95 protein-coding genes (2 of these 95 cut by a window edge) are annotated in these 115343 nt (G+C 50.9%); 22 read left to right on the forward strand and 73 right to left on the reverse strand.

The annotated features are described in order from the left end of the window. The 6 genes from SPTER_RS19120 to mqnE all read right to left on the reverse strand — a co-directional run. Positions 1-808: the 5' portion of an MFS transporter gene (locus SPTER_RS19120; protein ID WP_170233331.1), read on the reverse strand. The gene continues 359 nt to the left of window position 1, outside the view; 808 of the gene's 1167 nt are visible here — the first part of the coding sequence; its start codon is at positions 806-808; the stop codon falls past the left edge of the window. 208 nt (positions 809-1016) lie between these two features. Further along, complete coding sequence (locus tag SPTER_RS19125; protein WP_144351854.1) at positions 1017-1241, reverse strand: PQ-loop repeat-containing protein; 225 nt, start codon at positions 1239-1241, stop codon at positions 1017-1019. 163 nt (positions 1242-1404) lie between these two features. After that, on the reverse strand, positions 1405-2238 hold the full coding sequence (locus tag SPTER_RS19130) for an MTAP family purine nucleoside phosphorylase (RefSeq protein ID WP_144351855.1): 834 nt from the start codon (positions 2236-2238) through the stop codon (positions 1405-1407). A 33-nt stretch (positions 2239-2271) separates the two neighbouring features. Beyond that, positions 2272-3342, reverse strand: coding sequence for a cyclic dehypoxanthinyl futalosine synthase (mqnC, locus tag SPTER_RS19135; protein ID WP_144351856.1), 1071 nt, complete (start codon positions 3340-3342; stop codon positions 2272-2274). A 3-nt stretch (positions 3343-3345) separates the two neighbouring features. Then, positions 3346-4161 carry a menaquinone biosynthetic enzyme MqnA/MqnD family protein gene (locus SPTER_RS19140; protein ID WP_246105364.1) on the reverse strand — a complete coding sequence of 272 codons (816 nt, stop codon included), beginning with the start codon at positions 4159-4161 and terminating at the stop codon, positions 3346-3348. A gap of 8 nt (positions 4162-4169) precedes the next feature. Beyond that, positions 4170-5270, reverse strand: coding sequence for an aminofutalosine synthase MqnE (gene mqnE / locus SPTER_RS19145; RefSeq protein ID WP_144351858.1), 1101 nt, complete (start codon positions 5268-5270; stop codon positions 4170-4172). A 511-nt stretch (positions 5271-5781) separates the two neighbouring features. Here mqnE and SPTER_RS19150 point away from each other — a divergent pair. From SPTER_RS19150 to SPTER_RS19170, 5 genes are all read left to right on the forward strand, one after another. Next, complete coding sequence (locus tag SPTER_RS19150; protein ID WP_211367328.1) at positions 5782-6807, forward strand: MtaA/CmuA family methyltransferase; 1026 nt, start codon at positions 5782-5784, stop codon at positions 6805-6807. A 15-nt stretch (positions 6808-6822) separates the two neighbouring features. Beyond that, the gene (locus tag SPTER_RS19155) at positions 6823-8043 is read left to right on the forward strand and encodes a PucR family transcriptional regulator (protein WP_144351860.1); all 1221 of its coding nucleotides are present in this window, start codon (positions 6823-6825) and stop codon (positions 8041-8043) included. A 196-nt stretch (positions 8044-8239) separates the two neighbouring features. Then, positions 8240-9253 (forward strand): phosphotransferase family protein, encoded by a 1014-nt coding sequence (locus SPTER_RS19160; protein WP_144351861.1) that lies wholly within the window; start codon positions 8240-8242, stop codon positions 9251-9253. A 25-nt stretch (positions 9254-9278) separates the two neighbouring features. Continuing rightward, the gene (gene eno, locus SPTER_RS19165; RefSeq protein WP_144351862.1) at positions 9279-10574 is read left to right on the forward strand and encodes a phosphopyruvate hydratase; all 1296 of its coding nucleotides are present in this window, start codon (positions 9279-9281) and stop codon (positions 10572-10574) included. Between the two features lie 23 nt (positions 10575-10597). After that, on the forward strand, positions 10598-11965 hold the full coding sequence (locus SPTER_RS19170) for an MFS transporter (protein ID WP_144351863.1): 1368 nt from the start codon (positions 10598-10600) through the stop codon (positions 11963-11965). Between the two features lie 148 nt (positions 11966-12113). Here the strand turns inward: SPTER_RS19170 and SPTER_RS19175 are convergent, their stop codons facing one another. The 28 genes from SPTER_RS19175 to SPTER_RS19305 all read right to left on the reverse strand — a co-directional run bounded on the left by SPTER_RS19175 (position 12114) and on the right by SPTER_RS19305 (position 45673). Then, on the reverse strand, positions 12114-13373 hold the full coding sequence (locus SPTER_RS19175; protein ID WP_144351864.1) for a saccharopine dehydrogenase family protein: 1260 nt from the start codon (positions 13371-13373) through the stop codon (positions 12114-12116). A gap of 28 nt (positions 13374-13401) precedes the next feature. Continuing rightward, positions 13402-14505 (reverse strand): carboxynorspermidine decarboxylase, encoded by a 1104-nt coding sequence (gene nspC, locus SPTER_RS19180; protein ID WP_144351865.1) that lies wholly within the window; start codon positions 14503-14505, stop codon positions 13402-13404. 422 nt (positions 14506-14927) lie between these two features. Further along, positions 14928-15596, reverse strand: a complete 669-nt coding sequence (locus SPTER_RS19185; RefSeq protein ID WP_144351866.1) for a class I SAM-dependent methyltransferase — start codon at positions 15594-15596, stop codon at positions 14928-14930. Between the two features lie 27 nt (positions 15597-15623). Continuing rightward, positions 15624-16472, reverse strand: a complete 849-nt coding sequence (locus tag SPTER_RS19190) for a methyl-accepting chemotaxis protein (protein ID WP_144351867.1) — start codon at positions 16470-16472, stop codon at positions 15624-15626. Between the two features lie 222 nt (positions 16473-16694). Then, the gene (locus SPTER_RS19195; protein WP_144351868.1) at positions 16695-17558 is read right to left on the reverse strand and encodes an isocitrate lyase/PEP mutase family protein; all 864 of its coding nucleotides are present in this window, start codon (positions 17556-17558) and stop codon (positions 16695-16697) included. Then, positions 17545-18996: a glutamate mutase L gene (locus SPTER_RS19200; RefSeq protein ID WP_144351869.1), complete on the reverse strand. Its 1452-nt coding sequence runs from the start codon at positions 18994-18996 to the stop codon at positions 17545-17547. Before SPTER_RS19200 ends, SPTER_RS19195 begins: the two co-directional genes overlap by 14 nt. A gap of 19 nt (positions 18997-19015) precedes the next feature. Next, positions 19016-20149 carry a 2-methylaconitate cis-trans isomerase PrpF family protein gene (locus SPTER_RS19205; RefSeq protein ID WP_144351870.1) on the reverse strand — a complete coding sequence of 378 codons (1134 nt, stop codon included), beginning with the start codon at positions 20147-20149 and terminating at the stop codon, positions 19016-19018. Continuing rightward, complete coding sequence (locus SPTER_RS19210; protein ID WP_211367329.1) at positions 20149-21996, reverse strand: cobalamin-dependent protein; 1848 nt, start codon at positions 21994-21996, stop codon at positions 20149-20151. The genes SPTER_RS19205 and SPTER_RS19210 overlap by 1 nt, the downstream gene beginning before the upstream one ends. A 19-nt stretch (positions 21997-22015) precedes the next feature. Continuing rightward, positions 22016-22513 (reverse strand): LeuD/DmdB family oxidoreductase small subunit, encoded by a 498-nt coding sequence (locus tag SPTER_RS19215; RefSeq protein ID WP_144351871.1) that lies wholly within the window; start codon positions 22511-22513, stop codon positions 22016-22018. Further along, the gene (locus SPTER_RS19220) at positions 22500-23723 is read right to left on the reverse strand and encodes an aconitase/3-isopropylmalate dehydratase large subunit family protein (RefSeq protein ID WP_144351872.1); all 1224 of its coding nucleotides are present in this window, start codon (positions 23721-23723) and stop codon (positions 22500-22502) included. Before SPTER_RS19220 ends, SPTER_RS19215 begins: the two co-directional genes overlap by 14 nt. A gap of 9 nt (positions 23724-23732) precedes the next feature. Further along, on the reverse strand, positions 23733-25151 hold the full coding sequence (locus SPTER_RS19225; RefSeq protein WP_211367330.1) for a hypothetical protein: 1419 nt from the start codon (positions 25149-25151) through the stop codon (positions 23733-23735). Positions 25152-25163: 12 nt separating this feature from the next. After that, complete coding sequence (locus SPTER_RS19230; RefSeq protein ID WP_144351873.1) at positions 25164-26054, reverse strand: NAD(P)-dependent oxidoreductase; 891 nt, start codon at positions 26052-26054, stop codon at positions 25164-25166. 22 nt (positions 26055-26076) lie between these two features. Beyond that, positions 26077-26661, reverse strand: coding sequence for an amino acid synthesis family protein (locus tag SPTER_RS19235; protein ID WP_144351874.1), 585 nt, complete (start codon positions 26659-26661; stop codon positions 26077-26079). Between the two features lie 89 nt (positions 26662-26750). Then, the gene (locus SPTER_RS19240) at positions 26751-27584 is read right to left on the reverse strand and encodes an FAD:protein FMN transferase (protein ID WP_144351875.1); all 834 of its coding nucleotides are present in this window, start codon (positions 27582-27584) and stop codon (positions 26751-26753) included. Between the two features lie 2 nt (positions 27585-27586). Continuing rightward, complete coding sequence (locus tag SPTER_RS19245; protein ID WP_144351876.1) at positions 27587-29089, reverse strand: 4Fe-4S binding protein; 1503 nt, start codon at positions 29087-29089, stop codon at positions 27587-27589. Positions 29090-29102: 13 nt separating this feature from the next. Continuing rightward, positions 29103-30281 carry an amidohydrolase family protein gene (locus SPTER_RS19250; RefSeq protein WP_144351877.1) on the reverse strand — a complete coding sequence of 393 codons (1179 nt, stop codon included), beginning with the start codon at positions 30279-30281 and terminating at the stop codon, positions 29103-29105. A 75-nt stretch (positions 30282-30356) separates the two neighbouring features. After that, positions 30357-31676: an MFS transporter gene (locus SPTER_RS19255; RefSeq protein WP_246105365.1), complete on the reverse strand. Its 1320-nt coding sequence runs from the start codon at positions 31674-31676 to the stop codon at positions 30357-30359. Positions 31677-31981: 305 nt separating this feature from the next. Beyond that, positions 31982-34333 carry a xanthine dehydrogenase family protein molybdopterin-binding subunit gene (locus tag SPTER_RS19260; RefSeq protein ID WP_170233332.1) on the reverse strand — a complete coding sequence of 784 codons (2352 nt, stop codon included), beginning with the start codon at positions 34331-34333 and terminating at the stop codon, positions 31982-31984. Between the two features lie 13 nt (positions 34334-34346). Further along, entirely contained in the window at positions 34347-34820 is a 474-nt protein-coding gene (locus SPTER_RS24885; RefSeq protein ID WP_170233333.1) for a (2Fe-2S)-binding protein, read from the reverse strand. Beyond that, complete coding sequence (locus tag SPTER_RS19265) at positions 34813-35691, reverse strand: FAD binding domain-containing protein (protein WP_144351878.1); 879 nt, start codon at positions 35689-35691, stop codon at positions 34813-34815. Before SPTER_RS19265 ends, SPTER_RS24885 begins: the two co-directional genes overlap by 8 nt. 281 nt (positions 35692-35972) lie before the next feature. Next, positions 35973-37568 carry a sigma-54 interaction domain-containing protein gene (locus SPTER_RS19270; protein WP_144351879.1) on the reverse strand — a complete coding sequence of 532 codons (1596 nt, stop codon included), beginning with the start codon at positions 37566-37568 and terminating at the stop codon, positions 35973-35975. Between the two features lie 224 nt (positions 37569-37792). Beyond that, positions 37793-38959 carry a pyridoxal phosphate-dependent aminotransferase gene (locus SPTER_RS19275; RefSeq protein WP_144351880.1) on the reverse strand — a complete coding sequence of 389 codons (1167 nt, stop codon included), beginning with the start codon at positions 38957-38959 and terminating at the stop codon, positions 37793-37795. Positions 38960-39246: 287 nt separating this feature from the next. Further along, positions 39247-39744, reverse strand: coding sequence for a hypothetical protein (locus SPTER_RS19280; RefSeq protein WP_144351881.1), 498 nt, complete (start codon positions 39742-39744; stop codon positions 39247-39249). A 101-nt stretch (positions 39745-39845) separates the two neighbouring features. After that, positions 39846-41045, reverse strand: a complete 1200-nt coding sequence (locus SPTER_RS19285; protein ID WP_144351882.1) for a GGDEF domain-containing protein — start codon at positions 41043-41045, stop codon at positions 39846-39848. Between the two features lie 192 nt (positions 41046-41237). Further along, positions 41238-42728, reverse strand: coding sequence for an amino acid permease (locus tag SPTER_RS19290; protein ID WP_144351883.1), 1491 nt, complete (start codon positions 42726-42728; stop codon positions 41238-41240). Between the two features lie 611 nt (positions 42729-43339). After that, positions 43340-43723: an aspartate 1-decarboxylase gene (panD, locus tag SPTER_RS19295; protein WP_144351884.1), complete on the reverse strand. Its 384-nt coding sequence runs from the start codon at positions 43721-43723 to the stop codon at positions 43340-43342. Between the two features lie 10 nt (positions 43724-43733). After that, positions 43734-44591: a pantoate--beta-alanine ligase gene (panC, locus tag SPTER_RS19300; protein ID WP_144351885.1), complete on the reverse strand. Its 858-nt coding sequence runs from the start codon at positions 44589-44591 to the stop codon at positions 43734-43736. A 248-nt stretch (positions 44592-44839) separates the two neighbouring features. Next, positions 44840-45673: an SDH family Clp fold serine proteinase gene (locus SPTER_RS19305; RefSeq protein WP_144351886.1), complete on the reverse strand. Its 834-nt coding sequence runs from the start codon at positions 45671-45673 to the stop codon at positions 44840-44842. A gap of 179 nt (positions 45674-45852) precedes the next feature. Here SPTER_RS19305 and SPTER_RS19310 point away from each other — a divergent pair, with 179 nt between their 5' ends. Further along, positions 45853-46491 carry a hypothetical protein gene (locus SPTER_RS19310; RefSeq protein ID WP_144351887.1) on the forward strand — a complete coding sequence of 213 codons (639 nt, stop codon included), beginning with the start codon at positions 45853-45855 and terminating at the stop codon, positions 46489-46491. A gap of 635 nt (positions 46492-47126) precedes the next feature. Further along, positions 47127-47453: a hypothetical protein gene (locus SPTER_RS19315; protein ID WP_144351888.1), complete on the forward strand. Its 327-nt coding sequence runs from the start codon at positions 47127-47129 to the stop codon at positions 47451-47453. A 157-nt stretch (positions 47454-47610) separates the two neighbouring features. Here SPTER_RS19315 and yqeB read toward each other — a convergent pair whose 3' ends face one another. Together yqeB and SPTER_RS19325 are read right to left on the reverse strand one after the other, a co-directional pair. Beyond that, entirely contained in the window at positions 47611-48534 is a 924-nt protein-coding gene (gene yqeB, locus SPTER_RS19320) for a selenium-dependent molybdenum cofactor biosynthesis protein YqeB (RefSeq protein ID WP_246105366.1), read from the reverse strand. A 946-nt stretch (positions 48535-49480) separates the two neighbouring features. Next, a complete protein-coding gene (locus tag SPTER_RS19325) occupies positions 49481-51076 on the reverse strand; it encodes a sigma-54 interaction domain-containing protein (protein WP_144351889.1) in 1596 nt (531 codons plus the stop codon). Between the two features lie 149 nt (positions 51077-51225). On the opposite strand from SPTER_RS19325, the gene SPTER_RS19330 reads away from it, so the two are divergent. Then, positions 51226-52200: a LysR family transcriptional regulator gene (locus SPTER_RS19330; protein ID WP_246105367.1), complete on the forward strand. Its 975-nt coding sequence runs from the start codon at positions 51226-51228 to the stop codon at positions 52198-52200. Positions 52201-52207: 7 nt separating this feature from the next. Here the strand turns inward: SPTER_RS19330 and SPTER_RS19335 are convergent, their stop codons facing one another. From SPTER_RS19335 to SPTER_RS19365, 7 genes are all read right to left on the reverse strand, one after another. Beyond that, positions 52208-53623, reverse strand: a complete 1416-nt coding sequence (locus SPTER_RS19335) for a serine dehydratase (protein ID WP_144351890.1) — start codon at positions 53621-53623, stop codon at positions 52208-52210. Positions 53624-53626: 3 nt separating this feature from the next. After that, positions 53627-53839: a hypothetical protein gene (locus SPTER_RS19340; RefSeq protein ID WP_144351891.1), complete on the reverse strand. Its 213-nt coding sequence runs from the start codon at positions 53837-53839 to the stop codon at positions 53627-53629. Between the two features lie 70 nt (positions 53840-53909). After that, entirely contained in the window at positions 53910-54707 is a 798-nt protein-coding gene (locus SPTER_RS19345) for a methyltetrahydrofolate cobalamin methyltransferase (RefSeq protein ID WP_144351892.1), read from the reverse strand. 123 nt (positions 54708-54830) lie between these two features. Further along, the gene (locus SPTER_RS19350) at positions 54831-55469 is read right to left on the reverse strand and encodes a cobalamin B12-binding domain-containing protein (RefSeq protein ID WP_144351893.1); all 639 of its coding nucleotides are present in this window, start codon (positions 55467-55469) and stop codon (positions 54831-54833) included. 22 nt (positions 55470-55491) lie between these two features. After that, the gene (locus tag SPTER_RS19355) at positions 55492-57015 is read right to left on the reverse strand and encodes a sodium:solute symporter family protein (RefSeq protein ID WP_144351894.1); all 1524 of its coding nucleotides are present in this window, start codon (positions 57013-57015) and stop codon (positions 55492-55494) included. Continuing rightward, positions 57016-57282 carry a hypothetical protein gene (locus SPTER_RS19360; RefSeq protein ID WP_211367331.1) on the reverse strand — a complete coding sequence of 89 codons (267 nt, stop codon included), beginning with the start codon at positions 57280-57282 and terminating at the stop codon, positions 57016-57018. A 54-nt stretch (positions 57283-57336) separates the two neighbouring features. Further along, a complete protein-coding gene (locus tag SPTER_RS19365) occupies positions 57337-58785 on the reverse strand; it encodes a trimethylamine methyltransferase family protein (protein ID WP_170233334.1) in 1449 nt (482 codons plus the stop codon). A gap of 2645 nt (positions 58786-61430) precedes the next feature. Between SPTER_RS19365 and SPTER_RS19375 the strand changes: the two genes are divergently transcribed. Beyond that, a complete protein-coding gene (locus SPTER_RS19375; protein WP_144351896.1) occupies positions 61431-61883 on the forward strand; it encodes a hypothetical protein in 453 nt (150 codons plus the stop codon). Between the two features lie 260 nt (positions 61884-62143). Here SPTER_RS19375 and nuoB read toward each other — a convergent pair whose 3' ends face one another. The 12 genes from nuoB to SPTER_RS19435 all read right to left on the reverse strand — a co-directional run bounded on the left by nuoB (position 62144) and on the right by SPTER_RS19435 (position 76680). Next, positions 62144-62875, reverse strand: coding sequence for an NADH-quinone oxidoreductase subunit NuoB (gene nuoB, locus SPTER_RS19380; RefSeq protein ID WP_144351897.1), 732 nt, complete (start codon positions 62873-62875; stop codon positions 62144-62146). An 11-nt stretch (positions 62876-62886) separates the two neighbouring features. Further along, positions 62887-64389, reverse strand: a complete 1503-nt coding sequence (locus SPTER_RS19385; protein WP_144351898.1) for a hydrogenase large subunit — start codon at positions 64387-64389, stop codon at positions 62887-62889. Positions 64390-64393: 4 nt separating this feature from the next. Continuing rightward, positions 64394-65860: a hydrogenase 4 subunit F gene (locus SPTER_RS19390; protein WP_144351899.1), complete on the reverse strand. Its 1467-nt coding sequence runs from the start codon at positions 65858-65860 to the stop codon at positions 64394-64396. Between the two features lie 4 nt (positions 65861-65864). Continuing rightward, on the reverse strand, positions 65865-66482 hold the full coding sequence (locus SPTER_RS19395; protein ID WP_144351900.1) for a hydrogenase: 618 nt from the start codon (positions 66480-66482) through the stop codon (positions 65865-65867). 18 nt (positions 66483-66500) lie between these two features. Continuing rightward, positions 66501-67397 (reverse strand): respiratory chain complex I subunit 1 family protein, encoded by an 897-nt coding sequence (locus SPTER_RS19400; protein WP_144351901.1) that lies wholly within the window; start codon positions 67395-67397, stop codon positions 66501-66503. A gap of 4 nt (positions 67398-67401) precedes the next feature. After that, a complete protein-coding gene (hyfB, locus tag SPTER_RS19405) occupies positions 67402-69432 on the reverse strand; it encodes a hydrogenase 4 subunit B (RefSeq protein ID WP_144351902.1) in 2031 nt (676 codons plus the stop codon). Between the two features lie 44 nt (positions 69433-69476). Then, complete coding sequence (locus SPTER_RS19410; RefSeq protein ID WP_144351903.1) at positions 69477-70877, reverse strand: [FeFe] hydrogenase, group A; 1401 nt, start codon at positions 70875-70877, stop codon at positions 69477-69479. 185 nt (positions 70878-71062) lie between these two features. After that, positions 71063-71440, reverse strand: a complete 378-nt coding sequence (locus SPTER_RS19415; protein ID WP_170233335.1) for a 4Fe-4S dicluster domain-containing protein — start codon at positions 71438-71440, stop codon at positions 71063-71065. Positions 71441-71593: 153 nt separating this feature from the next. Next, the gene (locus SPTER_RS19420) at positions 71594-72466 is read right to left on the reverse strand and encodes a formate/nitrite transporter family protein (RefSeq protein WP_144351905.1); all 873 of its coding nucleotides are present in this window, start codon (positions 72464-72466) and stop codon (positions 71594-71596) included. 367 nt (positions 72467-72833) lie between these two features. After that, positions 72834-74297 carry a sigma-54-dependent transcriptional regulator gene (locus SPTER_RS19425; protein ID WP_144351906.1) on the reverse strand — a complete coding sequence of 488 codons (1464 nt, stop codon included), beginning with the start codon at positions 74295-74297 and terminating at the stop codon, positions 72834-72836. Between the two features lie 178 nt (positions 74298-74475). Further along, positions 74476-76350: a PAS domain S-box protein gene (locus SPTER_RS19430; protein ID WP_144351907.1), complete on the reverse strand. Its 1875-nt coding sequence runs from the start codon at positions 76348-76350 to the stop codon at positions 74476-74478. A 51-nt stretch (positions 76351-76401) separates the two neighbouring features. Continuing rightward, the gene (locus SPTER_RS19435) at positions 76402-76680 is read right to left on the reverse strand and encodes a hypothetical protein (protein ID WP_144351908.1); all 279 of its coding nucleotides are present in this window, start codon (positions 76678-76680) and stop codon (positions 76402-76404) included. A gap of 364 nt (positions 76681-77044) precedes the next feature. Between SPTER_RS19435 and atoS the strand changes: the two genes are divergently transcribed. The 6 genes from atoS to SPTER_RS19465 all read left to right on the forward strand — a co-directional run bounded on the left by atoS (position 77045) and on the right by SPTER_RS19465 (position 84509). Next, positions 77045-78886 carry a two-component system sensor histidine kinase AtoS gene (gene atoS, locus SPTER_RS19440; protein WP_144351909.1) on the forward strand — a complete coding sequence of 614 codons (1842 nt, stop codon included), beginning with the start codon at positions 77045-77047 and terminating at the stop codon, positions 78884-78886. Positions 78887-78899: 13 nt separating this feature from the next. Continuing rightward, entirely contained in the window at positions 78900-80258 is a 1359-nt protein-coding gene (locus tag SPTER_RS19445) for a sigma 54-interacting transcriptional regulator (RefSeq protein WP_144351910.1), read from the forward strand. A 372-nt stretch (positions 80259-80630) separates the two neighbouring features. Beyond that, complete coding sequence (gene atoD, locus SPTER_RS19450; protein ID WP_144351911.1) at positions 80631-81290, forward strand: acetate CoA-transferase subunit alpha; 660 nt, start codon at positions 80631-80633, stop codon at positions 81288-81290. 1 nt (position 81291) lies between these two features. After that, entirely contained in the window at positions 81292-81945 is a 654-nt protein-coding gene (locus SPTER_RS19455) for a 3-oxoacid CoA-transferase subunit B (RefSeq protein WP_144351912.1), read from the forward strand. A 13-nt stretch (positions 81946-81958) separates the two neighbouring features. Beyond that, the gene (locus SPTER_RS19460) at positions 81959-83281 is read left to right on the forward strand and encodes a TIGR00366 family protein (protein WP_144351913.1); all 1323 of its coding nucleotides are present in this window, start codon (positions 81959-81961) and stop codon (positions 83279-83281) included. A 46-nt stretch (positions 83282-83327) separates the two neighbouring features. Next, complete coding sequence (locus SPTER_RS19465; RefSeq protein ID WP_144351914.1) at positions 83328-84509, forward strand: acetyl-CoA C-acetyltransferase; 1182 nt, start codon at positions 83328-83330, stop codon at positions 84507-84509. A gap of 216 nt (positions 84510-84725) precedes the next feature. Here the strand turns inward: SPTER_RS19465 and SPTER_RS19470 are convergent, their stop codons facing one another. From SPTER_RS19470 to SPTER_RS19490, 5 genes are all read right to left on the reverse strand, one after another. Beyond that, entirely contained in the window at positions 84726-86105 is a 1380-nt protein-coding gene (locus SPTER_RS19470) for a VWA domain-containing protein (protein WP_144351915.1), read from the reverse strand. Next, complete coding sequence (locus SPTER_RS19475) at positions 86086-86973, reverse strand: AAA family ATPase (RefSeq protein WP_211367332.1); 888 nt, start codon at positions 86971-86973, stop codon at positions 86086-86088. The genes SPTER_RS19470 and SPTER_RS19475 overlap by 20 nt, the downstream gene beginning before the upstream one ends. Positions 86974-87220: 247 nt before the next feature. Beyond that, positions 87221-88159, reverse strand: a complete 939-nt coding sequence (locus SPTER_RS19480) for a ketopantoate reductase family protein (RefSeq protein WP_170233336.1) — start codon at positions 88157-88159, stop codon at positions 87221-87223. A 41-nt stretch (positions 88160-88200) separates the two neighbouring features. Then, positions 88201-88794, reverse strand: a complete 594-nt coding sequence (locus tag SPTER_RS19485) for a YitT family protein (protein WP_144351917.1) — start codon at positions 88792-88794, stop codon at positions 88201-88203. 42 nt (positions 88795-88836) lie between these two features. After that, positions 88837-89673, reverse strand: a complete 837-nt coding sequence (locus SPTER_RS19490; RefSeq protein ID WP_144351918.1) for a MerR family transcriptional regulator — start codon at positions 89671-89673, stop codon at positions 88837-88839. Between the two features lie 181 nt (positions 89674-89854). Between SPTER_RS19490 and SPTER_RS19495 the strand changes: the two genes are divergently transcribed. Both SPTER_RS19495 and SPTER_RS19500 read left to right on the forward strand, forming a co-directional pair. Continuing rightward, positions 89855-90769: a helix-turn-helix transcriptional regulator gene (locus SPTER_RS19495; RefSeq protein WP_144351919.1), complete on the forward strand. Its 915-nt coding sequence runs from the start codon at positions 89855-89857 to the stop codon at positions 90767-90769. A gap of 344 nt (positions 90770-91113) precedes the next feature. Continuing rightward, positions 91114-92022, forward strand: a complete 909-nt coding sequence (locus SPTER_RS19500; protein ID WP_144351920.1) for a lysophospholipid acyltransferase family protein — start codon at positions 91114-91116, stop codon at positions 92020-92022. Positions 92023-92176: 154 nt separating this feature from the next. Here SPTER_RS19500 and SPTER_RS19505 read toward each other — a convergent pair whose 3' ends face one another. From SPTER_RS19505 to SPTER_RS19515, 3 genes are all read right to left on the reverse strand, one after another. Beyond that, positions 92177-92641, reverse strand: a complete 465-nt coding sequence (locus tag SPTER_RS19505; RefSeq protein ID WP_170233337.1) for an OmpH family outer membrane protein — start codon at positions 92639-92641, stop codon at positions 92177-92179. Positions 92642-92870: 229 nt separating this feature from the next. Continuing rightward, positions 92871-94487, reverse strand: a complete 1617-nt coding sequence (locus SPTER_RS19510) for a BCCT family transporter (protein WP_144351922.1) — start codon at positions 94485-94487, stop codon at positions 92871-92873. A 78-nt stretch (positions 94488-94565) separates the two neighbouring features. After that, a complete protein-coding gene (locus SPTER_RS19515; protein ID WP_211367333.1) occupies positions 94566-96092 on the reverse strand; it encodes an HAL/PAL/TAL family ammonia-lyase in 1527 nt (508 codons plus the stop codon). Positions 96093-96340: 248 nt separating this feature from the next. Here SPTER_RS19515 and SPTER_RS19520 point away from each other — a divergent pair, with 248 nt between their 5' ends. After that, positions 96341-97993: a sigma-54 interaction domain-containing protein gene (locus tag SPTER_RS19520; RefSeq protein WP_144351923.1), complete on the forward strand. Its 1653-nt coding sequence runs from the start codon at positions 96341-96343 to the stop codon at positions 97991-97993. Between the two features lie 270 nt (positions 97994-98263). Here the strand turns inward: SPTER_RS19520 and SPTER_RS19525 are convergent, their stop codons facing one another. Continuing rightward, positions 98264-99103 (reverse strand): DUF6385 domain-containing protein, encoded by an 840-nt coding sequence (locus SPTER_RS19525; protein WP_170233338.1) that lies wholly within the window; start codon positions 99101-99103, stop codon positions 98264-98266. 112 nt (positions 99104-99215) lie between these two features. Further along, entirely contained in the window at positions 99216-100283 is a 1068-nt protein-coding gene (locus SPTER_RS19530) for a DUF6385 domain-containing protein (protein WP_144351925.1), read from the reverse strand. 176 nt (positions 100284-100459) lie between these two features. Here SPTER_RS19530 and SPTER_RS19535 point away from each other — a divergent pair, with 176 nt between their 5' ends. The 4 genes from SPTER_RS19535 to SPTER_RS19550 are packed head-to-tail and all read left to right on the forward strand — an operon-like array spanning position 100460 to position 107160. Further along, positions 100460-102430, forward strand: a complete 1971-nt coding sequence (locus SPTER_RS19535; RefSeq protein ID WP_144351926.1) for a TPR domain-containing glycosyltransferase — start codon at positions 100460-100462, stop codon at positions 102428-102430. Further along, positions 102427-104160 carry a tetratricopeptide repeat-containing glycosyltransferase family 2 protein gene (locus SPTER_RS19540; RefSeq protein ID WP_144351927.1) on the forward strand — a complete coding sequence of 578 codons (1734 nt, stop codon included), beginning with the start codon at positions 102427-102429 and terminating at the stop codon, positions 104158-104160. Before SPTER_RS19535 ends, SPTER_RS19540 begins: the two co-directional genes overlap by 4 nt. Further along, on the forward strand, positions 104157-105707 hold the full coding sequence (locus SPTER_RS19545; protein WP_144351928.1) for a tetratricopeptide repeat-containing glycosyltransferase family 2 protein: 1551 nt from the start codon (positions 104157-104159) through the stop codon (positions 105705-105707). Before SPTER_RS19540 ends, SPTER_RS19545 begins: the two co-directional genes overlap by 4 nt. Next, positions 105652-107160: a glycosyltransferase gene (locus tag SPTER_RS19550; RefSeq protein WP_246105368.1), complete on the forward strand. Its 1509-nt coding sequence runs from the start codon at positions 105652-105654 to the stop codon at positions 107158-107160. The genes SPTER_RS19545 and SPTER_RS19550 overlap by 56 nt, the downstream gene beginning before the upstream one ends. A gap of 229 nt (positions 107161-107389) precedes the next feature. Here SPTER_RS19550 and SPTER_RS19555 read toward each other — a convergent pair whose 3' ends face one another. The 8 genes from SPTER_RS19555 to nudC form a co-directional block, all read right to left on the reverse strand. Beyond that, positions 107390-108664 carry a zinc-binding dehydrogenase gene (locus SPTER_RS19555; RefSeq protein ID WP_144351929.1) on the reverse strand — a complete coding sequence of 425 codons (1275 nt, stop codon included), beginning with the start codon at positions 108662-108664 and terminating at the stop codon, positions 107390-107392. Between the two features lie 20 nt (positions 108665-108684). Continuing rightward, positions 108685-110394, reverse strand: coding sequence for a phosphoenolpyruvate--protein phosphotransferase (ptsP, locus tag SPTER_RS19560; protein ID WP_144351930.1), 1710 nt, complete (start codon positions 110392-110394; stop codon positions 108685-108687). Beyond that, positions 110387-110671 (reverse strand): HPr family phosphocarrier protein, encoded by a 285-nt coding sequence (locus tag SPTER_RS19565; RefSeq protein ID WP_144351931.1) that lies wholly within the window; start codon positions 110669-110671, stop codon positions 110387-110389. The genes ptsP and SPTER_RS19565 overlap by 8 nt, the downstream gene beginning before the upstream one ends. A 257-nt stretch (positions 110672-110928) precedes the next feature. Next, a complete protein-coding gene (pfkB, locus tag SPTER_RS19570; protein WP_144351932.1) occupies positions 110929-111888 on the reverse strand; it encodes a 1-phosphofructokinase in 960 nt (319 codons plus the stop codon). Positions 111889-111906: 18 nt separating this feature from the next. Continuing rightward, the gene (locus tag SPTER_RS19575) at positions 111907-112686 is read right to left on the reverse strand and encodes a DeoR/GlpR family DNA-binding transcription regulator (protein ID WP_246105369.1); all 780 of its coding nucleotides are present in this window, start codon (positions 112684-112686) and stop codon (positions 111907-111909) included. Between the two features lie 85 nt (positions 112687-112771). Beyond that, positions 112772-113203 (reverse strand): PTS mannitol transporter subunit IIA, encoded by a 432-nt coding sequence (locus SPTER_RS19580; RefSeq protein ID WP_144351933.1) that lies wholly within the window; start codon positions 113201-113203, stop codon positions 112772-112774. Between the two features lie 70 nt (positions 113204-113273). Next, on the reverse strand, positions 113274-114686 hold the full coding sequence (locus SPTER_RS19585; protein ID WP_144351934.1) for a PTS mannitol transporter subunit IIBC: 1413 nt from the start codon (positions 114684-114686) through the stop codon (positions 113274-113276). Between the two features lie 256 nt (positions 114687-114942). Next, positions 114943-115343: the 3' portion of an NAD(+) diphosphatase gene (gene nudC / locus SPTER_RS19590; RefSeq protein ID WP_211367334.1), read on the reverse strand. 457 nt of this gene lie beyond the right edge of the window; the window shows 401 of its 858 coding nt (coding positions 458-858); its start codon lies off the right edge, out of view; it ends in the stop codon at positions 114943-114945.

Genomic DNA, 115343 nt, shown 5'->3' on the forward strand with positions numbered 1-115343 from the left:
TTCTATGTTGGCCAACCTGCTTGATAATCGGGCTGATAAAATAGCTGCCAATAAAAGCAGCGACACTAAAGCCAGCGGTTAGTAAGCCAACAGAAAAATAATCCAGTCCCAGAACCTTATTCCCGTAAACCCCCAGATAGGTAAAGCCGCCAAATAAAACTACACCTTCTAAGCCTACTGCTAAATAAACTGTCCGTGAGCGACGGCTGGCAAAGATTCTTTTATATCGTTCTTTTAACGGGATTTGTTCTTTTGGGGGTATATGTACCAGCCGTGACTTCTCCCTTAAAAATGCAAGCCCAACTAGCATTCCAGCAAGGCCAATTGCTAAAAATATAAACTTCCAGCTAAAAAAATGAGCCAGCATGGAGCCAAGTACGATACCCAGGGCCTGGCCGGACATGGACAGCGACATAAAGAAAGAAATTGCTTTAGGACGCTCCGCAAAAGTAAAACTGTCGCCAATTTGGGCGAGCGAAACCGGAATAATGCCAGCGGCAAAAGTTCCGCTAAATATTCGGAATACCAACAGAGAAGTAAAACTATCAGCATAGCTGCACGCAAGCTCGGCCAAGGCGAATAAAAAAAGGGCAACTGAGATGGTCTGTAATTTGCCGAATTTATCGGCAATAGGTCCATATACTAACTGCAATAATCCATAGGGAATAGTAAAAGCCGAAACCAGCAGACCGACCGCAGCTTCCCTGATCATTAAATCGTCGGCAATAGCTGGTAATACCGGCGCAATTGCCCGGCTATCGGCATTGACCAAAAAACCGCTAATGCCAAGTATCCATAATAACTTCATAGTAACCCTCCCTGATGAGCGCCGCCAGGCAAAAAAGATAAGCAATATAGCCTCGCGGCCTGCGTTTGACTCCAACTGGACCCCTGCAAGCCGCTTGTCCATATCAAAATCACACTGCGGCGGCCATTCCGGCCTATACAAAGACCTGCCGTCTTATTATTAACCATACGGCAGGTCTTTGGCGCGCTTGCGGTGTGCCCGGATACCTTTATCCGGCATTTTTCTTAAACAGATAATAAACATTCACACAGACAATAAACAGGTTGGCCAGGACCACAGGCATCGCTTGAATGGCTATCCCATAAACGACAAAGAGAACAGCGCCAACCAGGTTAATAAACCGCAGTTTATTGATCGACTTCATTACAAATGAAACTGCGACCAGCGCCGAAGCCAAATACCCCAGCCATTCCACTAGATTAATGGTTTCCATTGATTATCCGGTCCGATCCTCATCATTATTTGACAGGTACATCATTTAATTAGTATACCATTATTCCTGCTTGGGAACAATTCCAGCAACCACGCCGGTAAGGCAAATAGAGCAGCTTTTAAGTTTTGAGAATCAATCCTCGTAACTACAAATAGAGGTAAAGCTACTCAGGTGCTCCGTAAACCGCCTGCAATAAGGTAGGTTTACGTAAATCAGCACACCCGCAGGTTTGCTTATCGCCCATTGCTTTTACCGTATCAAGCAGAATATGGCCGACCGCATGGGCATCTTCATAAAATATCTCGCTGAGTTCACTATGCTGCCAGTCTTTAACAATACCCTCGCCATAGTTTACCACCGTGTATAAGCCGGCAAAGCAGGCACCAATCTCCCGGGCCAGATACACCTCAGGGCATAAACTCTGCCCGATGATATCACCATGACCTTTAAACATGGCCACTTCGGCCGGGCTTTCAAAATGGCGTCCATCCGTAACTACATACACGCCACGCGTAAATACCCGGTTTAACGGCCGGGCCTGAGCAAAATGAATCAGGCATTCCCGCAGGTCCGGGCAGAGTGCCTGGCGCATAATCAACAGATAATGTCCCTCAAGGCCAATATCTTTACGCACCGACTGATCAATATAGTCGGAAGCCACTACAAAGTCGCGCGGGTCAAGCAAGTGATTGACCGAGCCTACGCCGCCTTCAGCCAGGATTTTTTTAACACCCGCCGCACGGAACAACCAGAATAGTTGGCGCGACGCATCTGCTCTGCTAACCCCGGTACGCCAGCCATGCATGCGGCAGGTCAGCACATTTCTGCCGGCCAGTGCAAATAACTGCAAAGGCGGCGTTTGTCCGTAGGGAGTATCAAATATCAGCTCCCGCGCAATAATTTCCACATCATCCCGCTTTAACGCCTGCGGAAACTCCATCGACAAGGTTCCCGATCCGCCGATGATGGCCACCGGGGCCAAGGGAATATCCTTCATAATTCCTCCTGAAAATCGCCACAATAAATTTTTTTAATACATTTTGATAATATTATAGGCGGTATCCCGCTGGGCCGCTTTTTTACCAGCGCCGCGAATGATATCCACCATATATTCTGTTGACATGTGATTGGCAGTCCCTGCTGCGCGCACCACATTTTCTTCCAGCATAATGCTGCCTAAGTCATTAGCACCAAACGCCAGCGTTAACTGCCCAATAGACTGCCCCTGGGTAACCCAGGACCCCTGCAAATGTTTGATGTTATGCAGGTAAAGCCGGGCTACGGCTAATGTCCGCAGATACTCCCAGGACGAGGCCTTCCCTCCCCCCAATTGAGTGTTACCGGGTTGAAAGGTCCACATGATGAAGGCTCGAAAGCCGCCGGTCAGGGCCTGCAGTTCCCGTACAACCCGCAGGTGGTTGATGCGTTGCTGATAAGTTTCTCCCAGCCCGATTACCATGGTCGCGGTTGTTGCCATACCCAGCCTGTGCGCGGTTGCCATCGTGTCTAACCACTGCTGTACGGAAATCTTGTCAGGGCTGACCCGTAACCGGACGGCATCATCAAGTATCTCCGCCCCGCCCCCGGGCAGGGAATCCAGTCCCGCCTTTTTAAGCCGGCTAAGAGTCTCTTGCACGGTCAGGCGCTCCTTGGCCGCCAAATCAACAATCTCCGTCGGCGACAGCGAGTGAATGGTAATAGCAAACCGTTCCTTAATGCCTCGCAGCAGTTTTTCAAAATAGGCCAGTCCCAGCCCGGGATGCAGCCCTCCCTGCAGCATGATTTGCGTACCGCCGGCAGCAATAGTCTCCCCGATTTTCTGATAAATGCTCTGATCATCAAGCAAATAGGCATCTTGGGCATCGGCCTGACGGTAGAAGGCGCAAAACTTGCACTGATTTGTGCACACGTTGGTATAATTGATGTTCCGGTCAATAATAAACGTCACCGGCGAATCGGGGTGATGGTGCTGCCGCATCAAATCAGCGGCCTGTCCCAATTCCCAGATGTCTGCCGCCTGCAGCAGCAGCAGCGCTTCTTCGTCGGTAAGCGGGGATTTCTGCCATTCCCTGTTCAAAATCTGCCGCCAATCGGTACCCATTAGTTATACCTCCAGAAAATCGAGCCGTGGAATTTCGGCAATATAGCCAAGCGCGGACGCCCGGCGGTAGTATTCCAGCAGACCGGCCTGATGGCCGGCATCAAAACCATACTGCAGTGTCATAAAATATTCCTGCAGAAACCCGGCACTGAACGGCTCCCACCGCGCCGCATCTTTAGCCACCTGGTCGATACGCTGTTCGCTGTAGCGCAGTGATTTTATAAAAACCCGGGCGACTTCCCGGACCACCGCGGGATTATTGGCCGCATAACTTCTGCGGATCGCCCAAACGGCAAACACCATCTTAAGGCCGGTAAGTTGTTTCCACTCTGCTCCTAAATCATAGGCGTACAGGCCTGGCGGCACTTGATAGTGGATCTGCAAGGCCGGGTCGCCAATGAGCAGGGCCGCATCGGCCTCCAGCAGCATCGCCCCCAGATTCGGCGGCGATTCAAAACAAATGGGGTCAATGCCATAGCCGTCGCGCAATATGATTTTCAGCAGGACCTGCGATGTCGCTGAGGTATTGGTAAGAGCTATCCGTTTGCCGCCTAATGCCTGAATGGAAAATTTGCTGACCAGAAAGATACTTGTGACAGGGCCGTCACTGCCCACGGCAATGTCGGGAACCATCATAAATTCCCGCCAGTGGCGGGCATATTCAATCGATGAAATTGGACAAATATCCAGGGTTTCCTCGATCAGGCACCGGTTTAATTCTGTAGGTGTGCCTTTTATCAGGTCCACGTCCCATAACACATGGCTTTTTACCAGCCCATAATAAAGCGGCAGGCAATTGATAAACTGAATATGTCCCACCCGCGGCCTCATACCGCTTCCCCTTCCCGGTGAACCTGCACTTCACCATACAAGGTGTCGCGTTCCACCGGCAGATGCCCGGTTTCCCGGATTAACGCAATAATATCGGCTTTGGAAATCCCCAGAGCGGTTTTGGCCCCGGCCGAATGGACGATTTTCTCTTCCACTACCGTGCCATCCAAATCATCGACACCGCAAGCCAGGGAGAGCTGGGCAATCGGCACAGTCAACATAATCCAAAACCCTTTGATATGATCAAAGTTATCCAGCAGCAGGCGGCTGACAGCAAGCATCTTGAGATTCTCCCAGGCTGTACTCTGTTTGACATTAGCCAAGCCTGTGTTTTCCGGGTGAAAAGGCAGGGGGATAAAAGCCTGAAAGCCGCCAGTCTCGTCCTGCAGGGACCTCAGGGTAATCAGGTGGTCAATCCGCTCCGCCGGTGTCTCCACATGACCGTAAAGCATAGTGGCATTGGTGTGCAGCCCCAGATTATGGGCCGTGCGGGCCACCTCGATCCATTCGCCGGCACTGGCTTTTTTCTCACAGATCAGTCCCCGCACCCGGTCGTTAAGTATTTCGGCGCCGCCGCCCGGCAGAGAGCGTAAGCCGGCTGTTTTGAGGACTGTCAGGACCTCGGCAATGCTCTTGCCGGAGATTTTGGCAAAATGTACAATCTCCACGGCCGTAAAGGCTTTTATGTGCAGGCTGGGAAACTCGGCGTGGATGCTCTGCACAATATCTGTATAATAGGCAAAAGGCCTGTCCGGATGGAGGGCGCTCACGATATGCAATTCTGTTAGCTCCGGCGCCTGCCTGACCGCCGCGCGCGCAATGGCCAGTGCTTGCTCTTTATCCATTATATAGGCCTGCGGCGCGTCGGCATCACAGCCGAAGGCGCATAATTTGCAACGGGCCGCACAAATGTTGGTCAGATTAATATGCCTGTTGACGTTATAATATACTTTGTTTTGCGATTTACGGCACTTTACGCTGTAAGCCAGTTTCCCAATCCGCAAAAGCTCGTTGGACGCCAGCAAATACAGCCCTTCTTCCTTCGTAAGCCTTTCTCCCTTATACACTTTTTCTTCAATTAATGCTAATTGATCCAAACAATCATCTCCTCAGCCCAGTAGCAAAATAATATTTTTCGGCCTTTGGCAAGGCCAAGGCCTACAAAAATTTGGTATCGTAGTCCCTGGATAAAAGCTTTTTTCATTTAGAATTAAAACACTATTCCTATCATATAAAAGATTCGGCCAAAGTGCAAAGGTGAATTGCAGCTGTCTGCTCATGCTAAACCTTCCTGGTTGAAGCAGGAAAGAAAAAAATGCCGCGGGAAGGCGATGCAAGTTCTTGCCCAAACTCATATTAATGACTAGGTCAGACATTCTGCCACCGGCCTGCCTAATGCCAATTAGCCCTGTAAACAACACTCGGTTGAACAGCCATATTGAAAAAAAGGAAGAAAAAGTATACTATGATAAAAAAGACTCAATTAATGAATGCAATCCATTCTTCTTATTATCTGATAACCAAGCCGCCTCCAGTCTGCAGGCCGGCCAGCCATTATCCAGCAGGCAGCATAATACGAAACAAATACTATTTTGGTGGTGATTTTTTTTGGCAGGACCAGAGATGAGTCCCCGCGAGCGGGTACTGGCGGTATTTAACCGCAAGCCCTGTGACCGGGTTCCGGTTATCAATCCAACATCGCTGGCAACACTGGAAAGTATGCGCCTGGCCAATGCCTATTTCCCGAACGCGCATCTTCAGGGCGATGCTATGGCCGCGCTGGCGGCGGTTGGCCACGACACGCTGGGATTTGACAGTGTTACCCCCTATTTTTCCGTACATGCAGAGGCAGCAGCCTTAGGGTGCTGCATGGACTGGGGTAAACCGGATAGTCTGCCCCGGGTCCTCGAATCTCCAGGCGGCGAACCGGATGATTTTGTACTGCCGCCTAACTTCCTGGACAGAAAGCCTGTAAAGACGGTATTGCAGGCGATCAAAGCCCTAAAAAAGAAATATGGCGCCAAAGTGGCTGTTATCGGCAAGGTAATTGGCCCCTGGACACTGGCCTATCATTTATACGGCACGGCTGACTTTCTGTTATCTGTTGTTTTGGAACCGGAGAAAGTCCACCGCTATCTGAGGAACCTGGCAAAGGTGCCGCTATTGTTCGCTCAGGCTCAGTTTGAGGCCGGAGCCGACATCCTTACCTGGGCGGATCACGTGACTGCTGATTTAATTAGTGCTAAATCCTATGAGGAATTCCTGCTGCCGGTACATCAGCATTGTAATAAGCAGTTAGTAAAAGCCGGACCGGTTATCCTGCATGTGTGCGGACCGGTAATTGACCGGTTGGATTTATTCTGCCAGGCTGGTTTTGAAGCCTTCCACCTGGATTCAAGAAACGATGCCTCAGTAGCTGCCGGAATCGCAGGAGAGCGGCTGATTTTAGCCGGTAATATCAATAATCCTGCTACCTTGCTGGGTGGCACTGCGGCAGATATCAAAGAGGCTGTACATTATGCCCTGGATGGCGGTATTCAATTAATCGCCCCGGAATGCGCCCTCCCCTGCCGGGTTGCTAACAGGAATCTAATGGAAATTGTGCGTGCGGCTCATTGCTGGAAAGCCGTATAATTAAGAGGTGCTGTTATGAATGCAGTATTTAATCATTTTCTCAGGGTTCTTGAAAAAATCGATACTTCTGCAGTAAACGCCGTGCAGCTTATAGACCGTGGCGGACAGATCATTGCCAAAAGCAGAGCGGAAGCTGAAAATATTGCCGAGCCGATTGTGCAAAGTATGCTTCAGGCTGTTGACGACAGCAAGCCCCGGAAAATTCTCTATGACAACTCTGGGGAATATACAGTGGTGGCTGTGCCGGTTGCTGTCAACCTGCGATTATTCGCCCTGATCCTGGTGGAGACTATGAATTTAAAAAGCGGGGAACAGGTTGCCAATACCCTGAGGGCCTCGCTTGAGGCCTTTATCGAACACCTGGCGGCCCAACACCAGGTAGAGGCAGATACAGACCGTGATGCCGTCATCATTAAAGAAATTCTAGAGACCGAAACCGGCCATTTGCATACGGCTTCCTACAAGATCTTCAGAATCTTAAAAACCTATAATATTGATTTGTTTTTATTGCGGTCGGTTATTCTGATTCAACTGGAAAAAAAGACAAATGATTTTTTTAATATCAATCTTGACCTGGGCTATGAGGCCTCCATTAAAACCTTTAAAGACAATGTGGTGCAGGTTATAAAAAACAATAAATATCTCAATAATCAGGATCTGGTTGCTTTTGCCGACAACGATCATATTGTGGTTATTAAATCCTTTCTGTCCAATAAAGATATAGGCAGGCTTTACTATGCCCTTGATATTATCTGCCAGGGTATCATTCATGATCTGGATGCAGCCAAGATCTTTACCTACCGTGTAGCCTATGGCCGCCTATATTCCAACTTCCTGGAACTGGTTCACTCTTATACGGAAGCAAAAAAAACAATTTATCTGGGTGAATTGTTTCAGGATAATCCGGGCCTGTATAGTGCCGATCAGGGATTACTCGAACACATTAACTATTATCTGCCGCATATAATCCGGCATAAATCCATTTCCCCCGTCCTGGCCGGGATAAAAAAAGAGGGGGGCAATCCGGATCTGGAATTGCTGCAGATTATCGAAGCATATATTGACCAGAATACAAACCTGACCAAAACAGCCTCCCTGCTTCACTTACACAGGAATACCATTGCCCAAAAAGTTGACAGGTTTAAGAAAAAAACCGGGCTGGATCCGGAAAATAGCTTCAAAGATGCATTTATAATAAAAATGGCGGCTTTGACGGTAAAATTAAATAAAAGCTGAGCAAAAAAAACCAGATAATATCCCTGTTTGATTACCTGCAGAAAAAAACCGAAAAACCATGTGCATAGTGCACATGGTTTTTCTATTGCCACTTGCATTTATGTCAATTTTTAAGCAGGTTCTGAGGTTTTTCTGATTGAATGTTATGAATTATATATGTATTGCGAATTAAAAAATTTTGGGAGGATGGCAGTACATGATCAATATTGCCGACAGGAAAGTGTTTGCTGAGTATTTGCTGCAGAAGAATCTTATTTCTGATGCGGACAGTACTGAGATCGAACAGTTAGGAGGCGGCGTATCCTGTGAAGCTATTATGGTCAGGTCACCACAATTATCTTTTGTAGTAAAGCAGGCGCTGCCCAAGCTCAGAGTGAAGGAGGACTGGTTTTCAGATGTCAGCCGGATTGTAACGGAAAAAGATTGTCTAGCTTTTTATAATCAGGTGGTGCCGCAGGCCACACCAAAATTATTGTTTTACGACGAAGAAAACTATTTATATGGAATGGAAGCGGCACCGGCAGGATCGGAGATGTGGAAAAAACAGCTGCTTAATGGCCGGATTGACTACGCAGTTGCCGGTAAAGCGGCACTGGCTTTGGCCAATGTCCACAATGTGGCGGCCGGGGATAAAATCATTAAAAATCGGTTTGCAAGCAAGAAGTTTTTTATCGAATTAAGGATTGATCCGTATCTGCGGTCAATCGCCAAACGGCATCCGGCTTTGTCAGCAATTATTGACCAGGAGACAAACCGGCTGTTGGCAACACAGGCAACCCTGGTTCACGGCGATTACAGCCCCAAAAATATTCTGGTTAACGGGCAACAGATTTTCATTCTTGATTTTGAGGTCGCTCATATTGGTGACCCATCCTTTGACCTGGGTTTTTTAACAAATCATTTTCTGCTTAAGGCGGTAAAAAATAAGCAATGGGCATTAAGTTACCTTAATCTCGCGCTGTACACGGCTGAGGTTTATTTGCAAAAGATTAATTTTATGGATGCAGGCTTACTGGAACGAAATACTGTTAAAACGCTCGCCCTATTATTTTTATCCAGGGTCGACGGGAAATCGCCGGCTGAATACATAACCGCCGGCAGTGATCAGGATTCAATCCGCAAAATCAGCTATTATCTTCTGCAGAATGATGTGCAAACATACCGGTCACTGATCCGGTATGTCGGGCAAGAGCTTAAAATCATGACCTAAAAACAAAAAAGAAGGGATGCTATTTATGAGAGATACAAGAATTAAAAGAATTAAGGCCCGGCAGGTATTTGACTCGCGCGCCAATCCGACGGTCGAGGTTGACGTCGAACTGGAATGTGGCAGCAGGGGGCGGGGCACAGTTCCCTCCGGTGCGTCCACAGGCATCTATGAGGCCTTGGAGTTAAGGGATGGAAATCCGAACAGTTTTCGGGGCAAATCGGTTCTTAAGGCGGTCGAAAATGTTAATCAGTGCATTGCACCGGCCCTGACCGGGACCAATGCCCTGAAGCAGTCAATTATCGACATGACAATGCTAAATCTGGATGGAACAGAAAACAAATCCAAACTGGGAGCCAATGCGATTCTGGGGGTGTCGATAGCAACGGCCTGGGCGGCCGCCAATGCCTGCGAAACGCCTCTGTACCGCTATCTGGGCGGAGTACAGGCAGTTACCCTGCCTGTGCCGATGGTACAAATTATCGGCGGCGGCCTGCACGCAGGCCAAAGTATTGATATTCAGGATTTTCTCATTATCCCGGTCGGCGCGGCTACTTATTCCCACGGGATTGAAATGGTGGCCAATGTATACCATGCCACCAAAGAGGTATTCACTAAGTATGGAAAACCGTTGTCTGTAGCCGACGAGGGTGGCTTCTGGCCTACATTCTCCGCTAATGCGGAAGGGCTGGACCTGTTGGTGGAAGGAATCCGCCAAGCCGGCTATCAGGCGGGAGCCGAGGTCGCGATTGCCCTGGACATTGCTGCCAGTCATTTTTATCAGGATGGCAAATATACCTTTGCGGCCGAAGGCCGGGAAATGGACAGTCAGGAATTTGCCCGGCTGTTGTCAGGCTGGGTAGACAAATACCCGATTATTTCCATCGAAGACGGGATGGCTGAAGATGACTGGGACGGCTGGAGCATCTTATCGGCCCAACTGAAAAACCGCATTCAGTTGATTGGGGATGACCTGTTTACCACAAATGCCGGTCGCATTAAACGGGGTATAGACCAGAATATTGCCAACAGTGTATTAATCAAGATGAATCAGATTGGTACTATTACCGAGACACTACAGGCGGTAGAACTGACCCGTAATGCCGGTTATCTGCCGGTTGTTTCGGCTCGGTCAGGAGAAACCGAGGATGCGACAATTGTTCACCTGGCTATTGCCACCAATGCCGGCCAGCTTAAGGTTGGTTCAATTGCCCGTACTGAACGGACCGTAAAATGGAATGAGCTGCTGCGAATTGAAGAAGAGCTGGGAACAGAAGCAGTTTATCCGGGCCAAGATATTTTCAGGCGCATAATTAAAGAATAAGTAAACAAGGGAGGTATGTTACTATGGCAGACTCCGTAAAAGCCGGTGTTTTTCGGTTCCGGTATATTTTATTGGCAATCATTTCCTTCTGCTATTCCATTCAATATCTGGACAGAGTCAATACCAATATTCTCTTACCCTTTATCAGCAAGGATATTGGCATGAGCAATTATGAAATCGGGATTGGCGCAGCCCTGATGCTGGTTTTCTATGGACCTTCCCAGGTGGTAACCGGCTGGGTATGTGACAAAATCGGCTCTCGTAAAGTCCTGATATTCTCTATTATTGCCTGGAGCGCCCTGACCTATTTGCAGTCTACAGTGCATAGCGTCAGTGAATGGTATATACGAATGGTACTGTTCGGCATTATGGTGGGAACTGAATTTATTCCGTCAGCGCGGCTGATTGTCCGTTATTTCCCACCGCTGCAACGGGCCCGGGCCCAAAGCATTCTTTCCTGGGCCTGGATCATTACCCCCGCCTGGGCACCAATGGTCAGCACGTTACTGTTTACGCTGTATGGCAACGAATGGCGGGAAATCTTTAAACTGCTTGGTTTAATCGGTGTTATCCCGCTTATTCTGGTTATCTTGTTTGTTTTTGACCATCCTGAACAAAACCGCTTTGTGAAAAAGCAGGAGGCGCTGGAAGCCTACGAGGACGAGATCAAGCAGGGAATTATTACCGCCGAAGATGTCCAAAAAGGCGATGTGAAGATTATTGCCAAAAAATCTCAGGGCTTGAATGTTTCTTTCAGCAAAATCCTGCAAACCCCGGGCTATATCCCCCTGGTTTTTGTATATGTGGCTGCTCAGCTGGCCTTTTGGGGTGTTATGGTCTGGTCGGCACAATATTTGATTCAGGTACACGGATTCAGCGTTATGAAAATGGGCGTCTGGGCCTCAATCTACTTTATTGGCGGTGCGTTAGGATCATTTGCCAGCGCCTGGGTCAGCGACAAGATCCTGGGCGGTCGCCGCAAGCCAATGATTATTCTGTGTTTTGCCTGCATGATTCCTTTTATTGTTATTCTGGCAACCCTGACCAAAGGAGTTTCGCCATTTGTATTATTGTTAACACTTACCGGTGCCGGATTTTTCTCCAACATGGTCTGGGGACCGGCTATCACCCTGCCGGCCGATATGTTCCCGGTAGAGTCTTACGGCAAGGCCATGGGGGGCGTAAACTGCATTGCCTATATGGCAGCCGCAGCCTCTCCTTTTATTATGGGCGGCTTAATCAAGATCGATCCGGTCACAAAATCAGCCGACTATTTCTATGCCTGGTTATGGGTTGCCTTCACCGCCCTGCTGGGGGTTGTTGCCGCCAGTATGCTGGTGGACAGGCAGCGGCTGAAAACCGCAGCCAGTGGAAAAACTGTCGCCTCCTGATACACGTATGGCAAAAGATAGCCTACCCGCGCATAAGCAGTTAATTGATTTGCAGTACAACGGTAAAACCACGCCAGCAACCTCAATCAAAAAACTCCTGGTAAATCCCACGGGGATTTGCCAGGAGTTTTTGCTGTCTATAATATGATCAAATAGAATCTAATGATTCAATAACCGGCACTACAAAGGGTTTCGGTGCTTCAATAACTTCTGTAGGCAGGCCCATTGTCGCCAGCAGTTCTATAAAAGGTGTAGGATCAAGCTCTTCCACATTGACCATCTGCTTAACATCCCAGTCGCCGCGGGCGACTAAGATGGCCGCGGCCGCGGCCGGGACCCCGGCCGTATAGCTGATGGCCTGGGATTCCACTTCCTGATAGCATTCGGCATGGTCACAGGTATTGTAAATGAAGATTTGGCGCGGCTGATTGTCTTTGGTGCCGCTGATGAAATTGCCGATGCAGGTTTTACCGGTATAATCAACTGCCAATGAGGACGGATCAGGCAAGAGCGCTTTCAGTACCTTGAGGGGCGCAATCTCCACGCCTGCCGCTATTTTAACCGGTTTCTCCGAGGTAAGGCCAAGATTGGTCAGCACCGAGAACACGTTTAAGTAATGTTCGCCAAACCCCATCCAAAACCGAATAGAATTCGCATTAATATTTTTAGACAATGAGTGCAGTTCGTCATGTCCGGTCAGATATACGGAACAGGTTCCCACGACCGGAAATTCGTAATCCACTTTAATCGAATGAACTTTTTGCAGTACCCATTTGCGGTCAATCCAGGTCCACACTTTCCTGAATTCACGGAAATTAATCTCGGGATCGAAATTTGTGGCAAAATACTTGCCGTGGCTGCCGGCATTAACATCCAGTATATCAATGGTATCGATTGTATCAAAATATTCCTTTTGCGCGAGCGCGCACCAGGCATTAACAACGCCCGGATCAAAGCCGACCCCTAAAATTGCCGTGATCTGCTTGTCCTGACAGCGCTCTTTACGTTTCCATTCATAGTTGGCATACCAGGGCGGGTCCTCGCAGACCTTGTCCGGATCCTCATGGATCGCCGTATCCATATACACGGCACCGGTTTCGATGCACGCCTCCAGCACCGACATATTCACATAAGCCTGCCCGACATTGATGACGATTTCCGACTTGGTGTCCTTGATTAATTCGATCACAGCCGGAACATCCATGGCGTTGACTGCCCGCGAATACAGTTTTTTCGCCGGGTCCTGCAAATGATTTTTGCGCAGTACGCTGTCAATAATTGCGTCGCACTTTTGCTGGGTACGTGAAGCGATACAGATATCACCCAAAACATCATTATTCATCGCGCATTTGTGAGCTACCACATGACCCACGCCACCAGCACCAACAATTAAAACATTTTTCCTCATTTCTTTCTCCTCTGCTAAAAAATTTAATTTAAGATAAATTATTTAAGAAATCCGGGTAAGTGAACTGACGCACAACCTCAATCGTACCATCTAGCCTGCGCACGGCAATCGCCGGCATCTGCAGGCCATTGAACCAGTTTTTCTTTACCATTGTGTAGCCGGCGGCATCGGCAAAACGGATTTGGCTGCCAATTGCCAATGGTTCGGCAAAATCAAAGGTGCCAAAAACATCGCCTGCCAGGCACGAGCGCCCGGCCACCATATAGGTATGCCTGCCGGGGCCGGTTGTCTCCATTTTGGCTGCAAGCCGGTAGATTAACAAATCCAGCATATGCGCCTCAACCGAAGCATCAACAATAGCAATATCCATTTCGTTATGCACGATGTCAACCACACTGGTAACCAGCTCGGTACAGCCGGTAATCGCACTTTCCCCGGGTTCCAAATACACCTGAATATTAAACCTGTCAGCAAAGTCTGCCAGTTTTTGGCTGAACTTGTCCAGCGGATAGCCCGCTTGCGTAAAATATAAGCCACCGCCCAGACTTACCCATTCCAGCGCCTGCAAAAAATCGCCATAGCTGTCGCCGATCAAATCAAGCTGCTCTGAAAACGCGGCAAAATCATCGTTTTCACAGTTGTAATGAAACATCAGACCGCTAAGCCGGGGCAGCTGCTCGGCCAGCGCCGCCCTGTCCGTCACCCCCAGGCGCGAATACTTGCGGGCCGGATCGGCCAGATCAAAATGAGAGTGGCTAAACCCGGGATTTACGCGTAATCCCAGCTTGGCTGATTTTACTGTATCATAATATTGATCCAACTGGGAAACCGAATTAAAGATAATCTTATCGGCAAATTCGGCCACAGCCAGGATATCGGCCTGTGAATAGCCGACACAATAAGCATGTGTTTCCTTGCCGAATTTTTCGAAACCCAGCCTCGCCTCATAGAGAGAACTGGAGGTGGTGCCTGCCATATACTCGCGCATCAGATCAAAGACACACCAGGTGGAGAAACACTTCAGCGCCAGTACCGACCTGGCCCCCGAGAGCTGCTGCACCTGCTGAATAATCTGCAGATTACGCAATAGCTTTTTCTCATCAATGAGGTAATAGGGGGTATTAATCTTCATTATTTATAACTCCTGTTTAAGTATGTACTAAAAATAACGGCAGCAGTCAGTTTATTTTCTCATAATGCAACTACGACATTAATAATAGCAAAAATGACGGCATTTGTCGATTATTCTTTAAAAACAACCGTAATTTGCCGAAAAAAGCGATTTACGCCAGAAAAGTCAGGCACCATCCAGCCTATGCCGATTCTGATAGCCTAAGTACCTTGACCGGGTTGAAAATTCAGGTTAGGTTGGGAGACTTTTTCGTCCTGCAGGGCGGGAAAAGATCCACAAGCTAACCAAAGTGTTAATCTGGTCAAGGTACGAGCAGCGCAAAATGAAAAAGACGGCCTCCCATCCCAGACACCGGATTTGAGGCTGTCAGATTTTTCAGAGTCTTATCCACAGAAACTAATATTGTCTATTCCACAACCATATTACTTTATCCCATAGAAGCCGGCCTGCATACCGGAAACCCAGAAGACCTCAACCGGGGAAAAGCCGGCTGCAGTCAACAGCTGCCGGTGGGCCGCAAGGGTGACCGGCTGCAGTTCAGTTCCATATCTGCTGATATGCCTGTCCGCTGCCTCCGGGCTTTTACCGTTCAGTACCTGAGTCCGCCGCCAGCGCGCAAGACCGATTTGTGTGCCTGCTGCCGTATCAGGCTGAATGGTCTCAAAGGTAATATAGATACCACCCGGTTTGAGCATCCGGTAACAATTGCCGGTCGCTTGCCGGCGGCCGGCCGCATCTAAATAATGATGAACCATAACGGCGGTAATCACATCAAAATTGTCCGTATAATCTAAATCCTCACTGCCTGCCAATACAAAAGAGACTTTGCTATTTGCCAGTTTTTCCGCAGCAAGCTGCAGCATCGCGGGCGCCGGATCTGCAGCCACAAACCGGGTTGAGCCAAACTCGGCCATTGCCTTGACAATAAGCGTGCCAGTCCCGCAGCCGGTGTCAAGCCAGGCCGAGGGCCGGGGCACAGCTGCTTTGACCAGATCCAGAATTTCATCATGAAATAAATGATAGCGGGGAATCGTTTTGTCAACATTTACATCATAATCCGCGGCTGCCTGCGAAGTCTTATTATCACGCATCTTGTACCTCCTGTGTAAGCCCGCTTATTAGCAGCTCTCCTGACAGTTTAATGTTTCGGCAATTTGGTCCAGTTGGGAAACCATTTTGCTTACTTGCTGGATCGTGTCGGCCACCTGGGTTACGGCCACGGCAATCTGGTTGATTGCCTCCTGGGTATCATTAATCTGGGTATATATAGTGGAACCATCTGACTTGATATTGCCAATAATTGTCTCAATCTTCTTGACCGAATCGGTACTCGTTGTTGCCAGCTTGCGAATCTCGCCGGCCACCACACCGAAGCCCCGCCCTTGTTCGCCAACCCGGGCCGCTTCAATCGCAGCATTGAGCCCCAGCAGATTCGTTTCACTGGTAACATTCCTAATCATCCCCAGCACCTGGTCGGTCTCCTGCACCCGCACCTGCGAATCACTTGCCACCTGGGCCAGTGTCCGGCCGGTGGCGGCAATCTCCTGGGTCTGGGCCGAAATCTCCTGCGTAGTGGCCGCCAGGATGTTCATACTGTCCAGCAGGTCACCGGCCATCTGTTTCATTGATTCCTGCAGCTCAACCGGCTGGGTTATGGCAATAGCACCGATAACTTCACTGGCGTCATTGTAAACAGGTATGGCCACCGAGGTATAGGGCAACCCATATAACGTTTTATCAAAACGCATGGCAATCCGCCTTTGCTCGTGGATGGCGCGATACACCCCGCTGCCGGCCTTCAGCGGCTGGTCCTTTGGTACTTTTAAATCAAGCTTTCCGCCCGGTTTATACAGGATAAACTTTTCCCGGTCGGTGAGAGTTACCCCCGCATCGTACTGCAAAGCCTGTTGAATGACCGGTAAGGCCCACAGCAGTTTGTCCAGGATCTCCTTATCACTTGCCGACATACTCATCGCCTCTCTTTTTTTACATATAGTAGCCACTAATATCCACAGGCAGGATGCAGGTTAAGCGAAAGTCAAACACCGGCGGCGCCTTGCCAACAACCTGCCTGAAAAACTTTTATTTTAGTCAAATTATTCTGGCACAGGGCTTTAGCCGCTGCATCATAACAGGAGGAAAACGCCAAGGCTCCGGTACTTTGGCGTTTTGTATTCCGGCTATTTTTACTATTTTACGTAGGCCGCTTCAGTCGCTCTGATTTGCGGTAAGCCAATCAGCTCATTGAACTCGGTAAAAGCAACCATTTGGTCCAGCATACCGGCAGTAGTCCCGGTTGCCTTCAGATTTTCCATTAAGCGGGTGATGGCCAGCGTCATGGTGTAGGTCGATGCCGTTGGATAAATAACAATCTGATAGCCGATAGCCGCCAGCTCCGGCACCGGCAGCAGCGGTGTCCGGCCGCCTTCCACCATATTAGCCAGTACCGGTACGGTAAAGCCGGCGGTAATCCTTTTCATTTCCCCGACACTCTCCGGCGATTCCACAAACAGGATATCGGCCCCTGCTTCTTCATACGCTTTCGCCCGGTCCAGGGCCTCATCAATCCCATGCACAGTCCGGGCATCCGTCCGGGCAATAATTACCAGGTCAGCATCCCGGCGGGCATCAACGGCGGCCTTAATTTTGCCGACCATTTCAGCCTGAGGCACGACCTGACGGCCAGTCATATGACCGCATTTTTTGGGGGTAACCTGATCTTCCAGCTGAATGGCGGCCACACCGGCCTTTTCATACTCACGGACAGTACGCATTACATTGACCGCATTCCCAAACCCGGTATCAGCATCGGCAATAACCGGTATGCCGACAGCCTCGACAAGATTGGCCGCCCGGGCTACCATTTCACTCATCGTCAGCAGGCCCACGTCCGGTTTACCCAGATGGCTGGCTGCCTGGCCGTAGCCTGTCATATATACTGCCGGGAAGCCGGCTTTCTCAATGATTTTAGCGGTCAGTGCATCATGGGCGCCAGGGGCTACAATAATACCCGGACCTGCTAATAATTGTCGCAACACGCTAGTTTGTCTCATGCTCATTCCCCTTTAGGTTTATCTTAAAATATTTTTTGGCAAAGCGGCCGCACTGGTCGGCATAACGGGACCCTAAGGCTCCCAGGGCATACAATAGATACTGTTCATCAATAATAAACCGGGGCTGAACAGGTAATAAGGAAATCCCGGGGTTCTTAAAAGCCGCGGCCAGGATCAGCTGGTTATCGGCCTGGGAACCATGGGTAAAAATCCCGCCCACGGCGATCACATACTTCACCCGGCGCAGATCCCTGCCAACCGGGGTTCCGGGCATAATGCCCATAACCGGATTAAAATCCTGGGCAATATACCCGGCATGCCGCTTTAAAGCTACTTCAATGGCGCTAATCGCCAGTGCCAGATCAAACTGTTTTTCCTGCGGCGACTGGCTGATATGGCCAGGGTTCTGTTCCAGATATTCGGTATAGGCTGACAATTGATTGGCCGTCTCTTCACTGTTATAGCCGATTTTGGCCAATACGCCCAGTGGGCCGATTGTTTCAACAATGCCTGTTGCACTGACACGCAAACCCAGATTTCCTTCAACAGTACGATAAGAGGGTTGCTTTTCATTAGTTACAACCAGGCCCTTTTCCTCAATGGTCAGCTTCTCCAGCTCAGGCAGGACCGAATGGATATCGGTAGTGGCTCCCCCAATATCAATGACGATGACATCACCGACACCTTCTTCCTGGAAAGTTCCTTTGGCCAGCAGCTCTGCACCCAACAGCACTGCGCCAGGCGTAGGCATCACTTTCTTATTGGAGACAATATTCAGTAGTTTATTTAACCCTTTAGCCTGGGTAATCTGTTTGATAAACTGCTCATGAATGGCCTCTCTGGCCGGTTTAACCTTTAATTCATGAATTGTTGGCATTACATTAGGGACACGGATATGGGGAATGTCACAGCTGGTAAAAATCTCTGCCACCTGGTTTTGGGCCTCTTTATTGCCGGCAATAATTATCACGGCTTTGATGCCGGCCTGAACAATAATATGTGCATTCTCAATGAGTGATTGCTGATCACCGCCGTCGGTACCGCCGGCCAGTAAAACAATATCCGGTTTAATCTCCCGCAGTACTTCCAAACGGTATTCCGGCAAATCCTCATGGCTGATGATTTCCAAAACCCGGGCCCCCGCACTCATCGCTACCTCTTTGGCGGCTTTGGCGGTTACCCGGGGCATGTAGCCAAGGGCTACCATCCGCAGGCCGCCGGCCGCACTGCTGGTGGAAAAGACTTTAGCTTCGTCTGACACCCGGACACCACTTGCCACTAATGCCTGTCTGGCATTGACAAGGCCTGTTTCAATATCGGCAATGGTTGTTGGCGCCTGGGAGCGGGCCACAAACTCCAGTTCCCCCCGGTTCAGCCGGAAGGCTGTTAACTTCGTGTAGGTGCTGCCCACATCCAATACCAGCAGATCTGCATGCATACGATTACCCCCATCCCGGCTAGGCGTTCCTTACAAAGACATAACCTTCCATGATCCGGCGGGCTGTGCGGGAAAACGCAGCCCGCACCAGTTCACCCTTGTCCACAGCGGCTTCAATATCAATAATGCCGGCTGGATGGCCAATACGAATAACCTCAATGGTGTCAATATGAGGAATGGCTTCATGAACGATTGTTCCCGCAATCTTTGCCGCCGCCCCGGTGCAGGCCGTACCTGTACCCGGATAGGTTTTATGCAAAACCTGCATAAACATCATTCTGGACAAGAAATCAACCTGCTTGCTGCTGATTGTCTGACCTGTCGTAAAATCAACATAATCGGCAGCCGGAGCCACAAAAGCAATCATGGGGAAAGCCGGGCTTTTTTGCGTGGCTGTCTGAATATCCGGAGCCATGCCGATCATCACCGTCGCCTTTGCCCGGATTTCTTCCAATAATGCCAGGAGAGCCGCATTACCATTCACTTGCTGCGGCGTTTCCTGTCCTGTCATGCCAAGGTCTTTGGCTCTGACAAAAACGCAGGGATTGGAAACATCAACAATAGAAATATCCAAAGGCCCGTTACTTGTTGAAATCGTGTCAACAGGGTTGCCTGTTGGCAGCAGCCTGTCTGTCGCCGAGCCGGCAGTGCCGGAAAAATCCAGCATAATCCTGGCGCCGGTACCAGGCACACCGTCAATCTTGCAGTCGCCGGTCACCCTGGCCCGTCCATTTACGGTAGGTACTTCAGCAACCAGAATCCTGCCTGTATTGGTATTATGAATCCGTACCGTTGTCGTGGGGGCTTGGGCTGCAACAAATCCTTCATCGATGGCAAATGGCCCCACCGCCGAGGAAATATTGCCGCAATTACCGGTATAATCGATATAAGGCGCTGTCAGGCTGACCTGACCAAAGGTGTAGTCAATGTCAGCGTCCGGATGCGTAGAGGGAGCTATAATTGCCAGTTTGCTTGTCAGCGGGTCAGCGCCCCCCAGGCCGTCGATCTGCCGTACATCCGGACTGCCGAATATCTCCAGAATCACCTGGTCCCGTACAGCTGCATCCTGTGGCAGATGATTGGCTTTCAAAAACATGGCCTTACTTGTGCCGCCCCGCATAATTACACAAGGTATTCTCTGCATCTCACCCATTACAAACCTCTCCTCTCTAACGCTGCTTCGATCCATTTGACACACTGAGCAGGATCGGTACCAGGGCCGAAAAATCCGTCAACCCCCAAAAAGCCGGTCCCTTCATTGGCAATCTTTTCTTCATAAAAAGTATGTTCTTCTTCTTTTTCGCTAATCCGCCCCCCGGCGATCAAGAGTACTTTGTCCCGCAGTCCCAGTTGTTGCAAGCGGCCCTCAACCCGGGGAAACAGATCCCGCCCCAGTCCGAGCAGATTAGCAATACCGATGATTTCCGCCTTGGCCTCAGCCGCCACTTCAGCCACCGTTTCCGGCAGGTTCATGCCCCGCATGTAAATGACTTCATAGCCGGCCTTTTCAAATTCCTCGCGAATCAGGTTAATGCCCATCACATGGGCATCAGCCCCCACAGTAGCTAATACCATCTTCTGTTTGCGGGTTGGTTTTTTCTCTTCCGGCACCACGACCGGCTCGCTGGTTATCGCCATGCGGGCAGCATCGACCCCCAGCGGTGTATAGCCAGGGATATAGCGTTTAATACCATCTTTATCGCGATGGGTTTTTACATGACGCTTCAGGTCCCAGCCGCCGGCCCGGGGGCAATCCATAACACCCGCTTTACCGGCCTGGACAATTCGTTCAATCATTTCGTCTTTCGCATATTGCCGCCAAAAGGTTTCATTGATCTCAGTCGGCGCAAGTGTACGCTGAAGTCCTAAAACAGACTCAAGCACCGCCATCGCTTCACTGAGAATTTCTTGCTTGCGCTCTTCAATATAGGGATCGCGGATTTCTATCGCGACAGTGTTCTCAAATACATTATGGGTGGCCCAGATGGCCTTAGCCATCGAAGCACCTGTCGGAATGCCCACCGACTCAGCCGCCTTCGGCCGGTAGAAATGGGCCCCGCCAAGTTTTGCACTGATCGCCATGCGGGCAAAATGCGCCGCTTCGGCGATTAAATCACCGGGCGGATTCTGGAAGGTCTCCGGCACGACAATCAGGCTCTTGCTCCACATAGTTTCTTTAAAGGCTTTCATTACGGCCAGATCGGCCAGAATATTAAGACCGGCCACATTCATCTGCACGGCGCTGAGCTCAGGCGGCAGCCCGGCTAACACCCCCAGCCCCTCCGCCAGCAGGCACATGGCTAAGGCCATCCCGTCCGTACCGCCAATGTTATTCAGATGCTTATGGGATTCAATCTGTACGAATATGTTGTTTTCAGCACATATCTCCAGGGCCTTAAAGCCGTTAACCACCTTCGTTTTATAGTCATGAATGCCCCGGCCGCCAAAATGGACATGGATAACCGGGCCGATATCAGTACCGTCAAAGCCGGCAATCAACGCATTAATGATCGACAGATGGGGCGTGTCGCCGGTGGCATTGATCCGCATCGGATGAGCAGCCCCGCCGCCCAGTTCCACCAGTTTCCGTTCGCCGTCAGGGGTAATGCCGCCTTTACCACGGGATTGCTCGATCAGGTCCCGCCCTTTCAGGGGATCAATATGCCGGGTGGCCTCGGAATGGACGAAGTGAAAAAGGTTAATGCCCAGTTTTTCCGCCATATTGTACATTTCCAGTGATTCCTGATAGGTTTCTCCGGCGGTATTACGCCCTAAAATCGGATTCTGCACCGGGATGCCGGTCAGCTCCGCCTGCCGGGCCAGCTCATAAATCCGGTAGCCGCTTCGTTCCACCCCGTTGACCAGCCGGGGATAGGGAGCCGGCAGCCCCTCAACCGCACCGTCTTTGCCAATTGTCGGCATCGCTACGTCAAAAGTCTCCCGGTAAGCGCAGACGCTGTCATAATCTTCAATAATGATCTGTTTTGTTCTTTCCTGCACGCTTTATCCCTCCATGGCTTTAGTTGTTGCTGATGCCCAGTTCTTGCCTGACCCGGTTGATTAAACCGCCGGCAGCAATGGTTGCCAGCACATTGGCCGATAAAGCCTGGGCGGCAATCTCCCGGTCCGCTGTTCTGACAATCCCCTGCACAAGATCGGCCTCAACCAGGTCACCGGTCTGAACATGCCGGCGCAGCTCCGCCACCAGCACCGGCAAGCCGATATTAATGGCATTGCGCCGGAAAATCCGGGCAAAGGATTCGGCAATAATCAAACTTACCCCGGCCGCCTGCAGCGCTACCGGCGCCTGTTCCCGGCTGGAGCCGCAGCCGAAATTCCTGCCGGCCACAATAATGTCGCCGGCCTGAACCCGGGCTGCAAAATCAGCCTGTTTACTGCCGGCCATCGCATACCTGGCCAGTCCGGAAAACTCTTCCGCCATCGCATAGCCTGGCAGGATCTGATCGGTATCCACGTCATCGCCAAACACCCAAACCTGCCCCTTAAGCCTGTTCATAACCAACGCCGCCTTCCAGTACTAATGATCCCGGCCGGGTAATCCGGCCCCGGACAGCCGTGACTGCCGCCGTAGCGGCCGAGGCTAAATATACCTGGGCGCTGCGATGCCCCATCCGCCCGGGGAAATTACGGTTGGTCGTGGATAAAATAACATCCCGGTCGGTGCCAAGCCCCTGGTGGGCCCCAAAACAGGGTCCGCAGCCGGGATTGGTGACAACGGCCCCGGCATCACGCAAAATCCTGCACCAACCGGCCGCTTCCATAGCGGCCAGCACATTTTTCGAGGCCGGGATAACCAGCATGGTAACCGCCGGATGCACCGGCCGGTGCTTAAGCACATTAACTACCTGCTCCATATCGGACAGGCGGCCGTTGGTACAGCTGCCGACAACGACTTGGGTTACCGCTACCTCTGCCAGTTGGCTGACAGGCCGCACATTCGCCGGCGAATGCGGGCAGGCGGCCACGATATCAATGGTTTCCAGGGCCAGCTTCACTGTTTTTGCCACCGCCGGCGCGGCTGTCGCCTCACCGCCGAAACAGGCAATCATCGCCCCCATCTCAATGCCCATATTGCAGATGGTCAGCCGGTCATCCAGGCCAAGAGCGGTAATGCCGGGGCCGGTAAAAACAACAGCCTTGTCGGTCAGTCCGGCCACGCCAAACTCTTTGATCAGTGACAGCACAATATCCTTGCCGCCCACATAAGCCTGCGGCTGTCCGGTCATATACACCTCAATGACTTCCGGCACCTCAAGGTCAATGGTCCCGGTCGCCATCGCCGCCGCCAGCTCGGTTGATCCGACCGGGATCGCGACAACCCCGTAACCGCCGGCCGTACAGGTATGGGAATCGGCGCCTACCAGAATGCTGCCCGGCGGCAGCCGGTGCCGCTCGGCCAGCACCTGATGAATGACACCCTCGCCTTTATCATACAGGGTGATCCCGTACTGGCCGGCAAAGTCCTTCATGATCCAGTGCATGGCTTTAGCCTGTACCGTCGCCGCCGGAAAAATATGATCGATCACCATGACAACTTTCCCGGGGTCAAACACCTGGTCAACCCCAATCTGTTCAAACTGTTGAATAGCCATCGGCCCGGTAACGTCATGGGCTGCCACCAGATCAACACGGCAGCGGATATCCTGCCCTGCCGCCACTGTCTCCAGGCCTGCTGCCCTGGCCAGATATTGTTCAATAAAATTCATGACGCCCCCCTAATCAACAATCTCGATACCCAGTTTATTAGCCACCCGGTACGCTTCGGCCTGATCTGAGGCCTGCCTGAGCACCAGCCGGCCGCCGCCCCGGTTAAGGGACGATACCAGGGAGTTTTTTTCCGTGGCCAATACCGTGATCTGCTGCAGCTGGGGCTCCTGGACCTGCAGGATCTCAACCTCAATCCCCTCGCCGGCCACCTTGCTCATCACTTCCCGGTATAACTGGCTGTTGTCGGTACCGGCCCCGTATACAGCCGCCATCAATATTCCGGGAACATTAATCCCCCGGCGGGCAAACAGTTCCGGATACAACTCGATTTTGACCTTAGTAATCTTCCCTTTGGCCAGATAATGGGCAATCCGGGCGGCATTCGTCGGCGATCCCACCGCCTGGCTGCTGCCGCCGACAACCGCCTCGCCAAAAGGCTTGACAATCGCATTGGCTTTGCGGGCCATAGCCCGCGCCTCAGCCAGGGCTTGCTTGACCGTCTCTTCAATCCGCTCTTTCTCCAGCGCCTGCATATCATCGCCAATATAGGTTTCCACCGCCGCGTTGGTCTTAAAAAAGGGCTCCATATACTGAATGACAACAGGCACCACCTGCTTTGCCGACACCGGATGCACGGCGGCCGCCATCGCCACCATGACATCCACCGGCACCGTCACCGGAATCGAGGTGTGCAGGGCCAGCTGCGCGGCCAGCTTGCCGATCATAACGCCACCGCCGATATGGGTGGCGCACAGCCCGGCCACCATAACCCGCGGTGTGCAGGGGTTGGCAATTGTCGGTGATATCGCCAGCACAATCGCCTTGGCCATAGCGGCCGGGCTGCCGCCGGCCAGTTCGACAAAGGCGGCGGCCGACGCCGCCGCCCCGGCGCCGAAGCCTTCCATATTGCAGCCGGTGGAGGTCTTGCCCACCCGGAAGATTGTACCGATTTTCAGCATGACCGCGGCAACCCGGGCCACGGCTTCCTTATCCTCCAGTTCTTCCAGCAGCGCTCTGACAAACCCCGCATAGGTGCAGGAATCACCGGTACCGGCGCAGGGCTGCAGTCCGACTGAGTGATTGCCCACCTGGGCCCCCAGGGTATAGGTCAGCACTTTATTTAGAAACTCATCGGCCACAAGCTGGGGGGCGCCGGCCTGCGCCACTTCCCGGCCGGTGGTCCCCATTAAAAAGCTTGCGCCGGTTGTCGTCCCGATTTCCACAGCATACAGATTATGCGCAAAGCTGGCCAGCACGGCTGAATACACCTCTGACCGGGTCATGCTGCTTGTTGTCATTGCTTCCGCGATAATGACCTCACTGACCGGCACCTGCGCCTGCCCGGCTATATCAATACAGTCGCCGATTGTCAGTTCACCGGCTGCCAGACCTTTTGCCGCCATAATTTGATTGATTTTTTCCATCATCGACCACCGACCTTATCCCCGTACTTGAATGCCTGCCATTTCTTCCCAGACCTTGATTACCGCCGAAATATCCTCCCGGCCTAAGCCTTTGGCCCTGGCCATGGCAAACACCTGCTGGGTCAACGCCCCTACAGGCAGGGGTATTTCCAGGCTTCTGGCTGTTTCCATTGCCAGCTCCAGATCCTTATATTCCAGATCAATGGCAAAACCGGCGGCAAAATTATTGTTCAGAATAAACTTTTCCGCTTTGGCCTCCAAAGCATAGCTGCGGCCGGAGCTGGCCTGAATAATCTCCAGCATCACCCGGGGATCAAGCCCGGACCTGGCCCCCAGTACCAGGGCCTCCGCCACAGCCGCCATGTTGATGCCAAGCAGCAGGTTATTTACCACTTTCATTGCATCCCCTGCCCCGCTGGCGCCAACATGATAGATTTTTTTCCCCAGCCTTTGCAGCAGCGGCAGCACCCCTTGCACCGCCGCCGCTTCGCCGCCCACCATAATGGTCAGGGTTGCGGCCGCTGCGCCGGCAACCCCGCCGCTGACCGGTGCGTCAATATAGGCTATCCCCCGGGCCTGGGCCAGGGCCGCCATCTTTTTCGTGCTGCCGGCGGCAACACTGCTCATATCAATGATGGTCTGCCCGGCTGTGCCACCGGCCAGCAGGCCCTGCTCACCGGTCAGGGTACTCTCCACAACAGCGGCATTGGGCAGCATCATAATGATCACTGATGCCGCCGCTGCCAGCGCCCGGGGTGACGGGCACGCCGTTGCCCCCTGGGCTGCCAGTTCAGCCATGGCCGCCGCATTGACATCATAAATGTACAATTGAACTTCCGCCGACTTCAATAAATTTTGCGCCATCGGTTTGCCCATGGCCCCAATGCCGATAAAACCAATGTTCATGCTTCCACTCCCCCCGGGCCGGTTAGCGCAGGCCGTCTTCCCCTTTTATTTCCTGGACTTGCAAACCACCAATCCGCGGATGCGGCCGCCCCCCGGAGGTCACGGCCACGGCAACCACAATTTCATCGGCCGCCGGCGCATCGTGGAGCCTTATCTCCATGGCATCATAGTGGGTTCTGACAAAGGCGGCATCCTTATAGTGCAGGGGTACGTCCAGCGGCGTTCCCGGCCCGCCCAGCTTTTTGGCGGACGGAATGATGGCTTTGCCGCCGCCGACCGCTGCCCGCATCGGTTTGCCCAGCTTGGGATGAAGAATAGCGGCGCCATGCTCCAATTCACCGCTCAGGCCGATAATCGCCCCCTTGCCGTAACTCTCGGCCTGTTCGGCGGTAATGCCCATGGCCGCCACGGCCTTCTGGGCGAGCTCCCCGCCCAGATATTCGCCAATGTCGCTGAGCAGGCTCAGGTCGTCCACATATTCACCGGCAAACGGGTTCTTGATAACGGCTGCGGCCGTGCATTTTTTAAAAGGCTTATCAACCGCTTTCCTGCCATCCCGCAGGACCTCTTCCACAACAGTTACAATCTTGCGAATCGTCAACTCCATACTTCTTCCCCTCCTGATTTTTGCCACTTCTTAGACACACACGAAACTTATAAAATTTATGGGACCAAAAATCTCTTGGTCTGTTTCAGCTAGAGAGCAATGATAAACCCCTCCGGAATCATGACCAGCTGTTGTTGAACAAACACCGCGGCGCCGGCGATAACTCCCTGGTTGTATAATTCAGACGCCCGGCTCCAGCCGTTCATGAGCGCCGCTTCCACTACTGCCGGCGGCAGCAAGCCCACTTCGGTGACAACCTGGTGGCCCCATATATCGGTATTGGGGTCCAGTTGCTCAGCCCGGGCCAGTTTAACCGCGGGGTGGCCGACATAGGTGGCGTTGCCCAGACTGGTGGCGCAGGCATCAGCAACGGCAGCCGTGCCGGCCGCCACAACGGCGGCGGTAGCAATGCCTTTGGTAAAGCTGCGTCCGCCCAGGCCGCTTGTCGCCACCCCGCCAATCCCCCGGCTGTCATCCAGCACCAGCTTATGGGTAGGCTGCCGGCCAATGGCCGGCGCTATCCCAACCGCAGTTTTCTGCCCGGTTGCCAGCCGGACGGCGATATCGCCGCCGTTATTGACAATCGCTTTGGTAGCCCCCCGCGCCAGCAGCCAGTCGGCGGTCAGATCGGCGATGGTTCCGGCCACGGCCGCCATAGGCGTCAGGGTTATATCATCTGCCCGCTGTACCGCTGCCAGCATACGCTTTAACACCTCCGGCCAGTCATCGCCGCTCTTGATCGCCAGCTGCGGGCTGGCTGCCGGCTTCTGATAAGCAGCCAGCTCGTATAGTACCGCCCTGGCATAATGGGCGGCCTGTTGCGCCTGCCCGGTCAGGGGACTGCTGCCGGCCAGCGCTCTGATTGTCATTTGTATGGGACCAAAGTCCAGGCTGACCTTGCCCGGAGCCATCACCGTAATCATAATTAAACTTCCTTTTTTATTAAAGCTAGCGGTTTAACAGCGGCAGTATGGCCGCCGATTCTCTCAAAGGTGGCCCGCGTCATCGTATATTCAACCGGGGCTACCGTGGCCGGGGTGGCCACCCAGCTAAAGGCCTGGGGCACCACTTTTTCCACATCAACCATAAAATTAATCCCACCGCCGGGCAGAATATAGGTCGGAGCCCCGCCAATTGTCAGTTTTACTTCACCCTGGTGCACGGCCTGGGAAAGCTTAAGCGGGTAGGTCGTCACCCCGGCCCGGGCACTGCCGCCGGTCCCGCCCACATAGACAGCCGATACCCGGGCGTCCTCGCAGTTGGCGGCAATCAGGTCAACTACAGCCTGAATCTCAGCCGTCAGGGGAATTTCCCGGACCGTACCGTCAGCCTGAACCGCCAGCAGCCCGGCCTGCTGCCCGGTTGTCTCGGTAACCAGAATCCTGAGGCCGGGCTTAGCCAGTGCCATATCGACCGCCTGTACGGCCTGCAGGGGGCCGGCGATACCGGTGCCGCCCCAGCCATGGCCCTGCTCACCGAAATAACGGCCGCGCGTACTTTTCCGTCCGTTCGGAACAACACCGCTGTAGGTCATGCCGACCTCTTCCCCGGCCCGGTGCTCGGATAGCAGGCCAATGACATGATGATCAAGGATAATCGCTTCATCAACAACCTTGCTTACCTGGGCGGCAAACATACCAATAGTTGCACTGCCGCAGCCAACGCGCATTTTCTTTTCCGCCACGCCGTCAATGACCGGCGGCTGGCCCACCGCCAGTTCAAGCTTACTGCCTTTCTCCACCTGCAATACGATCCGCTCACCGTTGGCCAGACCGACAATCGTCCGGGCGGCCATAAACCCGTGTTTGCCGCTCAGGATATTGGCACCGCCGATTGATAACATCTTGGCACCGTATTCTTCGGTATCAACCATGCCGATTGCGGCCCCATCCCTGAATACCCGTGCCCCTTCCGCCCCAATATGGGCATTGGCGTCAATTTTGACTTTAATGCCGCTATAGCTGAGCGGCGCCTCGGTAACTACCGTTACTACCTCAATATCCCCCACACTGGCGGCCACGATATGAGGTGCCGGCTTACAGCAGGGATATTCAGTACCTGCGCCTACGGCTGTAATCAGAGGATGGTCCGGTATTTCCGGGTGCAATGCGCCGCCGGACTTACTTGCCGTCACTAACGGCCGGTTGCGTTCAAGGGTGCCGCTGACATTGGTGTACCGGCGGCAGGCGCCTTCAAAGCCGGGCTGGATTGCACACTGCACCGGGCAGGCGCGGCATATTGCTGCCCCGGTGGGAACAGTGCCATCCCGGCTTACTGCTCCGCAGGGACAGACGCGCATACAGACGCCGCAGCCGGTACAGTTTGGACCCAGCCGGGCTATTTTGTCGGTTAAAGCCACTGCACCGGTGGGACAGTTTTTTATACATAACCCGCAGCCTTTACACAGACTTTCCTCTATTACAATCATATGCCTTCCTCCCTTAGACCTGTTTCACGCTTACCTTACCGACTGCCGGCGGAGTATTGCGGCTTTTATTCACTTTAATTTCGCCGTCAATCAGGACCAGCGCCACTCCTGGTAAATCTCCGGCCTGAATAGCTTCCAGGGCATTTTGGCCGACCGAGCCCATGGGTGCGTCAATAATGGCCAAATCGGCCTCTTTGCCGGGAGCAATCATCCCGGTATTGAGTCCGTATACCCGGGCCGTATTGCCGGTAGCCATGGCAATTGCCGCTGCGGCCGGAATATCCGACATACTGGCAATCTGCACAATCGTGCGCAGAATACCGAGCGGAATAACCCCGGTGCCGGAGGGGGCGTCATTGCCACAGATAATCCGGTGCAGTTGTCCCAAACGCTCCAGTTTCCGCACCGTCTGATCGGCTATTTTAGGGTTGCCGCACTGGACAATCTCCAGGGCCAGATCGCTGTCGGTAATCAGTTTATCGACTTCGGCCGGCGAAATGGCCGTCGGCCCGCCATTGATATGGGAAACAACATCAGGCTGCACTGCCAGGACATCTGCCGCCGTTACGGTGGAGCTGCCGGGGATGGAGGTGCCGCCGGTATGCATCATCACCTTCATCCCGTGGGCCTTGGCCCACCGGACCATCGGGGCCGCCTCGGCCGGTTTTTTGATTGATCCCAGCCCGACCTCGCCCACAAGCCATACACCGTTGGCTGCCAGTTCAGCAAAATCAGCCTCGGTCAGCCCCTGTTCCAGAATGACCGCCCCGCCATGAACCTTAACGCCGCCTGGCCGGAGCTTCTGAAAGGAGCGCTGCGCCAGTACCGCCAGGGCTTTCACCCCGGCCGGATCGGTCGGGCGGCCGGGGGTATGGCACTCACCGGCCGAGATCATGGTCGTCACGGCACCATGTACAGAGCTATCTATAAAATCAGCCATTTTCTGCCGGGGGGTATAGTCGCCAATGACCGGGTGAACATGGGAGTCAATCAACCCCGGCACCACTGTCATCCCGCCGGCATCAATGAGTTTGTAGGCAACAGAATGCAGGGCAAGATCATCAATCAGCTGTTTGTCACCCACAGCCTCAATCTTGCCGGCATGAATAATAATGGTATCAGCAGATAAAACCGGCTCGGAAATATTGCCAGAGACTATCATTCCAATATTAGTTATTGCTGTATAGGTCATGTCAGCCACCTCCTGCGATTTTAAAGAACAGGCAGAGAAATTTTATTTCTCTGCCGATTCTTTTTTTATTGCCGTCTAATTCAATGCTTTCTGTTTGGTTTCGTCCCCCAGGACAATCATATCCAGGGCCGCGATAACCAGTACTGCCGTAAACATCATAAACACCAGGGGAATTTTATCAGGACCGGTAATCATGGCCGCAACAACCATCGGTGCGGCAATCCCGCCAATCCGGCCGAAACCTGCCGCCCAGCCCACGCCGGTGCTGCGGGCCTCGGTGGGATACAGTTCAGGCGTATACGTATACAGAATCCCCCAGGCGCCAAGGTTGAAAAATGACATCAGGCAACCCCACAGATAAATATCGGTAACCGATGCGGCACTGCCAAACATGTAGGCCGAAAAGGCGCAGCCCAGCAGGAAGGTGGCCATGGTAGCCTTGCGGCCGAGCTTGTCAACCAGGGCGGCAGCGGTAAAATAACCCGGGATTTGCGCTACTGTCATCCATAAAACAAACTCAAAAGACTGCACCATATTGTGGCCGGCTTTGACCAGCAAGGTCGGCAGCCAGAGGAAAATTCCATAGTAGGAGAATACGATGCAGAACCACAAAATCCATAAGCAGGCAGTCCGCTTCAAATATTTAGGACTGAACAGCTGCAGCACGCTAAACGCCGGGGCGGCGGCCGCGGTTTGAATCTCCGCCATGGACGGTTTCTGGCCCGGGGTTACCCCCAGCTCTTTTTCAATATTGGTCACCAGCGCATGGGCCTCTTCCACTTGTCCTTTCTTCATCAGGTACAGGGCCGACTCCGGCACCGTCCGCCACAGGTAAAAGACATACAACGCCGGCAGGGCGCCAATATAGAAAGCAATCTCCCAGCCGTATTTAGGAATAACTAAGTACGAAATGATCGATGCCGCCAGCCAGCCGAAAGCCCAGGCACTTTCCAGCAGTACAATCATCCGCCCCCGGGATTTAGTCGGGGCATATTCGCTCATCAAAGTAATCGCCACAGGCAGTTGTCCGCCTAAACCAAAGCCAACTAAGAAACGAAAAAAGAGCAGTGATTCGTAATTCCAGGACAAGCCGCAGGCCCCGGTGCCCAGACTATAGATAACCAGGGTGGCGGCAAATACCTTCTTCCGGCCGATATAGTCGGCGATCGTGCCGCCAAGCATGGCGCCGATAGCCATACCGATCAAACCCACACTGCCAACAAAGCCAACCTGGGCGGAGGTTAGTTGCCAGGTCGCAATCAGTTTCGGTAAAACGAATGAGATAATCCCGGTATCCATGGCATCAAAAGCCCAGCCCAGACACATAATCAGCAACAACCGCCAATGGAACTTGCCAAGGGGTAAGTTTCCTAAACGCTCAGTAATCGTAGACACGTAAACAGCTCCTTTATTTTGGATTAAAAAATCACACTGTCTGCCTCACTAACTTTTTTGCATCGCCTCCATTCAGCTGCACCGTTGCCGCTGTCCTGTTACCACATTGCCGGCAACCGGAGGGTTGACGCCGTGGATCTATCTATACACCGGTTACAGCCCAGACATCGTTGGCTATGGCTGCGGCCTGCGGGGCTAATAGCATTCTCTGCTAAAACCCCGCAACCAATGGTGGACAATGATTATTTTTATTGCCTTCGCGCAAGGATTGATCCGGCTACATTGGCGATAAACGAACCGGCGGCTCACACCTTAGCGTCAGCCGGGGCCTGCAGCCTGGCTAACACTTTCTCCGGCGTAATTGGCAGCTCAGTGAACCGTAGCCCGATCGCATTATATATGGCATTGGCTATCGCCGCCGCCGTGGGAATCAGGCTTGGCTCACCCACCCCTTTGGCGCCAAACGGGCCGGTTTGTTCCGGCTCCTCCACAATGAAGGGGTGCATCTCCGGCACATCCAATGAGGTGGGCATAAGATAGGTTGCCAGGTTTTTAGTCAGGATCTTACCCTCATTCACCTGTATTTCCTCTGTTAATGCATAGCCCAGGCCCATCGTACAGCCACCTTCGATCTGACCTTCAATATTAACCGGATTTATTGCCTGGCCGACATCATGAGCCGCCACAATCCTTAGAACCTCGACCTCACCTGATTCAGTATCTACCTCTACTTCAGCAATCTGGGTGGCAAACGCATACGTGGCATAGGGTTTTCCCTGCCCGGTTTCCGGATCAAGGCCGGTTGTGTCCGGATTAAACCAGCCATGCCCAAGCGTAAGCTTGCCTTTCATCCGGCATTGGGCGATACAATCGGCCAATGGCACCGACTGCCCCTTGCTTTTGGGCGGCAATCCCAAATCCAGCCGGCATTCGCTTAAACAGTCTGTTAAGAATGGGGACTGCCCGGAAGCGGGTCTGACATATAGTTCTTTATGACCAACAACTACGTCACCGGGAGCAACCCCCAGCATGGACGCGGCCATGTCAATCAGAACTTTTTTGGCTTCCTGGGCCGCCAGACGCACCGCATTGCCGGAAATATAGGTTTGGCGGCTGGCCGATGACGCCCCGCCGTCGGGAGTCATCCCTGTATCGGCCGATACCACACGAACATCCTCCATATTAATGCCAAACTCCTCCGCCACAATCTGCGCCATTACAGTATCAGACCCCTGACCGATATCGGCACAGCCGGTCAGAATAAGCGCCGTACCGTCATCGAGAAGATTTACATAAGCTCCGGCCGGATTCGGCAAGCCGGTATTGCCGATACCATACCACATCGATGCCACGCCGGTGCCGCGCTTTTTGTGCGCTTTTGTGCCGGCGGCGTGGCTGCTGATTAACATTTCCGCCGCGGCTGCCGTCTTTTCCAATGTCGCGACAATACCGACACTCTGGGCCAACTCAGCCCCTGTTGCCGTCACCGCTCCTGGACGTAACGCATTCAGCAGCCTGATCGCCAGCGGCGATATGCCGATTCGTTCCGCCAGCATGTCCATTTGCGCTTCATGGGCAAAGGCAATCTGGGGCACCCCAAACCCGCGCATGGCACCGGCTGTCGGATTATTGGTATAGACTGTATAGGCTTCAATCGCAACATGGGGAATCTCATACGGCCCGGTCGCGTGCACCGCAGTCCGGGTAAGCGTCCCCGGCCCATAAGAGGCATAAGCGCCGGTGTCACCGATAATTGAGCATTCCAGGGCCAGCAGTTTGCCGGCGGCATCGGCGCCTGTCTTCATTTTAATCAGGCAAGGATGGCGTTTGGCTGAATTTATAATCGATTCGGTCCGCGAATAAACAAGCCTTACAGGCCGTCGCGTTTTCATGGCCAGCAGTCCCAGATGAACCTGGACCGAAATATCCAGTTTCCCGCCAAAGCCGCCGCCGGTCGCAGCCTGAATCACCCGGACCTTATCCAGGCCCACTTTTAGATTCCGGGCTACCTCTTTGGCGTCAAAATGAGTATTTTGCGTGGATACCCAAATTGTTATTACCTCACCGTCAAATTTCGCTACCCCGGCTTCCGGCTCAATATAGCCATGCTCAACCATTTGCGTCCGGTATTCCTGCTCAACCACCACCGAACACCTGGCAAAGGCGGCGTCAATATCACCTTTCCGGATTTTACGGACAGCCAGCACATTGCCATTGGCATAAAGCCGGGGGGCGCTGTCCGCCATGGCGGCCACAGGATCAAATACCGGCGGCAGCACTTCAATATCCGCCTGTATCGCCGCCAGGGCCTGTTCGGCCTGCTCCTCCGTCTCAGCGGCAATTAAGGCCAGCGGATCACCTATTTTGCGGATCTTCTCATTAATTTTAACCAATACGGGTTCATCTTTTACAATCATGCCGGTGCTGTTAGCTCCCGGTACATCGTCTCCTGTCAGAATTACGGCAACACCTGGCAGTTTCAGGGCCGCCGACACGTCAAGCGAACGCAATATCCCATGCGGTATGGTACTGCGAAATACTTTGGCATGCAGCATGCCGTCAAAATGAAGATCAGCGGCAAATTGAGCTTTTCCCAGCACCTTGTTCACCGCATCCACCTTTTTTACCGACTGTCCCACAATCCGATATTGGCTCAACCTACTCACTTCCTCATCTTTCGTGACTTTTGGCAACCTTTTCAATAGCGTTGATTATTTTGGCGTAGCCGGTACAGCGGCACAAATTGCCGGAAATATGCTGGGCAATTTGCTGCCGGGTAGGTTGCGAATTCTCATCCAGCAGGGATTTAGCGCTCAGCAGCATACCGGGAGTGCAAAAACCGCACTGTACGGCTCCTTCGTCAATAAACGCCGCCTGCAGGGGATGCAATTTATCATAGGTGCCCAGCCCCTCCACGGTCAGCACCTCATGGCCTTCAACCTGTCTGGCCAGGATTAAGCACGAATTGACTGTTTTCCCGTCTACAAGCACCGTACAGGCCCCGCAGTCTCCTTCACCACAGCCGATTTTCGTACCCGTCAGCCCTAACCGGTCGCGCAGCATATCTACAAGCAGCAGGTTTGACTCCACTGCAATTTCTGTCTTGGCTCCGTTTAAGATAAAGGCTATGGTTTTTTTATCCACATTCGCACCTCATTTGCACCTGCTCCAGCGCCGCCGCTAATCCCCGGCACACAACAACCCGCGCCAGACGGGTACGATAACTGGCTTTACTGCGCACATCATCAATCGGCTTTAACAGCTGCGAGGCAATTACGCCGGCCTGAGTAAATACCTCAATCCCGGCCGGCTTGCCAATCAGCCACTTCTCCAGTTCATATAAGCGAATCGGGGTAGGGGCTACCGAACCAAAGGCAATACGGGCATCACAAATCATACCGTCCGCTATTTTCAGCCAGACTGCGCAATTGATAATAGCGATAGCCAGGGCTTTGCGTTTGCCAAACTTAAAAAAGGCCGCCCCCTCATCAGCTTGAATCTGCCTGACTTTAATCCGGCTGATAAACTGGCCGGGCAATAAACAGGTCCGGCCCGGTCCTTTAAACAAATCGGCTAATGGCAGCTCCAGAAAATCATGCCGGCTATGGATTCTTACCCTGGCGTCAAGCGCCAGCAAAGCAGGTACAGTATCGGCAGCCGGTGAGGCATTACAGATATTGCCGCCAACCGTGCCTCGGTTCCTGATCTGCGGTGAGCCGACCTGCCCGGCAGCGTCTGCCAAAATCCCCGCTTTTCCCTTGACAAGGGGCGACCTGGTCAAAGCTGTATGGCTGACAAGCGCACCAATTGATAAATAGCCGTCTTCGTCGTCAATTGCCTGTAAGTCATCAATCCCATTTATATCAACCACTGCTGCCGGCATTGGCCGCAGCAGCTTTTCCTTCATTTTAACCAGCAAATCGGTACCACCGGCCAGCAGGGCGTAGCTGTGCAGCCCGCTCAGCGTGTCTGCCAGGGCCTGAATGCTCTTGGGATTATAATAAGCAAATTCCATTTTGGTCCACCCCCTCTTTTTCCTATTAACTTACTTAATTCATGTTGCAATTATCATGCCAAATTGTCAAAAACCTATCCTGGGAGCTGAAACACGATAAAAACAACACATTTTCCCTGTTTTTCGGCCAATTTATGATCGATTGGAATGGGTTTATAAATAAAAAGCATTCCAATTATGAAATGCTTTTAGGGAGAACTACCACGAATAACGATATTATCATACTTTATTGCATTTTATTTTTGCAATGCAGCTTCCATAATCGTAATCGCCCTGCCCCCTCACTGTACGCTTACATTTGTCACAATGCCCAAATCAACCATCTTACGCCACAATGTAGTTGTACTAACCCCCAGCAGCTTAGCGGCTTCTCTTTTAGTCCCGCCGGTATATTTTAGAGCATTGATAATTGACTCCCGTTCCGCTGTCGCCACCGCTGCCGCCAGCGTGCCAATCTGGCGGGTATTATTGTCTTGGCTTACGGGGCCATGGATATAATGCGGCAGATGGTTCATTTCGATGGTGCTTTCATTAACACTGACAATATTCATAATATATTCAATGCAGTTTTTTAATTCCCGAATATTGCCAGGCCACTGATAGCGGCATAAATGATAAATGGCCTGATCGGAAATGCCGGTAACAAATTTACCCAGCAGATTATTAAATTCACTGATAAACAGCTTGACCAAGGCCGGGATATCCTCCGACCGTTCCCGTAAAGACGGCACTTTAAGTTCAACAACATTCAAACGGTAATATAAGTCATTTCTGAACGTACCGTGGTTGATCATCTCCACCAGGTCCCGGTTGGTTGAGGCAATGACCCGCACATCAACCCGGAGCGGCTGGCTGCCGCCAATGCGGGTAACCTCCCTTTCCTGCAATACCCGCAGGAGCTTGCTCTGCAGATTAAAATCCATTTCACTGATTTCGTCCAGAAAGATGGTCCCGCCATTGGCCTGTTCAAACGCTCCCGGGCTCCCTCTTTTCTTGGCGCCGGTAAAAGCCCCCTCTTCATAACCAAAAAAGCAACTCTCAATCAGTGATTCAGGCAAGGCGCCGCAATTGATGGCGATAAAAGGCTTGCTGCGCCGTTCGCTGGCATTATGAATGGACTGGGCAAATAACTCTTTGCCGGTGCCGGTCTCACCGGAGATAATGATGGATGAGATGCCTTTGGCCACAAAAGCAGCCCGGCTTTTCATTTTTTCAATAGCCTCGCTGAACCCGATAATATCGGAAAAATTATAGCGGGCATACTGGAATTTTTTCACTTCCTCAATCAGCTTTTGCTGTCGTCGCACACCCTGTTCATTATTAAAGCCGAAACCAAACTTACGCGTGATGGGGATGCGCACCGCCACAGCGCCCATGCCGGATATGGATTCGCCAATAACCGGCCGCTGGCTTTGGATAGCCTGTTGGGCAGCAACACTGATTTTACCGATATAATTCATATTGGTTTGACCATCGACACCCACACTGGCTACCCGCCGCCCCTCCTCATTAAACAGCACGGCCTCACCGCCGGCAACCCGGGCGATGAACGGCAGCGCCTGCTCCAGCGACTCTGCTAATTGCTGCTCACATTTCAGCCGTTCAAAATTACTGGCGGCAAGCACATAATCACCCACCGGCAGACTCCAGGCCTCAGCCCCCTCAGTCAGCTGCGACGGACCGATGCCCACCTTGCCGGTACTGCCGGCTTCCCGGGCTAAGTCAAATATCTTTCCCTTTAAGGTTTCCACCTCTTGTCCCTGGGAGTCGACCGTCTTGATTCGCATTCCTTTTTTATCGGTAAGAGTGGCATAGCCGCCGGTAATACGTGCAATTGGCAACAGGGCCTGTAACAGGCATTCAAGTAATGCAGACATAAACAACACTCCAACTTTAGTTATTTTAGGTATGTGTTTTACCAGCCGGCACTCTTCCGGCCTCAGACCAAAAAAAAAGACTTTCTCACGATTTGCGAGAAAGTCTGCTATGACTAAGCGAAATATGTTTAGTTATCATACGTTTCTTTATATTTTAATGTACATTATATTTTCTGTCAAGTGAGTTCATTCACTTGACATATTCCAATCAAAGGGAAACAAGCTTAACCCCTTGCGGTCAATGCGATTTTCATTGCCGCACAGGCCTCGGTGATCATGGCCTCATCCCGCACATAGCACAGGCGGACATAGCCTTCCCCATTTTCCCCGAAGCAGGAGCCGGGCACAACCGCCACCCCGGCTTTTTCCAGCACAAGTTGGGCAAACTCTTTACTGGTAAGACCGGTGCCGGTAATATTGGGAAAGACATAGATGGCGCCTTTGGGTATGCTGCAGGTAATACCGGGAATTTCATTTAATTTTTCCACCATAAGATCGCGTAACTTTTTATAGCGGCTAATTCGCTCCGCCATTAGTTCAGCCGGCGTATTCAGGGCACTAATGCCGGCATACTGAATAAACGGCGGCACGCAGGTATAGACGGTCTCAAACATCTGCCCCATCTTGGCAATCAGGTCGGCCGGACCGATAGCATAGCCCAGCCGCCAGCCGGACATGGAATGACCTTTGGAAAAACCGCTGAGAATGATCGTCCGCTCCCGGCATTGATCAACAACCGCCGGTGAATAATGACGGCAATCATACAGATTTTCCGCATAAATTTCATCACTGAGCAGATAAATATCCTTTTCTCTGGCAATTTCGGCCACCCGCAGCATTTCCGCTTCGGTCATTACCCCGCCGGTGGGATTCTGGGGTGACGTAATGATAATCAGCCGGGTTTTATCGGTAATCCTTGATAACAGCTCCTCCGGGTTAAGCCGGAATTCATTCTCTTCCCGTACCGGCACCTTGACTGCTTTTATCCCCAGATAACTGGCAACAGCAATATATACGGCAAAGCCCGGATCAGAAAAAATGACTTCTTCCCCCGGGTTGACAACACAACGCATGACAAAATCAATGACACTGTTGGCCGGCATAACCGCCACCTGGGACACAGCCGGCCTAAAGCCCAGCTTTCGCTCGGTATACCCGCAAACCGCCTCTCTTAGGGGCAGAATGCCCAGTGAATCAACATATTTGATATGGCCTGCGTCCAGGGCTTCCTTAGTAGCATTGATGACGTGGGGATACGGGTCTATATTGGCATCACCCACCTCAAACCGGTACACCTTTTTCCCGGCCGCTTCGAGCGCGCAGACATTTGTTAATATATCCAGCATCGGCTGGCCTAACAGCCCCTGGGTAAGTTTGGAAAAGCCTTTCATGAAAAAACACTCCCTTATCACTAATGGACATCTATAATAGCCAATAAATAACAGCCGGCAAAATACAAGCACGATGATTGCCCGTAAAAAAGCAAATTATCGTTCTTTAATTCGTTATATACCACCATTTGTCCTGCATAGTCATACAAAAAATTACATCAGTTAATATTTGCTGCTTTTTTACCAGCCGTCTGTAATATTTGCTGCAAACCCTGTAGATCCCTGTCCCGGCAATCCATGCAGTGATACAGGCGGTGTGAATTGCCGGTTCCCTGGGGAAGCCGCAATTATTCCACCGGCTCGTAACGGATTTCCCAGGTCAGGGTGCCTTGGCGGCGGCTATCTTTGAAAATTTTCCTTTCATGCATGCTGTAGCCAATAACTATAATTTCCACCGCCCGCTTGTCAGCTGAAAACCTTGTATTTTGGGCGCCGGGATGAATCGTTCCAATCTCACCGTTTTCCCATACAATCCTAATCTCTGATTTGTCTGCATTCTCACCGGTTGCCTGAAAGTTAACAATAGATACATCCCGGGCGGCCCGGCCGGCAATCGCCTGCCGCAATTCAACCTTCCCCTCGAACGGCACCTCAATCCCATGAATAATCCGCAAGGACGGCAACGGCGTAATCGTAACCCGGTCAGCCGGCACCGGTGTGTCTGTTATCTCTTGCTCAGGCCCGGTAAAGCTGTTGCCGGTGCCTGTATAAACCATATAGCCGGCGGTAACTGCCACCAGCATGAATACAGCGCCAATCAGGAAACTTTTCCACGACGTTATCATAAACTCCCCTGCCTTTACTGCTACCGGACTCACGGGGACGGTTCTCCTGAGTCTGGTACAAAATGATCTTATTATCTTATTCTACACTGCCCGCCGGCCCCCTACTTACTCACACAGTTCCGTCCCTTTTTTTTCGCCCGGTACAGGGCCGTGTCGGCTGCTTTTATCACTTGCTGTGTTTGTTTATTCTTTTCGCTGCGCTCGGCGACCCCAATACTTATTGTTACAAATAGCTTTTTACCGGCTGATTTTCTTTTGGTCTTTTTCGTTTTCTTGCCCTGGTATGTATAAGAGGTTTTCTCCACGGCCATGCGCAATTCCTCCAGGAAAGGCACGGCTTCCGCAGCTTTAGTGTGCGGAAAGACGATGGTAAACTCTTCCCCGCCATAGCGGAAAGCCCGGCCGCCGCCAGTTACCTTCTGCAATACCGAAGCGACTAAACGCAACACATCGTCGCCGGTATCATGGCCGTAAGTATCGTTAAACTTCTTAAAAAAGTCTATGTCCACCATAGCAATTGTATACTCGCCCCGCAGTTTCATCAGTTCCTCTTTCAGGGCCCGCCTGGCAGGTAAACCGGTCAGTTCATCAAGGTAAGCCATCGAATAAGAGTCCTGAATCACCGCGATGATCAGCATAACGGCAGCAGCACCAAAAAAGACGGGGATCGCTAACGGCTGCGGGTGCAAATGCAACCCCAGCATTGTTGTTACCAATACAGTCAAAATGGCATTATCGATATGGGTACGGTTCTTTAGCTGCCGGCCAACGCTTATTATGAAAGCCAGGCTGTAAGCCAGCACTGCCGACGACGGCAGGGGCGTGACAACAGCTGCCGTTGCCGCCGGCGCCATTTTATCAAAGAAACCGAGAAATATCTGATCATGTGAGACTGTTGCCAGCGCAATATAAAATAACTGAAAACCAATTATGCCAAAACGGCCGCAGCCCCAGGTATTAAAAATACCGCGTTCTTTTAGCCGGGAAAAAATAAATATATTCACAGGCAGCAGCAAAGAGACAACCGGATATATTATTGCGGAAAAATCCGGTATCCCGGCGGCAGCTGCCGCTAAATCGCTGAGAGCATATTGGGTCAGGGCAATCACGGTTGTAATAAAAAAGACCCGGCTGCGGTTAAACCACCAGCTCAACAACAAAGCAACGGCATAAACTGCATAGGCGGCATTGCTGATCATATTAAACAATGCAGATTCTGTTGCTAGCGCTAAATAAACGATACCGGCAGCAACTAACAGCCCAAAAGGCAGGGTTATAATAAGTGATAGTAGTTTTGCCATCAATTTTGTTAAAATCCCTTCCCAGGTAATAGATACATTGATTGAAAAACAAACATCTTTCTACGTTATTATAGCAAATTGCGACATCTATTGTCATTATTTACAGTTCCCGGCCGTGAGTCCCCCCTGTCGCTGCCCTGAGCCGGCCATAAAAAACAACGATGCGCAGCTGCTGCGCATCGTTATTATTTATCAGGGTTCATCTTTTTCCCTCCCCTGCCGGCGGTCAGGCACTGGCTCCGGGCCTGGCCTTATCGCACCAGTAAGGTCCTCGGCTGCTTCACACTGCGTCGCCAGTGTTTGCAGCTTCCGGCTGCTTACCCCTTGCTTACCAGGCGAAATCACAGCCGCTTTACTGCGCCCGGATCTGTCGGCCACCAAAAAGATCACGGAAAACAGCACCACAAAAGCCAGGCCGGCAAACAGACCGGCCCCCTGTCCGGGAATTAACGGCATACTGACAATAATCAGCACAATACTGGCCAGGGCTATTAATGACGTAGCAGGAAACCCGGGCAGCTGGCAGCGGCCCTCAGGCGGACACCCCTGCTGCTTGCGCAGTTTATAATGGGTTAAAAGAATCACCAAATAAGAGAAAAGCAAGGCAAACCCACCAGAGCTAACCAGGAAAAGATAAACCTGGGCCGGCAGCAATAAGCCGATCCCCAGCGCGGCCAGCATCGAAAAACCGGAAAAGCCAATCCCCTTATAGGGTATATCCCCCTGATCCTGCAGCCAGGCCGGGGCGTGGCCCTCAGCTGCCAGTGACCGCAGCATACGCCCCAGCCCGAACATGGCCGCCAGCATGGTGGAGAGAATGGCCGTTACCAGCACAATATTAATTATATTGCCGGCCCAGGTAAAGTTCCAGCTTGTCAGTGCTGTGACCAGCGGACTCTGCGCCGGCGTCAGAACAGCGGTTGGCACCAGCAGTAATAAAGCGGCAATGGCCGCCACATATAACCCGGTTAAGCCAAAAACAGTATAAGTAATTGCCCGGGGCACAGTCTTCCCCGGCTCGGCAGTTTCCGAGGCGGCCAGGCCAATCACCTCAAAGCCGGCATAGGAAAACATAACAATCAGCATACTCCCGGCCAGGCCGCCAATCCCCCCCGGCAATAGGGGCTGGGCGGTCACGGCGCCGGCGCCGGCCTCCCGCAGCCCCGGCATAAGGCCGCTGACAATCGCCAGTCCCAGAACCACAAAACCAACAATGGCAATCAGTTTGATTGCGGCCAGTCCACTTTCCAGCTTGCTTAAACGCTCAGCCCCCAATAGATTGAGCAAGGTGACAATGGCGATAATGGCCGCGCCGAGCAGTGGCAGGGACAGACCCGGCCGCCAGCCCCGCAGTAATTCCGACACGGCAATCGCCTCACTGGACATCGCCAGCACTAACCCCGTCCAGTACACCCAGCCTACAACAAACCCGACCGCCGGCCCATAGGCTCTTTCGGCAAAGGTGCGGAACGATCCCGGGGCCGGATCGGCAACCGTCATTTCCGACAAGGCATACAGGATCGCATAAACCAGAGCACCACCAGCCAGATAAGCAATGATAATTGCAGGGCCTGCGGCCCGGATGGCAACCGCAGACCCGAGAAAAAACGAGCCGCCAATCACTGTTCCTAATGCCAGCATCGTTAACTGCCAGGCCGACAGGCCTGCTCCGTGCTTCTTCAAATTACCCCTCCTTATAAACCTGTTGCGTATATATCAAGTATCTGCGCAGAACAGTTATGTTATGAGTGGCGTATTGCTATAAATAAAGAAAACACGGCTTGCGCCGAGCCTTTGGCGAAAGCGGAAGCCGATGTTGGCCTATCCAGGGAAAGTTATACTTTCTTTCAGGATAAAAAACCGCCGGCGCGGTCTTTGGGCTTTGCGCCTGGCAGATAATGCTGGCAAACAAGGGCCTGAGCTTACTTTTGGCAGCGACCCAAAAGTAACAAAAAGTCTAGGCCCGAAGCCGCCCAAAGCTAAAGGGCCGGAGGTTGCCGGGGTTACGGGGGCGCCGTCTCCTTGCCCAAACCGGGCATTAACCTTGGCAATCCTTGGTCTATGGACTTTCTGCCTCGCAAAACTTATACATTCTGATACATAATTAAGAAAAGACTTGGCTTGTGCCAAGTCCCTCAGGATGCCGGCAGAAGTCGCCTGGGCCCTTTAGGGTATAGTCGTTCTTATGTCCACAAAATTTATTATAAATCTGGCAGGCCAAAGAAGAGCCTAAGCAGGCTCTTCCGGTAACTACGGCTATTCATTTGCGGCCGGGGCTGCAGCCGCCCACAGTCTTAGCTAACCTGCCCGTGCAGTTCACCCGCTTTGGTGTCAACAACGCGATTGCGCTCATCCACCATTACCACAACAGGTTTTATTTGTCTGGCCTCCTGTTCACTCACCAGCGCGTACGCAATAATAATAACAATATCACCCGGCTGCACCAGCCTGGCCGCCGCGCCATTGAGACAAACAATACCTGAGTTTTCCTTGCCGGTAATGGTGTAGGTTTCCAAGCGGGCTCCATTGTTATTGTTAACAATCTGGACCTTTTCCCCAGGCAGAATATGAGCCGCCCGCAATAAGGCCGCATCGATAGTGATACTGCCCATATAATTTAGATTCGCCTCAGTAACCGTTGCCCGGTGAATCTTCGATTTCATCATCGTTATCAACATCTGCTTCCTCCTAAGTACGGCTGGGGGTCAGAATAATATTATCAATTAGCCGGGTAGCGCCAAACCTGACCGCAACTGCGAGCAAAACGTCCTGATTCAAAACAGCGATCTCCGCCAGGTCAGGAAAGGAGTACAGCTCCACATAGTCCACATTGGCCTGGGGTGCCGACTGGATATGGCTCAGGACGGCCTCCCTGATCGCCGCAGGCTCCTGCTCGCCGGCGGCAGCCATTTCCCTGGCTTTTGCCAAACCCTGACTTAGCACCAGGGCAGCCTGGCGCTGCTCGCTGCTTAAATACGCGTTGCGCGAGCTTTTGGCCAGACCGTCCTCATCCCGGACAATCGGAACCATAACGATCTCCGGTACCATATTCAGGTCACGGACCATCTTCCTGAGCACAATGACCTGTTGCGCATCCTTTTGCCCAAAAAAAGCCTGATCGGGCTGCACGATGTTAAACAGTTTTGTCACTACTGTGGCCACCCCGCGAAAATGCGTGGGCCGCGACCGACCGCATAACTTGTCGGTTACGCCCGTTACCTCCACCCAGGTTCCCCATCCGTCCGGATACAATTCCCGCGCCGGGGGATGAAATACAGCGTCCACACCGGCTGAACGGCAGACTGCCAAATCCTCGGCCCAGGTGCGCGGATAGGCCGTAAAATCCTCATTGGGTCCAAATTGGGTTGGATTGACAAAGATACTGACAACTACAATATCACAGTTTTTTTTGGCTTGCTGCATCAGGGCCAGGTGCCCGGCGTGAAGGGCGCCCATGGTAGGAACAAAACCAATACTTTTTCCCGCCTGTCTGGCCTCAGCCACCAAAACCCGCATGGCCGCAACCGTTTCAACAATGGTAGCCATATCCCACTCTCCAATCATAATGGGTAAATAAAAAACCTTCTTGGCCGCACTCAGTACAGACAAGAAGGCATACTCCACCGGTTGAAGGTTTACCCGTCTAAGTCCATAGGATCCAAGCGGTATAGAAAAATGATTTATTTACCTTTAGTAACAGCCTTTGACAGTATGACCCCAAGAGTATCATCCATCTTACGGCTGGAATATATTCATGTTACTATAAAAATCGTGTTGCGGCAATATAAATTTCCCTATCCCGGCAATTTTTTATCATAGGGAAGGGGAATATATTGAACCGAGGGGCGCTGCTGAGCCGGCTGCGGATATAATTCCATGAGTTCATATACCTCCAAAGGCATTTCATTGCAAACGGAAGGCAACTCCATCTCCCGTAATTTTTCACAGGTAATCGGATAATCATGGGTCCAGCGTCCTTCGGCCAGCATCTTGGCCAGCTCCTTGGCTTTTGCGGCCGGCAGCTTGTCGAGCAGCAGGATTTCGACAAACTCCTGGACCTGCCGGACGGCTTTTGCGGCCATATCAGCCAGAATCAGGGTATTGTCGTCAATGCGGTTAATATTTTTTTGTTGGACAACCTGTAAAATCGAGGCCGCCGGATACTGTCCCAGCTGCGGGTCCACCGGCCCTAAAACGGCATTGGGATCAAGAACAATTTCATCTGCCGCCAGTGATATCATCGTGCCGCCGGACATCGCATAATGAGGTACAAAAACAGTAACTTTCGCCCGGTGCTGCTGCAGGGCTCTGGCAATTTGCTCGGAAGCCAGAACTAAGCCGCCAGGGGTATGCAGTATTAAATCAATCGGCATATCATCCGGGGTTAGCCGGATGGCCCGCAGAATATGTTCAGAGTCTTCCACATTAATATAGCGGCTGATCGGTATACCAAGAAGACTGATTGCCTCCTGCCGGTGAATCAGGCTGATAACGCGCGACTGCCGCTGCTCTTCAATTTTACGCAGCAGGTTGAACCGCCGCACGGCAATACTTCTTTGCTGTACCATCGGCAAAACGGTAAACACCAGAAACACAATCCAGATTATGTCAGTAAAGCCAAAATTCATTTCATCACCTCATACGACATTTTTCTAAATATATTAGACTTCTACCGCCGTTTTCCCTGCAACAGCCAGAGGTGGAAATTACAGGTATGTTGGAGCGCGCTAAATTAGTTGCTTGCATATACCAGGAATGTAGACGCGAAAATTTGAGACACTAACAATAAAATAAGGAGGGATTTAATTTGGAACGAAAATCAGCCAAACGTAAACAGCTGAGCAACCAGTTTCGCCGCAAATATAAACGGTATGCTGCCGCCCTGGCCGGCGCCGCCATTTTGTCCGGTGCCGCCCTGCCAGGTATCCCGGCCGCCCAAGCCTTTGCCGCTGAAAGTCCCTCAGATTCACGTGTTCCGGCGGCAACCTATTCAACCAAGGACAAGAATACAAAAACAACGGTAAAAAAAGTCTATGGCGAAAGCAACCGGCATAAAGACCGCAACGGCCCGCCGGGCCGGGGCTGGCATGAGCACAATCACAGCTGGCCGGGTTCTAATGAAAACCAGGCCTGGTATCAGGATGGAAAGATCTATTATCGCGGTGATTCCAACTATTATCGCAGTGATTCCAACCGTTATCGCAATAATGCCAACTATTACCGTTCCAACTATGCCTATGCTATCAGCAATCCGGTAGATGTTGTAAAAAGTGCGGCCGCGCGCTATGGCTTCAACCGCACTACGGATTCATTTACCCTGCTGTCCCGGACAAGCAGCAGAGCCATCGTGGAAGTAATTAAAAGCGACACAGGCCAAATATTTAATATGGTTCTGGAAAGAACCAGCAACAATGACTGGCGGATTGTAGGCACACTGGCAAGATAAAGAAAACACGGCTTACGCCGAGCCTTAGCGAAAGCGTAAGCCGATGTTGCCCTTATCCAGGACGCCGCTAGAGAAGCAGGGGGACGTTCATTTTGCTTCCCCCGCCCGCCTGCTTCCCCAGGAAAACTTCCTGGCAGTACGCGGATCTGACTTGCAATCCCCCGCAAACAAGCTATAAATAGGTGAAATTAAAGTCGCCGTGACCTGAAAGTGTTGACGCACTTCCAGGCCCGCGCAAGGTGAAAAAGGCACCTACACGTAACAGTCAAGCTGTCCACGACGACATGTCTATTATACACCGCGCTTTGGCCGCTACACAAGCGGAAGGACGCAGATCTAAAGGATGATGTTGCCGCCGGCGCCGGGCTGTGAGTGCGACTGGACACAGCAGACCATTCATTCTCGCCTCACTAACAATTGTCGGCAGCAGGCCAGCCTTGCCTTACAGGTGTGACGGCCTTGCTGTCCAGGCCGGATCTGGCCGGCTTATTAGTATTTAGGCTTTAGCAGACGACGAAGCAAAGCGCATGTGTAGGCTAACAACCTCGCATGCGCTTTAATTTCCCCCTGAAAACAGCTGGCGGCAGTGCTGCCTGGCAGCGCTCTGCCCCAGCCTCAGTAGGGGGGGTATACATATGTTTCACGAAACCGAAACCCGGCTCAGGCCAACGGTCCACGCTACCAGCCCCCGGCACCGGCGACGGCCATTCTGCCGGCACCAAGCACCAGTCCGGGGGCACCGGCGGCCAGGAGCGGGACAGGCGGGCCGAGTGGTACTGACAACGATGTTAAACCAGGCTTTTGACCAATATGTTTTTACCAGAGTCGATCATATCCTCAAGCTGGCCGATACGAATGATGCCGGCTACAGGAAAACGGCTGAGGAAGTCAGTGCCGCCCTGGACCGGCTGCTGGGGAGAAGCGCGGGGACGTTCTTTTTGCTTCGCAAAAAACCAAAATAAACACTGAAGCTAACCAATGCCTTCGGTAATATACAGAATGGTTACAGTCGCAGGTAAAATTACCACCGGTAAAAAAGGGCTACAACCCTAACGACCTTATCCTTTTGTTATAAAGCAACCCGTTACTCGCAGGTATCTGACATCAGATAGCTTATGCTCACAGCCATGAACATTTTCCTTTTCCGTAGATTTTTAACCGTTTTTTTGTTGCTTGCCTGTATATAGAGTGTTTTTTAAAACGCCGTTGCTGGCAACTGCAATACCGGTTTATTCCCTGATCAAACAAAAGGATTGCTTCCAGCACACCACCTGCAATCGCCAGGGCCTTATCGGAAATGGTAAAACAATGTTCCCGGCAGCAACGGGGATCAATATCCCCAATTTTCATACGGGTGAATACCTGAAGACCATTGTGGAGCAAACCACGGAGAGTACCGGCGATGGGGGCGAACACAGGCTGGCCATTAACATAGCCAACAATATCGCCGGCGTTTACCTGCTCGCCAATTGTCTGTACGCCTTGAAAAATGCCATCGGCACCTGCCCGCAGAACACGTTCGGCAGTATAGCCGCCAATATTGCCGGGAATCCCGGTATTGGGCAGTGCGGGCCGGTCGGTCAGCACCCGGCCCAAATTGTGACCGCGCATGGTTTCGATAACAGCGTGAACATCCCGGCCGGGGATAAAGCCAGGGCCGACGCCAATGACAACCGGCGCATGACTGCGTAATGTGCCGGTATTTTTTTTCGCGATAATGGCATCAACTACAATCCGGGGTCCCAGAGCAGCAATAGAACTCCGGTCCGGATCGACCAGTACAGGAATCTGGCGCCGATGTAAGGTTGCCGCCACTTCGGGCAGACCAACCCGCACAGCCGTAATACCTTCTACTTCCGCCCTGCCGTCGTAAATAGCCTGGGCAAAGGCGACCGTACGGCGTACTACTGTCGGCTGGGCAAGTTCAGTCATGACAATGGAGAAACCACTGCGAAACAAACGATAGGCTATGCCTGTGGCAATGTCGCCGGCACCTCTGATAACAACGAGCCGGCTGGCCGGTATCTTGGCAATAAACGTCAAATTCAAGCACCTCCTCTTGGCAGGTTACGCCCTGACTACCCGGCCATCGTGAGCCGGCAAGCAAGGGACTTTCATTTTAGGTGGCAATAATATTGGTTTCCGCATTTTCATCATAAGCTAGTGCCTAGTGCCTTGGCAAAGTTAGATGTTGGTTTTAGGGCGAGACAAAATGGTAAAGGGCAAGGAAGCACCGACGACGCATACTGGCAGGGGTCTGCCAGGAGGGGCTGACGCCGCCATTTGCCATTTTGGCCGTCATCATACTAAAAAGCTAATGTTGGTCAAGCTGCTGATGGCAAGTCGCAATGCCGCCCGACAGCCAGCTCGGCCAACAGTTGCATAGCATACGCGGCAGCCTGCGCAATAATCGCATTTGGCTGGACTCAGAATCCATCCTGTTGGCGGCGGCTACAGACTGTCTAGCTGCAGAATGGCTGCCAAACTGGTTGACTCAACCTCTTAAACATGAATCGCAAGTATCATGCCACTATTCTCTAGTCGCCAGAAAAAGACGAAACCATCTGGAAAACCAGCATTTCAGGAATTAGTTTAGCCTCATTTCCCTAGTCATAGCCAAGCAAAGACTTATTTCAATTATGGAATATACTTTCAAAAAAATCCTACCCGACCGCGCTTTACTTATATTTCATTTATGCAATAGTTTTTCAAAACTGCAATCATTCACACGCGAAATGCGGGGACGGGCGGAAGCGTGGGACGTTCATTTTGCTTCGCAAAAAACCGGAATAAGCACCCGAAGCTAAACAATGCCCTCGGTAATATACAGAATGGTTACAGCCACAGGTAAAAAAAAGGGTTACCCGCAGTAACCCCTCAGACCCTATAAAACACCGGTTCTGGTAACTATGATTTAAGCGACTCCTCTTGGCAGGGTACTCCCTGACTACCCCGGCCATTGTGGGCCGGCAAGCGAGCAATTTTCACTCTAGGTAGCAATAATATTGTTTTCCCGCATTTTCCGCCACAAAGTAGTATTGCTGATGCCAAGCCGCTGGGCTGTACGACAGCGGATATTCCGTTCCTGCTGCAGCACGCGCAAAATGGCCTGCTTCTCTGCTTCCCGCAAAACGGCTGTCAGATTATCCGCATTACTGCCTTTATAATCATTTCGGTGCATTAACGAAGGATAAAACTTCGTGGGAAGATGATGAACCTCCAGCGTATCTTCTTCGGCATGCACCATATTCAGTGCACTTTCAATACAATTTTGCAATTCCCGAATGTTGCCTGACCACGGGTAATTCTCGAAACTATCATAGACTGCCTGCGCTACCCGGCTAATGTTTTTTCCTAACACCGGGTTGTATTTGCCAATAAAATACCTGGCTAACAGCGGGATATCCCCGTCCCGCTCTTTCAACGAAGGAACGCGGAGCTCAACTACATTAATCCGGTAGTACAGATCCTCACGAAAACGCTTTTCTTCTATTAACTGGGATAAATTCTTGTTAGTGGAGGAGATAATGCGCACGTTGACAGGAATGGGTTTGGTACTGCCGATGCGGGTAACTTCACGTTCCTGAATGACCCTGAGCAGCTTGGCCTGCAACTCCCAGTCCATTTCACTGATTTCATCCAGAAAAACTGTTCCCATATCAGCCGCCTCAAAAACGCCGATATTGCCGTGCTTTTTGGCCCCGGTAAAAGAGCCGTCCGCATAGCCAAATAAATTTGCTTCAATTAAGGTTGGCGGCAGAGCGCCGCAATTAATCGCGATAAAAGGGTTATTGCGCCGGTCGCTGAGGTTATGTATAGCCTGGGCAAACAATTCTTTACCGGTGCCGGTGGCACCATAAATCAACACGGAGGAAATCCCCTGGGCCACATAATTTACGATAGTTTTGCATTTTTTGATGGCTTCGCTTTCCCCGATAATATCAGACAGATTATATCTGGCATACTGAAATTTCTTTACCTCTGCCAGCAATTTCTGTTTTTGTGATACCATCATTTCATTATTGAAGCCCAGCCCGTAGTTCTCAGTGATGGGAATACGTACCGCCGTTACGCCCTGCATAGTGATAGATTCACCGATCACCGGCTTCTGCGTCTGCATGGCTTCATAAGCGGCCTGACTGACTTTGCCAATTAGCTTCTCACTTTTCTTACCGGTGTAATCAGCTGTCTCCAGCCGCCGGCCACTGTGATCAAACAATACGGCATCTCCACCCGCTACCCGCGCAATCATAGGCAACGCTTTCGACAGTGCTTCCCGCAGTTTCGTGTCCCGCTCCACCCGCTCCACATTACTGCAGCAAAGTATATACTCACCAATCGGCAGAGCCCAGGCTTCCGCTTCCGTCACAAATTGGGAGGGCCCAACTACCGGCATTTGCCGCTCCCCGGCCTGTCTGGCAATTTCGTATACTTCTCCCTGATACTGCCTTATTTCACGTCCATGTGAATCAACACTTTTCAGCCTTCGTCCCAGTCGGTCGGTAACAGTGGCAAATCCGCCTGTAGTACGGGCAATAAAATCCAAAGCCAGACACAGTTGATCCAAAAATTTGTTATTACCCATTATTGCACCCGCCCTAACTGTTCTTTCCATAAGTGTATGTTCAACCAGTACAATCCCCCGTAAATGCCACCTGTGGGAATGATGCCGAATACACCCGTTTATATATATTTGGCCGCGATTAACTAAACCAGTTGCTTACCCTATAGTATATGTGTAAACTGTATGTTAAAAAAGTGAATTTTTATAATGTACTGTTGCAAAAAAATCATGTAATGCGGGAAAAGGAAGTGATTGATTTGACAATTTGGAAATACCAGGTTTTCAGTGCTATTGTCGCCTCGGGCAGTATGGCAAAAGCGGCCGAATTGCTGAATTTATCACAATCCGGGGTCAGTCATGCCCTGGCCAGTCTGGAAGGCGAATTCGGGTTTCCCTTGCTGACCAGGGATCGTTCCGGTATCAGCCTGACCAGCAATGGCACACAGGTGTTGCCGCATATCCGGCAAATTCTGCATTACAACGAACGGCTGAAGCAGGAGCTTGCAGCTATCGCCGGCCTGACTGCCGGCACAGTGCGGATTGGGACATTTACCAGTGTTTCTATGCAATGGCTGCCCGAAATCATTACCCAGTTCCACCACTGTTATCCGGCCATAACCATCGAATTATTGGATGGCAATTATGATGAAATTGAGGAATGGATAAAAAATGGTTCCGTTGATTTTGGCTTTGTTTCGCTGCCAACTATGAAATTGTATGAAATCATTCCTTTAAAAAAAGACAGGCTGCTGTGTATTCTCCCGCCCCATCATCCGCTGCGGCAGCAAAGCATGATTACTTTTGCTGATATTAAAGAGGAGCCGTTTATCGCCACGAAATGGGGCAGTTATGATGAAATAAAGCGGCTTGTAAATGAGCATAACGTGAAACTCAAGATACAATATGAAGTAACAGAAGCCCGGGCTATTATCACCATGGTGAAAAACGGTTTAGGTATCAGTATTCTTCCCGAAATGACCCTGTTACGGGCAGTAGACACTGTTTATACTGTCGGCCTGGAACACGCTCCCGCCCGGACAATAGGTATTGCCGCACTGTCGATAAAAAATAGTTCCCCCGCGGCCAGAAAGTTTATTGATTCTACCAAAGTCTGGTTGACCAAACACCACTTGATGGATTTTTAGCCACCACCTAATCCACAACATCAATATTCAGTTTGCGGGCAGCTGCCCGGGCTTCCGCCACCGACGGCACGGCCTCTTTGATAATCAGGCGCCTGCCGCCTCTGCTTAACACAGTAATCATTGAATTCTTGCCTGTCGCATAAATTGTAACCCGCTGCACTTGCGGTTCATTGGTCTCCGCAATTTCTATCTTTAGGCCGGAGTTAAGCACCTGGTTCATAATGTCCCGGTATAACCCGGCATTGTCGTTGGCGGCGCCATGTACCGCCGCCATAAGGATGCCGGGAATATTAATTCCCCGTCTGGCAAACAGCTCCGGATACAACTCGATTTTCACGCCGGTAATCTCGCCTTGCGCCAATTCATGGGCAATTCTCGCCGTATTGGCCGGCAATCCCACAGCCTGGCTGCTGCCGCCAACAACCGCGTCGCCAAAAGGCTTGATGATGGAATTGGCCTGATCTGCCAGAATACGGGCCTCCGTCCGGGCCTGGGCGAGCACAGTGTGGATACGCGCAGTATCGCGCGCTTTTATGGCCGGTTTAATGTATTGTTCCACAGCCTCATTGGTGTTGAAAAACGGTTCCATATAACGGCTAACGATTGGTACAACCTCCCTGGCTGACAACGGATGAACCGCAGCCGCCATAGCAATCATGACATCAGGCGGCACGCTTACAGGGATGGTTGTCTTGACTACCAGATTGGCTGCCAAATGGCCCATCAATATTCCGCCGCCTAGATGCGTCGCGCACAGGCCGGAGACCATAGCCCGCGGCGTACAGGGATTGGCAATAGTGGGTGACAGGGCCAGCGTTACGGCCTGACCTACCTGATGGGGAGTGGCCTCCAGCATCTCGGCAATCACCGCCGCCGTAGCGGCCGCACCGGCACCAAAGCCCTCCATATTGCAGCCGGTGGATGATTTGCCGGCCCGGAAAATACAACCGATTTTTACCATCAAGGCCACCAACCGGGCTGTCTCCTGTTGGTCCTCCAGCATATCCAGCAGCGTTTTTACCACTCCGGTATACGTACAGGCGTCACCGGTGCCGGCACAGGGCATAAGACCCACCACATGATTGCCGACTTGGGCGCTAAGGGTATACTTCAATGCCTTATTGATAAACTGGTCGTCAATTAAACATACTTCTTCATCTGCCAGATCCTGTCCCACGGTTCCCATCAGCAAACTTTTGCCGGAAGTCAGGCCGATTTCCATCGCATACAGGTTGTGGCTGAAGGCTGCCAAAACGGAAGAGGTCACTTCTTCCCGGCTCATTTTATTGACTGCCATGGCTTCTTCGATAACGATGTCACTGACCCGCACCTTCAGCTCGTTCGCCAAATCAATGCATTCCTCCAGGGTCAGACCGCCGAGGGTATATTCCTTGTGCCGCACTACCTCACAAAACTTATCCATATATTATGCCTCCTGTCCACGCCAACCCGAAACGCTCGCCACAAGCACGTCCGCACCTTCAGCCCTAACACTGACTCCGGCCCGGGCACTGCCGCCGCTGCCGCCTGCATATACCGCCGCACCACCTGCCGCTCTTCCCTTGGCGGCAATTAACAACCGGTTCCCTGACTGCCGCTTTAGCCGCCAGGGTCTGTAAGCTGTTTCGGATGTAACCACAGACTATGCCTAAGATTTAGCGTATGGCAGCCCGCTGCCGGCTCTGGCCAGAGCCGCAGCGGGCAACCGCCTATACAAATAAACCGTTGCGATAAGCCGTTAAGTAGTCCCCGCAATACTCATCCTGATCCAACAAGGCTCGGGCCGCATAAATAACCCCCATCATGCCTTTGTCGGTCGGATTCAAAATATAGCCATCCATTCCCAGAGCCATCGTTTGCACCACAAATAACCGGTTCAAAGTTTTACGGGCAGGCAAGCCAAAGGATATATTGCTCAGACCGCAGGCAAAATGCACTTGCGGATACTGTTTTTTAATCAGTTGAATCGTCTCTAACACTTCTATGCCCGCCCCGCTGACAACGCTGATTGGTTTTACCAGCGGATCAAAATGAATGTCGCCGGCAGGAACACCGGCTGCCGTAAGCTTGGCATAAAGACTGTTTACTGCCCGCATCCGGTCTTCTGCGGAATTGGGCATCCCGGTATCATCCATACACAGGGCCACAATTTTGGCTTTATAAGCAAGGACCAAGGGCAGGACTTCAGCAAACCGTTCTTTTTCATCCGTAATAGAGTTAATCATCGGCTGACCATATTTGGCAAGTGCCAGGCCGGTTGCCAGGGCCCGTGGATTCGGACTGTCAATACATAGCGGGGCTTCCACGTCGTCCTGAATGGTGTTGACCAGCCATTCCATAATTTCCACTTCATTATGGACTTTGTTGCCGCAGTTTACGTCCAAATAGGTAGCGCCTGCTTCCATCTGGGCCAGCGCCACCCGTTTGATGCACGCGGCATCCCTATTGTCAACAGCCTCGCTGATTTCCTTGCGGCTGGTATTGATCAGCTCACCGATAATAATCATAGTGTCCCTCCTTGTGGTAATGAATTGTAGCGCTTATTCTAGCCAACAGCTAGGGGTAAAGAATAGCCGGGAAAGAAGTTCACCGCCTTTCCCGGCGTACTTGCCGTTCAGGGTTGCTTATTCTCAGGCAATCATCTGCACGGCGATTTCCTTAGCAGCGATGGCATCGGCACAATACGCATCAGCGCTGATTTCATCGGCAAATTCCTGGGAAATGGGGGCGCCGCCGACTAAAATCTTGACTTTGTCCCTGAGCCCCGCCGCGCTGATGGCGTTAATGGTATCTTTCATGGCCATCATTGTCGTGGTCAGCAGTGCCGATAAGCCGATAAAGTGCGGTTCATGCTCTTTAATGGCATCGACAAACCGTTGCGGCGAGACATCCACGCCAAGATCAATAACTTTAAAGGAGGAGCTTTCCAAAATCAGTGTCACCAGATTTTTACCAATATCATGAAGATCGCCGGCCACTGTGCCGATAACAAAAGTGGCGGCCTGTCTCGTACCGGCATTATCATCCCCCAGCAAAGGTTTAAGCAATTCCATACCGTTGCCCAGTGCCTTTGCTGCCCGCAGCACCTCAGGCACAAACATTTCTCCAGCCTTAAACTTGGGCGCCACGATATCCATACCGCCAAGCAAGCCCTTATTAATAATTTCGTCGACATTGGCCCCGCTGTCAACCAAACTCTGCGTAATTGCTTTAACGCTTTTGATGTCTCCTTTAAATACGGCTTCCGCTAATTTATTGAATTCACTCATTATTAAATTCCTCCTGATATAGTTAGTCTTCATAGTAAATCGCTTCGGCTTTTTCCAAAGCTCCGTAAAATTCATCAAGCACTTCTTTATCGGTCTCTTTTGTCATGTAGCTGACCACTACCATCAGTACGGCCGCAGCCAGCATACCGAATACCCCGTACCAACTGTCGCCCAGGCCATACCGATAAGTAAGAATTACACCGATTACACCCGCGACAGAAGCAATCACGGCGGCCGGTGCGGTGGCCCGCCGCCAGTACAGTGCGGCAACAAGTACCGGAAACATCGGCATGACCAGGGCAATCGCAAACATAATCAAGGTCCACATCAAATCAGGCGGATTCAGGGCCAGCCATAAGGCGGCCAAGCCTAAAGCGACAACGGCCAGCCGGGCCATGGTGATATGAACGCCGGGGCTGACTTGCAGCTTTAGCAACCGGTTGAGAATATCCTCCGAGATGATGGAGCCGGCTACCAGCAGGTGAGAGGTCGCAGCCGACAACCCCTTGGCCAGCGTGCCCCAGATAAATACAGCCATGAGCACGGCGGCAAAGGTGGCGGCCTGAGGCGAAATAATTTTGGTGATCAACATGGGGATAACCAGCTCTGTGTCGCCGCCTTTCAAGCCCGGTACCAAGGCAATGGCCGCGAAACCGATAAACATGGTGCCGGTCCACACAATAACCTGCAGAATCGGCTGGCAAAACATCAGTCTGCGCTGGCCTGCCATATCCTTGCCAAAATATCCGGCCCGGATGAAAACGTCAGGCAGCATGATAGTCCAGCCGATGGCGCAGGCAATAGGATAACCGAAGCGGGCGGAGTATGGCACCCATTGTTCCGGCCCGGGATAAGAAAACCAGGAATTGGTATTTTGCCAGACACTGGCTACCGCCTCGAAGATATCACCGCCAAAACCATAGGCAATCGCGCTGATGCCAATCGACCATAAGGCTGCCATAAAGATCCAGGCCTGAACGGTAGCCGCCCAGGCCACCGATTTTACACCGCCAAACGGAATAAACAGCAGTGCTGTCACACCGACAAAGACGACCGCACTGGTCTCAGAGATAGCACCCTGAGTGGCAACTGCAGCCGCTTTGCCGCAGGCAATATAGATGGCCGCAGCGTAAGGCATGGACACACAAAAGAAAACAATAGCCAGTACCAGCCGCAAGGTTGGACTCCGGAAACGGTCAACAAAGATGTCGGCCTGCGTGGTGTAATTCCTTTGGGTATTCAATAACCACACTTTATTCATTACAAAATAGGTGAGTACCGGGAACAGTGGAATATAGCTCAGCTCGGACATAAAATACCCAAAACCGCCACGATAATAACCACCCGGTCCGGCAAAGAAAACCCAGGTGCTCATAAGAGCGCCGATATAGGTCATGCACAATACAAACCAGTTGATGGTGTTGCCGGCCGTGTAAAAATGCCGGGCTGATTTATTTTTTTCACTCCACCAGGTATAAATCCCGAAGGCTATGAGCGCTCCCATGTAGATAATATATAACGCCCAGGTTGTCGTAGCGGATAACACTTACATCCCCTCCCTGGAACTGGAATCGGTATTGCTGACGATAGCGCCATCCGGTTGCGGGGTAATCTGTCTCAGCCGCCTTTGCCTGCTAAGTACCGCCATACCGCCATACACAACAATCCACAGCGGTATAATGGTCAGTGCGCCATGCCAGAGGGCGGCATTTGCGTTGCCATAGGCAGGGAGCCCCGGTATATTGTACAGGGTAAAGAATAATACAGTGAGTCCCAGCCACCATTTTTCCGTCTTTTTATACCGTTTTTTCACACTTGTCCCTCCTTTTACTACTGCCCGCCAAGGGAACAACAATATCGCAACCGCTTATTTACCCACAAGCTGCAGGTCGGCCTGCTTGATAATTTCATCCATCTGCCGCAGTATTTCACTGGGTATAGCGATCGGCTCATAGTTTTCTTTTATGGTTTGGTAAACATCTTTGGCCCGCGCCAGCATGTCCTTGCTGCCGGCTTTTACCCAGTTGGGGCGGGAGTCGCGGTTAAAGGTCGGCAATCGCAGCGAATCACGGAAATGATCAAACGTATGATCCATATCAACAAAAGATTCTTTGCCGGTTAATCCCATGATTTCCTGCCAGGCCATCATCTCATCACTGATTTCTAAACCACCCAGCATTTTTTCCGTCATGGCAAAAATGTCATTGTCAATAATGAGCTGCAGCGGACTAATGGTTTTTGCCACCTCCAGCTGCCCGGCGCCGCCCAGCACCGAGGCACCCGCCAGGGCCAGCATATGTGTAAGGGAAGTTCTTTCCGCCATGCACTGGCCGTCCAGGACAAAGCTGTCTGTCCCGCTGCCGTAACTATGGGCGGGAATGTTGTAGCCCTCTTCAAACAACTGTATGGCTGCCATCCGCCCCAAGGTTGTTTCAATCGGCGATTGCAGGGTATAGGTTGTCAGCATATCCATGGCAAACAGCAGCGGCGTGGCAATAACAGGCAGTCCCGGAGTAATGAGCTGAGCCATAATAATCTGGGCCATCACTTCGGCAGCCGACAAAAGCGCTATTCCCTGCGGGGTAACCGGCGCATTGGCCCCGGCCGCCGGCAGGGAGCAAGGCTGGATGGGTACTCCGTACAGGCAGCTTTGGTAGAGAGCTTCCATATCCATATATTTGAACTGGAACGGGGGAACCGAACAGGTAATAAAACTGATAATCGGCCTTTTTCTTAACTGCTCCTTGCCGCCGGCCCGGGCCGCAGCCAAATCCAGCAGGTATTTAACATTGGCTGCTTCGTAAGGCTGTACCCAAATATGTTTCTTGCTATGTTCCAATACCGCCCGGAGCGTGTGAATATCTATGGCTTCCCCCGGAACCGATTTGCCGGAGGTGGAGGGCAGCGCGCAAAAGTGGATAGTATCCAGGGAATTAACCAGCTGTATCCATTCGATTACCTCTGCAATCGTAATATTGTGATAATCGCCATTTTCTGTAAGGTAGTTCATGCCGCCGGTGCAGGTCCTGGTATAGAACTTACCGTCAGGCAGAGGAAAAGTTAAGTCATATTGGGGGTCCGGAGCTGCCAGGGTAAACTGTTTTGGTATACTTTGCAGGGCTTTGGCAATTACAGCTTTCGGAAACCTTACAGCACCTGAGGCCGTTTCCACTTCAGCCCCGGCATTTTGTAAGATTTCCATAACCTGCAGATGGTCAATTTTAACGCCTTTAGTCGATAAAAGGGTTTCGACTTTCTCTTTCATGACTTCGATTTCATTTGGAGTCAGAATTTTTGTGGTAAGTATTCGGGCCATTCTATTAATACCTCCTAAAAGTTTTGTCAAGCATGCCGACTTATTTTTTAATATTACATCGATCATGCCAAAAAAGGTTCTGACAATAACCAATCCCGGGATAAAAGACTGCCAAAAATAGCCTGCGATCATACCTCCCCTGCTTTTTACCTCAAAAACTTTTTTAATGGCAGCTTATCGGATGCTACTTCATTGCAACCCCCCTGTCATACAGTCCCAGCTTAATGAGCAGCAACTGCTACTAATGCAGATACCTTTTACCAATTGTTTGCCGTCAACATAAAAACTTTGACAAAACTCTATAAAGCAATATCTGTGCCAACCAGTTATTTCCCGGCATCGTCAGAAGCAGGCCGTCCCTTTTATCTTGACAGATACACCAAAGATACCCGGTTATTTGTAGTCGCCTGAGTGTATGTCCAGGTAGATTTGTCTGCCAAATTATGCTTTTACAGCTTTGGATTGTACAAATAAATTTGTACAATCCGGATAAATACATTTGTCCATAGAGAACAAACTTACCGCTAATACGCCTGCAAAAAACTATTTTTATTATTGTGATTATTTTGCTTTTTCAGGATGCACAAAATAAATATAAACCCATTATTTAAATGACATTTTTTATACACACCAGGTTTGTACAATACGAATTTGAACATACAACAAAAAAAAAACGTTCAGGCGGCTCCCGGCAGGTTGCCCTAAACGAATTCAATAAACAGTAATTTTTCAATATTGAAAGAATATTGGCGGTATAACAACAGCAATTGAGTAAAATCAGGCAATTGCGGCACTTTCAAGAGTGAAAGGATATTACATTCTTGAAAGTGCCGCACCTGCCGGGACTGAATTTTAATGTAAACCGACTGTATTCCAAACGCCTTTTTGTACAAGAATGAGTCATAGGGAAAAGGGATCCAGGCTTGATTTATGGAAAAATTTGCGTTGTTTCTCTATATCTTTCATCAGAAAAAATAAGTCAATTCCCTGAATGCTTGCATATTCTTGTGCCAATGGGTATAATATAGAAAAAGGACTGACGTGCGCTAACACGCCAGCCCACAGGCTGTCTAACCGGAAAACGGTTAGCCCAATATTTTTAGCTTTTTGAGATAGCCGCACACTTGAGCACAGGGGCGGCTATTTCTTTTTGGTCGTGACTAATACCATGAGAGTTGCAAATGCGATCGCAAATGTCAATGCCTCATAAATCGTCATTTTGACCACCCCCTTCCTAAAAAGGAAGGGGCTAACCGTCCCCGAACAGCCTGTACGCTTATTATAACATATTGTCCCAGATCGAACAGAAAATATTTAGGGAAGCAGGGGGACGTTCTTTTTGCTTCGTAAAAATTGAAATAAATAACGAAGCAAAATGAGCGTCCCCTTGCTTCCCCTAGCCTTTTATAAATCATTAAGAAATTATGCTGATTAACCTTTGTTTTTCTTGTTCTAGTCATACAACACCACTTTAAGTGGTGGCTTGTTATTAGCCCTGTAAGGGCTGATTACTTGCTACGCCTAAAAGGCGGGTATCGCAAGCGTTGTTACATCGGCCTCTGAAAGAGGCTCTTTTAGTTTTTTTCTTCTTTTTTGCCTCTTCCTGTTGTTCCTGGATATGCAGGATATGGGATCAGTAAAATAAGTCAATTTCTAAACAACTCAAGCCTGACCCCGACTTCCCCCGCCTATTCGGCGGTTGGCAGGCCCGTAGTTTAAATTCCTCTATGAGCGATAGCGACCGCAAAAAATCCCCAATGGTTTAGCGGGTTTGCAGCCTATACTTTTAGAAATTTTGCGTCAAACCTCCGGTTTTGCAAATTACCTATAATACATTATCAGCAGGGTCTGGTGTATCAGTTAAAATAGTTCTATTTAGCTTATTGCCATCTGGTAAAGTATATACTACTACAAAATCCTACTACAAAATCAATCTTATTATCAATAACTGGCCGCAGCTCTCCTAATAATTTGTGGATATGGGGGTCAGGCTTGACTTATAGAAAAATTTGCGTTATTTTCCTTATATCTTTCATCAATAAAAATAAGTCAATTTCCAAACAACTCAAGCCTGACCCCGGCTTTTCCTGCTTCCTTTACTTTGCTGTATATACCTGCTTCCCCGGAAAAATTGCCTGGCGGCCCGCTGATCTGCACTTGCAATTCCCCGCAAACAGGCTATAATTAGAAATAGGTGGAAATTAAAGTCGCCGCGACCTGAAAGTGTAACCAGCACTTCCAGGCCCGCGCAAGGTGCAGAGACACCTACACGTAACAGCAAGCTGTCCACGACGACATGTCTATTATACACCGGGCGTCCGCCGCTGCACAAGCGGGAGAGGCACGGTTATAAAAGGCTGTTGCCGCCGGCGCCGGGCTGTGAGTGCGACCAGACGCAGCAGAACATTTATTCTCTCCTCACTAGCCATTATCGGCAGCAGGCCAGCCTGACCTCCGGGTCTGACCCGCTTTGCTGTCCAGGCCGGCTTTGTCCGGCTTATTGGGTATTGAGGCTTTAGCAACCGTCGAAGCCAAGCGCATGTGTAGGGTAACAACCTCGCATGCGCTTTTGATTTCCCCTGTAAAAGCTGGCGGCAGGGCTGCCCGGCAGCCTCCTGCCCAGCCTTACTATAGGGGGGATACATATGTCTCACGAAAAAACACCCCGGCTCAGGCCAACGGTCCACGCTGCCGGCCTGGCCCCGGGCGTCAGGCATCAGGCCGGGGGCGCAGACGCTGTGCTAAAAAGTGTCTTAGACCAGGCTTTTGACCAGTACGTCTTTACCAGAGTCGACCATATCCTCAGACTGGCCGAGGCGAAGGATGACGGCTACCGGCAAACGGTTCGGGATGCCAGTGACGCCCTGGACCGGCTGCTGGCCCTGGCCCGCAAGCTGAAGGCCCAGCACCCGGAAATGCTCGATTTGGTCATGGATTTCGAGGCCTGGGCGGGGCTGGAGTCCGGGAAGACGGCGGAAATTGCCTACAGACAAGGGCTCCGGGACAGCAGCCAGCTCCGCCAGGAGTTCATGACCTACCTCCAGCAGCAGGCTGATGGCAGCACCAACGGCCCAGCCCGAGGGAGAAGCCCTGTTTAGCTGGCAACTACGCCAAATGTTATATGCTCAAACAGGCTTTGACACCGACTATTATTATCCATCAGCCTGACAAGGGTGAAGCGCGGGGATGTTCATTTTGCTTCGCAAAAAACGAAATAAACAACGAAGCAAAATGTTATGTCCCTGCGCTTCACCTAGCAATGTCAACAACTTCGTCCCCGTGACAGTGGATTATGCCCAGTCCCTGGGGCAACCGGCAGAGGCCCAGACAATCCACTTGTAATCAGAAAGCTGTTATTTTACTGCAGCCGGTCCAAGGCCAGCATCAGGCCGTGGATCAGGGCCTGCGGCCGCGGCGGGCAGCCGGGCACATAGATATCGACAGGAACAATGGCGTCAACAGCCCCGCGGATTGCATAGCTGTCGCCGAACACCTGGCCGCTGGCGGCACAGGCCCCGACGGCCATGACCAGTTTCGGCCGGGGTGTGGCTTCATAGGTCATCTGCAAGGCCTGGGTTGAATTCCGGGTAACAACCCCTGTTACCATTAGCAGGTCGGCGTGGCGCGGTGAAGCCACAAAATCAATGCCATACTGCTGGATGTCATAAATCGGATTACAGAGATGGGCCAGCTCGAAATCGCAGGCATTACAGGAACCGATATCAACATGTCTGACATGCAGGGAGCGGCCTAACACGGCCCGGATTTTCCCTTTCAATTCCGGCGCCGTGTCTGCGGCCAGCGCGCCCCCCAGCCTCGCCAGTTTATAGTTGCCGGTCTGTTTAAAACAGGCAGTCTCGCAGGTCTCAACACAAAGCCCGCAAAACACACAGGCCTTTTGGTCAATGCTAATCGCGCCCGGAGCCACCTTAACGGCCCCGGCCGGACAGGCAGCGGCACATTTCTTACAGGCATTGCAATTAGAAGACTGTACCAGCACCTCGCCCCGGGAGCGCCGGGGCGGCAACGCCGTTTCCCAGTCTTCCGTAACTGTACCGGTAGTTATTATTGTCCGTAATACATTTAACATGTCTATTCCTCCTATCGGTCGAGGCAGGCATAAGATAATTCGTAGCTTTTATTAACAAGCGGGAAATCCGGGATAATATTGCCGGGAGCAGCCACAGTCAGTGCCGGCCAGTTAGGATAGGCAGCGGCGCGCACGAACAACCGGTAGATGGTGTTATTCTCGCCGGCCATCAGCCAGTGGAGGCAATGGCCCTGCGGCGATTCACTCCAGCCGAAGCCGGAGCTGTGGGCTTCAATCGCCGGCAGTTCAACCGTAAGCGGCCCGGCCGGCATATTGGCCAGAATCTGACGGATCAGCTTCATCGTTTGATATACCTCATCTACCCTGACCCACAGCCTGGCAGCCACATCGCCTGACGTATACACCGGGACGTCAAACCTGAGCTCAGGATAACACCCATACGGATGATCGCGCCGGCTATCGGCGGCCACCCCGGAAGCCCGCGCCCCGACCCCGACTACACCCAGATCCAGGGCCGCCTGACGGGGTACAATCCCGGTCGTATTTATCCTGTTTAAAAACTCATCATTGTTGCGGAAAAGACCGATCAGCCCGGTAAAATCCGGCTCCAGCTTAGCCAGCAAATCAATAATCATCTCTTCCAGCTCGTCATCAATATCCTGGCGCACCCCGCCGGGAACTACCAGGCCGCGCAGGAACCGATGGCCTGTGACCGCTTCATTAACCCGCATAATATACTCCTTCATGCGGGCCCCGGCCATAATCGCCACCGCAAAGCCCATACCGGCACACAGGTTGCCGATATCCCCGACATGGTTATACAGGCGTTCCAGCTCGGCCACCAGGGCCCGTAAATATTGGGCCCGCCTGGGCACTTGCACACCTGCCAGCGACTCGACCGCCTGGCAGTAAGCCACTGAATGAGCGATCGTACAAACGCCGGAAATACGTTCCACCTGATAAAAAGCCTTTGTTAGCGGCAAGCCTTCTATAGCCTTCTCGATGCCGCGATGAACAAAAAACATTTTAGCATCCAGGCGCAGGATTGTTTCACCGGCCTGGCTGAAGCGAAAATGCCCGGGTTCAATAATACCGGCATGGATCGGACCAACCGGCACCTCAAAAACGCCCTCACCCTCAACGCTGTGCATATGCCACTGTTTATGCATTGTCGGCACTGGCGTGCGGACAGAGAAATCCTTGCGTAAAGGATATATGTCGGCAGGCCAGTTTTCATGCAGGGCCAACGGCCGCAAGTCAGGATGCCCTACCGGTTTCAGGCCGAATAAATCATGAATCTCACGCTCATACCAGGCGGCTGCTGATATTTTGGGTGTTATTGAGGGAAACTCCAGCGCGCCGGCCGGATCTACCAGGGCTTTAACCACCTTAAATTGCTGTCCCGCGGCAAAGGCACAGTAGATAGCATAATTGCCGTTTACGCTGCGTTCATCATTGGCAAACATCGATACAAGGCCGTGTTTGCCCTCCTCATAGACCGCATAAGCAGCTTCTTGCAAATTAGCTGCGAAAACGCTTATATATTCAACCACTGGCTTAACCTCCCAATACAATTTCCGCAGCCTGTACCAGCACGTTATTCACTACCGGGGGCAGATATAATCCACCCAGAATAATAATGGCAAAAGAAAACACCATGGCCATTGTGGTCGTTGGACCAAAGTGGAACTTGGGCTGCGCCTTTGGTATGATGCCAAACCCCATTTTTAAACAATAGTACATCATGCCGGCAAAAACCCCGGTCAGCAAGAGCAGGGTAATGCTGCCAAGCAACCATTGCTGGTTTTCAAACATCGCTAAAACAATATAAAACTTGGTTATGAAGATATTAAACGGCGGGGTTCCGGTTATCGCCAGAATGCCAATAATAAACAGAGTCGCCACCAGCGGCATAACCCGGGCAATGCCAAAAATCTGTTTGATTTCCTTGGTCTTATACTCCTGAGTTACGACGCCGGCCAGATAAAACAGCGCCGATTTGGCGACCGCATGATTGACAATATGCAACAGGGCAGCATAGACCGCCAGCGGCGTCCCAACCCCTAAGCCCAGCGTGATAATCCCCATGTGCTCGACACTGGAATAGGCCAGCAGCCTTTTCACATCATGCTGCACCAGCACAAAGGGGATCGCAATGGCGATTGACAGCAATCCCAGGGCCAGCAGCATATACTGGGCGAATTCAGGGCCAATTGAGCCCTGCACAATAATGATATTGCGAACCAGAGCATACAAAGCGCAGCTTAAGAGGGCCCCTGATAACAGCCCGCTGACCGGGGACGGCGCCTGGCTATGAGCATCAGGCAGCCAGGTATGCATCGGTGCCAGGCCGGCTTTGGTACCGTAGCCAATCAGAATGAACACAAAGGCAATTTTGACAATGGCCGGGTCCAGACTGCCGCTGATTGCTTTGAGTGTTACCCAGTCCAGAGCCTGACCGGCAGCAGCGCCCACACTGACTTGCGCATAATACAGGATCATCGTGCCCAACAGGGCCAGACAAATACCCACTGTGCAGATCATAACATACTTCCAGGCCGCCTCCAGTGAGTCACGGTTAAAATAGAAAGCAACCAGCAAGGCGGAAGCTAACGTGGTTCCCTCGACCGCCACCCACATAAGACCAAGATTACCGACGACAATAACGCTAATCATCGCAAAACTGAAGAGGTTAAGCAGGGCGTAATAACGCGGCAGCATCGCCATTGTGATATGGCCGTTATTTACCTCCTTCTCCATGTAAGACAACGAAAAGAGCGTTGCCGTAAAGGTAAGCAGGGCGACAACAAACAGCATAACCGCGCTAAGATTGTCTAGATGAAAATATTCAGAACTAAATACCTTTTGCTGCGTAATATTATGGATAATCCAGACTAAAACTGTACTTGTTGCCAAACTGCCGGCAAAATTAATTGCTCTAATTGTGGCCTTGCTTCGCTGTAATAAGGTCAACAGCCCGGTAACTATCGGTATTGCCAGCGCAATTAGAATCAGTTGTTGCATAATATCACCCCTTTAACTTTTTAAGCAGGCCTGTGTCGGTAGTAGCAAATGACAGCTTCAGGCGATACGTTAAAATGACCAGGACAACAACAGCGACTAAAACATCGAAGAATATTCCCAGCTCGATGATCAGGGGCAAGCCTTGGGTAATCGACAGCCCCATCAAGTAGAGGCCATTTTCCATAGTGATCAGGCCAATTGTTTGCATTAGCGCCTGGCGGCGGGTCATGATCAGCAACAGGCCGATAAAAGACAAAGCAATCGCTGCCGGCAGAGTGGAATTGGCGGCAAAACCAGGCAGGGCCTTTTCAATCAGGCCATAAGCCAGAATAATCGATAAGATGGCGGTAAAAGTGGTAAAATTGGGGTTAACAAATTCACGCTCCTCCTGGAGATAAGGCAGAACCCGGTATAGGGCGTAAGGGATAAGCCCTACCTTAATGACAACAGTCAGGAAGGCGGCAATATACATATGGACTTCACCGGTATGAATGCCAACAATGGCACAGGCTAAGGCTACAATGACCGACTGAACAACGATGATGTTAATGCCTAGCTTCAGGTTTGTCACTCGTGTCAGGAAAATAGCCGCCGACATGAGCAGGATAGTTAATAGATCCATTGCGATACCTCCCCTTTCTTACTGCGCCACTATTGCCAGCAAGGACAAGCAGCCTGCCGCAACCATGAGGCCCGGCACCCGAAACAGGCGAATTTTATTGGTACTGCTTTCAATACAGGCCAGCACAACGGCCACGGCGACAACCTTTATCCCCATCCCGGCCGCGGCCATAGGCGCGGAATCAAAGCCCGGTATACTCCAGGGGATAAACAGATTGACCAGCAGGAGAATAAATACCAGCTGCTTAATCGCTGAAGCCCAAAAAATCAGCCCTACCGGTCTCCCGGAATACTCTAACACCATGCCTTCATGGACCATCGTCAGCTCAAGGTGAGTGTCAGGGTTATCCACCGGAATACGTCCGGTTTCAGCTACCGTGATAATCATAAAGGCAAAAGCTGCCAAAACCGTGGAAAACGAGATGGCTGTGTTGGCGGCCGTACTGGCCATTGTTGACAATACCGTGGAATTAGCGTTAAATGCCACTGTAAATATAGTAATCATCAAGGCCGGCTCAACAAGTACGCTGATGAACATTTCCCGGGATCCGCCCATGCCCCCGAACGAGCTGCCTGCGTCCAGCGAGGCGGCGGCCAGAAAAAACCTGCCCACGGCCAACAGATACACTAATATAAACAGGTTATCAAATGGTATACCACTGGCGGTAAAGACTGTCGGAACAAGTGCGGCAGCGCCAATGGCTGTTGCGAAATAGATATACGGGGCAAAATGGAAGATCCACGATACCGTTGGCGAAACAACCTGATCTTTTTTCAAAAATTTAATAAAATCAAAGTATGGCTGGCAGTAGCCGGGACCACGCCGGCTTTGCAAACGTCCTTTGGTATTTTTTATCACGCCCTGGATTAGCGGCGCCAGCAAAACTAAGACAATAATCTGAATTATAATCGTCATGTTGTCACCACCTTGTGCCGATGATCATTACTACTACTGTGACTACCATAATATAGCCAATGTATAACTGCAGGCTGCCGGCCTGAATCCGTTTGCAGCTATTGGCCACAAACAGAACCCCGTTTGCCAATGGGCTGTACATGTATTCATTAATGAGATGCCGGATATGGACATCCAGCGACATCTTAACACCATGGTAAGGATTGCAGGCTTGGTCTGCTGAAATTTGGGTGACCGGACGCAGAATGTCACCAAATACCCGGCGAATCGGTTCCGCAAAACCGGTTGCCGTATATTCCATCCGGGCTGTCGGGTTAATACCGCAGGTCCAGGTCTCACCGGCCACCGCTTTCGGGTTTCCTGCCGCCCGGGCCAAGGCGTACGCGGCAATGAGACCGATGACAATAAGAATGGCCACCACCGGCATGGTTATCAGACCAGCAGCGCTGCCGGGCTGTACTTGAAAGCCAACAGCATACCATTGGCTTGTTTGGAATAATCCGTCCATAGACACGCCGGCATGGCCGGCTACCACGGTTTGCAGCATACCAACCATCCATTGGGGCCAAACGCCGGCCGCTACACAAATCAGAGCCAGCGCGCCCATTCCGGTCAACATAAGGCCCGGAACTTCAACTGCCTGTTCAGCCTGCAGGCTGCGCGGCTTGGCAAGGAAGGTAACGCCAAAGGCTTTTACAAAACAGGCGGCCGCCAGGGCCCCTGTCAAACCAAGCAGGGCAATCAAAACAACTGCGCTCAGCTTGCCAACCACACCGCCGATGGCCGCGGGCAGCAAGAACAGCGCCTGAAACGTAAACCACTCGCTGACAAAACCATTAAGCGGCGGCAACGCCGAGATTGCGGCAGCTCCTATTAAGAAGAACAAGGCGGTATAAGGCATCTTTTTGATGAGTCCACCGAGGTGCTCTACCTCTTTAGTATGGGTGGCAGACATCACCGCCCCGGCCCCCATAAACAGCAGTGATTTAAAAATCGCGTGGTTGAATACGTGGTAGAGAGCCGCAGCCCAGGCTAATCCAGCCAGAGTGGGCTGCCCGTAACTCATAAATACCATGCCGGCGCCAACGCCAAGGAGAATAATCCCGATGTTTTCTACGCTATGATAGGCTAAAAGGCGCTTGAGGTCATGCTCCATAATAGCGTACAGAACGCCGAGAACTGAAGAAATAATGGCCAGAACTAATACCAGCCCACCCCACCAGGCGGGTCCTACTCCCAGGAAATCAAGGAAAAACCGGGCCATGCCATAGATTGCCGTTTTAATCATAATCCCGGACATCATGGCGGAAACATGGCTGGGAGCTGCAGGATGCGCCTCCGGCAGCCAGATATGCAGCGGCATAACCCCGGCTTTGGTACCAAAACCAATAAGTGCACACAAGAAGATTGCATTTCTCATCGGTTCCGGCAGGGCACTGCCATTAAGCAACGCAAAGTCCAAACTATCAGACCCTGTTGCCAGCAGCAGAAAAGCGATGGCTATAAAGGCGGTGCCAACATGGGTCATCAAAATATACAGATAAGCAGCATTGGTATTTGCGGTCTTTTCATATTCATGATTGACCAGGAAAAACGAGACTACCGTCATCAGTTCCCAAACAATAACAAACACAACTACCTGACTCATCGTCAATACCAGTACCATCGACAGTAAAAAGGCATTAAATAATGCCGCTAACACAGCAAACCGGCGGCCATAATATTCACGGCTATATCCAATGGCATAAATACTGGTTGCAGTACCGACCACACCCAAGGTTAGCAGAAAATACGCCGCTAAATAGTCAATCCGGACTTTCAGCACCCCTAGCGGTGCCCCCAGGGAAAAGGTGATGACCTGCCCCTGCGTCCCTAATACCGCTATTGCACAAACCGCCGCTGCCAAACACCCTGACGCTGCCAGCCCATGCGCAATATAATTCGTAATTTTGGAATTATCTTGAGTGACAATTGCGGAGATTATGCCCAGACCGAACAAGACGAGCACAACAAGATACAATTGATCAATAAGCACTACATTCACTCCTATCCCAAAGTAAATATTTGTTGCCGGGGGAATTAACTACAACGGGAATATCCCTCTGCCAGCTTCCTGGAGGTATATTGGGTATAGAGCAGACGCTGGCTGTTATAATCATCCAGGAAATATTCATACAGCTTTTGCATCTCCGGATTGTCATGTGATTTTCGGTATTCCGAGTTTTCATCATGGACATAGGCACTACAGGTGCGGCGCTCATAGGCGGTAGTCCGATCACACGGCAACAGTACTTTCGGCTGCCCGCCGCCACTTACGCAGCCATTGGGACAAGTCATTACCTCTATGAAATGAAAATCAGCCCAACCAGCCTTGCTAGCAGCTAGCAATGGCGCCACATTTTTTAAACCGGCAACGACAGCAACCTTGAGTTCGACTTCACCGATTTTGACAGTGGCTATCCTAACGCCCTCGCCGCCCCTGACAAAACTCAAATTCAAATCAGGTATCGACTGTCTTGTGAGTAACTCATAGGCAGTGCGCAACGCAGCTTCCATTACACCGCCGGAAGCTGCAAAAATTGTCCCCGCCCCGCTATATGTCCCCAGCGGCTTATCAAAATCTCCCTCAGCCAGGTTATTAAAATCAATGCCGGCATCTTTAATTAGCTGAGCAAGTTCCCGGGTGGTAATCACAGCATCAACATCCCGATAGCCGCTGTCTTTCATTTCCGGCCGGTCGCTTTCAAACTTTTTACAGGTACAGGGTGTAACAGAAACACTGTAGACCTTGGCCGGATCCACACCATTCACCTGAGCGCCATAGGTCTTAAAGAGGGCGCCGGCCATTTGTTGCGGGGATTTACACGCTGAGAGATGGGCAGTGAGCTCCGGATAGTCCTGCTCAAGATATTTAACCCAGGCCGGGCAGCAGGAGGTAAACATCGGCAGCACCCCACCCTCGGCAATCCGTTCAATTAGTTCATTGGCTTCTTCCATAATGGTTAGATCGGCTGCAAAATTGGTGTCATAAATCCGGTCAAAACCCAGCTTGCGTAAAGCGGCCGCCAGCTTCCCCGGTGTCAGGCTGCCTAGCGGCATGCCAAATTCTTCGGCAATAGCGACCCGGACAGCCGGCGAGCATTGCACCATGGTAAACAGCGCTTTACTCGCCAATACATTTTTAATTTGCGGGGCATTGCCGGTAAAATAGGTGGCAAACATCGGCTCTGTGACCGAAGTCAGCAGATTGCGCTCTTGAATTTTTTGCTCCCGCGAACTAATACCGGCAGCAAATATCGACGCATAGGCACTACAGATCTGAACACATTGGCCACATAGCACACACCGCTCATAATTGATGATTTGTGGCTGCCCTGGTACCCCTTCGATGGCGTCAACCGGGCAAATATCGGCACAGAGCCGGCAACCGGTACACAACTCCTGATCAATCCGGACAATACCCGTGTTATTTACTGACATAACAGCGCCTCCTATATCTTAAAAATATGCCAAACAGTGTCTTGGCAAAGTTAGATGTTAGTTTTAGACAACGTAGATTTGCAAGGCGGAGGAGCCGTGCAGATCGGACATATGCAAGGTGCCGACAACGAAGCAGGGCGGGAAAAGACCGCAATATAAGCCAGACTTTTAAGTGACGCACGGTACTAGTATTTGGCCAATAAATTTTTTTGCCGAATCAAACAAGGGTCAGGGGCGCTGCAAATATTGTGCCGCTTCAGACAAACAATCTCAATCGCCTGCTTAGGGCAGGCATTAATACAGGCCGGTCTATCGGCAGAGCACTCTATGCATAAATCACATTTGCTTGCTACCATAAAATTCTTTTCAATTAGACCCGCCTTAGCTTCAGCTGTAATCCCGGCTGTCTTTATAAACAGGTGTGGTATAACCGGTATATCCATAGCCCCGGCCACCTTCGTGTTAGGGCCGGCACGGACAACCGCACAGGCCAGCTCACAAGCCTTACAGCCGATGCACTTCGCGGAATCGACAATAACAAAAGCTTTTAATTTTGCAGCCATTGATATCCCTCCCAACATTGAATTGATTAGCCATTGCTCCACTACCAAATGCAATGGCTAATCAGCCAGCGTTGGGAGCGTGTCAGATACTGGAGTTCACTATTGATAAAGAGTTGTCTCAGGAATTCGCAAACACTAACGCCGCTATAGCGGCTACTTTTTCACTGCAGTCGTTGGCGCTGAAGCACAGTTGCCCGCATCACTGGCAGGATTGCGCAGGTAACTATACCAGTAGAAGGCGGCGACAAACAGGCCAAGACCAACGATATTACCTAATACGGCAGGAATCCAGTTGGCCACAACCATACTTTCAATTGTTAAGGTATCCACCTTAGCCCCTAAATTACTTGCCTCGACAACCGCCGGCAGCGTTTTTGCAAATAGACCGGCAGGCAGATAATACATGTTGGCAATACTATGTTCAAAACCACTCATAACAAATGTCATGATCGGGATATAACAGGTGGCGACTTTACTGATAATATCTTTTGAGGAGAAACTCATCCAGACGGCAAGGCCTACCAACCAGTTACATAAGATTGCGCGGAAAAACACCTCAGTCCAGGTAAGGTTTACTTTAGTAACGGCAATGGCCACAGCAGATGCCCCCAGCAAATTATTGTTGAACTTAAAAAGTCCGGTCATATGCATAAGCCAGGCAATTAATACCGCCCCTACCATATTTCCAATCAACACAATCGTCCAGTTCCGCAAGACAGCCAGCAAACTAATCCTGCCGGCGAAGAGCGCAGTCAGCATCAAAACATTACCTGTAAATAACTCGGCACCACAGATAACAACATACATAAGGCCCACTGAAAATACAGAACCAGTAATAAATCGCTGCCACCCGGCACCGAGTGATGTAAGATCATGGGCGGCCATGGTTGAGCCTTCCGCACCAAAGGCAATGAAACAGCCGGCAAGGATGCCTAAGATAAACAGCTTCCCCGTAGACATTGTCGCTCTTTTTACTTGTGCTTCCATACAATTCTGAGCAATCTCGGGGGGTGTACAATAATTCATAGAAACTCCTCCTTTTTTTAGTACGTTACATAGTGGTGTCTATTCCTACCTCCTCGATTTTAATCGTTGGCATAAACTGTTCGGAATTGTTTCGCCTGGCTACCGCCCAGCCATGATGTTTTATTATAATTGCAAAAAGCATGCCAATAAGGCATGCTCTTGCAACAATTGAGCTATTGTTTTTTGATTTGTCTAAAAAGTCTATATTTATCAGGAACTTTCGGAAAATTACGGTTGTTGAAATAATTCATTTTACTATTAAACAAAACGCTTATTTTCAGGGTACTCCTTTGCACAGTCTGCAATAATTGCACACTTTCTGCCGGCAGTCTGCAAAAATTACATAGTCGGATGAATTTTTCAGACTTTATCCGCCGGCGCGCTTCTTTTTCATCTTGCCCAGGCGGTAATAAAGTGTTCTTACAGATATACCAAGGTACTGGGCAGCTTTGGTCTTATTGCCCCCGCACTTTGTCAGGGCCTCGGCCACAAGATGGTCAAAATGCTCCTGTAAGACATAATGTTCAGCCGGCGAACCGCTTTTTTCCGGCTGTACAGGCGCTGCTTCCTTGGCCGCCTTCACACTGTTGCCGCTAATCAGATTACTCAGATGTTCGGTTTTGAGCTCATCAGCATCATGCATAAATGAAACCCATTCCATTGCATTTCGCAGTTCCCGGACATTACCCGGCCAGTGATACTGCAGCAAAAACTCGGCAGCGGCCTGACCGATACGGGTGAAACGCTTGCCGCGGCGCTCGGAAAAGTCCTGCAGAAACATAAGGGCCAGCGGCAGAATATCCTCTTGCCGTTCCCGCAGGGGCGGGATAACAATCTGGCCTACCTTCAGACGATAATACAGGTCTTTGCGAAATAACCCCTGTTCAATCCGCTTTTCAAAATCAAGATTGGTGGCGCATATAATGCGCAAATCTGTTTTAATCTTCTTTAAGCCGCCAACCCGGTAAAAGCTCTTTTCCTCCAGTACCCGCAGCAGCTTGGCCTGCAGTTCTATCGGAATCTCGGCTATTTCATCCAGAAATAAGGTTCCACCCATAGCCATATCGAGTTTTCCTTTACTGCCGCGGGCTGTGCCACCGGTGAAAGAGCCTGCTTCATAACCAAAAAGCTCACTCTCAAACAGGCTTGGGGTTATCGCCGTACAATTTATATCCACAAAAGGCCCGGCATTCTGCATTTTGCCGTAGTGAACCATTCTGGCAATGATTTCTTTCCCGGCCCCGGTTTCCCCCTGAATTAAAACAGGCAGCGAACGATCGGTATGGTATTTCTCAGCCTGTTGAACAATCCGCTTCATTTGCTCAGAAAATATCCCTACCCTGGCAATGCCGGCTTGCTCGGCAGCCAATTTGGGGAGTTGCTCCAAGTGGCTATCTAACCCTGGTACCGGATGTTTGGCCCTCTCTTCCAGGGTCTGGGTAACAATATATTTTTCCGGCATTGACGCCTGGTGTTCTTCCACCCGGCTTAGAACCGCCTTGAGCTCCTGCACATTAATCGGCTTAGTCAGATAGTCATAGGCCCCGGCTCTCAGGGCCCCGATTGCCAGTGCAATATCGATAAAGCCGGTATACAGTACAAGATCGGCTTCCCGCTGCTGCTTAAGGGACTTTATCTCACGTATTAAGTCAATCCCCGAGATCCCGCCCATTTTAATATCAGACAAAACCATCTGGAAGTTATTACCTCGATAGAGTTGCAGGGCCTCTTCGCCGGAAGAACTCTCGACCACCTGATGCCCAAGCAGTAATAAATAATCTGCCAGAAAAGACCTGCTTTCACTTTCATCATCAACAAGTAGAATACGCACTAATGCCCTCCTCCCTGCTAGTACTTCATCTTTCTTACAATCAATAGAATAGTTTGCGTAGATTTTTTCGCAATGCAAGGCGGAGGAGCCTTACATTCGGGAATATGCAAGGCGACGACAACGAAGCCGTGTGGGAAAAGCTGCGCAAATTATCATTGGTTTGGAGGTAGATAAAGTACTAGGTCCCACAGTATACCGGGAATGACACCTTAATTGCAGCACCGCCGCAAGAGCTGTTGCCTACACTAATCAAGCCATTGCTGGCGATAATTATCGAATGAACGATGGATAAGCCCAACCCCATCGAGTCGCCTGATTTGGTTGAAAAAAACGGCTCAAAAATCCGGTCTTTGATCTTATCATCAATACCAGGCCCGTTATCGCTCACCTCCAGATAGACGTTATCCTCATCATAGGCAGTATGAATAATAAGTTCTCTGGCACTCGCATCAACGGCATCCAGGGCCTGCATTGAGTTCATTAACAGGTTGAGCAATACCTCTTCCAGACGAATCGTTGAGCCATAGACATAAGGCAAATTGGAAGCCAACTGTTTTTTTACCTCAATTTGCCGGGAGAACAGTTGATTGCTTACTAGCGACAGTGCCTTTTCAATAATATCATTCAAATTGCAAGGTATATAATCATAATTTTGACTATTCCGCAGAAATGAGCGTAAATGATTCACTATATTATCAATTCTATCTACTTGCTGGGAAATATTCAATATGCTTTTAATAACCTCTCCGGCCGGCAATTTACCTTTGGACTGATGACGCAAAAGAATTGTTTCCGCCAAAAGCCGGATGGCGTTTAAGGGCTGATTTATTTCATGGGCAATACCGCCGCCGATAATTGCCAGGGTTGTCACCCTTGCGGCCCGTTCGATCGCGGCCCTCGCTTCAGCAATCCTGATTTCGGCTTCTTTCTGGGCGGTAATATCGCGCCCTACCGACTGGTACTCAACGATCTCCCCCTGCTCATTAAAAAGCGCGCGATTATTCCATTGTACCCAGCGATTACCCTGAGCAGTACCAAACTGGTATTCAGAAAAGGCCACCGGGTTTTCCGGCGTTAGCAGGTTAAACATCCGCAGAATCGACTCCCGGTGAGCAGGCGGTACAAAGTGAATAAAATTCTCACCAATAATCTCATTCATACTTTTGCCAAAATACCGGCAAAACGCACTGTTCACAAAAGTTAATTTACCATCCGGCAAAATCCGGCGGATTAAATCCACCTGGTCCTCAACCACGACCCGATAGCGGGCCTCGCTTTCCGTGAGCTGCTGTTCCACCAGCTTTTGGGCGGTAATATCCCTGCCCACAGACTGAAACTCCAGCAGCCGGCCGCAGTCAGCAAAAATGGCCCGGTTTACCCACTGCTGCCACCGAACCTGAGAATCGCGGCCAACCAGCCTGCGCTCAGCCATTGCTACCGGGCTGTCAACTGTCAGCGAAAATATTTGCTCTTGAAACCGGTCCCGGTCATCCTCAGCAATAAGCTCCATCACATTGGTGCCGATAAGCTCGTCCATCGGCTTATTAAAATAACGGCAAAACGCGCTGTTGACAAAGGTCAGGCTGCCATCAGGCAAAAACCGGCGAATTAAATCCACCTGATCCTCTACTACCGCCCGATAGCGCGCCTCACTTTTTTTCAGGGCTTCTTCCGCCTGCCGCCCGGTCGTAACATCGGAGGTAATAATCTGCAGGCATCCATCGGCAAATGCCGTTATGCTCAGTTCCACCGGCAAACCGGTGCCATCTGCCCGCAGGCAGGTTACCGTACCGGCTGCCGGTTGCCCCTGCCGGGCTGCCTTAATAAACCGCCTGGCCGGTGAAACATTGCCGGCAGCGATAAACTCATAGATGCTTCTGCCGGTCATACCGGCCGCAGTCTCGCCAAACATCCTTAACCCGCTTGGATTGACACTGACTAAACAGTCATCCGCATCAATACAGAGAACCCCGTTAGCGGTTTTCTCCACCAGCAGCCTGTATTGCGCTTCAATGCCCTGCCTGTCCTTAGTGCATCGCTTCTTACTGCTCATACCAAATCTCCGATCTGTTTTATAAAGCTGCCTGGACCGTCCCTGTAAAACCTATTGGTTGATGATTCGCACCAGCCGTACTGCAAAGCACTGCTTTATTGCCGGTAAAAACCGGCTCAGCAGAATTGATCTGTACATTTCCCGTTTCGTAATCAGCAATAACTGATCATCTACTTGCCGCAGCGAAACCAGGGTGTTAATGTACCTCTCAAAGTCAGCCTCTCCCATCACGCTCCGCAACTCTGCCAAGGCCGCCGCCAGTTGCGGCGCTTCCAGGGCAATCCGCTCGGTGAGGGGGGAAAAAGGAACCGAATATCTTACAGGCGCCATGTGATCATTCCACCTTATTAATTGGTATTTTGTAAATTTTTTGCCATCAGAACAGGGGCATTTCTGCTTCCATAAACCCTGCGGATATAGGTTGCCAGCCTAACTTATGATAGAAATGCTCGCCATAGCTTTGTCAAACACTGAATCTAATACTTTTCATTCGCCATCACCAGGGCCTCTTCCTCTATAGCAGGCCGCCGGGCAATCGGATATTTACAGCGCCCGGGAGATCAGCTAGTATTATAATCAATAAGCCCAAGCCAGAATAATGACTGATCGTAATTTTATTTTCCGGCGCCAGCTGCCGGCGGCTGTTCCCGGCTGCCGGCCCTGTCCCCATTCATGCCAGCAGAGGAGACGCTCTATGAAACGTTTATTGCCCCAAACCTTACGCAATAAGATGATTTTATTTGCTTTGATCATTGTCAGTATACCAATACTGCTCACCGGCTATGTCACCAAACTCGAAACCCAGGAGGCACTCCTGCTGGAAAAGCAGGCGAAATTGTTTGGTATTGCTTTATTGCTGGATAACTACCTGGGCGAAGGCTATCAGGAGCTGTTACAGGCCCAAAACGCGCCCCCTGCCGACCGGGCAGCCCAAATAAAAGTGTTGAATGATTCTTTAAAAAAGGTTACCGATACCGTGACCGGTGTTCACCCCGGCGTCGGCGCCGGTTATTACAGCAGGGAGCTTGACGCTATTATTACCTATGGCCCCAGCAGCAATTACGCCGATAAGGTCGGGCTTGCCATCGACCCGGCTCATCCCGGCCGGGAGGTTATGAGTACCGGTGAACGCCTGGTGGCGTTTGCCCCCATGGTCAGAGGCGATATCATGAATGCCATGGTGCCGATTGTGCGTCACGGCGAAGTGATCGGCTATATCTGGGCTAACGAGCTGACAGACGACATCCATGCCCAGATGGCAGCCATGGACTATAATATCTATCTTTCAGTAAGTCTCGGCATTATTGTCAGCCTGCTGCTGATCTTCTGGATGACCGGGGGTTTTATTCACAATGTGGAGACAATCAAAAACAGCCTGGAACTGCTGCGATTTGATTTGCGCCACCGGATCGTACCCATGACCGGCGAAATGGGGCAGATCAGTGAGGCCATCAATTATATGGCCCACTCCTTGCTCAATGCCCAGACATTGAACGAAAATATCCTCCACAGCATTGCCGACGGCGTTATTACCGTGGATATTAACGGTACAATAACAAGTGCCAATAAATCGGCAGAAAACCTGACCGGTTTTATCTGTGCCGAGATTGTCGATAAGCCCTATAAGGAAATCTTTTGCGAAGGCCGGCATTTTAACAGCCTGCTGTTAGATACCCTGGCCACAGGCACCAACTATATCGGTATCGAAATGGATTACCCGGTCAAAAATAAGGACATTTATATCAGTATCAGCACCAGCCGCCTGAAAGACAGCAACGATAAAATCATTGGCGCCGTTGTCGTTTTCAAAGACCTGACCGAGCAACACCGCCTGCAGGCCCAGATGCTGCGCGCCGAACGCCTGGCCTCGCTGGGTGAGCTTATGGCCGGCGTCGCCCATGAGATCCGCAACCCGCTTACGGCGATTAAAGGCTTTGTGCAATATTTGCAGAGCGCCGACAATGAGGCCGAGCGGCAGGAATATATGCCGGTAATTATTAAAGAAGTTGACCGGATAAACCGGGTTATTGAGACCCTGCTGTACTTTGCCCGCCCCTGCAAAACCAATTATCAGCCAATGGACATCAACAGTTTGCTTGAGGAAACCCTGGTATTGGTCAAAAATACAGGCACTCAGCACAAGGTGGGCTTCAGGCTGCACCTTGACAGAACCTTGCCGCTCATAGAAGGCGATGCCGAACAGCTGAAACAGGTCTTTCTCAATCTGCTGATCAATGCGGTCCAGGCTACTTTGGAGCAGGGAACCATTGAAATTGTGACCTGGCAGGAACACAGCGATTTTGTCCACATACGGATAACAGACACCGGGACCGGCATTACCAGCGCCGATTTAGACAAGATATTTGATCCCTTTTTTACTACCAAAGCCACAGGCACCGGTTTAGGACTGGCCGTGGTCCAGCGGATTATTAACACGCACTACGGACGCATTAACATTCAAAGTGAGCCTGGCAGCGGCACGGTGGTTACCCTGCAGCTGCCGGTCACCCATCAGGGAGGCGAGACTGATAAATAACAATTATACAATTATGGTTGTTGACGATGAAGACAGTGTGCGCAAATTATTGTCTGCTGTTTTGAAACGCGAAGGGTATCAGGTGGTGTGCGCTGAAAGCGGCGAAGAGGCGCTGCGCAAATTCAGGGCCCTCCCGCCTGATCTGATTATTATGGATATCCGGATGCCGAATATTGATGGCATCACCGCTTTTAAAGAACTGCGAAAGCTAAGCCAGAATGTTACTGTCATATTGATGACAGCCTATGCGGCTGTAGAAACAGCTGTAGAAGCCATCAAGCTAGGGGCCTTCGATTATGTGATTAAGCCGTTTGACATTGAAGAGGTTAAATTACTGACTAACCGCGCCATTCAGTTACAGAAAATGACGGAAAAAATCTTTGATCTAAACCAGCAGCTGATTGACAGCTACCGGTTGGACAAAATTATTACCAACAGTCCCAAAATGCGGGAGTTATGCCAGAATATCGCGAAAATCGCCCAGAGTAACGCCACGGTGCTGATTACCGGTGAAAGCGGCACAGGCAAAGAGCTGATTGCCAATACCATCCATTATAACAGCCGGCGCAACAGCGGCCCTTTTATCAAGATCAACTGCGGGGCGCTGCCGGAAAGCCTGCTGGACAGTGAGTTGTTCGGCCATGAGAAAGGCGCCTTTACCGGTGCGGTCATGCGCCGTCCGGGCCGGTTCGAACAGGCCGATCACGGGACCCTGCTGCTGGATGAGATTGGTGAAATTTCGCCCAACCTGCAGGTAAAACTGCTCAGGGTATTGCAGGAGCGGGAATTTGAACGGGTCGGCGGCAATACAACAATTAAAACCGACATCCGCGTACTGGCGGCAACAAACCGGAATTTGGCGGAAATGGTCAAACAGGGCCGCTTCCGGCAGGACCTGTATTACCGCCTGAATGTTGTCTCCCTGTCAGCCCCGCCCCTGCGGGAGCGGCGGGAGGACATTGAGCTGCTGGCCGGTTACTTTTTGCAGAAATTCACCGCCGAAAACGAAAAAGAGATTATGGATTTTGACCCTGATGTTGTCAAATTACTGGAAAACTACAACTGGCCGGGCAATGTGCGCGAATTGGCCAATGTTGTGGAGCGGGCTGTTATTATGAGTACAGGCAGCCGCATATTTCCGGAAGATCTGCCGGATAATCTCCGGTACAGCAGCGAAAGCGACCTCATCAGCACCCTGGGCCTGGAAAAGATTTCCGGCAAAACTTTAAAAGAAATGATTAAAAAAACGGAATGCCTGCTCATCAAGGAAGCATTACAGCGCAATCATGGCAATAAGGTAAAAACGGCCAAGGAACTGGGCGTAAGCCGGCGTTCTATTTTATACAAGATCCAGGAGTATGAGCTCGAATAAGTGTGAAAAAAAATGCTCACTGCGCAAAAAAATGCGCATCTTAGCCCTGTGAAAGCAGGTATTATTGTTTAGAGTACTCTGGTTACAGAAATCTTCAATCTAGTATTTGTAAGTATTCACAAGCTCTGTCGATTTTTCGGCAGACTTTTTTTTATTGTTTGGCACGGATTGTGCGTAATGTAGGGACAGCTTGAAATTCTTGTCGTTTAATATCGAATTTTGCAAGCACCAGTGCCTTGCCCACATTATATTTTTAGTTTGCTGACGGCCAAAATAGCCAATGGCGGCGTCAGCCCTAAAACTAAAAGCTAAATGGTCAAGACACGCGAACAGGCTGCATTGCACCTACAATTCATTCAGCAGGAGGTTAGTATGACAAACAAGCAAGCAAGTATTGAGCAGGTTACGGGCTATGTAAAAGACGGCATGACGATTATGGCCGGTGGCTTTTTAGCGGTCGGCACCCCGGACAACCTCATTCAGGCCCTTATTGATCAAAAAATTCAAAACCTGACCCTGATTGCCAATGACACCGGCTTTCCCGACAAAGGGCTCGGCCGCCTTGTTGTCAGCCGTCAGGTCAGCAGGGTAATTGCCTCCCATATCGGCACCAATCCGGCAACAGGCCAACAGATGATTGCCCGGGAGCTGGCGGTTGAGCTGGTACCCCAGGGCACACTGGCCGAAAGAGTACGCTGCGGCGGGGCCGGTCTGGGCGGCGTCCTTACCCCCACCGGTGTGGGCACGGTTGTCGAAGAGGGCAAGCAAAAGCTTAGTGTCGGCGGCGTGGAGTATTTGCTGGAAACACCCCTCCGGGCGGATGTGGCCCTGATCCGGGCCAAAAAAGCCGATAAAGCCGGCAATCTTGTCTATGATAAATCGGCCCGCAACTTTAATCCGCTGATGGCGCTGGCCGCCGACTTAGTCATTGCGGAGGTGGATGAGCTGGTGGAAGTGGGAGAAATCGGCCCTGACGAGGTCATGACCCCGGGCGTGGTTGTCGATAAAATTGTTTTTTTAGGAGGTTGTTAGGATGAACGCAAAAGAAATCATTGCCAGACGGGTTGCCCGGGAGCTGGAAAATGGTAATATTGTTAACCTCGGCATCGGCCTGCCGACAATGGTAGTTAATTACCTGCCGGCCGAAGTTGACGTAACTCTCCAGTCTGAGAACGGGTTCGTCGGCTTAGGTTCCCTCGCCGGGGAAATCGATCCCAATCTGACCAATGCCGGCGGCCAGCCCTGCGGCCTGATCCCCGGGGCGGCAATGTTTGACAGTGCGACATCATTTATGCTGATCCGCGGCGGCCATGTCGACGTTACCGTGTTAGGTGGCCTGGAGGTGGATCAGGCCGGCAATCTGGCCAACTGGATGGTTCCCGGCAAAATGGTGCCCGGTATGGGCGGGGCCATGGACCTGGTAACAGGGGCCAAAAAAGTCATTATTGCTATGGAGCATTGCGCTAAAGACGGTTCGGCCAAACTGCTGCGCCAATGCCGCCTGCCCCTGACCGGCAAAGGTGTGGTTGACCTCATTGTGACCGAGCTGGGCGTATTCCGGGTAACCGGAGACAGTCTTGTCCTGGAGGAAATTGCCGCCGGTGTGGATGTTGAGTTCGTGCAGGCCCGCACCGAGGCGGCCCTGATCATCAGCCCGGATCTGAAACCGATGCAGAACATTTCGTAGGAGGAAAACAGCAATGGTAGGAGTTATTTCCCGTTTTTTCACCAGTATCGTTAATAAATATTTGCCTGACCCGTTAGTCTTTGCCATCCTGCTTACTATCATTACCTTCGTGCTTGGCATTACAATAACGCCGCATTCGGCCCTGGACATGGTCAATATGTGGGGCGACGGCTTCTGGAACCTATTGGCCTTTGCCATGCAAATGTCGCTGGTTCTCGTAACCGGCCATGCCCTGGCCAGCTCCGGTCCGGTAAAAAGAGGCATGACCGCGCTGGCGTCGGTGGCGAAAACCCCGGCCCAGGGGGTCATGCTGGTCGGGTTCTGTTCCGCCGTGGCCTGTGTCATTAACTGGGGTTTCGGCCTGGTAGTGGGAGCCATGTTTGCCCGGGAAGTGGCCCGCCGGATCCCGAAATCCGATTACCGCCTGCTCATCGCCACCGCTTATATGGGCTTTTTATCCTGGCATGGCGGCTTTTCCGCCTCGGTGCCGCTGGTAGCGGCCACCGCCGGCAACCCGATGGAAAAAATGGTGGGCCTGATCCCCATCGCCGACACCATTTTTACCGGCTACAACCTGTTCATTACCGTGGGCCTGATCATTCTGGTGCCCCTGATTGCCCGCATGATGATGCCCAAAGAACATGAGATCGTGGCTATTGATCCGGCCCTGCTGCAGGAAGAGGTTTCCGTCGCCAAAAAATTAGGCCCTGACGCCACCTGGGCGCAAAAGATCGAAGAAAGCCCGATACTGGCCTGGGTTGTCGGCCTGCTTGGCATTGTCTATCTGGGCACCTACTTTGTTCAGAAAGGGTTTAACCTCAATGTCAACACCGTAAACCTGATGTTCCTGACTGCCGGTATCCTGCTGCACAAAACCCCGATGGCTTATGTGCGGGCCGTCAGCGCCGCCGCCAAGGGCACAGCCGGCATCCTGATTCAGTTCCCGTTTTACGCCGGCATTCAGATTATGATGGAACACTCCGGCCTGGGCGGGATTATTACCAATTGGTTTGTTGATGTGGCCACAGCCGAGACCTTCCCCCTGATGGCCTTCTTCAGCTCGGCGCTTATTAACTTTGCCGTGCCCTCCGGCGGCGGCCACTGGGTTGTTCAGGGCCCCTTTGTCATGCCTGCCGCTCAGGCCTTAGGGGCTGATATGGGTAAAGCCGCGATGGCGATCGCCTATGGTGAAGCCTGGATGAATATGGCCCAGCCGTTCTGGGCGCTGCCGGCCCTGGCGATTGCCGGCCTCGGTGTGCGTGACATCATGGGCTATTGCGTTACCGCCCTGTTATTTTCCGGCGTGATCTTTATTATTGGTCTGCATTTCTTCTAACCGTATACGATAATCCACAATTTTGAACCATTGGAGGTAGATACACATGAGAGAAGTAGTGATTGCCAGTGCCGTCCGCACCGCGATCGGCAGTTTTAACGGGGCCCTGGCGCCGTTTTCAGCCGTCGAGCTGGGAGCCCATGTCATCAGCGAGGCCGTCGCCCGGGCCGGTATCGGCAAAGACAGTATCGATGAGGTCATATTCGGCAATGTGCTGCAGGCCGGTCTTGGGCAAAACCCGGCCCGCCAGGCGGCGGTCAAAGCCGGTCTGGCTGTGGCAACACCGGCCTATACCATCAATAAGGTCTGCGGTTCCGGCTTAAAAACCGTCAACCTGGCGGCCCAGGCCATTCTGGCCGGCGATGCCGATATTGTGGTTGCCGGCGGCATGGAAAGCATGACCAATGCCCCCTATGTCCTGGACGCCAAAGCCCGCTGGGGTTATCGCATGGGCAACGGCAAGCTCACCGATGTCATGATTCAGGATGGCCTCTGGTGCGCCTTCAACGACTATCATATGGGCATTACCGCTGAAAACGTCGCGGAAAAATACGGTATCAGCCGCCAGGAGCAGGATCAGCTGGCCGCCGACTCCCAGCGCAAGGCCGTGGCCGCCATTGCTGCCGGTGCCTTTAAACAGGAGATTGCCCCCATTGCCGTCAAGACCAGAAAAGGCGAGGTTATCGTTGATACTGACGAATATCCCCGGGCCGGCACCACTTTTGAGGCTTTGAGCAAATTAAAACCGGCCTTTAAAAAAGACGGTACCGTAACCGCCGGCAACGCCTCCGGTATTAATGACGGCGGCGCGGCCCTTGTGATCATGGCCGGTGATAAAGCCCGGGCACTGGGCATTAAACCGCTGGCCCGGATTCGGGCCTATGCGGCCGGCGGCGTTGACCCCAGCCTCATGGGTGTCGGCCCGGTGCCGGCAACCCGTAAAGCCCTGGCTAAAGCCGGTTTAACCATTGATGACATTGATCTGATTGAAGCCAATGAAGCCTTTGCCGCCCAGTTTCTGGCCGTAGGCAAGGAACTGGGCTTCGCTCCGGCAAAAGTAAATATTTACGGTGGCGCCATTGCGCTGGGCCATCCAATCGGCGCCAGCGGTGCCCGTATCCTGGTCACCCTGCTGCACGCGCTGGAACACAACGATAAAAAACTGGGACTGGCTACCCTCTGCATCGGCGGCGGCCAGGGTGTCGCCACCATTGTAGAGAAAATATAATAGACTGTTGCCAATGAATAGTACCGGCAAATTATCGGCATAAAAAAATGCTCTCCCTGGTCAGTCCGGGGGGAGCAATCTTTTTATACAGATAAGGCCGTCCTCCGCCAACAGGGGAACAGGGATCTTGTTGCATTATCAATTTACCGCTCCCCTTACCGTGCCGGAATAAAAAGAGAGTCCCCTCAAGCTTCCCGAATGCCGTGCCCTATTACCTCATAAAATTCCGGTAATAAAGCGCTCCAGTTGTTCGATATTGGCACATTGATACACACCGGTACAGCCAGGACGGTATTTTTCCATAATACAGTCACTGCGCCCCCATAACTCCCGGTCTAAAGGGTTAAGCCAATATAAAGCGTTGGCCTGATCCCTGATTGCCGGTAACGTTTCACTACCATCTACCGCATTCCAGTTATTTTTGGCATCGCCCAGTATCAGGACGGTGGTGCTTTTACTTAAAACAGGGAGATACTGACCGGCAAATTGATGAAATACATTGCCGTAATGCGAAAAGCCTGTACGGTTAAAGCCTTTTAACCTGCCTATTGCTGCCAGGGCACTGTCTGCATCCTGTTCTTTAAAATAGTCGGTAACCTCCAGTAACGTATCAATGAACAGAAAGGACCGGATATTGCTGAATTTTTTCTGCAGGGTATACACAAACAGCAGCATAAAATAGCTGAATCTCCGGACCGAATTGGACATATCACACAATAGGCAAAGATCAGGCTTGGACGGTTTTCTGTTCATCCTGACCAGTGTAAAGGCTATACCGCCGGTCTTCATAGCCGCTTTTATGCTCCGGTTGATGCTAATCCGGCCCCGGTTGGCCACCTGCCGGCGCCGGCCTCTTTTTACGGCCAGCCTTTGTGCCAGCTTTGCCACTTCCCGGGACATGACGGCCAGCTGGTCATCCGCACCAAGAAAGCTAACGTAAAAAGGGTTTTGTTGCTTCAGCAGCCGGCTCAAATAATCCCGGCTCATCATTTTTACTTGCAAACGCTCTATTTCATCCATCAGCAGGTTCGTCCAGGCCGTCAGGCTGTTCTGGGCACACTGATATTCGCTGTCGGCAATCCCGCCCTCCCGGTAAGCCGCCTCGATGCGGCCGGCTACCTGAAACCAGCCGCTGCCCTGCCGGAGGGCCTGAAGAGCCTCCTCGCGCTTGTCGCTTATATACTCCAGACCATAGGTATGGCTTTTAACAATAGCATAGATTACGTCCATTTCCTGGTGTAATACCGCTTCTGTCAGCTGTTGCAGCAGGGCACCGCCGCCGCCGGTGCCGCCGGAACCGCCCTCCCCATAACCCGCTTCCCCGGCCGGACAGCCGGGAAGGGAAAGCACCCCGGTGCGGTCGGCCACAATTTCCGGGTCCGGTTCCAAAAAGAGTTCAACCAGCCGCTGCAAATAACCGGCGCCCCATTCGGTTTTCACCATTGTCGCATTTAATAATTGATATAGCCTATACTTATCCAGTTGCTTGCCGTTTACCAGTTGCAGAGCCTGTATGCTGTCGGCGATTTCCCGGGTACTGACATTAACGCCCGCCTGCCGGAGTATCCTGGCAATATCAAAGATTAGGTATTCCACGCAACCAGTCCTTTTGAGTGACTTTCTCGGTAATGGCCTGACAGTCTTCGCGGTACTTTAAAAGAATGTTTACCGTATTTATAATCAAATCAGCGGAAAGCCCCGTCACGCGCAGATGACTGAGAACAGTTACCCAGTCAAGCACTTCACTGATACTGGGATGCTTTTTTAGCTTCTCCAGTCTTACCCGTCTGACAAAAGCCACCACTTGTTGACCCAATACCTCGTTAAGCGCCGGAAAGTACAGTTTCAGGATTTCAAGCTCCCGCTGCTCACTGGGATAATCCAGGTATAGATATAAACAGCGGCGGCGCAGGGCATGGCTTAACCGGCGGGTATTATTGCTGGTAAGGATGACGGACGGGATGCTGGCAGCTGCTATTGTTCCGGTCTCGGGAATGGATATTTGCCAGTCGGAAAGGACCTCCAGCAGGAAACTCTCAAATTCCTCATCGCTTTTGTCAATTTCATCAATAAGCAGAACGGCAGCAGTGGAACTGCTGATAGCCGCCAGCAGCGGTCTTGCCAGCAGAAACTCTCTGCCATAGATATTCTGACTCAGATTAGACCAGTCTTGCCGGTTTGCCGCCTGAGACTGGATATATAGCAATTGCTTCTGATAATTCCAGTCATACAGCGCTTTGGTTTCGTCAATCCCCTCATAACATTGCAGCCGGATAAGCCGGCGGCCCAGGTATTGGCTCCAGGCCTTTGCCAGTTCAGTTTTACCGGCTCCCGCCGGCCCTTCAATCAGTATCGGTTTGTTTAACAACACGGCTATCCGGAGCAGCATTGCCGTATTATCATCGGCAATGTAGCCTTGCTCTTTCAATCCCTGCCGTAACTCTTCCTGTTCATTTACCATCATTTCCTGTCCCCTGCCCTGCACAAAATCTTTACGTCAGGCTTCCACTGCATTGGCCGTTTTTACCAGTATAGCAAATAATCTGCTGGTTGACCAATATACCTTGGTAAGCCAAAAACGACACAGCGATGCGGGCAGGCTTGAGCTACGCGGGTGCCATTGACTACGCCTTGGCGCTGCGGCTCCAGGTAGCGGTCCAGGTTATTCGCAGCCTATACCTGTGTCGCGAGAACCGTCCCCATGACAAAAATTAAAACTGCTCTGCATAGGTTTGTTCCATTATTTTAATCAGTTTATACAGCAACTCATTGTTTGGCGTCGAAACTCCCAGCCGCAAGCCTTCCCGATAAACAGCACCATTAATAAATTCCACCTCGGTCTGAGTTTTGTTTTTCATGTCCAGCGCAGTGGATGGCAGATGAGCATATAACTCAGGGTTAATCGGTGTTTTGCCCTTGTTCACGCTCAGTTGTTCATCGGTAAAACAAATTCCTTTCGCTTTGGCTACCGCAATAACCTCATCTCTAACCGCCTGCATAACTTCGGCCATGCCTTCAGCCGCCAGGGCCTGCCCCATACTTAACCGTAGTAAACCAAACACGGCATTGGTGGAGTTGTTTCTTAGCTTGATCCATACTTCACTGTCAATATCTTCCTCTACAATGACCTTGATACCGCTGGCCCCGAACAAGCCGGCAATTTTCTTCATATCATCATTAATAATTTTTTGGGCGGAGCCAAAACAAATCTTAGAATGATTGCTGATAAACGCCCGGATATGTCCGGCATCAACTGCCTTGCCGGCAAATTCCATAATCCCGTAAAGGATCTTTTCCCGCCCATAGTAGTTAGCCAAAATCTCAACATTGCCGATCCCGTTTTGCAGGGTCATAATATATGTATTCTCTCCGGCAATACATTGGGCTGATTGCGCCGCCGCTTCGGTACAACAACTTTTTACTAAAAACAGGATAACATCCATTGGCTCCTGAATCTCACCGGGTGACTGTACTATGTTTATCTCGATATGCTCTTCTCTGTCATGACTGCTTATCTGTAAACCCTTATGCTGAATATGCCTGACGAGAGCCGGGTTAGAATCAACCAGCCACACGTCTGCACCGGCATTTTTCAGCATAGCGCCTGCCAGACAGCCCATGACCCCGGCGCCAATAATCGCAAATCGCACCTGAATCCCTCCTAAATGCTCCGATTGACCCTGCCAGTCTGCTAACAGGCATTTTTTTGCGTGGCCGCAGCAATTCGGCCTTTAAAATAGCTGATAATGGCTGAGGTTATGAGAACGGACAAAATCGAATACAGACCCTTCTCCGCCCCAACCGAATAGAAATAGGCAACCACAATGCTGCCATCAACCCAAAAGGTTACTCTGCCCGGATCACAGCCGAATCTTTTTTGCAGGTAAAGGGCTAATACATTAACCCCCCCTAACGATGCCCCATTCCAAAATAACAGGGATAACCCCAGGCCTAATAAGCCACCGCCGGCAATGGCCCCCATGTAGCCCGGCAAAATAAAATCCGGTAGCCAGCGATTAATTTCCGTAAAAAGAGCAAGCGTTAACACCGCAAAAAATGTCGATAGCGTAAACTGCCAGCCCATACGGAAAATAGACAGCAGATAAAAAGGGATACTGGTCACCAGTAAGGCAACAGCGAATGTGGTATGAAACAAATAAGTGATACCAAGGGCAATGCCTGTTGTTCCCCCGGTTACCAGCTGGGAATGACTGAGAAATATGACCCCGCCGCAAACAATCCCACAGCCCAGAATTACGTTCAGGATTTTCCGGAAAATATGCATCCCTCCTTCCGTCAGCCCTTTTCCCTATGATATAGCCTCCAGTTACTGGAGAGTCAATAGTTTAACAGGAATCTGAATCTCTGTAACATGCAGGTGTTTCTCGGCCGTAATATAGTCATCAATCAGTGTACATTCGATGGCATGGCCGGCAATCTCATAACCGCTATTGTTAATAAAGGCTAATAATATATCGTAATATCTGGAGGACTGGCTATGATTTCCCCGATAATAAATACAGGCATACTCCCCTTCTGCCAAATACCGGACAAATGCATGATTATGACCGGCCAGAGAATCTTCCCAGAATATAAAGACCGAGCTGTATTCCTGAAATCTCCCGGCCTTTAGGTTTACCCCCGCTACAGTCAGGCCGACCCTGCCGATAAATAACGAAGGGGTAATGCCGGTTTCATTCTCCAGTTTGCGTAAAGCAAGCTCCCATTCCGGTTCTGTACAGATATATTCATCAATACATATAATTCGCCGCTTGGTAATATTTTTCAGGAAAGGCTGCTCTACTGCCTCAATAGCTAAGGCTTGTTCAAGATCATCAATTCTATTGGCGAACTGGCTGCTGACTGCATTGAGGCTCCTTATCCGGTCGTGGGTAATGCGCTGCCGGTGTTTTAATAGCTTGATAAAAGACTGAATGTCCCTGCTGCCCAGGTGCTTTTGGATTTCTTTTAAAGAAAATCCCAGAAATTTAAGGTACTTAATTGTATTTAATTGTTCAAACTGTTCGGTTGAATAATAGCGATAACCATTATTTTGATCCACTTCAATCGCCTTAAATAATCCTATCTCATCATAATAACGCAGCGTTTTTACCGGGATATTATGCAATTTTGACATTTCGCCGATTGTAAACCTGTTTTTCATTTTCTGCCCCCTTCTCTATAACTGAACCTGCACGGCTAAGAGATTTGTCACCCTAAATAAAGCACAACTTCGGTGCAAGTTGTGCCTTATTTTCTCTACAGCATTCATTTGTCCTGCAAAAATTGCTAATATGACAAACCTCTGTCATATTTAGTGTTATAATTACCTGGGGTGATAAAGTATGAAAATAAACCGGCTATTTGAGATAACAACCATTTTACTTAATAAAGGAAGTGTTACTGCCCAGGAACTTGCTGATCGGTTTGGCGTCTCAACCAGAACAATTTACCGGGATATTGATGTGCTATCGTCGGCAGGCGTGCCGGTGTATATGAATAAGGGAAATGGCGGCGGCATTCATTTACTTGAAAACTACGCGCTAAGCAGAACGCTTATTTCTGAGCAGGAAAGTGAAAGCTTACTGCTGACAATTAAAACACTGCAGGCAACTCATTATCCTGAACTTGATAGAGTGCTCGAAAAACTTGGGTCCATATTTAAAAATACACCGGTTTATGATTGGGTAGAAATCGACTTTTCGCCCTGGAGCAGTTCGCCCAATGAAAACCATAAGTTTAATCACATCAAACAGGCCCTGCTGCAGAGCAAAGTCATTCGCTTTGACTATGTAAACGGTGAAGGGAGGAAAAGTAATCGTCTGGCAGAACCGGAAAAATTGATTTTCAAAAACAATGCCTGGTATTTAGCCGCCTATTGCCGGCAGCGCCAGGAACAACGGACCTTCCGGATTTCCCGGCTGAAAAACTTAACCGTAATGTCTGCAACATTTGCCCGCAGGCTTTTGCCTGCACAAAACCCCAAAGAGTCAAATAACAATGCTGCTCCAACGCTTATTCCATTAAAACTCCGCGTTCAGGCCAAGGCCCTCAACCGGCTCTATGACTATTTTGATGATTCCTATTTTATGCCCAACGCTGACGGCAGTTTTACGCTGGCGGCAGCACTGCCTGCGGGTGAGTGGCTATTCAGCTATATTCTGTCCTTTGGCAGCTTCGTTGAGGTGCTTGAGCCGGAACAGGTCAGACAAACAGTCGTCAAGCGAATGAAGCAAACGTTACAGATTTATGAATTGTAAAGGGAATGGGGTACTGCTTGATAACAAGACAGTACCACCGTTCCTCCGTCTTTCCTTTTTTCTTATTTGGCTGAGTCTATGCTCATACAGGGAGTGTTCAGGCCCTGGCAATAACGCCTGCATTATAGAACAGTAGTATGTGTTACCAAATACTGCCGGTGAAAGCCGCACCTCGCAAGATCTAAGCCCTAAAAAAATATAGGGATGTAAATCTTCCGTGTTTTATATTAAAATAGAATTAACCGGGTAGTCCCTTCTGCCTAGCTGTAAGTGAAACAAAACTATTAAAATCAGCAACTGAGTTGCAAATCACTTCAGCATAATATTTTGAGAGGAGATAAGATATGCGAGGAAATTTACAGTATTTCTTCTTAAAAATGCTCAGTCGACTGATTTGCTTATTGCCATATCGTTTGGTATGCTGGCTTGGCCGGCAACTGGGGATTATCGTCTATGTAGCCGCCAAGCGGCAGCGGGAGCGGGGCATAATGCAGGTGACCGACAGCCTGAAGCTTACCCAGGCGGAAGCAAGCGCTCTGATTCGCCGCATGTTCTGTAATCTGGGGCAAACGGTAATGGAAGTGCTGTACACACCTGCGTTAACTCCGCAAAACATCCGGCAGTATGTATCCATTTCTGGCTTGGAACATCTGCAAAAAGCGTTAAGCCAAGGACATGGGGTAGTTTTTCTGACCGCTCATATGGGTAACTGGGAATGGATGGCCGCCGCATTGTGTTATGCAGGTTTTCCCATAACTACAATAGCCAAACCACAACCCAATCCGCAGCACACCCGTATTTTAAATGAATTCCGGACTATGGTTGGACTGGAAGTATTCAACCGGGGAACATCGGACATGATTAAGGCGGCCCGGGCCCTAAAAAAAGGCAAGGTTTTGGGGTTCCTGGCTGATCAGGATGGCGGCACTGATGGCGTATTCTTTGATTTCCTCGGCAAAAATGCCTCGTCGCCTGTTGGCCCGGCCTATTTCGCCAAAACCTTTAAGTCTGTTATTGTCCCGGCCTTTACCTATCATCGGCCCCAGGGCGGCCACCATGTGGTTATTAAGCCGCCTGTGGCCTATCAGCATTACGATGATCCTGACCAGGAAATCTACCATAACACGCTGCAAATGACTAAAGTCATTGAAGAGGCCATACTAGCATATCCTGACGAATGGATATGGTTCATGAGACGCTGGAATACACAAAAGCCCGCGGCCTCTTCCGAGGTACATGACAGATTTGCTTAAAAAACTTTAGCGAGGCCCGGACTGCTTGTCCGGGCCTCGCTGTTTCAAGCTGCCGCATTAGGCACATGCTCTGCCTTACTAAGGAGCGTACCGGGAGAGATCTCCTCTACAGGAAAAATGCAGGGGTTGTCAGCCCATGGGATAATGGCAGGTTTTAGCGGCTCACTTTAGTGATAACGTCGGCAGTGATATCTGTGCCGCCATAGATGACAATCGCAGCATCAAGGATTACATGCAAGCCCTTCGCTGCCGCTATCGCCTTGATGGCCGCCTCAATCTTAGCTCTCACCGGGTCCATCAGCTCATCTTCGCGCTGAGCCTGCTGCAGCGCCAGCCTGTCGCTGTAAGCTTTCTTGTCTGCCACCGGCAGGTCTTTGGTATTGGTGTCATAATCTTTTTGGGCCTCAGCCCTCAAGTCCTGGATACGCTGCATGATCTCCTGGATGCCGGGATAGCCGGAAAAAACTTGCTGTCTGTCGACATAGCCAATTGTTTGCTCGTTTTTGGCTTTGGCGGCCAATACCGGCGCCGGCGTTAAAACACCAAACATACCGAAGGCGAAAAACGCAGCAATACTTATGGTTATCTGCTTACATATTTTGCTGTTTGCCTGTTTCATAATAAATACACTCCAATCTCTATTCATTTAGCTTTGCGGTCGTCCCGCCCGCTGCAGCAATCAGCAAAACTTGGCTTGTGCCAAGTCCTGCAGGACGCCGGCAGCAAATCTGTCTATATTTGTTCCTTTATTTGGCTAAATTCTATCATAGCCGCTTCCTGTTGTCGAGTTGTTTGTTGCTTTTTGGGAAGTAAGCATCGACAAGTGCTAAGCTCACTGCATCTTGAATCTAATTCCTGATTAACGGAAGTTTTTTTTGCTCATCCGAATTTTTACTTAGTTCGGTAATTTTTAGTCTCTTCGGCTGGCCAAATTCGTCATAATCTTCTTTAAAGGTATCATATTTATAAGGATTCCAAGCCACTTTCATCAAGGCATAAGTTACAAACGCCAACAAGATTAATGTGGGAATACCTCCCAAATTAGATAATGCCTTTAGTCCGTCCAGGCCGGCGAAACTCATGGTGATCCAGGCAACTGTACCCAGGATAGCACCCCAGATGATTTTCAAAATGGCCGGTGGCTCCGGACTGTCCGGAGAAATACCGAAGGTGCTTAATCCGGCTAAAGTAGCACACATAGCATCGGCCCCGGCAACATAGGTCAAATACGCAGTAGCAACAAAAATTGCACTGATCAAAGCACCGAGGGGTAAATGACTAAAGAAAGCATAATTGACCATTTCCGCCCCCTTGTTGGCCAGGATATCTCCCAGTCCGGCTTTCTGGAAAATTTGCATATGAATGGCGGTACCACTGAAAAACGTAAACCAAATCACATTAAACAAGCTCGCAAAAAATACATTGACAGTTACTACCGCCCGGACAGAATATCCATAGGAAACTCGGCCTAAAAACACAGCGCTGATAGGTGCCCAGGCCATCCAAGCCGCGAAATACCAAATAGTCCACCAAATTGGCCACTGATCTTCTGCTACTACTCCGGTAAATAAACTTTTGGAGAAGAAATTGTCCAGCATGTGGGCAAAGGACTCTATCCCCAGGTTGATATTAAAGAGCGTCGATCCAAATAGAATAACCCATGCGATAAAGAAAAAGAACACCCATAGGTTAATTTCAGCCAGTTTCTTCACACCATTAGACAGGCCTGTAATAGCGGAAATAACAAAAGCCACCACAATCGCACTCATGACAATCAACCATACAAACATGTTGCTGGGAACACCCCAAATATAATTAAGTCCCCCGGAAATCAATAGTGTACCGACACCTAATGAATTAGCAACTCCTAAAACCAAGGATAAAACAATAGCGGAATCTACTATATCGCCAATAATACCTTCGGTTCTGTTACCAAAAATAGGAGCAAGCATAGATGATACAGCAAAGGGCTTTTTCATGTTGTAGTAAGCAAAGGCAAACATAACGATAGGTATGCCATAAATGGCATATGGTAAAAAACTCCAGTGCATATATACGGTAGAAAGAGCAAAAATAGCGGCTGCAGGTGAGTTGGGTTCAATACCCAGAGAGGCCGGAGGCTGGGTTACATGATATACGGGTTCCAGAGCGGCCCAAAATAGGAGAGCGGTTGCTACTGTGACGGCTAAGCTGACGGCAAACCAGGAAAAAGGCTTTAATAGCGGTTTAGCATTGGAGCCACCGATTTTAACTCTGCCAAAGGGCATTACAACAACAGCAATGCAGCCAAAAAACATAATTACAGTAAGCACTTCATATCCTGCTCCGAAGAAACCCATTGACCAAACAGTAACCTTTGAAATCGTGGAAGAAAAGGTTTCTAAATTAACTAAGCTTAAAACTGTTGCAATAACTAGGATAATAAAAGATGGCCAAAATACCACTGATTTAAGTTTAATTGTCATGCTATCCCTCCTTAATCTAATCTTAAATTAGCAATGAATCAGAACTTTTGGATAATTCAGCAAGAACTAAGAACTGGTTTAAAATAGTATTTTACCGATTTTTTCTTCCACATTTCTTATATAATCGCAATCAATAACTTGTTTAGCTACCATTTCAATATAAGGTTCCAAAGGTGAATCGCATTCCATTACAGGAACAACTTTTCTTACCAGATTATAAACAGCCTTTGTTCCGGTAGCAGGTCCGATATTCTCGTAGCAGTCCAAAGCCTGTGCCCCGCAGATTAATTCAATTGCACAAATATACTTCGCCAGTTGAACGCTGTCATACGCTTTTTTTGCTGCATTATAGCCCATATTGACATAGTCTTCTTGATTAGCACAGGTAGCCAGATTATCGACAACCGCCGGATGAGATAAAATTCTAAGTTCACCCATGAGACCTGCTGCAGTATACTGAATCATCATTAAGCCGTTATTATAAGCAGCATTTTTATTCAGAAAGGCCGGTAGCTCACTAACCAGATGGTTCAGCATACGGTCAATACGACAGGCTGACATTTTGCATAAATCTGTAATGGCGATGGCTAAAACATCAGCGGCCATCCCTACGTAAGTACCGTCTGCATTACACCCCATTAGGGCAATGGCGGTGCCATCTGCCTGTTCGAATATTAACGGGTTATCTACCGCTGAGTTAAGTTCAATTTCTAAAACATCGAGACCGGCTTTAATAAATTTTTTTACGGCTCCATGGAGCTGTGGAACACAACGCAGTGAAAGCGCGTCTTGTACGCGGTGTCCTTTATATTTTTCGATAATTGCACTATCTTTTAATAGAGCGCGGATATTGGAAGCTGTCCGTTCCTGGTCAGGATGGGGGCGGACCTTCATAATTCGTTCATCCATTGACATTAACGTACCTTTTAGAACCTCCAGGGTCAACGATGCTGCAATATCCTCTGTTTTAGCAAGTGTTACTGCGTCGTACAAGGCAAGAGCTGTAAATGCAGTTACCGACGTAGTGCCGGAAACAATAGTAAGGCCTTCTTTTGATGATAAAACCGTTGGCTTAAGTCCGGCACTTGCTAATGCTTTTTTTCCGGCCAGGAGCTTTCCCTTGTACCAGGCTTTCCCTTCTCCGATTAGAACCATTCCGATATGGGCTTCTAAAGAGACATAGCCTACTGAGCCGTGCCCAGGCACTCTTGGTACTATATTATTATTTAACATATCCCGCAGCAAATTTAAAGTTTCAAGACGGATTCCCGTATAACCACAACCAAAATGTACCAGCATGATAAACATGATCGCCCGGGTGCACTCCTCATTAATTGGCTCGCCAACTGAACAGGTATGGGCCAGAATATGATTTCTCTGAATGATTTCTCGATCCTTTTCTGGTACGAATTTCCTGCAGTTATCCCCTAATCCGGTTGTCAAACCGTAGATGGCCTGACCTTCTTTGCTGAATTGTTCGACATAGCTCCGGCATTTGTTTACCCGATTGCAATATTCATCAGAAAATTCTACCTGCGCATATCCACGCGCTACACATATAACGTCTTCCATTGTAACTTTTTTTCCAAGAATAATTTTTTCCACTTGCTTCCCCCTTTTTTACTGTTTCATTTAATATAAAGGCCTTTACATGTATTAATAGCAATTATAGTGCCAACCATTAAAAGACCGTCTTTATAGGAAAGTAAAACAAACGGCTGCATTTTTGCTGTTAATTTTTTTTGCATTATGTTATTTTTTTTTGCATTTACATTGAATTTCCATGTGGTTGTGATAAGCTAAATATAAAGAAAAGTGAGTGAGTGGCAGGAAGGTTAAGGAGGGAGCGGCTTGTGAATTTATTCGATTTTGCGTTTGTTATTGGAGAAATGCAGGAAATAAAAGAGATTATTTGGAAGAATTCGTCAATTAAAAAAAAGTACCATTATAGCTGGTCGCTGAAAAAAGGCAGTCAAATGAGTGATATACTGCCGGATATTTCGCCGGATGAACAGGGAAAGATCATGCTTGATAGCGATGTTTATTTGTATGAAAGACTTTCTTTGTCTCCGGCTATGACCGTCTATCTTTTTTCCTTGAAAAATCAAAGGGAAATTTTCTTTGAGCAGGTATTGGAACTACTTACGGAAGGAATACAGATATATGACAAAAAAGGATATATGATTTATTGCAATAAAACAAGCCGTTGCATTTCCACAATACCGGACTCTATGAAAATAATCGGTAACCATATGCTTGACATATGGAATGTTAAAGAGGAGCGAAGTGCCACTCTTTCCTGTTTGAAAAAAAAAGCGCCTGTTAAAAACAGGGTAGACACATTTTCCTCTATTTCAGCCGGAGAGGTAACTACTATCAATACGGCCTATCCACTTTCCCAGAATGGCAAGATCACAGGAGCTGTCCTTTTTGAACGTGATATTTTGACAATTCAAAAGCAAAAAAGCGAGCTTGACACCAGCTTGAAAGCCTTAAAGGAATATACTGCTACCAATCCTTCGATAGAGCTTTCGAGTTATACTTTTGAACATATTATCGGCAATAGTGCTCCTTTACGTTCAGCAGTAGAATTAGCCCACAAATTCGCCTCGCTTGATTTCCATATTCTTTTAATTGGAGAAACCGGAACCGGTAAAGAAATGTTTGCCCAAAGTATTCACCGTGAAAGTGCCCGCAGCCGACAAAATTTTGTTGCGATTAACTGTGCAGCATTACCGGATACGCTTATCGAAAGTATATTGTTTGGAACTACTAAAGGAGCTTTTACCGGTAGTGAAAATAAAGCGGGGTTATTTGAAGAAGCTGATGGTGGAACACTTTTTCTAGACGAATTGAACTCTATGAGCCTGGCGATGCAGTCTAAAATTCTTCGTGTTGTTCAGGAAGGTACCTTTCGAAGAATAGGGGGGAACAAAGACTTAATAACTGATGTACGTATTATCTCATCTTGTAATGAAGATCCTTTTTTATTAGTGGAAAACAGCAAGATGAGGAGAGACTTATTTTATAGATTGTCCTCTGTACAAATTCAAATTCCTCCGCTAAGGGAACGACTGGTCGATTTAGAGCTGCTAATTGAGCGGTACATTAACTTAAAAAAATACCAGTTTGCAAAAGCTATTGATTATGTTGACCCGGAAGTATTAAAACTCTTTTGCAGTTATGATTGGCCCGGAAATGTACGCGAATTATTTCATGTACTCGATTATGCAATGAATGTAATGGCAGGAGGCGTTATTGATATATCTTGTCTCCCTTCCTACATTACGGAGAAGAGTTCCTCAAAAACAATACCATTATTACCAACTTCTGACATTGATATTTTTCATTCCAAACTGGAAAACATAATCGGAGATTATGAAGCTGAACTGCTAAAACAAGTGTTAGAATACTATGGAAACAATATCTCACATGCTGCAAAGTCTTTGGGAATATGTCGTCAGAGTCTCTCCTACCGCCTTCATAAGTATGGAATCGTTGTCTGATCGTAGCCTCTTTCCCTATTAAAGGAGGTTCTTGCTCCGTTCTTCCAGCGGCGTCTTGCTTTTGCCCTTACTTATGTGGACAGCCGGCGCACTCGGTGCAGGCCTAGACCGCTGTCACAATGGCGTTCATGTTTTCTCTAGTTGTAATTTCTTGATTTCCACAAATACGATGCTGCAGCAAAAGACGACTTCCGGCTACTGCCGGTTTGCCGTCTTTGTTTTTAGGGCTGGCTTAGTGCGACAGCCCTTTGGTTCTTTAAATAATATTTTTTATAAGCAGCTGCCCCTTACATATATATTTAGGTCGGTATGCTGTTCCGGTAGGGTCGACTGAAAAGTCAGGCAGGCAAATCTGGCGATTACACCGGGGACAAAGGTTTTCATGACTCCCGGAGCAATAATCTGCTGAGGTACGTCTGTCATCCAGTTTATGCCGTCAGGGCTAAGTTCAAGAGCAACACTGGCACTCTGCGTACCAGTGTTAATTACATAATAGGTATAATTAAAATGTTGGACGTTGAGTTTCGCTGTTGTCCGCACATTGTTGCCGGTTGTTACTCTTGCGTCGGTATCCAGTGTGTGGCCATTGTTATCACCAGGTAGCGGCTCCAAGAATGTTACTTGTAAAAAAGGCCAGCACCGCGAATCAAACGCTCTATTGCTACAAAAGCCTATTAATCCAGGCTCTTGCTGATTTCTTAGTTGTAAAAGCACCCCCAGGTTTGCGCTGACACCGGTATACCAATCGGTAACCAGTGATGTAAGGTCAAAAGTTAAGCAGCCGGCATTGGCCGCAGGTGCAACCGCGCTGGCCGCAGGTTCAGTGTTAAACAGGATTGCTTTTCTTTTACACCAGGCTGAAAATATCTGATGCGCATCAATGGTCGTCTCCTCCTGGAAGCAGGTATTCTTAACCACAAAAACATTGAGAGTACCGCGCAAAATAGTCAGACAAGGCGGCAAAGCGGTAATGTCAAAATCAATAAGCGACTGAAACACCCGTTTCTTACGACCTATTGTCAATATCTTATTGCTAAAGCGCCGTTGCCGGCAGCGGCTATTCACCAGCGTTATATTCTTAACAGGAGGCTTAATGGTTTTCTCCCCCACCTGCTCCGCCCCTCCTTTTTGCCATAGACCCCGCAATTTGATATTATGTACAATTTGCCTCCAAACTGGTCGGAGACAAATTAAGCAGGGCTGAAATCCATAAATCAATAGCTTACGACGATTGCCCCTGGAAGAAGATCGTAAGGTCTACGGCGCTGGCGGCATTAACAGCGGCGTAGTATACTCTGGCATATTTAAGAAAAATACCGGAAACTAACCCGGTGGCAGTATTGGGGCTGAGGGTAACGGCCGCACTGTCGTTAAACCACACCACCCCGTCAGGACTAAGCTGCAACTGAACCGTGGCCTGGGCATCGGGGTCAGATGTAGCTTCGTTCACCAACCCGAACGAATATGTTGCCACCCCCAAGACGGTATATGTTTCGGACGGTGAACCGGCGATATCAATAAGGCCGGTTTTAGCTTCGGCTACATCAGTGGTCGACAAGGTGGAGACAACGGCTAAACCATCGCTGGTGATCAATAAGCCTCCGGTTGGCGGCGTTACACTCAGGCCGGAAGATGGGGCCGTGACAATCAGCCCATTGGCGGGGCCGGTTACGCTCAGGCCTTCCGTCGGCGCCGTCACTAAGAGACCGTTGACAGGGGCCGTTACACTCAGGCCGGACGCCGGCGCCGTGACAATCAGCCCATTGGCGGGGCCGGTTACGCTCAGGCCTTCCGTCGACGCCGTTACTAAGAGACCGTTGACAGGGGCCGTTACACTCAGGCCGGACGCCGGCGCCGTGACAATCAGCCCATTGGCGGGGCCGGTTACGCTCAGGCCTTCCGTCGACGCCGTCACTAAGAGGCCGTTGACAGGGGCCGTTACACTCAGGCCGGACGCCGGCGCTGTGACAATCAGCCCATTGGCGGGACCGGTTACGCTCAGGCCTTCTGTCGACGCCGTTACTAAAAGGCCGTTGACAGGGGCCGTTACACTCAGGCCGGACGCCGGCGCTGTGACAATCAACCCATTAGCGGGACCGGTTACGCTCAGGCCTTCCGTCGACGCCGTCACTAAGAGGCCGTTGACAGGGGCCGTAATACTAAAACCGCCGACTGGAGCTGTTACAGACAAATAACCGCCGTTTTCTGTGATCAGAGCAGCGTTTTCCGAACCATAGATTTTAATTCGCGCCTGATCGGGAACGTCCTGGATAATCTTAAAATTTGGCATTATTGCGTCACTTCCTTTCAAATAATAGCTTTTTGTAGATTTCTCTACCCAACGTATAATATGTCGTGCCAATAACTTATGTGACGGCTTTTTCCTTCTTATGTAAATCTGATCCGGAACGAACGCCGGCCAGCCCCCAGACATATACTAATAATAAAAAATAATGGGGTATGGCTATGAGCAATAAAATCAGCCTGTGCATGATTGTAAAAAATGAAGAGATTAATCTGGCACGTTGTTTGCAGAGCGTGACCGGCACCGTTGATGAAATTATTATTGTCGACACAGGCTCTACAGATCAAACCATCCAGGTAGCCGAACAGGCCGGAGCCCAGGTTGTCTCCTATCTTTGGCAGGATGATTTCAGCGCCGCCCGCAATGTGTCCTTAGAATTAGCTACCGGCGACTGGATCCTCTTCCTGGATGCCGATGAAGCGCTGGAGCCGGGAAGCGCCGGCGGGCTAAGGCAAGCGGCAGCAGCGGACAATGAGGGCTATTTTGTAAAAATCATTAATCTGATTGGTGTGGACGGTAATTATGAAGCCTGCCCGGATTTGGTATTTCGTCTATTCCGCAACAAACCGGAGTATCGGTTCCGCGGGGCCATTCATGAACAGATTGTCGATGTTATTCTCGAGCATAACCGGCAGGCAGCCTTTCAGATCGCTGAAAACATTGTGCTGCGTCATTATGGTTATTTAGACCGGCAGGTTAGCGAAAAAAATAAAAAAAACCGGAACCTGGCCATTATCAAAAAGCAAATAGAATGTGAGCCCAACAACCAGGCGCTGCGTTACCACTACGGCGTGGAGCTGTACCGCATCGACAACTTTGCCGAAGCCGCGGCAGAACTGACCAGGGCGGCTAACAATACTGATCCGGGTACAATATATTATCCCAAACTGCTGCGCTACATTGCCTTAGCCCACTATGGAGCCCGGCAGTATGACCGCGCCCTGGAGGCCATTGCTCTGGGCTTAAAGTTCTTCCCCAATTATGCTGATCTATATTATTATGGCGGCTTAATCCAGCTTGAGCTTAATAATTACGCCGGTGCCTTCGACTGCTTCCAGCATGCAATCTCCATGCCGGAGCAGCCGGCTTACTACGCCCCCTTCAGCGGCAGCCGCGGTTTTCGGGCTTATTATCAGTTGGCCCGGTTAGCAGAGGTTTTTGGTAATGAAGAAGAAGCGCTGCGGTATTACATTCTCAGCCTGCAGGATAATGCGGCTTTCACCCTCCCCTTACCGGCCATTGTCCGGATATTAAACCCCCGGGAAGACCCGGACTATACCAGACAGGCGCTGGAAAAACTGTGTGATTTCTGTACAGGTGATGCCAAACGGCTCATTGGTACTGTATACTTTACCGAAGGAGCGTACCGGCTGGCATTCGAGTATTTCGAACAGCTTGAACCAGCTGCGCTTGATGATTATACCACTATGCTGAAAGCAATATGTCTGATCCAGCAAAAAAGAATACTGGAAGCACTGCGTTTATTAGACGCCATTCCCCTGAATCACCCGCAATACCCGTTAGCAAGAATGAATGAAATTCTCTGCTTCTGGCTAAACAAAAACCGTACAAAAGTTCGCAGGCTGTGTGAGGATTTCCTGGCTGTCGGCCTGTCTGCCGATACCGGTGCTGTTGTCACAATGCTGAAGGATTCTTTATATAAACGAGGCTCGGCCCCGCCTGCGCTCCTTGGACCGGAGGGCATGTCGCTCGTACAGGATATAGTATTACGGGCACTTGATCTGCAGGAATTACAGCTTGCCGAAAGCTTACTTAGCAAAGTTGCCCCAGAAACCAAAAAAGAATATGCCCTGGATATTGCCCGGATTTTTGCCCACTACGAATATTGGGAACAGGCCCGACGGTATGCCGAGCTATACTTGGAAGAACAGCCGGAGGATGCAGCCGCCTGGTGCCAGTTAGGCGAGGCACTGCAGCATAGCCGGCAAACAGCAGAGGCTGGCCTCTGCTACCGGCGGGCCCTATCGCTTGCGCCCCAACAGCCGCAGTATTATGTTAAATTAATACGCCTGTACCAGGCTATGCGCCAGGAACTGCTGGCTGAAGCGGCCCGGAGATATCCGGATATACCCCTGTTTCGCGAGCTACAGGAGGAGGCTGCAAAACAATGACCCAGCCGCGTATTTCTTTGGCGATGATTGTCCGCAATGAAGCCTCCCGTCTTGCCGGGTGCCTGGAATGCGTCAGACAGGCAGTTGATGAAATTGTCATTGTCGATACCGGTTCGTCTGATGCTACGCTGCAGATTGCCCGGACCTATACGCCAAAGGTCTATTCGTACCGGTGGCAGGACGACTTTGCTGCCGCCCGCAATTATGCAATCGAACAAACAACCGGCGACTGGGTACTGTCATTAGATGCCGATGAGCAGCTATCGGTTGCGCCCGGAGATCTGCAGGCATTAATCAGCCGGCCCGGGTATACTGCGTTTTGCCTGCCGCTGCATGCATTAAAGGCCGGCAATGAGGGTTATGAATATGACCGCTATATTGTGCTGCGGCTATTCCGCCAACACTATCGCTTTACCGGTCCTGTTCACGAATATGTGCTTATAGACACCCCTCAGACGATCGGCCATGCCTGGTCGCCGGTAATCTGGCATCAGGCAGTGCCTGCCTCTGAACGAAATTCCCGCCGGGGCCGAAATATTCGTCTGTTAAAGACGGCGCTGGCCCGGACCAGCCCTGCCCCCTGTTTACATTATTATTTAGGGGCCGAATGGCTGGGTCTAAACCGTATAGAGCTGGCGATTCCCGCCTTGCAAACAGCCTTGCGTCAGTTATCGGCCACTCAGGTTATGTTTCGCTCGCCGGCTGTCCGTCATCTCATCAGCTGTTACCGGCAGTCTGCGAAACTGGCGGCGGCGACCCGGCTTTGCCTGGAAGAAAGTGAAAGGTATCCTGAGTATGGCGATCTCTTTTTTGATGGCGCCGTTCTCTTTGAACTACAGGGTGAATACACGCTGGCAATGAAATGGCTCCAGGAGGCAATTCGCTTAGGTCCGCCGCCGCTGGCCTTTTTTCATACCGAAGGAACAGATACCTATCTGGCTTATTATCATCTTGGTTACTGCGCCGAGAAACTGGGATTAGTAAAAGAGGCGCAAACGTACTATGAACAGGCTGTAAATGCCAGTCAAAATTACTATTATCCTTTATATCCATTAATCATGTTAAAGCTGATCCGGCAGCCGGCCGGTGAGGTATTAGCGTTTCTCCGGGAACAGGGTTATCTAACTGTTGGCAGCGTTGCCGAAGAAATGGCGGAACTTTTCCGGACTGCAGGTTTACCCGATATCGGGCTGCAGTGCTTAACCCCTGATCAGACCGGCAACACACCCGTTTCAGAGATACTGATTACCTGTCGGCTGTACAGCGGCGACATCACCGGTGCTTTACAGTCAATTCAACAAATGCGGCGGCTGGGACTGGCGCTTTCCACCACTGCCGCCGTAGATGAAATAATCGCTCTTATGCTTGTACACCGTTTTGAAGCAGCTCGCCAACAGCTTTGGCACCTCCGGCAAACGCCGGACAATCAGCATGTATTCCGGGCAGTATTTTGCCTTTATAAACAATTGTGCCACAATACCACCCTGCCGCTGGCTAATCCCCGGGCAGCTTCTAGCCTGCTGGAGATCAGCAACCGTTGCCTGCAGGTCCGGACAAAAAAAATTTCCGGGCAGCCTGGTTTTGCCGCTATACTGACAGCGATTAAAGACATCCTCGCCGCTGAGGCTGACTCCTTTGCTTTATTTATTCGCAATCTCACGCTCAAAGAACAGGGTGTGAAACAAAGCCTGGCTTACACCTTTTCCCATCTGCGAGGCTTATATCCATGAATAAAACAACTTCTATTTCTTTATGCCTTATTGCTAAAAACGAGGCTCATTGCCTCACTCATTGCCTGACCAGTGTCCGGCAGCTTGTGGATGAGATTATTGTGGTTGATACAGGTTCAACAGATGCCACAGCAGCAATTGCGGCCGACTATGGTGCCGCCGTATTTCAGTTTTCCTGGACAGACGACTTTTCCGCCGCCCGTAATTATGCGATCAGCCAAGCCCGGGGGCAGTGGATACTGGTGTTGGATGCCGATGAAGTATTAGAACCGTTATCCCGGCACGAACTGGTCAGTTACCTGCAACGAACCCCGGCAGAGGGATATTACTTTGAGATTATCAGCTATTTGGACGGCGATAATAAGACAGTTAACGATTATGTAGTCCGTCTGTTTAAAAATAAGCCGGCCTATCGCTTTAGCGGTTCGATCCATGAACAGGTAGCCGGCAGTATTCAAACCAGCCAATTGCTGCTTGCGCCTTATACCATCCACCACTATGGCTATCTGCCCCAGGAATCAGCCATTAAACATAAATTCGAGCGCAATACGGCCATTATTCAAAAAGCCCTGCGGCACAATCCTCAGGACCCTTTTTTGCACTATAGCCTGGCCATTGAGCATTTACAGCGCAAAGACTTCCGTCAGGCCGGCGTATTACTGGAAAGCACCCTGTCCCGGCTGCAGGGGACGGAAGGCTACATCCCCCAGGTTTTAGCGGCATTATTGCTGACAAAATTGGCCCAACCCGACGACGCTGGCGCTGAGGCCTTATTTGGCAACTGCCTGCAGGCGCTGCCTGACCAGGGTGACTTGTACTGCCTGTACGGGGTATGGCTCATGCAGCATAATCGGTGGCCCGAGGCAGCCCCGATGTTGGCAGGTGCATTATCAGGAAAACTGACCATGGTAACTCCCGGGCAGGTCCATTGCTGCCTGGGGGATGTTTACTTTTTTATCGGTCTGTTTGCGCAGGCCAGTGAGCATTATATCACGGCCTTTACCGAAACAACGGTGGGCTTATATCCATTGCGCAGATTATTAGCCATGTTGAGCGACCGGGCTGCTCTGCAGGCCTGTGAACCGGCGCTGACTAAAGTTCCCCCGGCGGCGGTAACAGGATTATTAGCGCAGATAATCCAGGCCGGCCAGTCCGATCTGGCCATTGCCGTTCTTTTGCTGTCTATCCTGGAAAGCATCAGTGCCCGGGATCTCCCGCGGATTATTTCCGCCTGCGGCACCTATGCGCAGTATTTGGCAACACTGTCCCCGGCGCATTGGCCACAGCCTGAGATTTATGTTCTCCTGGAGCAAAGCAGCAGCAAGCTGCTGCTTCAAAGCCGGCTGCTGGCCTTGTCCGGCGGCTATGCACCCAATCTGCGGCAGGCATTAACGGCGGACGCGCTGCAAAGTTTGCTGCTGCTTGCAGCAGTTGTTCAGCCCAGCGTCCCCACTACTGACCCATTAACATTCTGGGAGGGGGTATTTATCGGTGAAACGCATTTTGCTGGCCAGCCCGATCAGGCAGAAACCAGCCATACTGACTGAGTTTCTTGCTTGCCTGCAACTGCTGGACCAGACAGGTTTTACCCTGGAATTTATGTTTATCGATGATCATGATTCTCCGAGCGTTGAACTGCAGCAGTTTGCTGCCGCCAATGCCGGCGTTACTGTTTTCCAGGGAGCAGAGCAGTCGCAAGCGTATCGTTGCGACGAACAGACCCATTACTGGCAGGAAGATATTGTGTGGAAAGTTGCCAAATATAAGGACTATTTCATCCGCTTGGCCCGGGAGCGGCAATATGACTATCTGTTCCTGGTTGATTCGGACTTAGCGTTGCATCCAAAAACCATTACCCATCTGGTCAGCCTCGGTAAAGACCTTGTCGCTGAGGTTTACTGGACCCAATGGGAGAAGGAACTGATCCCGCTGCCGCAGGTCTGGCTGGGCGGTCAGTATCGCCTGCATGAAACCGGTGACGGCCGGCCGCTGAGTGAAGAGGAAACCGGCCGGCGCCAGCGGGATTTCATTAGCAGTCTCCGCTGCCCCGGAATCTATAAAGTCGGCGGCCTGGGGGCCTGCACCCTGCTTAGCAAAGCAGCACTGGCTGCCGGTATTGCTTTCCGCAAAATCGAAAATCTGGACTTAACCGGCGAAGACCGGCATTTCTGTGTCCGGGCCGCGGTACTGGGCCTTGAACTCTATGCCGATACCTGTTATCCCCCCTACCATATGTACCGGGAATCAGAGCTGGCCGGACTTGTAACGCATAAAGAGCAATATGATTATCGGCAAAATACTCCGCCGCCCCGCCTGACACTGGCCATGCTTGTCCGCAATGAGGAAAACCGCTATCTGGAACAAGTACTGCAACAGGCCGTGGGCTATGCCGATCATGTGATCATTCTCGACGATGCCAGCACCGATAATACAGTTCAGGTTTGCCGCCGCTGCCTGGCTGCTGTGCCGCACCGGATTGTGGTCAACAATGAGGCCGGTTTTCATAACGAGATTGCCCTGCGCAAGCAGCTCTGGTCTTTAGCCGCAGCTACCAACCCGGACTGGATACTCATTCTCGATGCGGACGAAATCTTCGAAGACAGTATTGTCCGCTGGCTGCCGTTTTTGCTGCGCAACCCTCAGGCAGACATCTATCATTTCCGCCTGTATGACATGTGGAACAAAACCCAATACCGGGAAGACAACTGCTGGCAGGCGCATCTGCATTACCGGCCGTTCCTGGTGCGCTATCAGGCCGGTTATGAATATATCTGGCAGGAAACCCCCCAGCACTGCGGCCGGCTGCCCCTGAATCCGGGTCATTTGCGGGCAGTTCCCTGTCAAATCCGGCTGCAGCACTGGGGCTGGTCCCGGCCGGCTGACCGGCTTGACAAATATTACCGCTACAAGCAATTAGATCCGAAGGCCCTGTACGGCAGCAAAGAACAGTATCAGTCGATCCTGGACCCTAAGCCCAATCTGATTACCTGGCAGGACTAATACATACCTGCAGCCCCCCGAATAATTAGGTCAAAGTGACAGCCAGCCGGCAGACAGGAAGCGAAGCAAAATGAACGTCCCCCTGCTTCTCCCTAGGTTTTGTCGATATCTGATTGGTTAACAAAATAATCAGGCCTGATAGGTCCGGCAGCCAGAAGCGAAGCAAAGGGACCCTGTTCTCGAAGCAAAGAGCCTGCCCGGTGGGCAGGCTCGCTATGTGTCATTTACTTTAAGGCCGCTTGAAACCTTCAGGCCAGTTTTTCAGCAGGTATTGCTCTGCTTCTGCGCACCATAGGCCTTTGTTGCGGCCTGTTATTGCCGCCAGTGTGGCAAAATGGGGATTGGCGGCCCCCAGTTTGGCAAAATCCTCAATGGCCGTCAGTTCCATATCAATACCGGTATAAATCAGTTTTTTTCCGCCCGGCAGCTGCGGCAGGGTTAAGGTTGCGCCGGCCGCACTGTCGAGGCCGCCGATGTGGGTGACCATGACAGCCGGATTGATGAGTTTCTTTTCCGTCAGCCGCAGTGACTCAAGCATATCACTGGTATTGCCGCCGGTCGTGCCCATTACATGGGCGGCATTATAATGAACATTATAATAGTTAAGCAAACCGGCAAAGGCCGGATCGGTCGGGCCGGCAAAAAAGTTCAGGCAGCCGTCCCGCCCCAGAATTTGATCAGCCTGCTCTACCACTGCCTTTACCGGTGCATACACATGCACATCATCAAACCCGGTACCGCCGGTAAGTTCCCGCAAATAGGCAGCCCCATCGCGGATCGCCGTAGTGTTGACAAAAATAAGCTCAATGCCGGCTTGCTTAACCTCAGCCGGCGGAAAGATAGCCTTGGCCCGCGCTAGTTTAGCCTCGTCAACATCAGTAACCACAATCATTGCCGGCCGCCGGTCGCTATGCAGGGCATAATCAATGGCTCCCAGCCCCATCGGCCCGGCACCGGCCAGAATAGCCAGTTTGCCGCCGGCAGCGATGCCCATCCGGTGTTCATAAGACCCCATATCAGTATGATAACTGGCATGGAAGGAACCAATAATGCAGGACATAGGCTCGGCCAGCGAGGCATCATAATAGGCCTCCCCCTCGTATTTTAACAAACACCCCAGTTCCATGACCTCCTGCGGTAAGATGGCATAGGTGGCCGCGCCCCCGCAATAGCGGTAAGAGTACCCTGGCGAATCCATACGGCCCTGATAGTTTAGGGCCGGCTGCAGGGCAAACTTCTCCCCCGGCGTAAACCGGGACTGCCATTTGGCCCCCACTGCCACAATATTGCCGGCCATTTCATGGCCGATAATAACCGGATGTTCAGCAACGTCCCGGGGCACGCGTTTGTGCTCAGGCCCGAGCACGGCCGCCTTATAACTGGACATGCAGATGCTGTCGGATATAATCTGAACCAAAATTTCATCCGCTTTTAGTGCCGGCAGCGCGAAGGTTTCCAGACGCAAATCCTTTTTCCCGTATAGTCTTACTGCCCGTGTTTGCATTCTTACCACCTCTTAAGCCCCTATTTGGTATAGCCTGTCAACAGGTCGGTTACTTCCGCCGCTGTTGCACAGGCAAGAATTTTTTCAACAAAACCTTCGCCGGCAATTTTGTCCTGGTCAAGCCCGGCCAAGGCCTGACGCATTTCCGGCAATAATCCCGGCGACATACTCAATTCATCAATCCCCAGCCCGGCAAAGAAAGGCGCCAATACAGGATCGCCGCCGGCCTCGCCGCAGATGCCGGTCCAGATACCGGCGGCCCGGCCGGCCCGGACCACCTGGGCAATCATGCCCAGCACCGCCGGATGGTAGGCCTGATATAAATGGGCAACAGCACTATTCTCCCGGTCAACAGCTACTGCATACTGAATCAGGTCGTTGGTGCCAATGCTAAAGAAATCCACCTCTGACGCCAGCTTGGCGGCCAGCCAGACCGCGGCGGGAACCTCAATCATCATTCCCACCTGCAGAGAGCCAACCGGATAGCCCTGACTGACAACAGCCTCGCGCGCGGTTTCCAGATACTGTTTGGCCTGCCGCAGCTCCTCCAGGGTTGCTATCATCGGGAACATCACGGCAGCCGGCCCGGCCGCCGAAGCCCGCCAGATAGCCCGCAGCTGGGCGGCAAAAAGTTCCGGCCTGTTGAAACACAACCGCAGGGCGCGAACCCCCAGAAAAGGATTTTTTTCTGCAGGCAGCGCCAGCGCCGGCGCCCTTTTATCGCCGCCAATATCAAGTGTCCTGATCACAGTCAGCTGGGGGGCGCAGGCGCTGATTACCCCGGTATAAGCCGCAGCCTGCTCTGCTTCCGTAGGCAAAGCGGTCCCCATAAATAAAAACTCGGTGCGGTACAGGCCCACCCCCTGTGCCTGGAAACGCCGGACCAAAGCAAGGTCAGACGGGTTGCCAATATTGGCAGCCAGCGTTATGGCGGTATAAGCCGGGGCTGGTTCTGCCGGCGTTGATTCAGCAGGTTTTCCCGCTGCTCCCGGCAGCGCGGCCAGGTCGGCCAGCGCCAGCGCACCGATCCACCCCTGCTCACCGTCAAGCTCCACTGCCTCAACCCCGGTCAGTTCTTCCCAGCCGGCCGTTACGCCGACCACCGCCGGAATTCCGTAGGTGCGGGCCAGAATCGCCGCATGGGACGTTTTGCCGCCATTGCGGACAATAAAGGCAGCCACCCGGTCTTTAGGCAGCGTAATAGTTTGGGCCGGTGTTAACTCCTCAGCCATAACTACCCAGCTGCCGGCCGGGGGAAACCGGCTGGCACCGGTACCCTGGCCGTGCAAATGCTGCAGCAGCTGCTGCGAGACATCCTGAATATCAACAGCCCGCTCCCGGAAATAGGCGTCTTCCAAGGCCGCCAGCAGTGTCACCGCTTCGGTCGTTACCTGCTGTACCGCCTGCTCGGCCGGCAGGCCTTTATCCTGAATCCGCAGTGCCATTTCACCGGTGAAGGCCGGATCACTCAATAACAGCCGGTGAGCGGCAAAAATCTGGGCCAGCTCTTCCCCCTGCTCGCGTCTGACCTGGTCTTCCAGCTGCAGAAGCGCCCCGTTTGTCATCACCATGGCCTGTTGCAGCCGGGCCAGCTGACTGGGGCTGTCGATAAGGCCGGGATCAGCAGCCGCCGTTTCGGCAGTTGCCCCGGCCGCTGGCCCGAGCAGCCAGATCCGGCCGGCGGCCAGACCGGCTGAGGCGCCAATTCCCTGCCAGCTTTTTTTATTCATGCCCTGCCTGCTCTCCCGCTGCCGCCAACTCAGCGATCAGCTTCATCAGTTCATTGTCGGCGGCCGTTTCATCAGGTCCGTCCAGCGTCACCTGGACACTGCTGCCTGCTGTCAACCCGAGCGAGAGGACCGCCAGCAGGCTTTTGCCGTCTACTTCCCGGTTGTCTTTTTTAAGCCTGATACTGCTTTGATACCGGCCGGCAGTCTGAACCCACAGGGCAGCAGGCCGTGCATGCAACCCGCTTTTATTATTAATTACGAATTCATGGACAATCATTTTCTCCACCTGCCTTGTAATTAGTAGTCCACCACGCCTAAATCTACAGTGTTCTTGGCGCGATATTTCCCGTCCAGCTTCGTTGTCGTCACCTTACATATGTCCGATATGCGCGGCCCGTGCAAGTAACAAGAGATCCATCACCTACCGGCTTCATTAAAGCAGATCTTACTGAATCAGTTAGCGTCTCCGCCTTGCTGGGCGAAAAATCTCGCGGCAATTCAGCCTATAGCTTTAGACATGGCGGACTACTAGGCTTATTTAAAAACCACTGCTTCCCGGCTGACCTGAACCCGGGACAGTAATTTCTCCACTTCCTGGACCGGACCGGCCTGGGTACCGGGCTGAACGACCGAGGCCGTGGCCGCCGCCGTTCCCAGGCGGGCGCAATCGGCTAACGGCAAGCCCTGGATCTTGCCGACAACAAAACCGGCAGCCATAGCATCGCCGGCCCCGACGGTACTGTTAGCGACAACAGCCGGCGGTGTAACCTGCAGCATTTCTGTTTTGTCGGCCACAATGGCGCCGCGGGCCCCGATAGTCACAATGACTTCCTGGATTCCCCCGGCCAGCAAGTCGGCAACCGCGCTTTTAACCTCAGCTTCCGTTGCCAGCGTCCGGCCGACCAGTTGTCCCAGTTCTTCCAGATTGGGCTTAATGGCATGGGGAACGGCCTTAATCCCCTCACGCAAAGCCGGGCCGCTGCTGTCGAGGAGTACCCTGGCCCCCTGCTGCCGCAGCAGTCCGGTCAACCGGCCATACATGTCGGGCGGCGCGCCCTGCGGCAGACTGCCGGCAATAACGAACCATTGGTACTCTCCGGCCAGGTTCCGGATGACCGCTTCCAGCTCTTCCCGGTCCCGGCCGCCGCAGCTTAAACCGGGGAAATTAATTTCAGTTACCCGGCCGCTGTGGTCGTCAACAATCTTGATGTTGACCCTGGCGGCGCCGGCAACCTCCACAAAGCAGTCAGTAATCACCTGCTGCTGAAAGTACTCATGGAATCTCTTGCTATTATCCTGTCCGAGAAAGCCGGTGACACAAGCCGGGTGGCCCAGGGCCCTGACTACCTTGGCAACATTTATGCCTTTGCCGCCGGGATCAATACGGTGCTCTTGGACACGATTGACCTCTCCCTCCTGAAAATTGGGTATATATACGGTTTGGTCAAGGGCCGGGTTCAGAGTAATTGTCACGATTTGCGGCTGTCTGTTCATAGCCGGTCACCTCTCCTGCTAGCATATTGTCGGGATCAAGACATTGGTCAACGCTGCCAGTTGTTGCCTGTCGGTGTCTGTAAGGCCGGTGTCAGTAATTAATAACTCAATATCCTCAAGACCGCAAACCCGGGACAGGCTGCGCCGGCCGATTTTGGAATTGTCGGCAACCAGAATTTTTTGTTTGCCGGCGTGGAGCATATAGCGTTTGGTCTCGGCTTCCGTCAGGTTGGGCGTAGTAATCCCAAATTCAGGATCAATACCATTGATGGCCAGAAATACTTTATCAAAATACATCTTGCGCAACGCATCATTGGTCAGATACCCTACTAAAGCCCGCGTGTTTTTCCGCAGCGTCCCGCCCAGCAATACAGTCTCAACAGCCGCATCATCACTAAACACCTGGGCAATATCCATACTATTGGTGGCGACAGTAATTCTTTTAGTACGTAATAAGCGCGCAATTTCCAGGGTGGTTGTGCCTGAATCAAGCAGGACCGTCTCGCCATCATTGACCAGCCCGGCAGCCAGGGTGGCAATCTGTTGTTTTTCGGCGAGAAAGCGAACTTCCTTTTCCTGAAAACTCATTTCAAAACCGGTTTGTACTGAAATGGCTCCCCCGTGGGTCCGCTGGATGAGGCCGTTGTCCTCCAGTTCCTGCAGATCACGGCGCACGGTAGACTCGGAAACGCCGAAACGCTGGCTTAAGCTGCTTACCGTTACCGGGTTGCCTATTCTGATAAGTTGTAAAATCTCCGTTTTTCGTTCTTCGGCAAACATAAATTCCTCCAGTCCCACTCTAAAGCATTTACAAGCAGCCATAATCCGCTAAAGTTCTTTGGCCAAGCGCCGGCGGGGTGTTGCAGCAGCTAACGGCGCCGATTTATGTGATATTTTCTTCAAGGTAGGTGAATAACTCCTCTTCACTGCCCGCGGCCATAAGCTGCTCTTTTTGGCCGGCATCCATCAGCAGGCCGGCCAGCCCGCCCAGCAGGGCAACATGCTCGTCATTATTGCCGGCAATGCCGAAGGCCAGATATACTTTTTTGCCGTCAATCCATTCAATCCCCCCGGGAATCTTAACGATGGCAATGGCGGTTTTATTTACCAGGCTGCGGCTCTCCTCGGTACCATGGGGTATCGCGACCCCCTCCGTAATATAAGTGCCGGTATCCTGCTCACGTTTATGCATAGCTGTTATATAGTCAGGCTGCACAGCCCCGGCCGCTACCAGCTGACGGCCTAAAAACTCGACAATCTCGTCCCTGCTGCGCAGGTCAGACTTTATAAAAACCAGGTTACGGTCAAAACGCATGTTTTTCGCTCTCCTTAGCTATCGGTATCGGCAGAATAAACCCAGACAAGTTATACGCACAGGCAAAGTCTCAGCACTGCTTGATGACTTCGTCATAAACCGGGGTATTAATAAAGTCCTGCACCCCGTACACCCGGGTTCCCGGAGCTGCCACTTTTCTGGCACTTTCGACCAAACCCGCCGCCGTCAGCACAATGTCCGCGTCCTGGGGGATTTGATTAACCGGGCTGTGGACAACCTCAATTTCCTTTTTTCCGGCCTGGGCAAGTTTTTTCTTCAGCACGGAAACAGCCATGACCGACGACCCCATTCCCGCCTCACAGGCGAACACAATCTTTTTCACCAGACCGGCCTCTTTAGTTGCCAGTGTCTGGCTGTTCGCCGACTGCTGGACTTGCTCCCCTGCCTTCGCCGGTTTCATCGCTTGCACCAGCTGCCGGGCGCTAATCAGATCCGCGCCGCCCTGTTCGTCAACATTGCCGCTATAGGCCCGGACAAAGATGCTGGAGACCAGGAAAGAGACAACCGTACCTACAATAATACCCGCCAGCACCCCGATCAGGCCCCCTTTTGGCGTCATCGCCAGCAGGGCAAAGATGCTGCCCGGTGAGGGAGTGGCAACCAGACCGGCATTAAACAGCAGGAAGGTTAAATCCGCTGCCATGCCACCGGCAATAACCCCAATAATACACAGAGGATTCATCAATACATAAGGGAAATAGATTTCATGAATACCGCCAAAAAAATGAATGATGATAGCACCTGGTGCGGACTGTTTTCCCAGGCCTTTCCCAAATACCCAGTACGCCAGCAGCAAGCCCAGGCCGGGGCCGGGATTTGTTTCCAGCAGGAAAAAGATAGACTGCCCGAATTCCTTGACCTCGGCAATGCCGATGGGGGAAAATACGCCGTGATTAATCGCATTGTTCAAAAACAGCACCTTGCCCGGCTCAATCAGCAGGGCTAACAGCGGCAGCAGTTTGGCTTCAGCAATAACCTTCGCGGCACTGCCAAGCAGGGTGGCAATGCCTGCAACCACCGGCCCGATAATGTTGTAGGCCAGGATCACCAGGATCATTCCCAGAATCCCGGCTGAGAAATTATTAACCAGCATTTCAAACCCGGTGGGAATTTTGTGCTCAATCATCGCATCGCATTTTTTTATAACCCAGCCGCCAAAGGGCCCCATAACCATAGCCCCCAAAAACATCGGAATGTCGCTGCCAACAATAACGCCCATCGTGGCGGTAGCACCAATGACTCCGCCCCGCAGGCCGTAAACCAGGCGGCCGCCGGCAAAACCAATCAGGATGGGTAACAGGTATTGAATCATCGGCCCGACAAGTTTGGCCAGGTTCTCATCAGGAACCCACCCGGTGGGGATAAAGAATGCTGTAATTAACCCCCAGCAAATGATTGCCGCAATATTGGGTATAACCATGCCTGCCAGAAAACCACCAAATTTTTGCAGACTTTCTCTCATTTTTCTCCCTCCTCAATATCTGATCTCAGGTAAGTCCGGTTATCAATCTTCCCCCTCACCTCGCTTTTGTAATCAAATTTGATCGATTTCTAAGTATATTGTGATGTTTTATGATCATTTATTATCGTTTATGCTCATTATAATCTTGCATTTAATCATTGTCAATACATTTAGAAAATACAGATATTTGTGCAATAAAAAACAATCTGCCACCGGTGGCAGATTGTTTTTTATTGACTGAAGGACCTGTTAGTCATCACTTTTTGTTTTGCAGCACCGCTTCTATCAATTTGCCGGCAATTGTATAATTACCGGGACAAGGCGGCAGGTTTTCGCTGCCAAACCAGGCTGCGGCATCGATTTCTTCACCATCGACCTGGATTTTCCCGCTTTCATATTCGGCCGTAAAACCAACCATCAGGGAATCGGGAAAAGGCCAGGGCTGACTGCCAAAGTATTTGATATTCCGGACCTTGAGGCCGACCTCCTCCATAACTTCCCTGGCCACACACTCCTCAAAGGTCTCGCCCGGTTCCACAAAGCCGGCAATAACACTGTACCAGTTACGCCTGAAGTTTCTATTATGAGCGAGCAACACCCTGCCACCGCGGGTAACGGCAACGATAACGGCCGGTGAAATACGGGGGTAATATACAG

Origin of the sequence: Sporomusa termitida (genome assembly GCF_007641255.1) — a bacterium.
Classification (GTDB): Bacteria; Bacillota; Negativicutes; order Sporomusales; family Sporomusaceae; genus Sporomusa; species Sporomusa termitida.

What these genes read in the sequence shown, in the direction of transcription:
- SPTER_RS19160 (WP_144351861.1), top strand. Translation starts at nt 8,240, where the DNA reads ATGATCAATATTGCCGACAGGAAAGTGTTTGCTGAGTATTTGCTGCAG.
- SPTER_RS19205 (WP_144351870.1), bottom strand. Translation starts at nt 20,149, where the DNA reads ATGGGTGAGATGCAGAGAATACCTTGTGTAATTATGCGGGGCGGCACA.
- SPTER_RS19530 (WP_144351925.1), bottom strand. Translation starts at nt 100,283, where the DNA reads ATGCCAAATTTTAAGATTATCCAGGACGTTCCCGATCAGGCGCGAATT.
- SPTER_RS19350 (WP_144351893.1), bottom strand. Translation starts at nt 55,469, where the DNA reads ATGAGTGAATTCAATAAATTAGCGGAAGCCGTATTTAAAGGAGACATC.
- mqnC (WP_144351856.1), bottom strand. Translation starts at nt 3,342, where the DNA reads ATGGGTACCGATTGGCGGCAGATTTTGAACAGGGAATGGCAGAAATCC.
- SPTER_RS19540 (WP_144351927.1), top strand. Translation starts at nt 102,427, where the DNA reads ATGACCCAGCCGCGTATTTCTTTGGCGATGATTGTCCGCAATGAAGCC.
- SPTER_RS19265 (WP_144351878.1), bottom strand. Translation starts at nt 35,691, where the DNA reads ATGGAATTTGCTTATTATAATCCCAAGAGCATTCAGGCCCTGGCAGAC.
- SPTER_RS19155 (WP_144351860.1), top strand. Translation starts at nt 6,823, where the DNA reads ATGAATGCAGTATTTAATCATTTTCTCAGGGTTCTTGAAAAAATCGAT.
- SPTER_RS19585 (WP_144351934.1), bottom strand. Translation starts at nt 114,686, where the DNA reads ATGAGAGAAAGTCTGCAAAAATTTGGTGGTTTTCTGGCAGGCATGGTT.
- SPTER_RS19535 (WP_144351926.1), top strand. Translation starts at nt 100,460, where the DNA reads ATGAGCAATAAAATCAGCCTGTGCATGATTGTAAAAAATGAAGAGATT.
- SPTER_RS19500 (WP_144351920.1), top strand. Translation starts at nt 91,114, where the DNA reads ATGCGAGGAAATTTACAGTATTTCTTCTTAAAAATGCTCAGTCGACTG.
- SPTER_RS19345 (WP_144351892.1), bottom strand. Translation starts at nt 54,707, where the DNA reads ATGATTATTATCGGTGAGCTGATCAATACCAGCCGCAAGGAAATCAGC.
- atoD (WP_144351911.1), top strand. Translation starts at nt 80,631, where the DNA reads ATGACAAACAAGCAAGCAAGTATTGAGCAGGTTACGGGCTATGTAAAA.
- SPTER_RS19215 (WP_144351871.1), bottom strand. Translation starts at nt 22,513, where the DNA reads ATGAACAGGCTTAAGGGGCAGGTTTGGGTGTTTGGCGATGACGTGGAT.
- SPTER_RS19465 (WP_144351914.1), top strand. Translation starts at nt 83,328, where the DNA reads ATGAGAGAAGTAGTGATTGCCAGTGCCGTCCGCACCGCGATCGGCAGT.
- panD (WP_144351884.1), bottom strand. Translation starts at nt 43,723, where the DNA reads ATGTTGATAACGATGATGAAATCGAAGATTCACCGGGCAACGGTTACT.
- SPTER_RS19460 (WP_144351913.1), top strand. Translation starts at nt 81,959, where the DNA reads ATGGTAGGAGTTATTTCCCGTTTTTTCACCAGTATCGTTAATAAATAT.
- SPTER_RS19475 (WP_211367332.1), bottom strand. Translation starts at nt 86,973, where the DNA reads ATGATGGTAAATGAACAGGAAGAGTTACGGCAGGGATTGAAAGAGCAA.
- SPTER_RS19235 (WP_144351874.1), bottom strand. Translation starts at nt 26,661, where the DNA reads ATGGAGTTGACGATTCGCAAGATTGTAACTGTTGTGGAAGAGGTCCTG.
- SPTER_RS19185 (WP_144351866.1), bottom strand. Translation starts at nt 15,596, where the DNA reads ATGCGTGATAATAAGACTTCGCAGGCAGCCGCGGATTATGATGTAAAT.
- SPTER_RS19230 (WP_144351873.1), bottom strand. Translation starts at nt 26,054, where the DNA reads ATGAACATTGGTTTTATCGGCATTGGGGCCATGGGCAAACCGATGGCG.
- SPTER_RS19510 (WP_144351922.1), bottom strand. Translation starts at nt 94,487, where the DNA reads ATGACAATTAAACTTAAATCAGTGGTATTTTGGCCATCTTTTATTATC.
- SPTER_RS19325 (WP_144351889.1), bottom strand. Translation starts at nt 51,076, where the DNA reads ATGGGTAATAACAAATTTTTGGATCAACTGTGTCTGGCTTTGGATTTT.
- SPTER_RS19170 (WP_144351863.1), top strand. Translation starts at nt 10,598, where the DNA reads ATGGCAGACTCCGTAAAAGCCGGTGTTTTTCGGTTCCGGTATATTTTA.
- SPTER_RS19225 (WP_211367330.1), bottom strand. Translation starts at nt 25,151, where the DNA reads ATGATGGAAAAAATCAATCAAATTATGGCGGCAAAAGGTCTGGCAGCC.
- SPTER_RS19555 (WP_144351929.1), bottom strand. Translation starts at nt 108,664, where the DNA reads ATGCAAACACGGGCAGTAAGACTATACGGGAAAAAGGATTTGCGTCTG.
- SPTER_RS19270 (WP_144351879.1), bottom strand. Translation starts at nt 37,568, where the DNA reads ATGTCTGCATTACTTGAATGCCTGTTACAGGCCCTGTTGCCAATTGCA.
- SPTER_RS19195 (WP_144351868.1), bottom strand. Translation starts at nt 17,558, where the DNA reads ATGAGACAAACTAGCGTGTTGCGACAATTATTAGCAGGTCCGGGTATT.
- SPTER_RS19285 (WP_144351882.1), bottom strand. Translation starts at nt 41,045, where the DNA reads ATGGCAAAACTACTATCACTTATTATAACCCTGCCTTTTGGGCTGTTA.
- nspC (WP_144351865.1), bottom strand. Translation starts at nt 14,505, where the DNA reads ATGAAGATTAATACCCCCTATTACCTCATTGATGAGAAAAAGCTATTG.
- SPTER_RS19420 (WP_144351905.1), bottom strand. Translation starts at nt 72,466, where the DNA reads ATGAATTATTGTACACCCCCCGAGATTGCTCAGAATTGTATGGAAGCA.
- SPTER_RS19130 (WP_144351855.1), bottom strand. Translation starts at nt 2,238, where the DNA reads ATGAAGGATATTCCCTTGGCCCCGGTGGCCATCATCGGCGGATCGGGA.
- SPTER_RS19125 (WP_144351854.1), bottom strand. Translation starts at nt 1,241, where the DNA reads ATGGAAACCATTAATCTAGTGGAATGGCTGGGGTATTTGGCTTCGGCG.
- SPTER_RS19250 (WP_144351877.1), bottom strand. Translation starts at nt 30,281, where the DNA reads ATGACCTATACAGCAATAACTAATATTGGAATGATAGTCTCTGGCAAT.
- SPTER_RS19395 (WP_144351900.1), bottom strand. Translation starts at nt 66,482, where the DNA reads ATGGATCTATTAACTATCCTGCTCATGTCGGCGGCTATTTTCCTGACA.
- SPTER_RS19580 (WP_144351933.1), bottom strand. Translation starts at nt 113,203, where the DNA reads ATGCGTTTTGACCGTAACCTGGTTTTTATAAAGTCTGACCTGCGCAGC.
- SPTER_RS19245 (WP_144351876.1), bottom strand. Translation starts at nt 29,089, where the DNA reads ATGATTGTAATAGAGGAAAGTCTGTGTAAAGGCTGCGGGTTATGTATA.
- SPTER_RS19400 (WP_144351901.1), bottom strand. Translation starts at nt 67,397, where the DNA reads ATGACGATTATAATTCAGATTATTGTCTTAGTTTTGCTGGCGCCGCTA.
- SPTER_RS19495 (WP_144351919.1), top strand. Translation starts at nt 89,855, where the DNA reads ATGAAAATAAACCGGCTATTTGAGATAACAACCATTTTACTTAATAAA.
- SPTER_RS19365 (WP_170233334.1), bottom strand. Translation starts at nt 58,785, where the DNA reads ATGGCCCGAATACTTACCACAAAAATTCTGACTCCAAATGAAATCGAA.
- SPTER_RS19220 (WP_144351872.1), bottom strand. Translation starts at nt 23,723, where the DNA reads ATGAATTTTATTGAACAATATCTGGCCAGGGCAGCAGGCCTGGAGACA.
- nuoB (WP_144351897.1), bottom strand. Translation starts at nt 62,875, where the DNA reads ATGTTAAATGTATTACGGACAATAATAACTACCGGTACAGTTACGGAA.
- SPTER_RS19190 (WP_144351867.1), bottom strand. Translation starts at nt 16,472, where the DNA reads ATGTCGGCAAGTGATAAGGAGATCCTGGACAAACTGCTGTGGGCCTTA.
- SPTER_RS19445 (WP_144351910.1), top strand. Translation starts at nt 78,900, where the DNA reads ATGGTTGTTGACGATGAAGACAGTGTGCGCAAATTATTGTCTGCTGTT.
- SPTER_RS19175 (WP_144351864.1), bottom strand. Translation starts at nt 13,373, where the DNA reads ATGAGGAAAAATGTTTTAATTGTTGGTGCTGGTGGCGTGGGTCATGTG.
- panC (WP_144351885.1), bottom strand. Translation starts at nt 44,591, where the DNA reads ATGGCTACCATTGTTGAAACGGTTGCGGCCATGCGGGTTTTGGTGGCT.
- SPTER_RS19455 (WP_144351912.1), top strand. Translation starts at nt 81,292, where the DNA reads ATGAACGCAAAAGAAATCATTGCCAGACGGGTTGCCCGGGAGCTGGAA.
- SPTER_RS19305 (WP_144351886.1), bottom strand. Translation starts at nt 45,673, where the DNA reads ATGAATTTTGGCTTTACTGACATAATCTGGATTGTGTTTCTGGTGTTT.
- SPTER_RS19335 (WP_144351890.1), bottom strand. Translation starts at nt 53,623, where the DNA reads ATGGATAAGTTTTGTGAGGTAGTGCGGCACAAGGAATATACCCTCGGC.
- SPTER_RS19545 (WP_144351928.1), top strand. Translation starts at nt 104,157, where the DNA reads ATGAATAAAACAACTTCTATTTCTTTATGCCTTATTGCTAAAAACGAG.
- SPTER_RS19275 (WP_144351880.1), bottom strand. Translation starts at nt 38,959, where the DNA reads ATGAAAGGCTTTTCCAAACTTACCCAGGGGCTGTTAGGCCAGCCGATG.
- SPTER_RS19280 (WP_144351881.1), bottom strand. Translation starts at nt 39,744, where the DNA reads ATGATAACGTCGTGGAAAAGTTTCCTGATTGGCGCTGTATTCATGCTG.
- SPTER_RS19200 (WP_144351869.1), bottom strand. Translation starts at nt 18,996, where the DNA reads ATGCATGCAGATCTGCTGGTATTGGATGTGGGCAGCACCTACACGAAG.
- SPTER_RS19375 (WP_144351896.1), top strand. Translation starts at nt 61,431, where the DNA reads ATGTCTCACGAAAAAACACCCCGGCTCAGGCCAACGGTCCACGCTGCC.
- SPTER_RS19410 (WP_144351903.1), bottom strand. Translation starts at nt 70,877, where the DNA reads ATGTCAGTAAATAACACGGGTATTGTCCGGATTGATCAGGAGTTGTGT.
- atoS (WP_144351909.1), top strand. Translation starts at nt 77,045, where the DNA reads ATGAAACGTTTATTGCCCCAAACCTTACGCAATAAGATGATTTTATTT.
- SPTER_RS19415 (WP_170233335.1), bottom strand. Translation starts at nt 71,440, where the DNA reads ATGGCTGCAAAATTAAAAGCTTTTGTTATTGTCGATTCCGCGAAGTGC.
- SPTER_RS19435 (WP_144351908.1), bottom strand. Translation starts at nt 76,680, where the DNA reads ATGGCGCCTGTAAGATATTCGGTTCCTTTTTCCCCCCTCACCGAGCGG.
- SPTER_RS19390 (WP_144351899.1), bottom strand. Translation starts at nt 65,860, where the DNA reads ATGCAACAACTGATTCTAATTGCGCTGGCAATACCGATAGTTACCGGG.
- SPTER_RS19565 (WP_144351931.1), bottom strand. Translation starts at nt 110,671, where the DNA reads ATGATTGTCCATGAATTCGTAATTAATAATAAAAGCGGGTTGCATGCA.
- eno (WP_144351862.1), top strand. Translation starts at nt 9,279, where the DNA reads ATGAGAGATACAAGAATTAAAAGAATTAAGGCCCGGCAGGTATTTGAC.
- pfkB (WP_144351932.1), bottom strand. Translation starts at nt 111,888, where the DNA reads ATGAACAGACAGCCGCAAATCGTGACAATTACTCTGAACCCGGCCCTT.
- SPTER_RS19315 (WP_144351888.1), top strand. Translation starts at nt 47,127, where the DNA reads ATGTTTCACGAAACCGAAACCCGGCTCAGGCCAACGGTCCACGCTACC.
- SPTER_RS19330 (WP_246105367.1), top strand. Translation starts at nt 51,226, where the DNA reads ATGTGTAAACTGTATGTTAAAAAAGTGAATTTTTATAATGTACTGTTG.
- SPTER_RS19505 (WP_170233337.1), bottom strand. Translation starts at nt 92,641, where the DNA reads ATGAAACAGGCAAACAGCAAAATATGTAAGCAGATAACCATAAGTATT.
- SPTER_RS19240 (WP_144351875.1), bottom strand. Translation starts at nt 27,584, where the DNA reads ATGATTACGGTGATGGCTCCGGGCAAGGTCAGCCTGGACTTTGGTCCC.
- ptsP (WP_144351930.1), bottom strand. Translation starts at nt 110,394, where the DNA reads ATGAATAAAAAAAGCTGGCAGGGAATTGGCGCCTCAGCCGGTCTGGCC.
- SPTER_RS19490 (WP_144351918.1), bottom strand. Translation starts at nt 89,673, where the DNA reads ATGAAAAACAGGTTTACAATCGGCGAAATGTCAAAATTGCATAATATC.
- SPTER_RS19430 (WP_144351907.1), bottom strand. Translation starts at nt 76,350, where the DNA reads ATGAGCAGTAAGAAGCGATGCACTAAGGACAGGCAGGGCATTGAAGCG.
- SPTER_RS19485 (WP_144351917.1), bottom strand. Translation starts at nt 88,794, where the DNA reads ATGCATATTTTCCGGAAAATCCTGAACGTAATTCTGGGCTGTGGGATT.